Genomic DNA, 115,343 nt, shown 5'->3' on the forward strand with positions numbered 1-115,343 from the left:
GGCTGCGCAGTCGATCCCTCGTCCGGTACGCTCGCCGTTTCGAACCTCATCAGCACCAGCGACAACGCCGGCGGCATCAGCCTGTACAAAAACGCCTCGGGTAGCCCTCAGCAGTTAATCGATCCGAACATGTTCGAAGTAGTCTCCATCGCCTATTACGGCAAAACTGGAAAACTCTATTACAGCGGCTCCTCGAACAACTCGTTCCACGCAATTATCGACTCATACATAAATGGTAAGTTCAAAGTCTTCATAGGAAACACAACATCGATCGCCCACGGCAACGTCGCCTGGGCGAGCGCGACCAAGAGCCTGCTCATCGGCGGCCAGGACACGTCCTACCTGCAGGTTAGAGCTAACCGCAAAGTAATCGGCAAAACAAAGCTTTCGTGTAAGTCTGGCTACTGCGACGTCGTGCAATTGACGGTGCAGGGCAAGTATATCGTCGCTCCTGACGCTGAGTCGCTCGATGCAGCGGTGTACCCGTACCCGGCCGGCGGCGCCCCCCTCGTTACCGTCACCGGTTTTGGCCAGCCGATCGGCTCGGCCGTCAGCTCGGTCGAGAACTAACACATGGATTCACAATCGGCAAAGCACGTTCTGAGCATCGCGGCGGCGGCCGCACTTCTTGCAGGTTGCAGCAGCGGCGCAACTTCGCAACTCGCTCCGCGTGCTAATTCAGCGGTTGGCGCGACCGGGGTTATGCATAACGGCCACGTCCTTACGACCTCGATCCTCGACCCGAAGGTCGCGATCCGTAAGAGCGACCTCTCGAAGTCGCACCCTCTTCACGGAAAGATCGACGCCAGAACCAAGACGTTCTGGATCAGCGATGCCGGGGACAACGTAGTTCAGGTGTACTCCTATCCCTCCGGCACCTATCTCGGCTCAGCTCCGCAGCCGCCGGAAGGTTTCGCGGAACCGCAAGGCATGTGCTCGGAGAAAAACGGCAACGTGTTCGTTGCCAACACGGAAAACAGCACGATCGACGAGTACGCTGGAAACGGCACGTTCATGCAAGCACTGTCGGACCCGGGTGAGTACCCGGCCGGCTGCGCAGTCGATCCCTCGTCCGGTACGCTCGCCGTTTCGAACATCATCAGCACCAGCGACAACGCCGGCGGTATCAGCCTGTACAAAAACGCTTCGGGTAAACCGCAGCAGCTGACCGATCCGAACATGTTCGAAGTGTTCTTCATCGCCTATTACGGTAGCACGGGAAAGCTTTACTACAGCGGCTTCAATAACTCGTTTTTTCCGGAGATTAGCTCGTACGTGAAGGGTAACTTCAAGCCGTTCATACTGGAGGGCTACACGCTTGGCTTCGCGGGAGCGGTCGCGTGGGCATACAAGACGAAGAGCCTGTTGATCGGCGACCAGGACGCGCCGAACGGCCCGGCCTTCTTGCAGGTGAGGGCCAACGGCAAAGTGATCGGCATCACCCGACTGTCGTGCTCCTCGGGCTACTGCGACGTCGTACAACCGACGGTGAACGGTAAGTACCTCATCGCTCCGGATGCCGAATCGGTCGTCGCCAGTGTCTTTCCGTACCCCGCCGGGGGCGACGCTCTCGTTACCGTCACCGGCTTTGGCCAGCCGATTGGTTCGGCGGTAAGCTCCGTCTTAAGAGTAGAAAATTGACATATGCATCCAGCACAATCGGCAAAGAACGTACTGAGCATCGCGGCGGCGTCCGCGCTTCTCTCAGGTTGCAGTAGCGGCGCGGCCTCGCAACTCGCTCCCGGTGCGAATTCGGCAGTTGGTGCAACCGGAATAACGCATCACGGCCATGTATTTACAACGTCGGTCCTTAACCCGAAGTTCCCGCGCCGCGAGAGCAATACACAACTGCGCACGCATCCGCTTCACGGCAAGATCGCGGCAAACGTCAAGACGTTGTGGCTTAGCGACTCCGGCGTTAACGACATTCAGATCTACACCTTTCCGTCCGGCACCTACATCGGCACGGCTCCCCCGCCTCCCGAGGGTCTCTCGGAACCCCAGGGCATGTGCTCGGACAAAGCCGGCGACGTGTTCGTTACGAACACGAATAAAAGCACCATCGACGAGTACGCCGGCAACGGCACGTTCATGCAAGCGCTGTCGGATCCGGGTGAGTTCCCTGTCGGCTGCGGCGTCGATCCGGCTTCCGGTACGCTCGCCGTTTCGAACATCATTAGCACGAGCGACAACGCCGGCGGTATCAGCCTTTACAAAAATGCTTCGGGTAGCCCGCGGCAGTTTACGGATCCGAACATGTTCGAGGTTTTCTCGATCGCCTACTACGGCAGCACGGGAAAGCTCTATTACAGCGGTTTCGACAACTCGTTCGACGCGGCCATCAGCTCATACGCAAATGGTACGTTCAAAATCGTCACGCTGAATGGCGCAACGATCGGCTTCCCGGGCACCGTCGCCTGGGCGAACAAAACCAAGAGCCTGGCCATCGGCGACCAAGGCACGTTCACCGGCCCGACCTTCTACCACGTTAAGGCCAACGGAAACGTGACCGGTTCGACCGTACTCGCGTGCGCGTCGGGCTATTGCGACGTTCCTCAAGCAACGGTAAAAGGTAAATATATCGTTGCTGGGACCGGCGTGTTCGCGTACCCGGCCGGCGGGAACCCCTTGTTTATCATTAGCACCGGCCTCGACGAGGGAATCGGTTCGGCCGTGAGCGTCGTCAAGCAGTAACGCTTATCGCGTCAGGCTTTACGCCACACCAAACGGTTCGAACTGCCCCAAATCTCGGGCGGTAGCGTACGAATCGTCAGCGTGTTGCCGGTTAGCGTAAACTGGCGCTCGAGCGTCGTCCCCACCAAGTTTGTAAAGACGCTAACTTCGACGTGATGAAAGACGCGATCGCCACGTATTTCGAACCGGCCGGCGTACGACAGAAAGTTGGCGAGCGATTCGGTGATGTCCTGACGGCTCGACGACGATCCGTCCGGCGCCGGCAGCGCGGCCCGATGGACGCCCATGAGCGTGGCCGACATACGCCCGTCGGCCGTGTAGATCAGATAGCCAACCGGATTTGGACCGAATCGCGGTTTCTGCGTCCCGCCTGGTTCGTCGATCACGAACGTCTCGAGCGCCCACGCGCCGATCAATGCTGCCGGCGGCGCGGCCATTGCCGGCGCGACGGCTGCAGGAGCGGCGGTCGCTCGGACGATGCTCGCGGCGGCGGTCGCGACGCCAAATGACGCGGCTGTAGCGAATAGGCGCTTGCGTGATAGCTGCATGCGAGATCCTCGACGGTTAAATGGAGCCGTTGACGAGGATTGAACTCGTGACCTCCCCCTTACCAAGGGGGTGCTCTACCACTGAGCTACAACGGCGGTGTTGGAGCGGGCGGCGGGAATCGAACCCGCGACTCTTGCTTGGAAGGCAAGGGCATTACCACTATGCAACGCCCGCGGTATCATGGTGGGCAGGGCTGGATTCGAACCAGCGTAGCGCTTTCGCACACCAAGTTTACAGCCTGGCGCCATTAACCACTCGGCCACCTACCCACGAATCGCTCACCAGGCTACGCTATTGCGCGACCGGAGTCCTCGAAAGAACGAAAAAACCCGTGCTCTCACCAACATCTCACCCGTGTCGCGAGGCAGTCGGCACACGACGCGCAATACGGACGTACGTCGACGTACGCAAGGAGAAGTGCGGATACTAGCCCGGTGTCGGTTGATCGCACTGAGTGCGGTGCTCGCGTTTGGCGCGTGCACCGGGCACCATTTTCCTATGCAAGCCTTGCAAGCCGCTCCCGGCGACGAAACGGTCGGCGACGCAGCCGCAATCGTGGCGCACAGCACGACCGATTCCGACGTCACGGCCATCGCGCTCAATGCCGCGAATGCCTTCGGCGCTCCGTTACGCAGCCTCTCCGACGGCGACGGCTTCTGGCCGCTGCCCGCAACGGCTGCCGTTCCGAACGATGTCTGCCACGACGGCGTCGAGTCGTTCGTACCCGATCGCAGTGGAGATCCTGACTCGCAGGAAGTCGCGCAATATTACGACCGTCGTTGTACCAACCCGGCGCGCGTCAGCGTGTACGTGCGGCGTAACGCGTCCGGCGACAGCGAGACCATCGATCGATCGACCTGGATCTACGCTCGCGATACGATCGCTCCAGTCGCGCTGCGCGATAGCGTTACCGTGATCACCAACGCCATTTTCGCTCCGACCGGACAGCCGATCGCAAGCGACGGATTCATCTTGACGACGTCGACCCGCTTAACCGTGGGAAGCCGGCTACAGTCCGTGTCGGGATCCGAGGAAATCGCATTACGCGGCTCCCCGAGACGGTGCGATGCATCCGCCGGCTACGACGCTGCCGGAATTCCATCGCTCGATGCAACGTTCGGCTGGCAAAGCGCATCGATGGATCAAACCGCACAACGGGTCATCTCACCCTTGCGTGGCCGGACCGTCGTTTCGTCGAGTCAAATCGGCAGGCTGTACGTCGGGCCGATCGGATCGTTATCGATCGCTGGAGGAACGCTGCAACCCACCTGCCCGATCGCCCATCCGGCATACGCACTCACCGGCGGCACGTTGAGCGGCACGTTTAAAATGGCCGCGGAGGCCGTCTTCCGCAACGGCCGGCTGGCAGCGCTGCGTGTTCCGGCGGCGTCGATGAGCGGCGGTTACCGCTTCGATGTGTGGACGGATTCAGCAACGCCCGGAGCGCGAGGCGAGCGCCGCGTGCAAGCCGTTCTCACCGACGCTCGATCGCGTGTCGCTGCAATCGATGCCGACCGTTTCGGCGATGGTGTTATGACCGTAACGGCGACCGGCGAAGAGTATCGCTTGATCGATTGGACCGTCGTTCGGTAGGGGTCGCTCCCCACAAGTGTGAAGACGGCGGCCGTACGCCGACGTGGCTGAGCGGTTGAAGGCGCGTGATTTGTAATCACGTCCGAAAGGCATCGCCGGTTCGAATCCGGCCGTCGGCTAACGAAAAACGTCTCCAGCATATTGGAGACGTTTCGTTACAACGACCGTGACATACGAGCTATTTCATCGTTACTGAAATTCGAATTCGGCGAGATTTTTTTCGATCTTGCGCTTAACGCGCTGCAACGCATTATCGATCGACTTCACGTGGCGTCCCAGATCGCGCGCCATCTCCTGGTAGCTTTTGCCTTCCAGATACGATTCGAGCACTTGCGATTCGAGCTCCGATAGATTCTGCCGGATACGCTGGCGAATGTCGTCGGACACTTCTTGCGTGACGACCAACTCTTCGGGATCCGACGTCTTCTGCGACGCCATGACGTCGAGTAGCGTGCGTTCGCTGTCCTCATCGTAGATCGGCTTGTTCAGCGAGATGTACTGATTGAGCGGAATGTGTTTCTGACGGGTCGCGGTTTTGATCGCGGTAATAATTTGTCGCGTGATGCACAGTTCGGCGAACGCGCGGAAACTCGAAAGCTTGTCGGCTTTGAAATCGCGCACGGCCTTGTACAGGCCGATCATGCCTTCCTGAATGATGTCTTCGCGGTCTGCACCGATCAAAAAATAGCTCTTGGCCTTTATACGGACGAAATTTTTATACTTGTTCAGTAAATATTCCATCGCGAGGTTGTCGCCCGTTTTGGCGATCGCGACGAGGTCCTCGTCGACGCGCTCGTGATAGTCCAGTCCATCCGAAACGGGCTGGGTCATTGCCATGTTTATTTGTCTACCTTCCGGGGATCGTGTCAAAGGATAGTATAGGAGGCCCCCCCTCCATCGTCAACTATGTCGCTCGTACCGCCTGTCGCCGCTGGCGCAGGGTCTCGAACAGCAAGATACCGGTCGCAACCGACGCATTAAGCGACCCAAGCTTGCCTTTCATCGGGATCCGCAGCAAATAATCGCACTCCCGGCGGACCAACTGCGAGAGGCCGTCGCCCTCGGCGCCCACGACGATCGCCAAATCGCGATCCAGATCACCCTCGTTCATGGCGGTGGGCGCGCCGGCGTCGGCTCCCACCACCCAGATGCCGGCCTTCTTGAGGGTCCGAACGGCAACCGCTAGATTGCCGACTCGGGCGACGGGGACCCGGGCGGCTGCGCCGGCGGCGGCTTTGCGCACGGTCGCATTGATGCTGGCCGACCGCCGGTCGGGCAAAATCATCGCATTCGCCCCGGCACACTCCGCCGTTCGCAGAATCGCCCCGACGTTATGCGGGTCGGTCAGGTGATCCAGCACGACGAACAACGACGGCTCGTCTCGCTTACGCTGCGCCAGCACTTGGTCGAGCGTTGCGTAGGCGAACGGCTCCGCCAGCGCCACAACGCCTTGGTGGGCGCGAAACGGGATGCGCGTAAAGAACTCGCGCGGTTCGAACGCGACCTCGAGGTCCTCCTCGGCCGCTCGGGCTAAAAGATCGCGCACGGCCGGATCCCGTCGCCGGTCTTCGGCCACGTGCAGCTCGCGGAGGCGTTCGCCGGCGGCCAGCGCCTCGGCGACGGTATGAATCCCGTACAGCGCGTCGTCCAGGTCGAACGGCGGCCGGGGAAGGCGGCGCCGGTTTATCCCGCGGCGGTCCACGTCGTTCCGTCCTTCGAATCTTTGAGCACGACGCCGCACATCGCGAGCACGTCGCGCAGTCGATCCGACTCCGCCCAGTTCTTATCCGCCCGCGCTCGGCTTCGTAATACAACGATGCGCTCGACCGCAGCCTGGCGCGACGCCCCATCGACGAGCGCCAAGAGGTCGGATGGAAGTCGGTCGATCAAATCCGACGGCAGTTCGATCGGCGCTTCGTTGAGCCAGCGATCGTCGGGTGCGAGACCGATCAGCGTCAACAGATAGGCGAACTCATAGGCGGTCGACGCCGAACCGGCTCTGGCTGCGGTCGCTTCGGCATTGGAGGCAAAGTCCAAGATTACCGCCAGCGCCGCGGACGTGTTCATGTCTTCGTCGAGTTCGGCCTCGACGCGCTGCACGTAGCCGGTCGCATGCAGATCCGTCGGTTCCGGTTTGCCCGCGGCCATTAGCAAACGATAGGCCTTCTTCACTTGGCGCAACGTCACGGCCGCCGCACCGACGGACTCTTCGGTAAAGTTCTTGACCTTCGAGTAACTGGTTTGCAACAACGATAACCGGATGGCCAGCGGATCGTGCCGTTCGAGCAAGTCCGATAGCGGTTCGTAGTTGCCTAGCGACTTCGACATTTTCTTGTTTTCGAACAATAACAGCCCGCCGTGGAGCCACATATTGGCCATCGGCGGATGCGGCATTAACGGTTCGCTCTGCGCGATCTCGTTCTCGTGATGCGGAAAAATCAAATCGGCTCCGCCGCCGTGAATGTCGAATCCCAGCCCTTCCGGGTCCAGCAACGCCCGCGACATCGCCGAGCACTCGATGTGCCATCCGGGACGTCCGTCGCCGTACGGCGCGAACGGCCATTTGGGCTCGCGCGGCTTGGCAAATTTCCATAGCGCGAAATCGAGCGGATCGTCTTTTGCTTCGTCGACTTCGACGCGTGCGCCGGACTCGAGCTCGCCGATGTTGCGATTCGAAAGCGCCCCGTAGCGTGCGAACGACGACACCCGGTAATAGATTCCGTCGCGCGCAACGTAAGCGTGATTCGCCGCGATCAACCCTTCGATCGCCGCTTGGATCTCGGCGATGTAGTGCGTCGCATACGGCTCCTGATCGAACTCCATCACGCCCAGCTTGCGCATCGACGCTTTAAAATCGGCGTAGTTGCGATCGATGATTGCGTGATAATCTTCGCCGTTTGCGTTGCCTTCGGCGATGCTTCGATCGTCGATGTCGGTGACGTTTTGCACGTACGTCACCGCGTACCCGCGATGGGTTAGATACCGCCGCAACAGATCGAAAAAAAGAAACGAGCGCGCGTGTCCAAGGTGTGCCCGCGCCGACGGCGTGAGACCGCAAACGTAGATCCGGGCTTGGCCGTCGCGGAGCGGCGCGAACGTTTCGACCGTTCGCGTCCGTGAATTATAGAGTTTCAGATTACCCAGCTCCAAGCTTCATCCGAGCGTTCGTTTCCTTCGAGCTCGTCGATCCGCCGTTCGAGCGTTTCGACGGTGCGTTGCAGTCGCGAAATCGCGTCCATCGTCACGTCCGGCATTTCCACTCGCGGCCGGTCCGAAACAACTCGCACGGGCTTGCCATCTTGTGCGACGATGCGCGCCGGGACGCCCACGACGGTTGCATTCGCCGGCACGTCTTTGACGACGATCGATCCGCCGCCGACTTTTACGTTGTCACCTAGAACGATCGCGCCCAGCACTGCAGCGTTGACGCCGACCACGACATTGCGCCCTAAGGTCGGATGGCGCTTCCCGTGTGTGAGACTCGTACCGCCCAACGTGACGCCCTGATAGATCGTGCAGCCCTCGCCGATCTCGGCGGTCTCGCCGATCACGACGCCCATGCCGTGATCGATAAAAACGCCGTGTCCGATCTTCGCGCTCGGATGGATCTCGACGCCGGTCAGAAAGCGGACGATTTGCGAGAGGAAGCGCGGCAACACCGGAACGCTTCGTATCCTATAGATGAAACGATGAGCTACGACGGCATGGAACCCCGGATACGACAACAGAACGTCGAGCGGCCCGCGGGCCGCCGGATCGCGCATGAGTGGAGCTTCCAAGTCGCCTCGCAGCGTGTCCCAAATCTGCGACATACTCGATTTAGTCTAACCCGGCCCGTCAACGGCTGGATTCCGGTCTGCGTCCGAAGGCGCACCCCGCCCTCGGATCGGCGCGAACGGCGCGCCATCCGGCCCTCGCTCGATCGGCTTGAGGCCGCGCCCATGTAGCAGCTTGGAATTGACCGCGCCGACCCGCATCAGGATTCGGTCGTGCCCGAGCAACGGAAACAGCAGTTCCAGCGGCGGTCCGTCGGTCGTTCCCGTCAGCGCCATGCGTACGGTCGATCGCGCGTCCGCCAAGGACAAGCCGAACTCGTCGGCGATCGCCGCCAAGTCGTGCTCTAGGGGCAGATCGCGTAATTCCGGCTGATGATCGACGTACTGACCGACCGAATCCAGAAAAAATAGCACGTCGCGGGAGCGCAACCGCTCGAGTTCGAGCGCCGGAATCATACACGCTTCGGCACGCAGCGCTTCTACCGCAGGACGTGCTTGTTCTGCCGTCGTCAAACCGTCTCCGTATGCAACGAGGAACGAATCGATCCAGCGGCGCGCCGCATCGGGTACCGATTCTTCGAGAACGCCCCAACGCTGCATCGCTGCCGTCAGATCTTCGGCGGATAGATTCATATCGAACGATCCGGAGCCAAAACGGAAGCGACCGCGTAGGCACAAATGCCGCTGCCGTCCCCGGTGTAGCCCAGGCCTTCGCTGCTTTTTGCTTTTATGCTCACGTCGTCGATGGCCAAGCCGATGCGCGAAGCGACGTTGGCGCGCATCTGGGCGACGAACGGCGCGAGCTTCGGACGATCGACGACCACCGTCGCGTCCACGTTCACTGGGTCGAAGCCGGCCTTGCGCAACGTCTGCGCGCACGATTGCAGCATCAACATCGAGTCGGCATCTTTCCAACGCTCGTCACCGGCCGGAAACGTTCCGCCGAGGTCGCCGAGGCACGCCGCGCCGAGCAGCGCATCCGAGATCGCGTGCGCCAGCACGTCGGCGTCCGAATGTCCGAGCGCACCGCGTTCGAACGGAACGTGGACGCCGCCCAGCATCAACGCGCGTCCTTCGACCAGCGGGTGGGCATCGAAACCGTGTCCGGCGCGCGTTAATCGCACGAGCGGCGACGCTCCGACAGCACGGCTGCGGCGCGCGACGCGTCGGCCGGCACCGTGACCTTGAAGTTTTCGTCACTCGCCACAACGGCGAAGACGTCGAGCCCGATCGCTTCGAGCAGCATCGCGTCGTCGGTTGCCTGCAATTCGTTTTCGAGCGCGTGTTGGTGGGCGCGTCGCAAATCGTCGCTCCACGCAAACTGCGGCGTTTGGGCCGCCCGCAATTGTTCGCGATCCAGCGTTTGCACGATGCGGCCGTTTTCGTCGACCACCTTGACCGTGTCGACCACCGGAGCCGCCAACAGGGCTCCGCGGCCGGGTCGCACCATCTGCATGCCGGCGCGCACGTCTTCCGCACGAATCAGTGGGCGGGCTCCGTCGTGGACGAAGACGCCGTCGCAGTTCGCGGGTACGGCTGCCAGGGCGCGATACACGCTTTGCTGGCGAGTGGCTCCCCCCGCAACGATGCGCACGTCGCGGTCTGCGGCGATCCGATTGCAGAGTTCTCGCATTCGGTCGAGCCACACGGGTTCGGTGGCGACGACGAGGGCTCCGACCTCAGGCATGCCGGCAAACGTTTCGATCGACCAGCCCGCCATCGGCAAGCCGGCGAGATCCCAAAATTGCTTGGGCGTACCAAAACGCGTTCCGCTTCCGGCAGCAACGACGACCGCCGCCCAACGCGCTACGGACGCTTCGATTCGTAGCCCCCGTCTCGTTTGGCGCGCGCGAAGATCATTCGTCCGGCGACGGTTTGCAATACGCTCGTCACGATCACGTCGACCTCTTCGCCGATCAATCGGCGTCCGTGTTCGACTACGATCATCGTGCCGTCTTCGAGGTAGCCGACGCCTTGATGCGGCTCTTTCCCCTCGCGGATCACTGCGACGTGCATTTCTTCACCCGGAAGCACGACCGGCTTTACCGCTTCGGCCAGCTCGTTGACGTTGAGCGAACCGATGCCTTCAACGCGCGCCATCCGGTTGAGATTGTAATCGTTGGTAATCAGTTTCGCGTTGAGCTCTTGCGCCAGACGCACCAATCGCGCATCGACGTTGCCCGCGCCCATATCGTCGTAATCGCGTTCCGAAATTTCGACCGCTGCGATTTCTTGCAACCGGGTCAACACATCGAATCCGCGCCGGCCGCGCGCACGTTTGAGCGCGTCGACCGAATCTGAGATGGCTTGCAACTCGCGCACCACGAAGCGCGGCACGATCAATCGCCCATCTAAAAAACCGGCCTCGACGATCTCGACGATCCGTCCGTCGACGATCGACGACGTGTCCACCAGCTTGGGCGCGACGTCCGATGCCGTAGCCACCGGCACCGGAGGCACCGGGACGATGCGAATCTTCGCCCCGATCCGCGTGCCCAAATAGGCCGCGAAAATCGTTACGATGAGATACAGTACGATCGCGATGTAGGTGCCGGATTTTCCCATGCCCGAAACGATTTCGAAGACGATGCTCTTGATCAAAAACGCGACGATCAAGCCGACGATCAAGCCCCCCGCACCGCCGGCGATTTCGGCCGGTGAAAAACGGTCCATGGCGCGCTCGGCCGATTCCAGCTCGCCCTCGAACAGGCTGTGAGCGAACGGCGCCAGGAGAGCACCGAGCACCGCACCGACGACTGGCGAACCGATCAGTAGCGTCAGTTGCAGGCCCTCGTTGGCGAAGTGCGGCGCCAGTATATGCTCGTAGACCTCGCGACCCAGCAAAAAGCCGGTCACTCCAAAGGCTACGATGAACGCCGCTCGCAGCAGCGTCCCGGGTAGTGTCATCGTCAGTCGAATGTTACGAACGCTCCACAGACTTCGTTTGCCAAAAACCGTCCCCGCTCCGTTAACCGCATGCCGCCGGCGGCCCGCTCGAGCAGGCCGTCGCCCGCGTAGCGGGTCAGGATCGAGGCGTAGTGTCGCTCTACGTCTACCCCATAGCGTCGTCGGAAATCCTCGAACGCCACGCCATCGGAAGTCCGCAGGGCCAACATGATGGCCTCGCCGGCGCGGCGGAAACCGGTAAGGCACTCGCTGTCGGCCGGCACTTCTCCGTCTCGTTCCAACGCTTCGACGTATTCATCGAACGAGCGCGTCGCCGTCCGGCGCACGCCCCCGCGATAGGACGCCGCCCCGACTCCCAGTCCTAGATACCCGCCGTTGGCCCAATAGTTCTGATTGTGGGCGCAGCGGTGGCCGGGCCGGGCGAAGTTGCTGATCTCGTAGTGCTCGAATCCGGCGACCGCTAGCTCGTCGATCGCGATTTGATACAATTCCGCCTCCGCGGTGTCGTCGAAAAACGCTCTGGGTTCGCGTTCCAACCAACGTTCGAACGGCGTTCCCGCTTCGACCGTCAGCCCGTAACACGATACGTGGTCGACGCCGGTTGCGATCCCCGCTCGCAACGATCGTCGCCAACTTTCGGGCGACTGACCGGGCACGGCGAACATCAAGTCCAGGGAAACGCTTTCGATTCGGGCATCGCGCGCCTGCCGCACTGCCTGCACGACATCGTTAACATCGTGCTTGCGCCCGAGCGTCGCGATCTCGCCCGCCTCGAAGGACTGGACTCCGATCGACACGCGCGTGATACCGGCCGAATGATAGGCCTCGAAATCTCCCTCGACGACGAGTTCGGGATTGACTTCGATCGAGGCTTCGCCGAACGGACCGAAGCGCTGCGTCAGCCGGTGTAGGAGTTCGACGACATCATCGGCTGCATACGCGTTCGGCGTTCCGCCGCCCAGAAATAGCGTCGTCGCGCGTTCGGCCGGCGCGCGGTCGATCTCGCGATACAGCGCGTCGAGGTAGCGGCGAGCGCGCGTCGCCCGCCACGGCCACTTCGCAAAATCGCAATACGGGCAAAGATACGGACAGAACGGTAGGTGTACGTAGACGCCCGGCATGCCGGGCCTTACGGTTGCGCGACGCAGTAGCCCAGCGCGCCTAGGCCACCATGCGTCGCAATAACCGGACCGGCTTCCCAGACGTCGAGTTTGGCCGGCGTCACGCCATTCAACCGTTCGCGTAGCTGCGCCACGACCGATTCGGCCAGTTCCGGCGCGCCGACATGGACGATCGCGAAGCGCGCTTCGTTGGGATTTGAAACGGCGCCCATCATGAGGTCGAGTGCGGTCTCGCGAGCACGTGCGAACGTGCGCACCTGCGCTTCGGCGACGATCGAACCTTCTTTAAGCGCAAGCACCGGGACGACTTTCATGAGCGTACCCAACGCTGCGCGTGCGCGTCCGATGCGCCCGGTACGCTGCAGGTGCGAGAGGTCCGCAATCAAGGCGTACAATCGCTGCGACGCACGCCAGCGATCCAACGCGGCCACGATCTCGTCGATCGTCGCGCCGGCGCCGGCCAACTCTCGAGCGTACAGCACCATCATTCCTAAACCGCCCGCGACGCTTTGCGAATCGTACGCAACGATACGCGATTGCGGAAACGAACCCGCCGCCGCTTTTGCGGAGTTTAGCGTTCCGGAAAGCTGCGACGAGATCGTGATGCACAGGATGTCGTCGCCGGCTTCGGCTACCGGCGCGAAGACGGATTCGAACATCGCAGACGTCGGTTGAGAAGTCGTCGGTAGCACCGCTTGCGTTTGCAACATGCGATAAAATTCTTCGCGCGATAGGTCGACGTAATCGCGGTAGCTACGATCGCCGAAGACGACGAAGAGCGGAACGACGGCGATCCCGGCGGCAGACGCCGTTGCGGGATCGATATCGGAGGTTGAGTCGGTGACGATCGCGACCGCCACGCTAGGCTTCGAGCGCCCCGTGTCCGGCGACCATCATGTCGCTGATCTTGCCGATGACGTCGTGTTCGACTTCTTGCACCGCCGCCATCGTCGCGTGTTTGATCGCGCGCCGGCTGGCGCGCCCGTGTGCGACGATGCAGTTGCCGCGCAATCCGAGCAGCGGCGCGCCGCCGTAGGTATCGTAATCGAAACGTTGTCGCAGTCCGTGTAATGCCGGCGCGAGCATTGCCGTTCCGAGTTTGGTAATCAGGTTGCCGCCGAGGAGCGTTTCGCGCATGACGTCGGCCAGATCGCCGATCATGCCTTCGCCGACTTTCAACACGACGTTGCCGACGAAGCCGTCGGTGACGATCACATCGGCGATGTTGTGAAACAAGTGCCGGCCTTCGACGTTGCCGATGAAGTTGACCGGAGCCATCTCAAGCAGTTTGGCCGCTTCGAGCGCGAGTTGATTGCCTTTGCTGCGCTCCTCGCCGACCGACAATACCGCGACCCGCGGATTTGGGACGTTGAGGACGGCGCGCGCGTATGCCGAGCCCATGATCCCGAACTGTTCGAGCCATTCCGGCCGGCAATCGACGTTGGCTCCCGAGTCCAGCAGCACGGTCGGCCCGTTCAAAGCGGGCCACACGGTCGCGATGGCCGGTCGCGATATTCCGACGATCGTGCGCAATTTGATCAAAGCGATGGCCAGAAATGCGCCGCTGTTTCCGGCCGATACTACGGCGTCGGCCTCCCCGCGTTTGACCAGATCCACCGCGACACCCAGCGACGTGCGTTCTGCCGAACGCAGCGCAGCCGACGCGTGCTGATCCATAGGAACGGATTCCGGGGCGTGGACGACTTGAATGAGATCGGCGCCCGGACCCTGCAGAAGCGGCCGCACGCGTTCCTCGTCGCCGACGACCAGAATGTCGGCGCCCGCCTCGACGGCCGCCATGACGGCACCGGCAACGATCTCTTCGGGGGCATGGTCGCCCCCCATCGCGTCGACCGCGATGCGCGGACGCTTACTCATCCAGCGACAACCAATATTCGGCGTGCTTCATACCGCCGTAGTAGTATTCGACACTCGCGTCCGGAAATGTTGCCTGCACTTCGGCGGCCAATTTTCGCGCGTCTTTTTCGCGCTGCGCGTTGCCGTAGTAGAGGGTCACCAGCCCACCGCGAGCCGCTCCCATACGGGCCAACGTTTCCAACGCCACCTCAGCGACCGAGTCGGCCGCGATCAGACCGCCGTCGTACCATCCTGCCGGCTTACCGTTGCGAACGCTGACGCCCTCGATGGTTGAGTCTTTGCCGGCGAAAAACACCCGCGCTGACGAAACGCGCCGAGAGGCGGCGGTCAGCGTCTGCTCGTCCGGAATGCCGTGGGGAGAGGATTGCAGCGCGAACAAACCGGCGATGCCTTCGACGACGTCACCGGTTGGCACGATGCGAACGCGCTTGCCGGTGAGGCTCGGAACCTCGCGCGCCGGCAGCACCGCGTTGGCATCGTTCACGAACAGAATCACGTCATCGCTCAAGCACTTGTTAACCGCCAGGAGCAAGTCGCGAACGCTCGGCGTTTTCACACCTTGCACCACGACTTCGGCGCCCAGCTCTCGTACGATCCGCGCAAAGCCTTCGCCCGGGACGACGGCGACGACCGACCGCGCTGGAGGTGGTTCGTCGGTCACCAGCAGCGTATGCTGGCGTTCCATATCGTCGACTTTCACTCGCGTCAACGTGCCGTGTTTGCGCGCGATCTCTTGCACGCGCTCGGGATCGTCGGTGTGCACGTGGACCTTGATCGTGGGTATCGCGCCGACCACTAACAACGATTCGCCACGCGGTTCGAGCAAGCGCCGCAGTTCGAGCGGCGCGATAGTCGCGGATTCGAGGACGAACTCGGTGCAATACTTGTTCTCGCCCACGTGCTGCGACGGTGTAAACGCTCCGCGTCCGCTCGGGCGCCGCGGAAACGCGGTGGCGCGCACGCGCTCGTCGGGCAAGAAGCGGAGAATGCCCTCGAGGAAATAGACAAAACCCGCTCCGCCGGCATCGACCACTCCGGCTTCGGCCAACATCGGCAATTGCTCCGGCGTCCGGTCGAGCGCTTCGTTTGCGGTGCGCAGCACCGAGGTCAGCAGCCGGTAAAAGTCCGGTTCGTGCAGCGCGGCGTGATAGGCGGCTTCGGCCGCCGCGTCGGCCACCGAAATAATCGTTCCCTCGACCGGGCGCACCAGCGCGTTGCGCGCCGCCGCCACGCCCTCGCGCATGCCGGTAGCCATCATGAACGTGTCGATCTCGGTGCGATTGCGCACGTGGTGGGCAAAGCCGCGCAGCATCTGCGACGTAATGACGCCGGAGTTGCCGCGGGCACCCATCAGGCTGCCCTCGGCGGCACGCGCTGCCACCTTGCCGAGCGGCTCACCACGGCCGTTCCCGGCCGCCAGCGAGGCGGAGCGCAGCGTGAGATACATATTGGTCCCAGTGTCGCCGTCCGGAACGGGAAAGACGTTGAGGTCGTTCAGGACCGGCCGGTATTTCCTGAGGAAGTAGGCACCCGCGGCCAGGAACTTTGCGAACCCGCGGCCGTCTAAGGCGGTTACGTCCACGGCGGGCCGTCTTTCGGAGGCCGGAAAAGAATCCTTGCTCGGCGCGCCCGGGCGTGATACCATCCGGAGGTTGTGCTCGAGCGCCCGTCGCTCCGACTGTTACGACATTTATCTCATCGAACCGATAAAGGAATCTCTTCCATGGCAAAGCGTTGTGAAGTCTGCGGCAAAGGCCCCATGGCCGGTAATAACGTCAGTCACGCCATGAATAAGACGCGTCGCCGCTGGCTGCCGAATTTACAGTCGGTCAAAGTCGACGAGCAGGGCACGCATCGCACCGTCAAAGTGTGCACGTCGTGTCTGCGTTCGCGCCGCGTGACGCGCAAAGCCTAATCGGCTTCTTCCTCAGCCGGGAATCCCTCAAAGCCGCCCAACGCGTGGGTGATATCGCGCGGCTCGAGGGTTATCATGAATTCCAAGCGCGCGTGTGACGCCTCGATGCTCTTGATGAGCGCGGCGCACAAAACCGGTCCCCGCCGGGTCGGCGCGAACGAGAGCGTAAACAATCCACCCGCCAATGAAAACGACGCCTGCGGCCCGTTGCCGGAGTTAATCCGCGACAGATAAATTCGTAACGCGCGCAGATCGCGTTCGCGAATACGCAGGTCGAAGTCGCCACGCATCGGGCCCGCCCGGACGCGCGCCGCACACTCCAGTACATCCAGACCATGCGGTGCCGCAACCTGCGGTGTCGCATAGCCGCCGGCGACGATCGCCACGTGCGCGCCATCTTCGGGGCCGATTCGTATCTCGGTCACGCCGTCACGTTCGCGAAATGGTCCCAACCGTCAGCGGACAGCGGCGCGCCCTCGAACTCGACCGACGGATCGTCACGAAGCGTTCCAATGCGGTGCAGCGCCCGGCCGAACCGCCTTTCGAAACGCTCCGCCAGCCGGCGATACGCTCGTGCGCGAACCGCCAGCAACAGCTCGAACTCTTCCCCGCCCGCCAGCGCGTAGCGCCGCGGGTCGACTTGTAGGCTCTCGGCCGCTGTCCGAGCGGACGGATCGACGGGAACGTCCTCGATGTTCGCGCCGCAGCCGGATGCACGCGCCAAACGCGCGACGTCGGTCGAGAGCCCGTCCGACAGGTCCATCATGGCCGCCACGGCCCGATCGGCGCCAAAGAATCGGCCCTCGGCCACGCGTGCTTGCGGCCGCCGGAACGCATCGAGCGCGCGCTTGGCTTGCGCATCGGAAAGCGCGACCGCTCCGCGGGCTGCATCGAGTCCGGCGCGTGCGGCGCCCAGCGCGCCGGTAACGCACAACACGCATCCCGGTCCGCCGCCGCCGCGGGTTTTCAAATTCGATGGACGCACCTCGCCGGTCGCGGCGATCGCGACGGTCCACACCGGAGCGCGCGACAAGTCGCCGCCAACGATCGCGATCGTAGCGGCACGCGCCGCCTGAGACAATCCATCGTACAGCTCCAGCACGTCGTCCACTCCGGCCGTCTCGGGAACGCCCAGAGCGACCGTCGCCAGAACCGGACGCGCACCCATCGCAGCGACGTCGCTAACGTTGGCCGACATCGACCGCCAGCCGGCGTCGTTCAACGACATCAAATGTTGTGCGAAATGCACGCCTTCGACCAGCATGTCGGTCGTTATCACGCTGCGATGCGAACGCGACGGCTGCCAAACGGCCGCGTCGTCGCCGATGCCGATTCGAACGGCGCGGATGCGTCCGCCTCCGAGCAACGTTGCGATCGCGCCAACGATGTCGTCCTCACGCACCGCGCGCAATTGCGCCGGGCGTTCGAGCGCCGTCACGGCAACAGCGAGCGGAGGTAGCGCACTTCGGCGCCCGGATCGGGCGCATCGAACACGGCCGATCCCATGACGATCGCGTCCGCTCCCGCTTCGGCGACTTCGCGAACGTTCGAGCGTCCGACGCCGCCATCGACTTCGATCAACGCCGCCGACCCGCGGCGATCGATGAGTTCGCGCGCCTGGCGAATTTTTTCCAGCGATCGCGGAATGAACGACTGTCCCGAAAAGCCCGGATTAACGCTCATGATGAGCACCGTGTCGCAATCGTCGACGATGTCTTCGAGCATCGCGACCGGCGTTTGCGGACAGAGCGAAATGCCCGCCTTAGCACCCAACGACCGGATGTGCGTCAGCAGACGCTGTGCGTGCCAGGTCGCTTCCAAATGGAACGTGATGCGATCGCAACCGGCCGCGCGAAAATCGTCCACGTACCGCTCCGGTTCGACGATCATCAAATGGGCGTCGAACACCGCGGTGCTGAGTTTACGCAGGTCGCCGACGATCTTCGGCCCCCACGTGATGTTCGGAACGAACCGGCCATCCATCACGTCGAGATGCAGAAATTCTGCGCCGGCGTCGACCACCGACGTGATTTGCTCGGCAATGCGCGAGAAATCCGCCGACAAGAGCGAAGGCGCGATACGGACCCGGCTCACGGCGAACTCGACGGCACGGCGCGCGGCGATCCCGATGGCTTCGGCGTCACCGCTTTCTTGCCGTAGACCACTGCTGGCTCTCTTCCCAGCCGTTGCTCTGCCACGAGTTGATCGTTCACGTACATGTCCACCACCGACGTTCCAACCGCAGTAACGTTGAAGTCAAGTTTCTGGCCGGGCTGGGCGAACGCGCGAAACAAATCGTATTTACCGGTTGCGTCGGTCACGGTTAGCCGCAAGTCGACCGGCTGCGAAGCGGCGTCGTTTCCGGCCGGCGGCACCGACACCAGCAATCGGACTTGACGTAACACGTAGCCCGATTCGAACGGCCCTGCGCTCACCTGCAACGAGACCGGTTCGAACGACGCGATCTTGGAATTTGGAGCCGGAATTTGCCGCACGACCGCGCCGTGCGGCGGACCGGAAGGCCCCAACGGCGTCCAAACGATTTGTCCGAGTTTGATACCGGAACGCGTTGCGAGGTCGCGCGCATCGTCGATCGTCAAGCCTGTAAACGTTGGAACCTGCAGGGCAGAAAGGCCTCCGCGGCTGACGACGAGATCGACCGAATCGCCATCGTCGACGTCGGTCAGCGGCACCGGGTTCTGCGAAACCACGTGCGCTTCTGGGACGATGTCGCTTTTTGCGTACGTGATCTTGCCAATTTTCAAACGCGAGCGCGACAGGTCTAACTGCACTTCGCGCATCGATTGATAGCGCAGATCCGGCATCAATCGATTGACGATTCCGTCGCTAACCACGAACGAAATCTGGCGCCCTTCGCGGGCCTGATCGCCGGCCGACGGCCGTTGCATGATGACGACGCCCTTCGGGTAGCGATCGCTGGTGGTGTGATCGACCACCGACGACGAGAGTTTGAGCCGCCCAATCTCCGCGTTGGCATCGGTGAGCGTTTGCCCGACGAACGATGGGATCGTGACGGCCGTCGATGGCGGAATCAAGAAATCGTGAATCTGCCGGGCGAACCACACCACGACCGCAACGAAAATCGCCAGCACGACGCTGAAAATCCAGTCGCGGGATCCCAAGCGGCGCGTCGACTCGCGCTGCTCGCTCAGGCTAGAGCCTGACTCGCGCTGCTCGCTCAGGCCAACGCCTCCAACGTCACGTTTGCTTCATCCAAATTGCTGAAGAACCGCTGGATGTCTTCGTGATCGTCGAGAGCTTCGAGAAACGCTAATGCTTGCGCGAGCGCTTCTCCATCTAACGCTACTTTGGTTTTGGCTCGAACTCCTAAATAGAGGTCGACGATCCGCATACCGCCGTTCGTCAACGAATCGCGAACGCCGGCTAACATCGTTGGATCGGTATACACCGTCGACACGTCGGCATCGTACTCGAGATCCTCGACGCCATCGACCAAACATGCGTCGGTAAATGCATCTTCCGATTTGCCGCCCGACTGCACTTCGAGAACGCCGACGGCTTCGAACATCCAACCGACGCTGCCGGTTTCGCCCAGCATTCCGCCCTGTTTCTGAAAGAGAAAACGCAGCTCGCCGGCCGTACGATTGCGATTGTCGGTTGCCGCATCGACTACGACCGCCACGCCGTGTGGGCCGTAACCCTCATAGCGCAGCTCCTCGATTTCGCGTTCGCCGGACTGCCCCGAACCGCGTACGATCGCGCGTTTGATGTTGTCTTGGGGCATATTGAACTCGCGGGCCTTTTCGACGGCCATTTTCAGGCGGTAGTTGGCCTCGGGGTCGGGCGACCCGCTGCGGGCGGCGAGGATGATCTCTTTGCTGAGCTTACTGAAGAGGGCGCCGCGCTGCGCGTCGACCTTACCCTTCTTCAGGCGGATATTGTGCCACTTGGAATGTCCCGACATCGTCGCTCCTCGCCTTCGCTAGCCGGGCCCGATGATCCACTTGCCGATCCACATGCGCTGATTCCACTGGTTCCAAGCGATCCCGTGCGCCGAAAGAATCGGGTAAAAATAGATAAACGCCCCGACCACGATCGTCACGTAGGCCGCCACGGCAGCCCCGCCTAGCCATTTATCGTGTTCTTCGGGCCGTTTCAAACCCCATTGCCAGATGCGCTGGAGTACGATCGCGTTACATAGACAGATCAGCGGAATATCGACGTAAAAATGGTATGCGAAGGTGATACGCGGAGACTTGATCCAGGGCAGCCACTGCAGCAAGTAGGTCAGCACGATCAAGGCATAAGCCTTGTTGCGTTCTCGCCATGCCAGCACCGCGACGAACGGAACGCAGATCAACCCGAACCACAAAATCATCGGGTTGGGCATCGACGTTATTTCTTCGATGCAACAGCCTTTCGGATTTTGTTGGTCGTGGCGCTTGTCCTCATAGAAATATGCGACCGGGACGTAATCCAGCGGCCATTCAAACCATTTCGACGAGTACGGATGGGTCGCGACGAGTTTATCGTGATACTCGAACATCGAGTACTGCCGGTAGACGACGTCGTTGAGACTATGCACCTCGTTCGGATCGGGCGAGTGACGCGCTAGATCCGGAAGCCATACGAGTGCGTACACGGTTGCCGAGATCAACACGATCGTCACCAACGCCGCATCCAGACGGAAGCCGCGCGGATTGCCCCACAGCAGTGGCCGGCGTTGCCACACGAGGCCCTGCATCGCGACGGCGATCAATACCAGGAAACTTACGCCGAAGCCCATCACGCCGTACCACTTGCTGCTCACCAGGCAGCCTAGCGCCACGGTAAAGAGCACCAGCCATAGCGTCGACGCTCGTCCCGACTCGGTTCCGGTCTGGGCCGAGATCGCGTCGTTCGCGTAGGTCGCGGCACCCGCCGGCGTCGCGTAACGTACGCTCGGATCGCGGCGATATTCGATGTGTAATTCGTTGTCGTCGTAGGTCAGCACGCCGCCGCGATTGCTCGAGCGCGCGCCGCGAACGATCTTGCCGCGATCGTCGATCGTCCCGCCGTCGGGTGCGTACACGACCGTTTCGCCTTTGTCGGTCAACGCGTAGGATCCGTCAGCGAACGTCTGCTCCCGGCCAGCGCCGAATTTCCGCTCGAGAGCGAAGAAACGAATTGCGAGATAGGCCGCGCACGCGATGTAGAGCGTGACCAGCACGGTCGACGCCGTGTCGAACGCAAAGATGATGTGCCCGAGGAACGCAACGATGAGCCCCGCGACGAACGAGGCGCCGGCGGCGGCTGCGAACGCCCACTGCGGAACCGGCACGTGGCGGCGTTCGCTGACTTGCGAGGCCAGCCAAAAACGATAGAATGCGTAGGTTGCCAGCGTCGCGAAAAAGATGACGAAGCCTTCGGGTGTTGCGATGCGGGACTGCACGAAGTGCATGCCGTCGCAGGTCAGCAGCAGCGCCGCGATTCCGGCAAACACCGTCGAACCGGTAACGCGTTTGGCAAAAATGTAGAGCAGCATTACGACGAGCGCGCCGAACACCACGTCCAGAAAGCGCCAGCCATACGAATTGTCGCCGCTGCTCATATGGCCGAGCAGGCCGTTCAAGAACGTCCAACCGCCCACTCCGTGGCCGTGCGGCATGCCGCCGAACAGCATCATCGACAGCGTCACCAGTAGCTTGGTGAGCGGCGGATGCGTGTTTTCGTAGATGCGCAGGTTTTGCAGATACTCTTCGCCGGCGCGAGCGAAGTAAATCTCGTCGAACACTTTGTCGGCCGGATACCAATAGTTGACGAACGACAACACAAAGCTAACGAGACCGAGTGCGCCCATCACGATGTAATCGATCGGCGCGCGCATCCCGGTCAGTCCCTCGCCGGGATCGAACCACCGGCGTGCACGCGTTCGCCCGATCGGCTCCGAGCCGGCGTCGCGTTCGACCGGCGCCTTTCCGATATCGGGAGCGACAACGCTCGGGTTTTCGCCGCCCAGAAATTGGTAGCCGAGCCAAAAGAACGTGCCGACGGCCAACAGTGCAAAGACCGTCGTTCCGGGGCCCCACAAATTTTGTGCATCGGCGCCGGCGATGTGATTCTGCATCACGTTGAGATACTGGAGCGAGTATTGCAGGTTGGCGAACAGCACCACGGTGAGAGCCACCGCGCCCCACATATAGCGAGCGGCGAACGGTATGCAGGCGATCGTAAACAGCAAGCCGTCGAACGAATAGCGTTCGTGCATGCGCGTCGACAGCACGAAAAATGCCAGCGTCGCGATGGCACAGCTCTCGAGCAGCGCGCGCGACGTCTTCGCCTGGATGTAGCGCCACACCACCAAACCCAGCGCCGCAACCAGCAAAATCAAACCCCACAGGTATTGGGGGCCGAGCGAGAGGCCGCCGAACACGGTGATCGGCGTCGTGTCTTGCTGCCAGAAGGGTCCGCGAATCGCCCACAGATTGAACGCATTGACCGTATTGAACGGGTAAACGTTCGAGCCATACTGATAACGTCCGAACAGCCACGTCAACGCTTCGACCGGATTGCTGGGATGGAATGGTTCGGTAAGCGCGACCGCCAGCACCAAACCCGCAGCGATGCCGATCGCGCTTGCGATGACGCGCGAACGGCGCCGGGCCGGATCGACGAACGCGAACGCCAGCATGATCGGCAACACCACCGCGGCCTGCGGCTTGATCAGCAGCGAATAGGCGATGACCGGCCATGCCGCGACGGTCCACCAACTGATGCGATCGGGCGCATCGTCGTCGGAACGTAATAGGCAGTAGATGGCCAGCAATGCCAAACCGGCAGCGACCGAGTCGACTTGTCCCCACGCGGCGGAGTTGTAAATGACCGCCGGGTTGAGCAGATACAATGCCGCCGCACCCAACGCCCAGCCGGTGGATGCGAACCGCCGCGCGACCGCATAGAGCAACACTCCGACGCACGCATCCGCAACGATCGCCGGCAGCTTGACCAGCAGTTTGAGCACGGTATAATGCCCGGAATCGCCGGTCTTGAAGAACGTTTCCCACACGTGCCCGAGCAACGCGAGCACGTAGAAATAGCCAGGCGGATAATCGGCAAAGCCGGCGTTGGAATAAAAGTTCGCGAAGCCGTGTTCGGCCAGCGAGATCGCCCAGAACTCGAACGTGGAGATATCGGTTTGGAAGCCATCGTTCGGAACCAGTACGAGCCGCAACACGAGTCCGCCGGCGACCAAGGCCCCCAGAATCCAAGCGACGGAGTTCGAGCGCTCGGGGATCCGGGCGTTCGCGGTTGCCTTCAAGCGGTTACGATCTCCTATCGGGCGGCGGCGAGGTCGAGCGTTCGCAACAAAAAGTCGCGTAGTTGGGCGTTGCCGTGACGCTCGATGACGCCGATCTCCTCGGCCACCGCAGCATCGGCGGCCTCGCGCGCGCCGAGCTCGTCGAGCGCGCCGATGACGCGGCGCACTTCTTCGCGATCCAGTGGACGGCCGAGCGCGTACGCTCCGGCAACCGTTTCGCGCGCCACCGACGGCGGTTGCGAGATCGCCCAGACCACCGGGAACGTCCACTTGCGGCGAGCCACATCGCTGCCGGCGTTCTTTCCCGTCTCATCGAGCGATGACCAGATACCCGAGACATCGTCGCGAATCTGAAACGCCATGCCGTAGGCGCGGCCGACCGCTCCGAACTCCTCAGCAGCGCGATGGTCGCATCCAGCCGACAGGGCGCCCAACCGGCACGACGCGTCGAACAGCTGCGCGGTCTTGCACGCGATCATCCGGTGGTAGTCGGCGAGCTCGACCCGCGGCTCGCTTTCGAAACGAAGGTCGAGCGATTGGCCCTCGCACATGATCGCATGGGCTTCGTGCAACACGCCGATCATGTCGAGCACGTCGCGCGGCCCGACGTAGCGCCCGGCGTGTTCCAGGCTGAGGAAGCTGAGCGCGCACATGGCGTCACCGGCGTTGATCGCCTGCCCGATGCCGAACGACGTCCACAACGTCGGTCGACCGTGACGGAGTTCGTCGCGATCTTCTATGTCGTCGTGCACCAGCGAATAGTTGTGGAAAATCTCGACCGCCACCGCGGCGTCGACCGCGTGCTTGGGTGGCGCGCCCTCGGCCTGCGCGACGCGCATCACCATCTGCGGGCGAAGACGCTTGCCGCGACGCGCCGGTCCGTACCGGCCGTAACCGAAATGGCGTAAAAGCATATCGGAGATTTCACGCGATCCCCGATAGTTTACAATTCGTTCCTCGAGGGCGCTTTCGAAGTGCTCAAGCAGGTTGACGGCTGAGCTCCTCCATCCGCGACTCCACCTGATCGACGAGCCATCCGGGGGTCGACGCTCCCGACATCAACCCAGCGACGTGGACGCCTTCGAACCATTCCGGGCGCAGTTCGCTGGCATCTTCGATGTGGTACGAGCGCGCGCCATGCGATTCGGACAGGTCGGCCAAGTGTTTGGTGTTGGCCGACGTCTTGCCGCCGACCACGACCATCACTTCGACGTCGTGCGCTAATCGCGACGCTTCTTTTTGCCGGTTATGCGTGTCGGTGCAAATCGTGTTGACCGCGCGCACTTCGTAGTATTTGGCGGCGAGCGCTTTGACGATCTCGGTAAACTGATGCCCCGACCACGTCGACTGCACGACGACACCGACCCGGCTCGATCGCGGCAGAGCGTCGACGTCTTCGATTTTCTGAATGCACCACGCACCGGGAACGTGGCTCAACGTCCCTTTCACTTCCGGGTGCGCCGGATCGCCGATGACGATGATTTTGTAGCCGTCGGCTTTGAGCTTCTCGGCTTGTACGTGAATTTTGGTAACCATCGGACAGGTCGCGTCGATGATCTCGAGGCCCTTACGCTGCGCCTCTTCGAAGACGCCGACGGGCAGGCCATGCGCCCGCACGAACAGCGCGCCGGAATCGACCGAGTCGACCGAATCCGCGTTGCGTAGTCCGCGAGCGCTGAGCGACTCGACCATCTGCGGATTGTGAACGACGTGTCCGAGCGTCGTAACAGTGTCGCGGGCCGCGATCGCTTCCTCGGCTTTCTTCACCGTGATCGCGACCCCGAAGCAAAAGCCTTGGACCGACGCCTTACGAATTTCCACGAAAACTCTCCGCCAACGTACCGATTGCGTTCATAACTTCACCCGTAAACTTCGCCAAATCGTCACGAGTTGCTTTTCTACCGCTCGGCAACGCTATCGGCGCGCCGAATGCGATGTCGAAACGTCCCAACCGCTTGATCCGGTCCCCTCCTAAGATACACGTCGGAACGACGTTCGCCGCCGACCAAGCCGCGAGCAAGGCCATTCCCATCTGTGCGGCGGCGGCGCCGTCGGGATTACGCGTCCCCTCGGGAAAGATGCCGATCGCCCCGCCCTCGTTGAGGATGCTGAGCGAGCGCTTGATCGCCGCTTGCGGGCTCCCGTGCCGGTCTACCGGATAGGCCCCTAGGGTTCGAATTAGCGGTGCCAACAACGGAATTTCGAACAACTCTTGCTTGGCCATAAAGCGGATCCGGCGCGGGCAATAGCACAGCGCAGGTGGGTCAAAGTACGAAAGATGATTCGAAGCGACGATCAGCGGCCCGCTGCTGGGAACGTTCTCCACCCCGCGAACGCGCGCTCGAAAGACCGTCGAAAACATCGCCCGCAGGACCGCGGCCGACGCATCGTAGACCGCCTCGTTCATCGACCATAACCGGCCGCATCGGCCACCGAGCAAATTCGTTCGACGACCTCTTCAGCCGTGAGATCGCTCGAGTCGAGCACGTAGGCGTCGTCCGCCGGGACGAGCGGCGAAACCGGCCGCTCGCGATCCAGCCGGTCACGCTCTTCAATTTCTGCCGACAGGAGATGCACGTCGCCCAGCACGCCGGCGCGTTCGAGCTGCGCCCGCCGCCGTGCGACGCGCGCACCGACGGAGGCGGTTAGAAAAATCTTGACCGGCGCGGACGGCAGCACGACCGTGCCGATGTCGCGCCCGGCCATTACCACCTCGGCGTCGTCGGCGGCCTGACGTTGGGCGGCCACCATCAAGGCACGAACGGCCGCGTGGGCCGCGACGGTCGACACGACGGCCGTTACGTCATTGGATTGCAGCTCCTCGTCGGTCATGGTCCGGTCGTCGACACGAATCGCATACGCGGCACCGTCGGCGGATCGCACCACGCCCAGCGGGTGGGCACCGGCCAAACGAACCAAAGCGGCGGCGTTGTCGGCGTCCGTTCGCGTGCGAACGGCGAGGTAGGACAACGCGCGGTACATCGCACCGGTGTCCAGATACGGAACGTTCAAACGATGCGCGAGCAAGCGCGCGACGGTCGTCTTTCCAGACGCGGCCGGTCCGTCGATGGCGATCTGTAACGCAGGGAGCTCGGGCACCGGCCGGTTGTTCCGCGTCCGCCGAAGAACACCCGGGCCGTGGCAAAGTCCCGCTCGGTCTACGCTTGTTCCGCCTGCGGAACCGAATCGACGCGATGGCTCGGGCGCTGTCCGGGCTGCAACGCGTGGAACTCGTTCGACGAACGGCCGTTCGTCGTGCCGGCCGGCCGGACGCCGGTCGCGACGCGCGATGCCGGTTCGGCCGAACCGGTGATGCTGGGCGATGTCGATGCGTCGCAGGTCGAGCGCATGTGCGTCGGCCTGCCCGAGTTCGACGCGGCACTCGGGGGTGGAATCGTTCCGGCCAGCGTTACCCTCATCGGCGGGCCGCCGGGCGCCGGAAAATCCACGCTGTTGCTGCAAATCGCGGCCCGTATGTGCCGGCACGGCGCGGTCGCCTATCTCTGCGGTGAGGAGTCGGCCGCTCAAGTAAAATTGCGAGCGGCGAGGCTCGAGATCGACGCGCCCATTTCGCTGTTCGCCCAGACCAACTTGCGCGCGGTGCTCGACCGGCTCGAATCGCAGCCCCCGCGCACGCTGATCGTTGACTCGATCCAAACGACGTGGCTGCCGTCGTCGGAATCGTACGCCGGCAGTCTCGGACAGGTTCGCGACTGCACGCAAGCGCTGGTCGAATTCTCCAAACGGACCGGCTGCGCGACGTTCATCGTGGGACACGTTACCAAGGATGGTTCGATCGCCGGCCCGCGCATCGTCGAGCATTTGGTCGACGCCGTGCTGTACTTCGAAGGCGACTCGAGCGGCGACGTGCGTATTTTACGCGCCTATAAAAACCGCTTCGGCTCGATCGACGAAATCTGCGTCTTCTCGATGCGCCCGAACGGGTTGGAAGAGGTCACCAATCCGTCGGCGCTCTTTCTGAGTTCGCGCCGGGCGGATGCGGCCGGTTCGTGCGTCGTCGCGTCGATCGTCGGTTCGCGTCCGGTGTTGGTTGAGGTGCAGGCCCTCGTTGGCGAAGCCGCCTACGGGACGCCACGCCGGCTCGCGAATAATGTCGATCAGCAGCGACTGGCGATGATCATCGCCGTCTTGGAACGGCGCGCCGGATTGCATTTGGGATCACACGACGTGTACGCCTCGGTCGCCGGCGGCTTGCGGGTGAACGAACCGGCCGCCGACCTCGGAATCGCGCTCGCAATAGCATCCTCGTTTCGAAATCGCTCGCTCGGCCCGGACACGGCGGCGTTCGGCGAGCTGGGTCTTTCGGGTGAAATCCGCGGCGTCGGAGCAGCCGACCGGCGAACGACCGAGGCCCGCCGCCTGGGATACACCACCATCATTTCGCCCGATCGCGTTCGCGACATCGCCGACGCAATCGAGCGCGTCATAGGCTAGCGCTCCGCTTGGCGCTCTACGAGATCGTTCCGAATTTTTCGGAAGGCCGCGACCCCACGTTCTTGACGGCAGCGACGGAAATCGCCGCCGCAACCGGGGCGAGCGTGCTGCATGCGACGTCCGACGCCGTACATCACCGTAGCGTGCTCACCGTTGCCGGCGATGGCACGGCCATAGTCCGAGCAGCCGTCGCCTTGGCCGGACTCGCGGCCGAACGAATCGACTTACGTCTGCATCGCGGGGTACATCCGCGCATCGGGGCGCTCGATGTCTTGCCATTCGTTCCGCTGCGCGACGCTTCGCTCGACGATGCCACCCGGCTCGCGCACCGGGCCGGCGACGCGATTTGGGAGCGCTACGCAATTCCATCGTTTTACTACGGCGCCGCCGCGCGCAGCGAGAGCAGGCGGCGGCTTCCGACCGTTCGTCGTGGCCAGTTCGAAGGGCTCCACGCACGTTTTTTAGACCCGCAGTGGTATCCGGATGCCGGAAACGTCGCCAAACACGAGTCCGCAGGCGCGATCGCGATCGGTGCGCGCGACGTCCTTGTTGCGTTCAACGTTGAATTGGACAGTGACGATGAGCGCGCCGCACGTGCGATCGCCCGCACCCTGCGCGAAGGCGACGGCGGCTTGGGCGGGTTGCGCGCGTTGGCGTTTCGAATGGACGACGGCCGGATGCAGGTCTCGTTCAACGTCACGAACGTGCGCTCGCTCGCGCTCTATCGCATCGTCGAACTCGTGCGCCGGCTAGCGGCACGTCGCGGCATCGCGGTGACGCGAAGCGAACTCATCGGCTGTCTTCCTCGCGGCGCCGTCGAACGTTCCGCGGCGTACTATTTAGGAGTTACATCTCTGTGAAACGCGTCATCGCCACGTTGCTTGCAGTATTGGGTTGTTCGTTGCTCGGTACGGGAACCGCAACCGCGCAAGGCGGCCCGGGCGACGCCGGGATCTACGAACGCACGTTGCCGAACGGCCTCAAGGTGGTGGTGATCGAGGATCGCGCCGTGCCCGTCGTACAGACGGCGGTTTGGTACGGCTTCGGATCGCTGCAAGAAACGCCCGGCAAAACGGGACTAGCGCACGCGCTGGAACACATGATGTTCCGCGGTACGCCGGAGATCTCGGCCGGCGGTCTGGACGATATCGTCGCCCGAATGGGCGCTCAAATGAACGGCCAAACCGACTACGACTACACCCAGTTCTATTTCGTCATGCCGTCCGACAAGATCGACGTCACGCTGTTTACCGAAGCCGACCGCATGCAGCATGCGTCGCTGCGGGCCGCCGACTGGGCGGTCGAACGAAACGCGGTGCTCAACGAACTCGACGGCGATGCAAGCTCGCCGTTTTTCAATCTATTGTCGCGCGTGCGCGCGGCCGCGTTTCCCGGACAACCGGCTGGACGCACGCCGATCGGGCGTCGCGCAGACGTTGCCAATGCCACCGCCGCCGATATTCGCAAATACTATCGCGAATGGTACGCACCCAACAACGCGACGCTGGTGATCGCCGGCGACGTATCGCACGACGTGGCGTTCGCCAAAGCGCAGAAATATTTCGGCGCCATACCGTCGCGAACGCTGCCGGCGCGTAACGACCGAAGCCCGGTGCCCGCACACGGTCAACGCGTGGAGGCCGAGTTTCCGTTTCCCTTCGAAGTCGTCGATCTGGCCTATGCCATCCCCGGCGACAAAGAGCCCGGCGAGCCGGCCGTGAGTACGATCGCGACCCTGCTCGAAAATCAACGCTCGCCGTTTTACAAAGCACTGGTGCAGTCGAATATCGCGCTGGCGATCGAAACAAACGCCGATACGCAACTGCGCGGTGGGCTGCTCAACGTGTTTCTCGTACTCAATCCCGGACATCACGCCGACGAAGCGCAGGCCGTCTTTCAATCGACGCTCGACAACATGTTGGCCTACGGAATCGATCCCGATCTCGCCGCCGCAGCCAAGCGCATGACCATCGCGGAGCGCATCTACTCGGTCGACTCGATCGACGGCATCGGCGATTTAGCCGGTTACACCTACGGAATCGTCGGCGAAAAGCTGGGCAGCGAAGATGCGCGTTTGGAAGCGCTGACCGGCGCGGATTTGCTGCAAGCCATGAAGCGCTACATGAAGAGCCCGACCGTCGTCGGACATCTCAGCCCGAACGATCAACCGCCGAAAGGCACTTCCGAGAAGAGCGACTCAACCGCGGCCGACGATTTCTCCAAACGCGTTCCGAATGGTCCGATCGTCGAGCCCGCCTGGGTTGCGCGCGCTATCCGCCAGCCGACGACGGCGCGTAGCACGCTCGCACCCACGTCGTTCACCTTACCCAATGGCTTACGCGTGATCGTGCAGCAGAAATCCAACCATCCTACATTTGTTCTGAGCGGTCGCATCGCGTCGTCGCCGGCATTCGAGCCGAACGGTCAGGAAGGCATCGCCCGACTGGCGTCGGATGTCGCCGACTACGGCAGCCAGCGCTACCCGTTCGAACAGCGGCGTAAGGCCACCGACGAGATGGGCGCGTTCATCGACACCGGTGCGTCGTTCTCCGCACAAGCCGAGACGCGCGACTTCGAAAAGGTTCTCGACATCCTTGCAGACGGCGAGATGCATCCCACGTTTGCGGATCCGTGGCTCGGTGTCGAACGCTCGCAACTTGCGAACAGTCTCGGATCCGAACAGAACATCTCGGGCGTGATGATCGATCGCGCCTACGACTCGCTCTTGCTCTCGACCGCCGACCCGTCGTTGCGGCACCCCTCCGCACAAACGGTCAACGCGATCACGCAAGCCGACCTGCTATCGTACGCGCGGGAATACTGGCGCCCCGACCTCACGACCGTTTCGATCGTCGGCGATCTCTCACCGCAGCGCGTAAAGGATGCGATGACGGCGGCGTTCGGCGCGTGGGAAACGTCCGGAGCGAAACCCGACGCTCATCTCATGGCGATGCCGCCGGCCTCGAAAGGCCACGATTGGATCGGCACCGCGGCAAACCAGGTGTTCATTCGCATCGGGCAGCCTGCCGTCTCGCGTTCCAGCGCTGACTACGACACGTTTCGAGTGCTAAACCAAATCCTCGGCGGAAGCGGCGACTTCGAGTCGCGCCTGTGGCAAGAACTGCGGCAGAAACGCGGGCTCGTGTACGGCGTCGATAGTTCGCTCGACTCGAACGCCGACCGGGGCGATTTCAGAATCGAGTTGAACGCCTCGCCGCAGCGCGTGGTCGAGGCGGTGCAGTTCGTGCGCGACGAGTTGCGTCGCTTCCAGACCACGCCGGTCACCGAAACCGAATTGCAAGAAGCGAAAGTGCGCTTGGTGGGCGACGCGCTGCTCGACGAAGCATCGTCGACCGGCCAAGCCAAACAGTTGCTCGACATCCTGAACAACAACTTGCCGCTGGATTACTATCGCACGCTCAACGAACGTTTTCAGCGCATCACCGCAGCCGACGTGCAACGAGTGGCGAAAGCGTATCTGCGGCCCGACAGCCTGGTCGAGGTGTATGCCGGTCCGTCCGGCCCCTGGGCTCGCGGCATTTAGCACGTGAGCGGGACGTTCGTCACGGTCGATCCGTCCAACGGATCCGTGCTCGAACGCTTCGAACGCATGACCGCCGCGCAGGTCGACGCTCGTCTGCGGTCGGCAGCCGGTGCGTTTACATCCTGGCGGCGGTCGAGCGTGGACGAACGCGTCGCATTAGTTCGTTCGATCGGCGCGCAACTGCGCTCGCAGCGCGAACGGTTGGCCGCCACCGCGGTGCGCGAGATGGGCAAGCCGATCGGGCAGGCACTAGCCGAAGTCGATAAATGCGCCGCCTGCTGCGATTTCTTCGCCACCGAAGGCGCTCGCATGCTGCAACCGCAGCCGGTACCGCAAAGGCGCGGAAGTTCCGTCGCGTTTCGGCCCCTGGGCGTTCTGCTAGCGATCATGCCGTGGAATTTTCCGTACTGGCAAGTGTTTCGCGCCGTCATTCCGGCGTTGATCGCGGGAAACGCCGTGCTGCTCAAGCACGCGGACATTACAACTCGCTGCGGTTTGGAAATCGAATATCTGCTGCGCGACGCCGGAGCGCCCGACGGCTTGTTCTCGACGCTTCTCGTGACGGACAACGATACCGACGAGATGATCGCGGACCCAAGAATCGCTGCGGTAACGCTAACAGGTTCGGAACGCGCGGGCAGCGCCGTCGGACGCGCGGCCGGTGCGGCGCTCAAGAAATGCGTTCTTGAGTTAGGCGGTTCCGACGCGTTCATCGTACTCGCGGATGCCGATGTGGATGCGGCCGCGACGACGGCCGTGTTCGCTCGCTTTCAGAACAACGGGCAGAGTTGCATCGCGGCGAAACGCTTCGTCGTCGAATCCGCAGCGTACGATCCGTTCCTCGAACGCTTCGTACGATTGGCGAGTGCGCAGGTCGTCGGCGATCCCGCCAATCCGACAACCCAGCTCGGTCCCTGCGCGCGTGCCGACTTACGCGATGCTGTTGCGGCGCAGGTGCGCGAGTCGGTAGCCGCCGGCGGGCGCCTAGCGCTTGGCGGCGGAGCGATCGAGCGTCCCGGATTCTATTTCTCGCCAACCATCGTCTGCGATCCACCGCCTGGATCGCCGATGCGCGAGCGCGAGGTGTTCGGACCGGCGGCCGCCGTCATCCGCGCCCGGGACGAACGCGATGCGATTCGAATCGCAAATGAAACCGACTATGGTTTAGGCTGCAGTATTTGGACGAAAGACGTACGGCGCGCCGAAACGTTGGCGGCCGAAATCGATGCCGGCATGGTCTTCGTTAACGCCCTGGTCGCGAGCGATCCGGCGCTGCCGTTCGGCGGCGTCAAACGCAGTGGGTACGGACGCGAACTTTCGTACTTCGGGCTTCACGAATTCAGCAACGTGCAGAGCGTGGTCGTCGCCGGCGACTAGCCGGTTGCGTCGCGACGCAGCAGCGAGAGGTCGCGTTTCTACGTCAGCAATTTAAATGCGTGATGCCACGTTCCGTTGACTTGTCCGTAGAGCAGCCACGCCATGCACATGGCTTCCAAATATCGCGACGACGTTATGCCACCGATGTCGGCGACGTCCCAACCGAAGTCTTTCAAGATGGCACTCACGGTGGTTTTTGCTCCGGCATCGTCGCCGGCGATGAACATCGTCGGAGGTCCGCCCGAATACTTCGGACGAACCATATCCTCGGCTGCGACCGTGTTAAACGCTTTCACGACGCGCGCTTGCGGTAACGCACGCTGGACGCGCTCGCCCATCGAATCTTCCGCGCCGGTCTCCAAACGAAACACGCCGCCATTTTCCGCGACTAAATTGGTCGCGTCGATGACGACCTTCTTTGCGAAGCCTGCGGAACCGAGCGATTCCAATAGCGCGATAGTTGCCTCGCCGGACGTGGCCACGACGATCAATTCTCCGAACGCCGCGGCTTCGGCATTGGATGCCGCGCGCGAGCCCGCGTGGGCGGCAACGAAGTCCGCGAGTTTGGCCGGGTCGCGCGTTCCCAGCACGACCGTATCGCCGCGCTCGAGAAACCCTTTGGCGAGGGACTGCGCCACTTCGCCGCTGCCGATGATTCCAACGTTCATGCGACCGAAGACCCACCGCCGCTCGCGCTCGTTGCACGCGACCAGTCTGCAATTCGGCGAAAGCCCTCGGCAACGACATCGGCGGGAGCTACCCAACTACAGCGCAACCAACCCTCCATCGCCGCACCGAACGCACGTCCGGGAATAGCGACGACGTCGTGTCGATCGATCAGGGCCAACGACGCCGACAGCGAGTCCACGCCCGGCGGCAACCCGACGCAGGCATAAAAAGCACCGTCGGGTACGACGTATCGCAAGCCGCTCTCGCGCAGTGCGGCGACGACCGGTGCTTGCTGGCGCGCGTACCACTCCGCGTGCTCGCGCACGCCATCGCTGCCTGAAAAGATATGCATGGCAACGTACTGCGCGAACGTGTCGGCGCACGACGTCACCCAGGCGTGCGCTTTGACGGCTTGTTCGATGAAATCGCGCGGGCCGAGAATCCAACCGAGGCGCAATCCTGTCAACGCATTGCTTTTGCTCAGCGAGTTGGTAACGATCGTGTACGGATACATCCGCGCCAAGTCGGCAGCGTCGTCGACGAAGCACTGCTCGCGATAGATCTCGTCGTGAATCAGCCAGATCGGCGTGCCGTCGCGCCTGCGCAGCATTTCGACCAGCAGTTCGGCTTGATCGCGACGCAGTACCCGCGATGTCGGGTTACACGGCGAGCACAGGACGATCGCGCGAGTGGCCGGACCGATACCGGCCAGAATCCGTTCGGCATCGAACGCAAATCCGTCGTCTTCGAGCATCGATACGGTTCGGACCGCAACTCCGCCGAGCGTCGCCATCTTAACGTACGACGGAAAGGCCGGCTCGACGACGAGCAATTCGTCGAACGCCGGGTCCAGCAGCGTCATGAGCGTTACGTACATCGCCTCTTGCGAACCGGCCGTAATACACACGTTCTCCGCACCGGTCATCTGCGGATATGCGTAATAGCCGGCGATCGCGGCGCGTAATTCGGGATCGCCTGCATTGGCAGTGTATTTGACGCCGTCGCGCGCGGTGCGCTGCATCGCGTATTCGAAGTGTTCGATCGACGGCAATAAGGTCGGTTCGCCTAGGCCCAAATCGATCGACGTCGCCCGTTTCTTCGATGCGATCTGACGGATGATCGATCCCGGAATAGCGACGACGCTCGGGTTCATACCGCCACCTGGTAATCGCGCAAGGCTTCATTGAGCGAGGTCTTTCGATCGGTCGACTCGGTACGCGAGCCGATGATCAAGGCGCAAGGCGTACCGTATTCACCGGCAGCGAATCGTTTGGGCATCGTACCGCTGATAACGACGGCCCTCGAAGGCACGCGGCCGCGCTCGACGATCGGCTCCGCTCCGCGAACGTCCACGATCGGCGTGCTGGCCGTCAACACCACACCCGCACCCAGCACGGCTTCGGCTTCGACGCGGACGCCTTCGACCACGATGCACCGCGAGCCGACGAACGCGCCGTCTTCGACGACCACCGGACTGGCTTGCGGTGGCTCTAGCACGCCGCCGATTCCGACGCCGCCGGACAAATGCACGTTCTTCCCGATCTGCGCGCACGACCCGACGGTCGCCCAGGTGTCGATCATCGTCCCTTCGTCAACGTACGCGCCGATATTCACGTAGGCCGGCATCAAGATCACGCCGGGCGCTAAAAAGCTGCCGTAACGAGCTACTCCGGGTGGCACGCAACGCACGCCCTGTTTGTGATAATCGCGCTTTACCGGCAGTTTATCGTGATACACGAGCACGTCGTCGCGCGTACCCATGCGTTCGACCTCGCGCCGTTGAAAATACAGCAGGATAGCCCGTTTGATCCACGCGTTGGTGGTCCAGCCGCCGTTACCGTCCGGCTCGGCGACCCGAAGCGCTCCTCGGTCGAGCGCTGCTACGACCTCGTCGAGCACCCTGCCGGCGCGACCGCGCACGTTAGCGGCGCCCGCGAGCGCCTCGCACCGCTCGCGCATTTTTTCGATGTGCATCGGTACACCGATTACGGCGCGTGAAAGCGCCGGTCATGCCGGAACCGTGGGTCTGCAGGCGTGGGTAAGAGATAGCCGGACGAGGTCGAATCAACCTCACCCCTTTGAGGGAAAAGCGACCGGTCGCAAATCACGTCTTCATTTAAGGAGAGTCCGTGCCGAATAGCCCCGCTGATGAGCAACGTATCGATGCCATCCGCTTTCTCGCGGTCGATGCGGTGCAAAAAGCCAACTCGGGCCACCCGGGCATGCCGCTCGGAGCGGCAGCTATGGCCTACGCGCTATGGACCCGCAAGCTCCGCTTCAATCCCAAGGATCCGCACTGGCTCAACCGCGACCGCTTCGTGCTGTCGGCCGGACACGGGTCGATGCTGCTCTACGCCCTGCTCTACCTAACCGGCTACGACATGTCGCTGGACGACTTGAAGTCGTTCCGCCAGCTCGATAGCAAAACGCCCGGCCACCCGGAGACCGAACGCACGGCGGGCGTCGAAGCCACGACCGGGCCGCTGGGCCAGGGCATCGCCAATGCGGTCGGCATGGCGATCGCCGAGGCTCATTTAGGCGCGGTCAATAATCGCGACGACCAGCCGGTTGTCGATCATTATACCTATTGCATCTGTGGCGACGGCGATCTGATGGAAGGCATCAGTCAGGAATCCATCTCGTTGGCCGGGCATCTGAAGCTCGGAAAGCTCATCGCCTTTTACGACGACAATCTCGTGACGCTCGCCGGTCCGTCGGACCTTGCGCTCAGCGACGACCCGGTGCAGCGCTTCGAGGCCAGCGACTGGCACACGCAGTTCATCCCGGCCGACCAAGGGAACGACGTCGACGCCATCGAGCACGCGATCGACGTCGCGCAAAACGTCACCGACCGCCCGTCGCTGATCGTCGTGCGCACGCACATCGGATACGGGTCGCCTCGCCAGGATAGTTATCTCGCGCACGGCGAGCCGCTCGGACCCGACAACGTCAAGAAAACCAAAGAAGAACTCGGCTGGCCTGTGGAGCCGGCGTTCTACGTGCCGGACGATGTGCTCGCGTGGTTTCGCGATGTCGGCGCGAAGGGTGCCGGTCTCGAAGCGCGCTGGCAAACGATGTTCGACGCGTGGAAAACTGGCAACGCGGATTTGGGCGCGCAGCTCGAACGCGCGCTTCGCAAAGAAATTCCCGCCAATTTGCCCTGGCCCTCATTCGATGCCGGCAATGGCAACGTCGCGACGCGCGACGCCGGCGGAACGGTGATGAATGCAATCGCGGCAGCGTTGCCCGAACTCGTCGGCGGTTCGGGGGATCTCGACCCGTCGACCAAAACGTATTTGAAAAATTGCGGCGACTTTCAGCCCAACGAATACGCCGGCCGCAATATTCATTACGGAGTGCGCGAGCACGCGATGGTCGCGATCAACAACGGCATCGCGTTACACGGCGGATTGCTGCCGTTCGGCGCCACCTTCTTCAACTTCTCGGATTATTGCAAGCCGGCCATTCGTCTGGCGTGCCTATCGAAGTTGCACTGCATCCTCGTCTTCACGCACGACTCGTTCTTTTTGGGTGAAGACGGCCCGACCCATCAACCGGTCGAGCAACTGGCGATGCTTCGCGCGACGCCCAACTGTTATGTCGTCCGGCCGGCAGACGCACTCGAAGTGACCGAAGCCTGGAAGCTCGCGGTCGCACGCGACGGGTCGCCGTGGATCCTGGTATTGACCCGCCAAAAGGTTCCGTTCTTGGGCGCTCGCGACGCCGCGGTTTCAAAGGGCGCGTACGTGTTGACGGATGCCGACGGCGGCAAGCCCGACCTGATCTTGATCGCGACGGGTTCCGAAGTATCGCTCGCGGTCGACGTCAAGAAACTGCTCGACGCCAAAGGTCGCAAGACCCGGGTGGTATCGATGCCGTGCTGGGAACTGTTCGACCAGCAACCCCAGTCATATAAGGATGACGTACTCCCGCCCGGTGTCGGCGCCAGAATATCGATCGAAGCGGGCGCCACGATGGGTTGGTCCAAATACGTCGGCGACCGCGGACTATCGGTCGGCATCGACCATTTCGGCGCTTCGGCCCCAGCGGCCGATCTCGCCAAGGCATTCGGTTTCACCCCCGATCGCATCGCACAACTCGCTCTCGACGCGTACGCACCCACTCAATCGTAGGAGAGATTCGTGAAAAACCAACTCGAACAACTGCTCGACGACGGCCAAAGCGTTTGGCTCGATAACCTTCGCCGCAGCATGTTCGCATCGGGCGAACTGGCACGCCTGATCGACCGCGGACTGCGCGGCATGACCAGCAATCCGACGATTTTCGAGAAAGCCATCGGTGCCGGAAACGATTACGACCAGCAACTCGGCAAACTGATCGGCACCGAACTGAACGCGGAAGCGCTCTTTTGGGATCTCGCCGTCCAGGATATTCAGAGCGCCTGCGATGCGTTTGCGAACGTCTACAAAACGTCCGGCGGGAACGACGGCTTCGTCAGCCTCGAAGTATCGCCGTTATTAGCCCACGACACGCAAGGCACGATCGCGATGGCCAAGGATTTGTGGCATCGCGTCGACCGTCCGAACTTGATGGTGAAAATTCCCGGCACTAAAGAGGGCGTCCCGGCCATCGAAGAGTGCATTTACAGCGGACTGAACATCAACGTCACGTTGATCTTCTCGGTCGACATGTACGAAAAAACGGCACGCGCCTACGTGCGCGGCCTGCAACGGCGCGTCGCCGAAAACAAACCTGTAGACAAAATCCGCTCGGTGAACTCGGTCTTCGTCAGCCGCATCGATACGGCCGTCGATAAGATGCTCCAAGCGCGCATCGCCAAAGGCGAAAAGCTTGAAGGGCTCCTCGGTAAGACCGGCGTCGCCAACCTCAAGCTCACGTACCAGCGATTCAAAGACGTCTTCTTGGGCGAAGAGTTCGCGCCGATTCTGGCAGCCGGCGGCGCGGTGCAGCGACCGCTGTGGGCCTCGACATCGACCAAGGACCCGCACTTCCCGGATCTGATGTACGTCGAAACCGTCGTGGGTCCGCACACCGTGAACACGATGCCGCCGGCAACGCTCGACGCGCTCCTCGATCACGGCAAGATCGTCGCCGATACGGTGGAGAGCGACCTCGACGCAGCCCGTCAAGTCATGCAAGCACTCCAAGACGCGAAGATCTCATTGTTCGAAGTCACCGATCAACTGCAGACCGAAGGCGTAACGTCGTTTTCCGATTCGTTTGCGGCACTGCTGGGCGCGATCGTCTACAAGCAGAAGCTACTCGCATCGGGCGGAGCCGAACGCATCAAACTCTCCATGGGTAACGCGCAACCGCATTTCGATGCCGCCCTCGCGCAACTCGTGAAAAACGATTTCCTCAAACGTTTGTGGGGTCTCGATCCGACGTTGTGGTCGTCGTCGCCGCAAGCTGCCGATATTATCAAACGCTCGTTGGGCTGGCTCACCATTCCGCAGCACATGCTGGAATCGGTGCCGGAACTTCGTAAATTCGGTACGGACGTGAAGGAACACTTCGATTTCGCGGTCGTCTGCGGAATGGGCGGCAGCTCGTTGGCGCCGGATATTCTGGCCGACACGTTCGGTCGATACGGTGATTATCCCGAACTGCTGGTGCTCGATTCAACCTGCCCGGCGCAAATCAAAGAGCTTGAAGAACGGATTCGTATCGCCGATACGGTGTTCGTCATCTCGAGCAAGAGTGGCACGACCACCGAACCCAATGCCTTCTACGCGTACTTCCACGAGAAGGTCACCAAAGAACTCGGGGCATCCGTTGCGGGTCGCAACTTCATCGCGATCACCGACCCGGGATCGCCGCTCGAAGACGAAGCCAAAGCATGCGGCTTCCGCGCCACGTTCGATAACGATCCGACCATCGGCGGACGCTACTCAGCGCTGTCGTACGTCGGAATCGCGCCGTCGGCGATGGCCGGCTACGACATCAATTTGCTTTTGGATCGCGCGTTGGGTGCCATGCATGCCGACGATCGAACCGTCGACCCGAAGAGCGCGCCCGGCGTCCGGCTGGGGGCTGCGTTCGGCGGCGCAGCGGTCAATGGCCGCGACAAGCTAACCATCATAGCGCATCCCGACGTCGCCGCCTTCGGTGCGTGGGCCGAACAACTGGTCGCCGAGTCGACCGGAAAAGACGGAAAGGGCATCGTACCGGTTGCCGGTGAGAAGCTCGGCTCTCCGGGCGATTACTCCAGCGACCGGATCTTCGTGTACGTCGGTGCGAACTTGCCGGACCCGGCCGCCGGCGTCGACGACAAACTGAAAGCCCTCGAAGCAGCGGGGCACCCGGTGGTGCGCTTGGCGATGAACGACGAATACGATCTGGGCGAACAGTTCTATCTGTGGGAGGTCGCCGTCGCCGCCGCCGGTTCGATCATCGGCATCGACGCATTCGACCAACCCAACGTTCAGGAGTCGAAAGACAACACCGTCGAGCTGCTCGAGAAATACTCGAAAGAAGGTCGTTTCGATGAGCCTGCCGCGAATGCGAAGGGTAGCGATTTCGACGTAACGTTCCTATCCGGAAGCCGCGACATCCACGCCCAGACGCCGGTGACGGCACTCAGCGGTTTATTCGCCCAACTACGTGCGAGCGACTATGCTGCGATCACCGCATATGTCGCGCGCAACGAACGGCACGAAGCGCTGCTCGACGAGTTGCGACTGAAGATCCGCGATGCTCGCAAGGTGGCGACCACGGTCGGATTCGGACCGCGTTTTCTCCACTCGACCGGTCAGCTACAGAAGGGCGGACCCGACGAATGCGTCGCGCTGCAGATCGTCGCCGACGATCCCGACGATATCCCAATCCCGGGAATGCACGTCGGCTTCCGTACGCTGCTTGCAGCGCAAGCGTTGGGCGACTGGCAGTCGCTCGACAAGCGCAACCGCCGCGGCGTGCGCATCCATCTCAACGGCGGCGTCGAAAGCGGATTGCGTGCATTGATCGACGCGGTCGACGAGGCCTTATCGGTACGGGTATGATCGCGAACGCCCCAACCAATGGCGCCGCCGCCAATCCGCTACGAGAAGGATTGGCGACGGTCGATCGCATTGCGGATCCGTGCAGCATCGTGTTCTTCGGCGCGAGCGGAGATTTATTCAAACGTATGCTGCTGCCGGCGGTGTATTCGATGCACCTCAACGGAACGTTGCCCACCGGCTTTGCGGTGATCGGCTTTTCTCGCTCGCCGTATACCGACGAGAGTTTTCGCGACTACTGCCGCAAGCAGCTCGACGAAACGATGCCGCACGATCGAAAGCCCGAAGGGAACTTGTGGGACGATTTCGCGGCGCGCATTTCGTACATCAGTGCGGATTTCAAAGACGAAAACGATTTTAAGCTGCTCAAACAGCGGCTGGCCGACAATGACAAGCAATTCGGAACCGGCGGCAATCACCTCTTCTACCTTGCCACACCGCCGCCGGTGTTTCCGGAAGTGGTGCGGCAACTCAAGGCCTCCGGCCTCGATCCGAAAGACGACGACGCGGGCTGGACACGCATCGTCGTCGAGAAACCGTTTGGCACCGACTTAGCATCGGCGCGCGCCCTCCAGCACGAGATGGATCGCGTCTTCGTCGAGAGCGCCATCTACCGCATCGATCACTACCTCGGCAAAGAGCCGGTCCAAGACATCATCGCGTTGCGATTTGCCAATACGATTTTCGAGCCGATTTGGAATCGCAACTACATCGCCGACGTGCAGATTACCGCGGCCGAGTCGATCGGGGTCGAGCTACGCGGAGGGTATTACGACAACGCGGGCGCGCTGCGCGACATGATTCAGAACCACGTAATCAATCTGTTGGCGCTGGTCGCGATGGAACCGCCGATCAGTTCGCACGCCGACGACATCCGCAATGAAAAATATAAAGTGCTGTCGGCCATCACACCGCCGGCATACGAAGACGTCGCTTCGATGTCCGTGCGCGGCCAGTACGGTCCTGGAACGGTCGACGGTCAAAGCGTCGCCGGGTACCGGCAAGAGAAAGACGTAAAGTCCGATTCGAACACCGAGACCTATGCTGCGGTGCGCTTCTTCGTCGATAACTGGCGGTGGGCGGGCGTTCCGTTCTATTTACGTTCGGGCAAGCGCTTAGCGCGCAAAGTATCGGAGATCGTCGTGACGTTCCGGCCGATTCCGCACCGCTTCTACGGCGATTCGACCGACGACATCGAACCCAACTTGCTGGTCATCAAAATTCAGCCCGACGAGGGCATCGCAATGCGCTTCGAAGCCAAAGTACCCGGTCCCAAAGATCACGTCCGCAGTGTTTACATGGACTTCAACTACGGAAGCGGGTTTGGCGTCGTTTCGCCACCGGCATACGAACGGCTTATCGGCGACGCGATGCGCGGCGATCAAACGCTGTTTACGCGCTGGGATGCCGTCGAACGCGCCTGGCAACTCGTCACGCCGGTCCTCGACGTCTGGACCAATAGCAAGGATTTCTCATTCCCGAACTATGCGGCGGGCACGCAAGGACCCGAAGCCGCCTTGCGCCTCTTTCCGGACTGGCGCCGTCTGTGACCGTGCGCACGTGACGATCGACGTCGGCTCGGTACTCGACGAACTCTCGCAGCGCCGGCAGGAGCGCGACAACGCGCCCGACGTCGCGCTGATGACCGTCGTCGCGTTCTTCGAGGACGAATCGATCGGCCGTTGGCTGCGCCCGCGCATCGCCGCCGTCGCCGCCAAGGAACCGTGTCGTGTTATTCTTCTCGACGCCACGCGCCCGGCCAATGCGAACTCCGTTTCGTCGACCGCCTCCGGCACGCAAGGGCAAGCGGCCGGCGATTGGATCGAGTTGGGCGTCGCGGATTGCTCGCCCGAATCGCTGGCATCGGCGACGTCGTCGTTGGCGCACCGCACCGCGCCGATCGCGTTGATCTGGGCGTCGTTCGATATGGCCGGCGACGAGCGCTTCGCCGCACTCGCTCCGCAGGCGCGCACGATCGTCTACAACAGTTCGGCATTGGAACGCGACGAAAACGGTTTGCAAGCGCTGTGTTCGTTCGCGCAACGCGAGACCGGCGCTGCGATTATCGATCTCGCGTACCTGCGGCTTGCCCCCTGGCAGGATGCCGTGGCGTTATTCTTCGACGCGAAAAACGTGATCCACGAGTTGTTCGATCTGCGCCGCGTTCGAATCGTCAGCGGATCGCGCGCAGAAGCCTACTATCTACTCGGCTGGCTCGCCAGCCGGCTCGAATGGACCGGGTGCGGACCGCGGCAGTTTTGCAACCGCTTCGGCACCGAAGTCGACTTTGCGATCGAAACCGGCGGCGAACGGCGACGGCTGCAGCGCGTTCGGCTCGACTCGTCGCAAACGTCGTTCGACGCCGAACTGCAGCGCGGCACGCCCGAATCGATCGAGTTGTCGGTGGCGGGCGCGGTCGAGTATCCGCGGCGATTCCGGCCGGTCACCAACATCGGCACGCCGGCCTTGATCGAACGTGCGCTCGACGCGGCCGTGCAAGACCGGGTCTTCTTAGAAACGCTATTAGCCGCGGGCAACATCTTATTGCGCGAACGAGGTACCGAATGAACGTCCCCGGAGTGCAGGTCTTTGATGATGCGGCGGGTGTAGCGCGCGCGTTAGCCGACACCATCGTGACGGCCGGTCAAGACGCAATCGCACGCAACGGCGCGTTTCGAATCGCCCTTTCGGGCGGAACGACGCCGCGCGCTGCATATGAGTTGTTGGCGCTCGAGCCGGATCGAGACGCGCTGTCCTGGAGCGACGTCTTCGTCTACTTCGGGGACGAGCGTTGCGTGCCACCGGACGACGAGCAATCGAACTATCGCATGGCCCGCAATGCATTTCTCGATCGGATCTCGATTCCACCGTCAAACGTGCACCGCATGCGCGGCGAGATCGATCCGACCCAAGCCGCAATCGAATACGCACGCACGTTGCGCGACGACATGGGAACGCCGCCGCAGTTCGATCTCATTCTTCTGGGCCTCGGTCCCGATGGCCACACGGCATCGCTCTTTCCCGGCTCGCCTCCCGACGAGGACGCACAGGCGCTGGTTCGAGCCGTGTATTCGAAGTCTCAATCGCAGTGGCGTATTACGATTACACCCGAAGTCATCAACGCCGCCCGAAAGGTCGTCTTTGCCGCCGAAGGTACGGCCAAGGCCGCCGTGCTGAAGACGGTGCTGCAAGGCCCGCGCGATCCAGAAAAGTATCCCGCACAAATCGTCGCCCCCAATTCCGGCAAGCTGGAGTGGCTGGTCGATAAAGCCGCGCTCTCGTTCTGCGGCCCCGCGGTGAGTGAAGCGTAAGGGAATTCTCCGCTCCAGGAGCTTGATGGTCGCGGGCGCCACAGCGTGAGCGTGCTGGATCGGGCGATGCGATCCGTTATTTTGCGAGCCGCAAACGATACTAGCGTTCGCAGCTTGGTGCGCCGTTACGGCATGCGCGCCGGTGCGTCACGGTTCGTGGCTGGCGAAACGGCCGACGCGTTCCTCGACGCGGCACGAAAAGCTAACCGCGACGGCTTCGCGGTCGCGTGCGGCTACCTCGGCGAGGGTGTAACGTCACCGCAAGAAGCGATGGCCGCTCGCGACACCTACTGCGGGTTGCTTAGAACGTTTTCCGATCAGCAGATCGACGCGAACGTTGCATTCAAACTCACGCACGTCGGGCTCGACATCGATCCCGAACTGGCGTATCGTCTGGCCGGAGACGTCGCGCGGACGGCGAGAGATACCGGCAACACGATTCGACTCGACATGGAGCAGTCGAGTTACGTCGATGCTACGCTTGAGGGATATCGTCGATTGCGCGACGAGTTCGGCTGCGCCGGTTTCGTATTGCAATCGTACTTGTATCGAAGCGCGAGCGATCTGCGCGATCACCTTGCGCCCGGGCCGAACGTGCGCCTGGTCAAGGGAGCCTACCTAGAGCCGCCCGATCGCGCGTACCCGCAAAAGACCGATGTCGACGCCAACCTTATCGCGTTAGCCGAAATGGCGCTATCGCATCCGGGGTACACTGCGATCGCGACGCACGACCCCGCAATCGTCGAGCGCGTCGAACGCCTCGCGCGCGAGAGGAGCCTGCCGAAACGCGGACGGTTCGAGTTTCAAATGTTGTATGGAATCGGGACACCGCTCGCCGAGCGATTGCGCGACGCCGGATATCGGGTGCGGATCGCGATCCCGTTCGGCGAACATTGGTTTCCGTATTTGATGCGCCGTCTGGCCGAACGTCCGGCCAACTTAGCGTTCTTTCTGAAAGGATCGATGGCTCGTGGCTGAGCCCTGGGGCGTCTGGGCGGCGACGCTCACGCCGATCGACACGCGTCTACAGATCGACACGACGCGAGCGACCGAGTATTATGCCGAACTGCTGGAAGCCGGCTGCGACGGTGTGAATATTCTCGGTACGACCGGCGAAGCGATGTCGTTTGGAATCGACCAGCGCATCGCGTTGATGGAAGCCGTGGCGGCGGCGCTACCGTGCGACCGCGTTATGGCCGGCACCGGCGCTGCCTCGTTGGCAGATACCATTTGCCTGACGCGCTGCGCGATCGACGCCGGCCTCCGTGCTGCGCTGATTCTGCCGCCCTTCTTCTTCCGCGATGCATCGAACGATGGAATCGTGCGTTTTTACGACGAGCTGCTCGGTGCGGTACCGCAATCGCACGGCCGCTTGCTGCTCTATAACTTTCCGAAGATGAGCGGCATCACGTTCGAACCGGCGTCGGTGCGTCGATTGTTGACTGAATTGCCCGGCGCGTTTGCCGGTCTGAAAGACAGCTCGAACGACCGAGAGCTGCAAACCGCACTGATCGCCGAGTTTCCGGCACTGCGTGTGTTTCCCGGTTCCGAGGCGTACGTGCGCGACGCCGTCGCGGGCGGAGCAGCGGGCTGCATCTCCGGCACGGTGGCGCTATGGCCCGCCTGTGCGCGACGTGCGCTACTAAGCGATCGCGCAGCTGCTGATATGCTAGTCAAAGCGCGCGACTGCTTTACCAATCTGCCGCTCATTCCGGCGATGCGACATGCCGTTACGATCGCGCGTCACGACGATGCGTGGTCGAACGCGATGCCGCCACTCGCGCCCTTGTCGGTGGCGGATAAAAAAACGCTCGAGCGCCGGCTATCGGCGCTCGAGTCGTTGGAGGTGGAGTAGCGCGCGGACGAGCGCTACGGTTTCGGGGTCGGAAGCCCCGGAACGATTGGTGGCAATGGACCCGGGTTACCCGGCAGAGCATCCTGGCCGAGTTTCTGTACTTTCACGCCGTTATCGGTAAGGATGGTTCCCTCGACGCGCTGGATCTCGACGACCGCCTTGTTTAAATCGGTCTGCGCCTGCAGTTCGCGCCCGCGATTTTGCAGCAGCTCCACCTGACGTTGCAAGACTAAGAAGGTCGTTGAGGCACCGCTTTTATACTTGCGCCGCTCGCTAGCATAAACCAGTTCGGATGCTTCGCGTGCGACGCGTGCCGCGTGTAGGCGCGAGAGGGCCGACTGATAGGTCTGAAGAGCGTTACGCGCGTCGTAGCCAATCCGGGCGCTGACACCCGCTGCATAGATCGCTGCCTGACGCTGCTCCTCGACTGCGGTTCCTTTCAGCCCCTTCGCGTAATCGTTGTTGAGCGGAAAGCTGATAGTCACGCCGATATTAAACGTTGGGAACTCGACGCTCCACATATTGTGGTACGCTTGCGCCATCTTGCCCTGCGTATCCGGCGGCGGAGTCGGGCAGGCCGCAATGGCTCCCCCTACTACGGTCGTACAATTTCCCGCTATAAACCCCGGCGCAGGCTGCAGTATGCCGGCAAAGCCGTTACTCTCGAAGGTAACCGCAGCATCGGCCTGTGGAAGAGCCTGGTTTTTCGCAAACTTGAAGTCGATGTCGGCTTGCTTGTACCGATCGAGGGACTGTTGGATTTCAGGACGATTTCGCACAGCGGTCTGCACGACGGTTTGTAAAGTGGGCGCCGCAGGAAGCTGCTCCACTTGGGATGTGGGGAGCAGGTTAGCTTCCCAGATTTTATCGCCGGCATCAGTTACGACCAGGCTTTTCAGTTGATTCTGCAGTTCAGCAACGGTTTGCAGCGCGGAATAGACACTGTCCTGAAAGGTCGCTACCTGCGTTGCGGCCTCTGTTGCGTCGATGGGTGCGGTGGCCCCTCGTTTTGCTAACCGTACTATGCTATGCTGCTGTGTTACTGCGTCCCTTAGCGCTTCTTCCTGAATCGCGACGTTGCGCCATGCCGACACCAGATTCCAGTAAGCGTTAGAAACCTGAGCGATCGTATCAGACGCGCTTACTAGGGCCGCCTGCGAACTACTATCGCCGTTAATAAGCGCCAGTTGCAACTGCCGCTTGCCAGCATTCATTCCCGCGTTACGCAAAAGCGGCTGCGTCACGGAGAGGTTCAGTGAAGCGAGATAAAAGGGATTAAATTCATTGAACAGTGTGTTGTTGTAGGTTCTTGTCTGTTGAATGCCGGCAGTGTATTGCGTTCCGTTAACTGATTGACCACCCAGACCATAACTAAAGGAACTTTGATGTTGGATGACGTCTCCCGGGCCCGAAGTATATAAATATTGCGGGGGCGCTTCCTGATTAACGTACCTTCCTACATCGCCGGGACCCGCATCGAAGAGATTGAGCGGTGGCGAAACGCTGTAGCTCGACGTCGGCTGCACTTGAAGCTTTACATCGAATGCGCCGCGCGCTTCGACAACCTGGTACGCCGAGATCCGCGCGTTCGATGCGGAGATCGCAAGATTCGGATTCTTAGCTAACGCCATACCGATTGCATCTTGCAGCGTGATGCCGACGAACGGCTGCTGCGTGACCCCGATGATATTCGCCGTATCTTGATGCACCTCGGGAGCGAGATAGCCCGGCGCGATCGTCGGCGCGTTCGGTAACACCGGAGAAGGCACGGCGGTCGGCATCGGCGCGTGCGTCGGTAGCGTCTCGGTCACGGGATTCACCGGCACGATTTGTGCCGATGCCTGCGTGAACGGAACGCCGGCGGCGGTTAACGCCACCAACGCAACGAGTGCCCAAAGCCTCCGAGTCCGAACGGTCATACCTTTATTCTCCTACCGGGCCGCCTAAGCGCGGCTTGTTGAGCAACAATACGAGTGGTGCGAGTGATATCGTGAGAATCGCGACCCAACGCGACGTATCGGCGTACGACTGCACGGCAGCCTGTGACGATACAATTCCGCCCAGCGCTACCAGCGCCGGCTTCGAAACCTGCTGGCCGTGGCGCTGCAGGTACTGCGCGGTCGGTGCGTGCTGCAGCGTCTGCGTTCCTGCCAATTCGCTTTGATGCACGGTGAAACCGCGCACCAGAATAGTGACTAAAATCGCCGTTGCGACGCTACCACCGATCTGCCGCGATAGATTGAAAAATGCCGACGTCGCGGGCACTTCTTTATCCGGTACGCCGCCCAAGACCGCGATCGACAACGGCACGAAGATTTGCGACAAACCGATGCCACTGATGATCAAGGATGCGATAAACGTCGGGAACTGCGATTCGGGCGTTGTTACGCCGGCCAACATCCAGTTGGATACCGCCAGTAGCACGAACCCGATCGCGGTAGAAATGCGCACGTCGACGATACCGCGGCCGGCCAGCGCCGCCGTCAGCGGCGTGAACAGCATCACGGCTCCGGCTCGCACCAAAATCGTCAGGCCCGACAGCGTCGCGGTGAACCCTAACGAGTTCTGTAGATACTGAGGCAAGACGAGAATCGAACCATACAAACTGACGCCGAGAACCGCTCCCAAAATGCTGCCCGCGGCCACTTGTCGTAAGCGCAGAACTTGCAGATCGACGACCGGAATCTTCGAGCGCAGCGTCCACCACACGAACGCGGCCAAGCCGACGATCGACGTTACCGTGCCTAAGCGAATATTTCCATCGTCGAACCAGTCGTATTGCTGGCCTTGCTCGAGCACGTATTGCATCGATCCGAGGCCGATCGCCAGCAACAGCAAGCCGACCCAGTCGAGCTTTTTGTATGAGGGTTCGACCGGATTTCGCAAGTAATTCCAGATCAGCGTTGCGGCCACGATTCCGACCGGCAAGTTGATGAAAAAGATCCAATGCCAGCTAAAGTTGTCGGTGATCCAGCCACCCATCACCGGACCGAGTGCAGGCCCTACGATGACACCCATTGCGAAGATGCCCTGCGCCGTTCCCTGCTCGCGCAACGTATACGTGTCGCGCAGAATCGCCTGCGAAGTGGCGATCAAACCGCCGCCGCCCAAACCTTGGATGATGCGCCAGAACACCAACTGGCCGAAGCTGTGCGAGAAGCCGCACATCAGCGAAGCGAACGTGAACAGGATGATCGACCAGAAGAAATATTGCCGGCGTCCGAAGCGTAGCGCCAGCCACGGCGTGATCGGAATCACCACGACGTTGGCGATGATGTAGCCGGTGACGATCCACGCGCTTAGATCGATCGCGATGCCGAAATTTCCCTGAATATTCGGCAACGCGACGTTGACGATCGTAGTGTCGATGATCTCCAGCAAGGTTGCGGCGATCACCGCAACGCTCACGATGGCCCTGCGCAGGCCGTGCTCGACGACCACGCTTTGCATCATTGTCTGAAAACTCCGCTACTTTGTCTTAACGAAGGTCTCGACGCTCATGCCCGGTCGAAGCGGATGGTCCGTACTTTGATCGTCGATCGAGATACGAACGGGAATGCGTTGGGTGACCTTGACGAAGTTGCCGGTGGCGTTTTGCGCCGGAACCAGCGCGTAGGTATTTTGCGATGCCGGGTTGATCGAAATGACGTGACCATGAAATGTTTGACCGCCGTACGCGTCGACCTTGATATCGACCGGCTGTCCAACTCGCATGCTGCCCATCTGCGTTTCTTTGAAGTTGGCAGTGATGTAGATGCGGTGCGGAATCAGCGTCATCAACGTCGATCCGGCCGCGACCGTCTGACCGACTTCGGCGTTCTTCTCACCGACGTAGCCGTCGATCGCCGCGTACACACGCGTATACGTTAGATTCTGTTTGGCGAGATCGAGCTGCGCTTTGGCCGACTCCACTTGGCTCGGGTCGGCGGCTTGCGCCAGTTTGCCTTGCGCGGTCGTCACGCCGCCTTGCGCCGCCCCGATCGTCGCATTCGATGCGTTGACACGTTCTTGCGCCGCCGAAAGGTTCGCTTGCGCGACCGAGATTTGATCGCGTGCACCGCGGAACTGCGCCGACGCTTGGGCGTACGCCGCGCGAGCCGTATCCATGTTCTGGCTCGGCTCGTCGCCGGACGCCACCAGCGATTGCGTGCGTGCGAAATCCGCTTGCGCCTTATCGAACGCTGCTTGCGCGGCAGGCAATTGCGCATCGCTCACTTGCAACTGCGCCGATGCCTGCGAAACGCCGGCTTGGGCCACGGGCACTTGTGCCTGATTGGTAACGAGTTCGCCCTGCGCTTGCGCGACGCCGCCGCGCCCTTGCAGCGTCGTCGTGCGTTGATTGGCGATCGCCAAATCGTACTGCGCCTGCGCCTGTTTGAGGCGCGCGATTTCATCTTTGTTGTCGAGCACGATCAGCAACTGTCCGTGCTTAACCTCTTGATTGGTGTCGACTAGAATCTGATTGATCTTCTCGTTGATGCGGCTGGTGACGGCCACAGCATCGGCATCGACGCGCGCGTCGTCGGTTCCCTGATGGGCCAGCATATACGACAGCCACGGGATACCGAACCACAACGCAGCAACCAACACCACTACGCCGAGGACTCCGAAGATCACTCGCTTCGGCGGTCCGCCGAGTTTTTGCGTGTCGGTATCATCCGTTGTAGCCGGGGCTCTTCCGGCCGGCGTAGCCGGGCCGGCCGCGACCGGCTGTTTCGGTTCGGCGGTGCCGTTCGGCGCCTTTGGGGCGACGGTTCTTTGATCGGCTTCGCGCGTATCCATTATCTGCTTCGTACTCCATTGAGAAAGACGTTGACGTAAAATCCCACCGCGGCTTCGTCGCTGCCGCTGTATAGTTCGGACTTGGGAAACTTCTTGCGGGCCAGCCCATGCATGAACACTAACCCCATAAAAACGTGCGCCAGTTTCTTGGGATCGCCGGCAACCGCGCCGCTATCGATTCGCCGCTGCATAAACTCCTCGACGACCGCAAGGATCGCCAGTTGCGGGCGCCACGCGGTTTCTGCGAAGATCGAGGCTTCCTCGTAATCCATCTCGACCAGCGACCAGCGTATCATATCCATCTGCGACTCCATGCGTGCCAGCATGGCGCAACCAAGCGTCCGCAAATCCTCTTCGATGGCTCCATGTAGCTGCGCGACCATGCCGCGCAACACGTCTAGGCCGCAAAAATGTTGAGCGACCGCAACGATCAGCGCTTCCTTCGTGCGAAAATGGCGGAACAGCGTGGCTTCGTTCACACCGGCAACTTCGGCGATCTCGCGCGTCGTTGCGCCGCGTTTTCCCTTGCGACCGATAACTTCGCGAGCTGCCAGCAGCATGCGTTCGCGGGTATCTTCCGGCGATTTGGCTTCGCCCGCAGCGCGCCGAGTCTCGATCACGGGCTCGCTTCCGGCGCTACCGCGACGTTCGTTTGATACGCATCGTACGACGCGTCGGCAACGGCATGGACGTGCGGAATCTGAATATCCGCGTGTTGCTGCGAGGGAACCCAATAACCGGCTTGACGCGCATATTGCTGCGTCATCGTGATCTTACCCCCGCTGGTGTAATACCACTCCATCCGTATCAACGCGAAGCTAGCCGAATCGACATACGCCAGCGTATGGTCGAGGATGTCGCTGTGAATCCGCTTCGTTAACCGCAACACGTAGGTATTGCGTCCGCTAACAACCGTAACTCCATCCAGCGAAATTTTTTGGTCGCGCTCCCAGGCTGCGGCATCGCCGACATCGTCGAACAACTTCTGGAAGCCTTTGGCGTAACTCGGCACGCGATCGAAGACGACCTCGTAGGTGTCGGGACGCTTGTAGTACGACGTTCCATCGAGCTTTGGAGCGAAAAACGGAAAACTGAGCATACGCACGTCGACGTGCACCCGCGCTTTATACGATTGCAAGGACGGATTGCGGTCGATCATATGCTGCAGGACCGTACGAGCGTCGGGTGTGACGCTCGACGCAACGGTCACCGACTGTGCGTGCGCGGCCGTCGCCACGCAACTCGCGGCAAACAACGCCGCCATCGCTACCATCCGCCTGCGAAACTTCATGCCGCCTCCCGCGTAACGATCGGAAAGATTCTATCCAATGCCATGCCCTCAAGCGTCGCTCGCACCTCGGGTCGATCGATGGCCAGGGTCAGATCGACGCCCTTGGCTCGTGCCCGCCGCAGCAGCTCGATCAACGAGCGCACGCCCGCAATATCGAGTTCGGTTATGCCGTCTAAATCGAGTACCACGTGCCGAACGCCGTCGGCCGCCGCCGCTGCAATCGCGCGTTCGGTCTCCGGATATTGCCCCAAACGGTAGGGGATCACGGTTTCCTCCAAGGTGCTCCAGTTGCTCCGTTCATCGTGCAAGTACGTACTTGCACGCAGAGTGTACTCCATACCGAAGCCTAATGCAAGTACTTGCACGCACTTGAGGCGAAGGCTAGAACCATGACTTCCGGCAAGCGTTCGACCGGCTCGAACTGGCTGGCAGACTTGGCAAGCGACGCGGGGCTCGAACGGTCCTCGATCGTCGTTGGCCGGCTCGATGTGCCAGAAGCGTGGCACAACCTCAACCCGAACCGTTCTACCTATCCGGCCAGCATGATCAAGACGCCGCTGGTCGCTGCTTGCCTCCTCGAGATCGCTGCGGGGCGCTTCTCCTTAAACGATCGGGTCATGATCGTCGAGACGAACATGACCGCCAACGATAGCGATTCACCCCTCGTGCCTGGCTACGAAGCGACCGTCGACGAGCTGATGCGCCTAGCCATCGACCGCTCCGATAACGTTGCCACCAACCAGCTCTTTGATCTGGTCGGACGCGAACGCGCGACCGCTCTGGCTCGCGGGTTGGGGCTCGAGCACACCCGCTTCTCGCGAAAAGTCTCGGGAAGCGAACCGCTGATCCACGATCCCGAATGGGACGGTTCGGAACGCAACGCGCACCCAGCCGGCGACGCGGCGCTCCTGTTTGCAAAAATCGATGCCGATGGGTTCGCCGGCGCCGCCGTGTTACGCGGCTATCTTTGGGCCCAAGTTTGGAACGACAAGCTCAGCCTCGGACTGTCCGCGGGTGACGGGTTCGCACATAAGACGGGCGATACCGACGAAGTGACGCACGACGGCGGCATTCTTTCTACACCTGATGGCAAGCGTTACGTCCTCGTTGCCTACGCCGAGATGCCGTCGAACGAGGGCAACAACGCCGCGTTCGGCCGGTTCATGCGCGCGTTGCGCCCGCAGTTGTAAGGCGCAGGTATAAAAAGGAGAGGCGGCGCAAACGCGCCGCCTCTCCATAGAGGTCGTCGATCGACTTACTTAAGCTGAGGACCGAACGTTCCAAACAGCATCACACCGATACCGCTCATCTGGTCGTAGCCCGGCATCGCCGAGTACACACCAATCGTTCCCTGCGTGATGTCGCGGAAGTAGACCTTCTTGCCCGTTCCGTAACCGAGTTTACCCCATGCCTTGTACATCGTGGGGTTCAGATAACCGGCACGCGACTTGTTCATTTGGTTCACTGCCGTGATACCGGCGCCGAAAATCGGCGATGCCAGCGACGTTCCACCGATCGGACCTTGGAAGCGTCCGTTGTAGTACAGGGACGTTCCAGTGTTCGGGTCGGCGTCGAACGCAACGTCGGGCAGGTTGCGGCCGCCCTTGATGACGTTCGTTACGCCCTTCTGGTAGCTCGGAACTTTGAAGATGACCGAAACACCGCCGCCGGTTCCGCTCCAACCGACCTCGCTGGTCTCTTGACCGGTGGTGTGGTCGACGTCTTCGGTGGTGCCACCGATCGAAACGTTATGCGGGGTGTCCGTCGGCGTGCCGACCGACACTTCGTAACTGCAGCCGTACGTGTAAACGCCGTAATCACCCGACGACGCGTGGAACGTGATGCCCTCGGCAGCGCCCTGCTCGAAGATCTTGTCCGCGGCCTTCGGAAAGCTCAGAACGAACGCGGTTTCGCATTCACTATAGCTGGTGTTGAGCGTTCCGACCTTGTTGTCTTGGACTGCCTGATTGTACATATCGGTGAAGTAGCGCAGATCCGGTTCGCCGGGAACGGTGTACACATACAACGCCGTGTCCGGGTCGATACCCACGATCGTCTCAACGTCCAGTTCTGTCTCGACCGAGTCTTGCGTCAGTCCCGGCGGTGCGCCGCCGTCGACCGCGACGCGAGTCGTCGGCACCTTCTGCTTCTCATCGAAGTACGCCAGAAAGCCGGTCAAGTCGCTGTCGAGGAAGTCGGCATCGCCCACCACGCCGGTCGCCTGACCCTTACCCGTCATCTTAGCGGGAAAGTTATACGAAATCCGATAGACGCCAGGGCCGTAGCCACGGTCCGGTCCGAAGAGCGGCGGCGTCTTCTTGTTCGGCGACACTTGTGCTTTGGGTAGCGCACTCTGGAGGCGGTTCGTCGGGAATCTGTATTGCGGGTGCATCGTATGCGCGCTATCGAGGCCGACGACCTGATACACGGTCCGTGCGAGTTGCGCGGGAATCGTTTCAGCCTTCGTGTTGATATAGCGCGCGGCGCCGTCCGACAGACGCACGTCATGAATTTCGGTCGAGAAATATTTCTCTGCGGTCGGCGCGGGTGCACTGGCGTCGATCACGGTACGGTTAGCGAACTGATGCGTGACCGTAAAGCCCGCGTCTTGCAGTTGCTTAACCGTCGCCGCGTATTGATCGGGCGTCGGTCCGAATTGCTTGACGAACTGTTGTTGTGTCAAGAAGTGATGGTACATTCCGGAGGCGGGATCGCCTTGATCCTCGACCAGCTTATCCAGCTTGGCGTCGTTGTTATATTTGAGAACGACCGCCAGATGAACCGTGGTCTCCGACGTCGCTCGACCCGTGTCGACAAACGATTCGGTGTTGCTGGGCGAACGCAACCCGTTCGGGCTCGTACCGCCGGATGGCGAGAATCCTGAATTCGCGCCAGAGCATGCCGACAGCATTCCGCCTATTACGACGGCGCTGAGGGCCCGGGCTGAGAGATCGTGCAAACGCATTCGCGTGCTCCTCATGTCAAGTGCGACAGTGCGCCGGGTTAGCGGCGATAGGGAGGGCAGTCCATGTCGGCACGAGCCTTAGCCGGCACATACGTGTCGACCACATAGACGCTCGTGACCACCATGTCGTAACCGGTGCTATCGTCGTGAATCGTAGCGACCCCGAGTGGAAGGGTTCCGGTGAAGCTTTCACCGGTGTGGACTTGCGCGGTGGCACCGTACGGTTTGTTCGTACCGGCCCATCCTTTGAAAACGGCGACGACGTAGCGATTTGGGGTTGGTGCACTTGCGAACACGTAGGTCGTGCACCGAGTAGTCGCGGCGCCGGTAGGTTCATTGGGAATGTACCAGAGCGTCCATTTGTTTGGCCCAGCGCCGGCGCAACCGGCAAAACAAAAGGACAGGGCCAACGCAAGTAGTAGCCTTCCGGCGGGCCGGAAGTCATTCATCGATGCTTCTCCCTTTTTTGCTGCCGCCATCGAAGCTAGGCGGCCTAGAGCGGACGCTGGGCAGTTTCATTGATGTAGGTCATCACACCTCCCCTCGCAGCGGCGCCCGCACGCCCGAAACATGCTAAATAAATTATGAGCCTAAACAATTCGATTCCGCCCGGGGCGCCGCCGGCGCAAGCAATCTTCCAGCGCGCTGAGCGCGCATGGGAGAGCCGCGCCGTTCCGGCATTCGTGTCCTTCGAATTGCCGTGCGCGGACACGTTTTTAGCGGATCGATGTCCGACTGGATCGCACGCACAATTCGTGGTGCGCATGTCCGATGGGAAGACCTTCGCGCGCGCCGTCCCGAGCGGAGCGATCTTAATGCGCGGTGGCTACATACTCGGGCCGGCCGGAACACCGATCGGTTTTTTTCGCAGTATCGTAGGCACCGCTGGAACAGCGTTTGCCGCCGCCGCGGCACCGCCGAATTTGGCACCCGATCCGTTTGCTCCGCCCTCGATCGCAACGGTCGTCTCGACCGGGCGCGCGTACGATGCGACGCTTCAGGGCGTCGAAATGCTCGAGGGAGGGCCCGCATACCATTTGACGCTGCGTCCGCTCGGAGATCCGCAACGGCTGCCGCTGCGGGATGTGTGGGTCGACGTGCGGTCCTTCGAAGTCGACGCGCTAACGTACGCGCGCAAAGCGAACGAAGACGCGCCGCAAGGTACCGTTCATTACGAGTTCGCTCCGGTTGGACGGCAACCGTATTGGGCGGTCGCTCGTATTGCAGCCGAACTGCCTATCGGTCGTGATGCACCCATAGCGCGGCCCCAGGCAACGCTCGAAAACGTTACGCTTCCGGCTACGGAACCAGCGTGGATGTTCGATCCAGGGCTACAACCTTAAGACGTACCCTCGGTGCGCGCGTCGGGTAGCGAGTCCGACACCATCAACGTCCACGGATGTCCCTCGTGATGGTCGGCCGGAAATTGTTCGTTCGTGCTGAGCGTACGCCGATGACCACACAGCGTACAGCCATATTCCCCAGCCACCCGAACCGATTCACCAGCAGTACCGAAGACTTCAGCCATGCCTACCTCCTAAAGAAAACAACGTTGAAGCCTTACCCAACTATTGTGCGTGCGAACGGCGAGCGATCGAATTCGCGTAACAGCGCACGCGGATCGGCGTACACGGCACGCGCGCCGCTTAACTCCGAAGCCGCCCAGCCACCGCACTCGACAGCGACGGCAACGACTCCGCCTTTCTGTGCGGCTTCCACATCGTACGGTGTATCGCCCAAAAAGACCGCGCGACCGGCAGTCGTTTTTGCTATATGCAGTGCGGCAATTACTATGTCGGCGTCGGGCTTCGAGCGATCCGCATCGTCGGATGTGGTGGCAGCGTCGATCTCGTCCTCTAGACCGGTCGCGCACAGAATCGACTGCAGTTCGCTTCGTTTCGCCGACGTCGCGACGACGCGCCGGATACCGAGCGAACCGAATCGCTCGAGCAACTCCAACGCTCCCGCGGTCGGACGTAAGCGATCGACGCCGGCGAGGAAGATATGCGTCCGCCGCTCGCCAATTGCCTTGCCCGTTCCGGAGTCATCGCGAAGCGCATCGTCGACGCGTCGTAAAATCTTGTCACCGCCCATTCCAATCCACGAGCGCAGCCGTTCTAACGGAACGTCGTAACCAAACTCGGAAAGCGCTATGCGCCACGCCGTCGCGTGCGCTCCATTGCTTTCGACCAGCGTGCCGTCGACGTCTAACAGCACGACTTCGACCGAGCCGTTCGTGTCTACGCTCCGCGTCGTTGTTCGACGACGTTCGATGCAGCCGATTGCGGAAGCAGCGTCGCGGCGAACTGCAACGGATCGTACGCGGATACCGGATCGACATCGTCCACGACGCCGCTGCGCCGCGCCGCACGCAACGCCTCGATCGCTTCGGGCAGCGCGAACTGCTCGCCGACGACCGTTGCGACAAAACGTCCTCCGCGAATTTCGCCGCGCGCTTCCATCCGGCGCAGCGAGAGCAGCACGTCGCGCCAACGCGGCGAGATCGATTCGCGCGCGGTAACGTCGCGAAACACGATGCCCCAGCGGTCGAGCAGTCTGCGTGCGAACGCTTCCGGGTCGATCGTTTCGGACGAAGCCTGTAACCGTGTCCAACGGCCGCTCGACGAACGCGGCCGCGCGCGCAAACCTTTTTCACCCAAACGACGCTTGGCATCAATCAGCGAACGCAGCGCATCGAAGCCGTCGGCCGTTACCAAACCCGCAGCCACCAATTGCCACAACGCTTCCTCAACCTCGGCGGGCAGACGCCGGCACTCGCTCACGATTTCGGCAAAGAACGGCGCGCCGCGACGTTCGATGGCGACGAGCACTTGCCGCGAGCACTCGGATAAACCATCCAGCGAATACTCGCCGCGCACGATCAGCGACCCGGCCGAACTACGGACGAACAATGATACCGGCGCGAGCTTCGTCGGCCGCACGCGGCGGCGTCGATCTTCGTCCTCATCGGCTTGCAATGCGGGGTGCGGCGAAATGCGGCCCCACATCACGTCGCCCGAATAACAAAGACGATCTAAGAACTCCGGCTTGTAGCCGGCGATGCGACGCGGCAAAATCTGCGACTCCCACGCAGCCGCAGGTATTTCGTATCCTTCGAGCTGTTTGATAACCGCCAACGTGCCGTCGATACCGTGCAGACGCGTCCCGGCGGCCGCATGCTGCCAGCGATACAGAAAGCGCGCGAATTCGGACGCCGTCGCCGGTTCGATCTCGCGCCGTAGGCGACCGATGGTCAAACGATGGATGCGCGCGAGTACGCGCCGGTTACACCATTCTTGATCGCCGGTGCCGCGGAAGCTGCCTCGAAGCACTTGTCCTTGCGATTCGAGCCGCAGCATCGCTGACGAAACGGCGTCGACCGGCGACGCTAGCCGTTCGCCCATTTCCGCAACGGTCACCGGACCGCTGCACTCCAACCAACCGCGCACCACTTCGGTGAACGCGGCTGCTTCGTCGTCGGGAAGCGGCATGCCGTCGACGGCCGCCATCGGCGGAGCCGTCTCGGTAACGCCGAACGCGAGGCGTACGAGCGTCAACCGTTCGGCGCACGTCCAGAACGGTTTCCCGCCGATCGTCACGAGGGCCGCACGATGTTGTAACTGCAGTTCATCGTACCACGCTTGCCACTGCGCGACGGGCGGTAGCACGATCAATGTCGACAAAGCATCGTGCAGTTCTTCGGCGTCGCGCACAACCGGCCAGGACTCTTCGGCCACGGTAGCGATCGCTGCGCGATCCAGAATGCCGGCACCGTCGCCGTCGTCGCGCGAAAACCGTCGCAACGTCACGGCGCGCGTACGACGCTCCTCGAGGGGTGCGTCGTCGAGATATGCGAACGGGTTCGCGTTGAGAATCTCGTGGCAGAAGGCCGATGGTTCGGCCGTATCGATCGCGACCGTTTCGATGGTTCCGGCTTCGATATCGCGCAAGATCTCGACGAGCCCGTCGATATCCATCGCTTCGTGTAAACAGTTGCCGATGGTTTCGCGCACCAACACGTGATCGGGAATGCGGATCGGTCCGGTTAAATTTTCAGGACACGCGGCCTGGTCGGGAAAGACCGAGGCCAGCAGATCGGCCGCCCGCATACGCAGCAGTTGCGGCGGGACCTTCCGGCCGCCCCTCATGCGCGCGATCGTCAATGCGCGCACGGCGTTCCAGCGCCACCGCGCTTCGAACATCGGCGCGGGCAGCAACGCCTGCGTCAATACCGTTTCGACGCTGGACGATTTGAGGAACTCGAACACCGCATCGAGCGGAAAGGCATGCTGCTCGGCCAGCGAAATCACGATGCCGTTATCGGTCGCCGCCGCTTGTAATTCAAAATTAAACCCGACGCAGAAGCGCTTCCGTAACGCCAGGCCCCATGCGCGATTCACGCGCGCGCCGAATGGAGCGTGCAGAATCAACTGCATTCCGCCGGCCTCGTCGAAAAACCGCTCCGCGACCACACGGCGACAGGTCGGGATCGCGCCGAGACCGGCTTTACCCGCGCGAATATAGGCTACGATTTGTTCTGCGCCCGGCCGGTCCGCCGCGCATTGCGTCATCAGGAGCTCGATGGCTTCGGCATCGTTCCGCGCGTCGATATCGTCGCGCAACGCGCCGACTTCGCGCGAAAGTTCGATCGTTCGACCCAGTCCTTCGCCGTTCCAAAACGGAATCGTGGGCGGCGACCCGTGCGCGTCCTCTACTCGCACCACGCCATTCTCGACGCGCCGAATCTTCCAAGAATTCGTTCCGAGTAAGAAGATATCACCGGCCATGCTTTCTATTGCGAAATCTTCGTCGAGCGATCCAACGATTTGCCCTTCGGGCTCGGCGATCACCGTGTAGTTCGCATTATCGGGAATCGCGCCGCCGCAGGTGATCGCGAACAACCGGGCGCCGCGACGGGCTCGAAGCATACCGTTGACGCGGTCGTGGTGCAAGAACGTTCCGCTGCGACCGCGGGCGGTCGTAATGCCGTCGGCGACGAGCGAAACCACCGCGTCGAAATCGCCCCGCGTCAAGTCGTGGTACGAATACGTCGATCGAAAGCGGTCGTACAAATCCGTTGCGCTCCATTCGTGGGACGCGCACGCGGCCACAATTTGTTGCGCCAAGATGTCCATGGCCGGCGGCGGAATTTCGAGCGCATCCATTTCGCCCGAACGAAGCGCGCGCACCAACGCCATGCATTCCAATAACTCGTCGCGAGTGGTCGCATACAAGATGCCGCGGGGCGTCGCTCCAACCCAGTGGCCCGAACGTCCGATGCGTTGCAGCGCCGTGGCGATCGAGCGCGGCGTGCCCAGTTGCACGACGACGTCGACCGTGCCGATATCGATGCCGAGCTCCAGCGATGCGGTGGCGACGACGGCGCGAATCGAGCCTTCTTTCAGACGGTTCTCGGCCTCGAAGCGCGCCTCGCGCGAGAGGCTCCCGTGATGCGGGAGCACGATGCCTTCACCCAATCGTTCGGTGAGCGCGAACGCGACGCGCTCGCTCATGCGACGAGTTGGAACGAAGACGAGGGTGGTTCGGTACGTGCGAACCGTTTCGGCCACGCGATCGTAAATTTCGGCCCACATCTCGCCGCTGGCGACCGCACCCAGTTCGTCGCTAGGGACGGCGATCGACAGTTCCATGTCGCGGCGGTTACCGACGTTGACGATCTTCGTTCGATCTCCGAGAAACGCTCCGATCGTCTCGATCGGTGAAACGGTCGCGGAGAGTCCGATGCGCTGTGGTCGCGGGCCGCCGGTTTGCGCAACCAACTCGTCGAGACGCGCGAGCGTCAGCATCAAATGCGCGCCACGTTTGCTGTTCGCGACGGCATGAATTTCGTCGACGATGACCGCGGTGACGCCGGTGAGCAGAGCGCGCGAACGCTCGGCCGTAAGCAGAATAAAGAGCGACTCCGGCGTCGTTACCAGCACGTGCGGCGGCTTGGTCAACATCTGCCGGCGCTGCGCGGCGGTCGTGTCGCCGGTTCGTACGGCTGTACGGATCGGCTGGAGCGCGATCCCGGCGGCCTGTGCTGCGGCCGTCAGTTCGCTCAGTGGCAGTTCGAGATTTTTGCGGACGTCGTTCGTTAGCGCTTTGAGCGGCGACACGTACACGATCAGGGTACGGTCGGGTAGCGTTCTGGCTTCTGCCTTGCGAATTAAACCGTCGAGACTGGTCAGAAACGCTGCTAACGTTTTACCCGAGCCGGTGGGCGCGGCGAGCAGCAAATCGCCACCGGTGGCGATCGCGGGCCATGCTTGGATCTGCGGTTCGGTCGGTCGTTGGAAACGATCGCGAAACCAGCCGTCGACCAGCGGATGAAACGACTCCGTCATAGGCGTACTCGCTTCAACCCGTCGCCGGCCGAGGGTGTTGCGCTACGTTTTCGGTGACGGTGTCGGCGCGGGCGTAGGGGTGGGTGTCGGCGTGGGTGTTGGCGTTGGCGTCGGTGTCGGTGTCGGCATCGGCGTCGGCGACGGCGTCGGCGTCGGCACCAAGCTCACGACGGCACCGACGGGCTCATTCAAGCCGCTGCCCACGACCCTTTTGTGCGCTCCGCCGGCCGGATACGTGAAAAACGCGGCGTTGGCTTTGCACGAGTCCGCGCCGATCAGCGTCGTTCTCTTCTCGATGAAGAACTGCGCAATGTCGCAAGTACCCAGCAAATCCGTCGTGCCGATGACCGTTCCGCCCGATCCGCTGTTCTGAATCTGATAGACGGCGCCCTCAGTCGGCGCGTATTCTTGATCGCCGACGGCGATATTAGCCTCGGTCCAAATGACGCTGCCGGGCCAGTTGATTGTCGTGTTGATCGTAACCGGCGTGTACGTCCAGCTGCCTTTGTGAAGCTCGGCTAGCTCGAACGTGAAATAGCTGCCGTTGCCTAACCCATCGACGAAAATATTGCCCTTGTCGTCGTAACTCAAAAAAAACGACTGCCAGAAGAGCGGGTTCGGATAGGTCGTTGGTTTTCCAGCGGCCTTTTTATAGATCGAAACGCTGCCGCCGTAAAAGCTGGTATCGAACGCGTTCGAAACGGCGAGGTCGCCGGTCCGCGGATTAATCGCGCATGCAACTGGATATTCGCCCGCATCGTTGAGCGTCGCTACCGGCGTCGTCCCGCCGTGCGGGTATTCGATGACATTCGACGCCTGCGTGTTGGTGATGAAGACGTCGCCCGCACCGTCAAGGCACTCCCCCTGCGGTTGGTTGAACCCGGTCAACGTACCGGCTTGCACGCCCTGCGGAAACGTGTACACCTGCACGTCGTTCGTTCCAATATCCGAAATATACATGAGCCTTTGACGCACGACGTTGGGGCGCATCCAAGCGCTTCCCCGGTCCGGGTGAACGGTCGACTTGCGGGACGGTATAAGCAGGGCGCTTCGACCACGGATCGCGAGCGATTCGCCGTTGCCGCTCGCTACGGCCGCGTTCTGCTGCGGTGCGCCGCAGCCGGTGACAAATAATACAACGACGGCCAGGATACTGTATCGGCTCATGCGACGAACCTTCGCTCGGAAAACAGAGGTCGCCGAACCATTTGAGTAGCCGGCCACAACCTCCTAGGAAACGAAAAAGTGGGAGGACGGCGGACCGTCCTCCCACTGCTGACCTTCCCTACGATTCTACCCGCGGCAGAACGTGAGCGCGGTCGTGCTTATTGCTTGGAACGCGGAGCGTAGGCGGCGCCTTCGGGCTGTAAGCTCACCGAAAGACCGCTGGTGACGCTCGACGTGTAGGTCAGCGCCGTTCCGCTGTACTTGTAGAGGTCGACTGCGCCGGTGGAGATGTTGGCCGCAGCAAACGCCTTACCGGTTTTGTTCAGATGACCGAAGACCGCTGCGCCGTGCAGCGCGAGCGGGCCGGCGACCTTCGTGCACTTCGGATTGCAACCGCTGTACACGTACATTGCCGTCGCATTGAGGTCGAGCGAAACCAGGTTACCCTTGGAATCGATGTCCAGACCACCGAACGAGCCGTTCAAGAATCCAGTGGTGGCGGCGCCGGCACCTTTGCACTTGGCGAAGTACGTCAACGTCGCTGTGCCGCCTGAATTGATCGCCGAGGCCCAGCAGTTGCCCTTGTTATCCATGGCAACGCCCGCGACTTCGTACATGTTCGCGTTGGTCAGGTTGGTCGTGCAACCTTTCTTGATCGTGCAGAGCGTGATGCTGCCCGGGTCGCCGGATCCGCTCGGCCCAAAGATGTTGCCGACTGCGATCGTGCCGGTTGCGGCGTTTGCGCTTGAGGCGTCGGCCGGTTGCCCATCGTTATCCGCGATTGTTCCGATCACGCTGCCGCAGTTCGGGGCGAAGACGATAACCGAGCGGCTGCCGCCGTCGGGATCGATCACGTTGCCCTTGCCGTCCGCGGCGATGCCGTTAATGTAGCTAACGCCGTCGATCGTACAGGTCGGCGAACCTTTTCCGCTGGCCTTGTAGCCGAAGACCTCGCTACCGTAGAACTCGCTCGCGTACAGACCGGCTTTTGCGCCGCCCTTCCCGAGAGGAGCGATCTTGCCGAGAACGGACCCGGGGGTCTTGATCTGCATCGATGCAGGAATCAGGCTATACACGCCATGGGCTTGAGCCTGGCGCGCCATTGACGTCGCCGAGCCGCCGCCGGCGCTTGGTGCGACCTGGGATCCGCCGCTGCAGCCCGCCAGAATCGCTGCGGCCGCAGTGACGCCTAAGGCGTACTTGACCGTGTTGGAAATCCTCATTAGTGAAACTCCCCTTTTCGTTCATGAAAGGTTGGACTTCATGGTTTTTGGGATCGAGGTCGAGAGACTGTCGCCTCGCGTGGGCCACAAATGCTACCACGGTCATCGAATCCCTGCGCACCGTTGCGTAAATGTTTTGTAAGGACGTGTAAAGAGCCGGTATCGTGGCGGACGGTGAATAAGCGGGCGTTCTCTCGTCCTACAGGCCCGTACGGCCGGCTCGCACGGGTCGCTTCCGCAGCCGCTCCTGTCGCTGCGCGTTCGAACGTTTTCGTTACAAACCGTCGGCGTGTCAGCGCGGCTTTGACTGGTGTAGCCAGACCCGGTTGCCGTCCGGGTCCGCAAAGCCTGAAATGAAGCAAACCGGCGTTTCAAACGGCTCCGACGTTTCGACATCGTGCTTGGCCAGCGCGGCGCGAGCGGAAGTCATGTCGGCAACTTCCAACGCCAGCGAACCGGCCGTTCCCGGCGTTCCGGCTTGCTCGAAATTGCCAATGCCGAACGTCGCGCCCGCTACGTCGAACTCGACCCAAAACGGCGACTCTAGCCCGGACTTCTGCAATCCGACGACGTCGGCATAAAAGTGGACGGCGCGTTCCATATCGCCGACCGGATACATCACAAAAGCGATCGCTGTAGATTCCATTCTTGCCACCTTTCAAACCGGAGTAGTGGGCGAAACCCGAACCGCAGCCTCGAACTGCAGGCGAAAGGTTTGCGGATCCAACGTCGTTTGCGCCGCAATGCGCTCGACCTGCGGCGAATCGAGGTCTTCGGCTTCGAGCCGCACCATGTTGTCGCGCGCAACACGATAGGCTTCGGTCGTTACATCGACGAGGCGCGTCCGGATGCGGCCGGTCTGCGGATCGATCAGCTCTTCCAGCCGCATGGGTTCGACACGTCCACCGCGCAGAGCGATGAGCGCGCCGCTGCCGCCGTCGAGTAAATAGCGCACCGCGCCATATCCGAGCGTTCGCGTGTAGTCGAGATCGAATGGAACCGGTTTGGCACAGCGCAATTCGTAGCCGACGTCTTTTGCCGTGACCGTTGTGTCGACGCCGAGCTCGGTCAAGCGTTTTCGGACGCCGTCCCGCAAAACGGGACCGATCGGAATGTCGGCCAAACGCACGTGCCCGAATGCGTCCCGCTCGACGCCGTCGAGCGAGGAGAGGCTTTCCAGCGACAACCGTTCGGCGACGCCCTCGGCGACGATCGCCACGCCGTCGAGCCGTCCCAGCGCGCGTTGCTTGACGATCGAGCCGACGATCGTGTCGATTGCAAGCCCGACATCCGCGTTGGGTGGAAACTCCTCCGGAATGACGGCTAGGGTGGCTCCGGCGGCCTTGCACATGCCCAATGCCAACGCCCCGGATTTGCGCCCCATGCTCACGACGAGATACCAGCGGCTGGTGGTCATCGCGTCCTCGATGAGGCTCTCGACGATCTCGGTGCCGACCGAGCGTGCCGTTTCGAAACCGAACGTCGGCGCGTTGTCGGGTAGCGGTAAATCGTTGTCGATCGTTTTCGGCACCGTCGCAATTCCGAGCGTCGAGCCGGCAGCCTCAGCAATCTTGGTTGCGCCGTATGTCGTGTCGTCGCCGCCGATGCACACGAGATATCGCAGATCGAGCGCTCGTATACCGGCGATACAGCGTTCCAGCGATGCGGCGTCTTTCGCCGGATTGGTGCGTGACGTACGCAGTAACGATCCGCCGCTGTAGCGGATGCGCGCGATGTCGTCGTCGTCGATCTCACGGGTCAGCACGGGCGTACCGGCGGCGAGATCGCGATATCCATCGTAGATCCCGACGACTCGCAGTCCGCATTTTATCGCCTCGCGGGCTGCGGCTGCAATAACACCGTTGATGCCGGGTGCGGGACCGCCGCCGACCAAGATTCCAAGGTTCATCGCACGATCGTCCGCACGACGCTCGCCAGCTCGTGTAAATCCGGCAACACCGCAGTCGCGAGCGCGGGATCCTCATGCGAGCGATTCCGATCGATCCAGACGCGCGGTATGCCTGCGCGATGCGCCGGAACGATATCGTGAAACCAACTGCACGCTACATGCATCCACGGACTATCGCCGATCGTTTCGCGAAATCGGAAAAAGTGCCCCGGCGCGGGCTTGTAGCTTCGCACGTTTTGAGCGGTCACGACCCGGTCGATCGGAACCCCAAGTTCGCCTGCGGTCAATGCAAACAGGTCGTCGTCGCAATTCGTTAGGATCGCTAACGACCAACCGTCAGCTCGCAGTTGCTGCAGCGCTTCGACCGCATCGTCGAAGACCGGCAGTGACGCCCACGAATCGGTCAGCGCGGTCGCCGAATGGATCGTGTCGTCGGTTTCGGCGATCGCTCGCTCGAGCGCCATACGTGTCACCTCGCGATACGGACGGTAGGTCTCGGCTTCGAGGGCCGCCTCGTGCCGGTGAAATGCCTTCACGACCGCATCGGGCTTCGACGCGCCGCTCGCCGTGAGAGTCGCACGAAATCCGCGTTCCCAGTCGATCAGCGTACCGAAACAATCGAACGACGCCCAACGTTCTCGCACGAACACGGAGCGACGCTTCGGGGTCGCGGCAAGTGCTCCCGCGCAGGGGCTTCGACCGCAGCGCGCCAAGTTTAGGAGAGCCTAATATGTTGTGTTGGTTTCGCCTAATCACGCGCATCACGATACTGGCGCTCGCGGTCCTCGCCGCGGGCGTTTTTCTACCGCAGCGCGCGCTGGCAGATGCCGACGAGCAACCCGGAGCGACTACGTCGGCGCTCGGCATGCAGCCCATTCAAGGGCCGGTTCCGAGAGCGACGCCGGCACCCGGAGAATCTGCTACGTTCCGGCGATCCGATGGCGCCTATCAAGCGCGACCGGATGGATACGGGCGAACCAAAGTGTTTCACATCGTCGAACGCGCCGCGCCGTGGGAGATTTCGCCCGGTCTTACCGTTATGGCGAATACGTATAACGGCGTCGTTCCCGGTCCGGCGCTGGTGGTCGACCAAGGCGATACCGTCGTGATCGATTACCTCAACGATGACGCGACGCCGGATACCATCCATCTACACGGCATTCACGACATTCCGGTTTCGATGGACGGCGTCGGAGGTATCTCGCAACCGTTGGTACGTCCCGGACAACGATACGAATACCGATTCGTCGCCGATACACCCGGCACGTTCATCTATCATACGCACGACGACGAAGCGATGCTGAACTCCGGATTGTACGGGGCGATTATCGTACGCCCCGCGCATCCGCTGCCGGCCGAACGCAATCTCGGACACGATTTTCTCGAGATGATCTCGTCCTGGCAAATTCAGAGTTCGGCCGAAAACGTCTTCACGCTCAACGGCAAACAATTTCCGGCGACGCAAACCCTCGACGTGCATAAAGGCGAACGCTTTCGCATTCGCTGGATCAATATCTCGGGCGAAGAGTTCCATACCATGCATACGCACGGGCATTATCAACACCTCGTCGCGCGCGACGCGCAGCCGGTTCACGACGACGATATGGAAGATACGGTTCTGCTCGGACCGGGCCAGCGCATCGACGTCGTGGTCGACGCCAATGCCGATCCCGGAACGTGGCTGATCCATTGTCACGTTGCCGACCACATCGAAGGCGCCGACGGCATGCCGGCCGGATTGATTACCGCCATCCACTACATCGGAACGCCGAATACGCTGACGTCGATGTATCGCGCGATGAAACCGGTCACGAAAGCGAGCGCTCCGCGCGCGTTGAGTTTTTCGTTGACGCTGTTACTCGGCGCGATCGCCGGCTTCACGATTTTCCTCGGCTTACCGATCGCTCGTGCGCGCAAGGTGTCGCCGCAAACGGTGGCGGTACTGAACGCGCTGGCGATCGGCATTCTTCTCTATTTAGTCGTCGAGATCGCGACCAACGCCATCGCTCCGATCAGCAGCGGCATTTCGTCGTGGAAGGCCGGAACCACGCATTTTCCGCTCGCCGCCATATCGGTCTTCATTGCCGGCCTCCTGATTGGCTTGGTCGGCTTGGGAAGCGTTGCGACTACCTTCGCGCGGCGCGCTTCCGCGCACGCCGACAATCCGATGGTGTTGTCGGCCATCATCGCCATCGGTGTCGGCGCTCACAACTTTGGTGAAGGCCTTGCCATCGGCGCATCCGCAGCATCCGGCGCCACCGCAATCGCGGTTGCGTTGATCGTCGGGTTCGCACTGCACAACGCCACCGAAGGCTTCGGCGTTGCCGCACCCATGGTCGGCCGTTTCGTGCCGTCGTGGTCGCAAATCGCACTGGCCGGTCTGATTGCCGGCGGTCCCACGTTCTTAGGAACAGCTGTCGGATATGCATTTTACTCGCCGCTATTGAGCGTTCTCTTCTTAGCGATCGCCGTCGGAGCGCTCGTATTCGTTATCGGCGAATTATGGTCGGTGCTGCGCAAGACCGGTCTGACGCCGCTGGTGACGATCGCGGTGTCGGCCGGGTTCGTCGTCGCCATGGCAACCGAGCTATTCCTCGATTTCAATAACGGCTAAACTCGCGAGTCCGTATAACTCCATACGGCCTTCACAGTGTTTTCCCAGGTTACTTTAGCGGTCGCAATGAAATTGTAACTGCGGAGGTTTATTCTGGACGCTACAACCGTTGAAGGCGGCGCCGTTCGGGCGTTGCGCGCAGCATCGTTGCACGAACGCGTGCTGGTCGTCGAAGCGGGTCCCGGCTGGGGAAAGACGACCGCCGTTCGGGCTGCGTTTCCGGATGCCCCGTACGTTGAAGTTCCCGGCGGCGGCCGCCCCGGCGCCTTTGAACTCGCGCTGCTAACGTCGCTCGGGTTGAGCGTTTCGGATGCCGGAAGCATCGTCGCTCGTCTCGATTCCGACGCGACCTGTGTCTTACGCGCTATTATTGCTGCCCATACCGGGCAAGCCATTATCCTCGACGATATTCAACGACTCGATTCCGCCGGGGCGGGCTTGATCGAAGCGCTAGTCGAGAGTCAAACGGTGCGCCTGGTATTGGTCGGAAGATCGCTGTCCGTTCTCCCGATCGGTACGTGGCTCGCCCGCGGACACGTCGGCATGCCATTCGGGCCAGACGTGTTAGCGTTGCGCGCCGAGCATGTCGCACAACTGTTTTCGGATGTGGAGGCCGGCGACGAACTGCAACGTGCGATCGTATCGACGTACGCCGGCTGGCCGCTCGCAGCGTCGATCGCGGCGGCGCTTTTGCGCAGCGGTTCGACACAGCGCGAAGTGCCCGCGAGATTGGCCGACGGCGTGGCGGCAATCGCCGGTTCGATCGTTGCCGAACTCGACGACGACGGACGAGCGCTGCTCATCGAATCGGCACTGCGTTCGACATACGGACTTCGCGCGACCGCGGCCGGTTTGGCACAGATACGCCGCTTAGCCCTTCCGGAATCGGAATCGGGTCTACACGAATTGTTCGTCGTCGCCACGCTCAAGGAAGTACTCCGCGAAGAGCGCGCGGGCGTCGCCGAACACATCTCTACGCCGGACGACGACCCATCGGCATTGTATGCGCTGCTCGCCGCGGAAGCTCCGCATACGTTGAACGATCGCGTGTGGCAATTCTTGGCCGAACTGCACGATCGCTACGATCGCGCGACGCTGCAAATGATCGCATCACAACCCGACATCTCGCCGGCCGCGGCCCGCGCTGCGCGCAGTTTCATTCACATATTCGCTTCGCAATTCGACGAGGCGGCGGCCGTCGCCGAACCGGTACTCGGCGAGGTAGCACGCCATAGCCCGCATGCTGCGTTGCGGCTCGCTCGCGGACTCGTACACGCCGGACGCGGCGAGGCCTGCGTTTCGCTGTTGCAACAAATGCAAGACGGCGATCCCGCGATTGCGGTTCGCCGCGATTGCCTACTCGGATACATCACCGGCGATTCGGCGCGCATTGCGAACGCAAGCGAACGAGCGTCGGCTGCCGGCGACTTGAACCTTATCGGCTTCGCATCGATCCACGCCTCGGTTCTCGCGTTGCATGATGGCGAACTCGACGCAGCCGAAGGTTTAGCGGCGCGCGGCGAGGACGCGGCTCGCGCGGCGGGATCGGTGCTGCTCGAAGCGCGCGCGCTGAAAATCCGCTATGGCGTCGCGATGTTGCGAGCAAGGCTCGATGTTGCCGCCGTCCACGTCGGCCGCTTGGTCGCGTTGCAAGAACTCGTCGCCGATCCCAACGAACGCGCGTCCGATCTGGTCGCCGCCTTCGAAATTGAAGTGTTGGCCGGCCGCCCGGCGCGCGCCGCCGGTTACGATCAGACGATTCGAAAAATTGGACACGGCTGGCTCGACATGGAAACGTATGTGGTGTGCCAGGCGGTGGTCGATGCATGGCAAGGATTGCCGTTCACCGGAGCCGATCGTTTGGCGGCCTTCGCCTCAGTCGCCCAGCCAGCCAGCCGGCGGCTTCCGCTTTCGCTCGGCGCCTTTCTGTCGGCCACGGGCGATGCGGCCGAGCGGGCTGCCGATTTTCTGCGGCGCTTAGCGGCAACACCCGCGGCCGCCGAGCCGTTCGCGCAAGCCCATTACGAGATGGCGGCAGCGTTCGCTGCCGTCGCCGAATGTTTACTCGGCCGCCAAAACGCTGCCGCGGCGCGGCTCAAAGTCGAAGCACGCACCGAATTCGGCAGCGTCTTCCTGAACGCCGCGCGTCACTACGCGGCCGCATCGAACGCGGGTGCTTTTACGGACGCAATGCGCGCGGCCGGCTTTGCCGGCATCGCCATGCTCTTCGAAGGAAGCGGCCTGCGCAGCGAACGCACCCCGCTTTCGCGCACCGAACGATCGGTGCTGTCGTACCTGGCGTCCGGGATGGACGCGCCGCGGATCGCAGACCTGACCGGACGCTCGCTGCACACGATCAAGAATCAACGGCGCTCGATCATCAGCAAGCTTGGAGCCGGAAACACCGTTGAGGCGGTCGCCATCGCACGACGCCTCGGCCTGCTCTAACGGCACCCCCCGGGATAGCATCTTGGTGTCATGCGCCGGCTGGACCGCCCCGTATAGACTGACTGCAAAGGACCGTGCTACATAAGGAAGTTGCGACATGACCGCTATCTTGATCCTAACGCTGCTCAGCCAGATAATCGGCGAAATCGTCCCGCCGTATCTTCCGTACCCTAGCCCGTAAGCGAAGCTCGCATGCAAACGTATCCCGGCGAACGCCTCGCCCTCTCTGAGCTTGCCTCCATCGTACGCGACGAAGTGATCTACGCCGACCGCTGGGCCATTGTCGACTGGATTCGTCGCGAGATGCGCGCGGCCACGCCACATGAAGTGTTGACGTTGATCGACCGTGCCGGCGCACAATTGGCGCAGTCGGTTGACGACGGAGATCGCAGCGCAGTGCTGCAGCGCCTCGAGACGATGCGGTCACGTTCCCAGGAACTTGTTTGGGAGCAAACGGCAACCCGCGGAACCAGCGTCGACGACGCGATTGGAGCGCTCCACGCCGTTGTCCGCGCGACCGATCCCGAGCTGCACCAGCATCTCGAAGCCGTCGGCGCGCTAGCGGGCCGGCTCGGTCGCACGCTAGGACTCGATTCCGAGGATGTCGCAAACGTTGTCGCCGCCGGGCGCCTGTGCGACATCGGGGCCGTCGGATCGCAATCGGGCTCGCACGCCCAGCGCGGCGAGCAGATCGTACGTGAGATTCCGGCACTGTCGCCGTATCGTGGCTGGATCCGGTCCCACCACGAACACCTCGACGGTTCCGGAACCCCCGATGGATTGGCCGAAGCCGACATCCCGTTCGAAGTACGAATCATCACGCTGGCGGACGACTTTCACTCGATGATCGGATCGGGCGGCCGACTGGGAATGCGCCCGCTCCACGACGCGCTCGCGCATCTACGGCGGTACGCGGGGACCCGCTACGACGGCCGCCTGGTGGCGGCGCTCGAAGAGCTCGTCACCCCGCGGCGCCGCTTCGGGAATCCCACCGCGGCGTAACAGCCCGAACCTTTTGCCGGGGTGGGCATGATGAACGGACCCTCGTACAAAGTATGGGGGTCTTTCATTTCGAAAGAGGCGACCATGGACAACAGAACGATCGCTCATTCTATCGCCGACGGTCTTAACGGCATCGTCCGCGCGACCCGCGCCGTCACTCCGCCCGGCTCCGCCCCGCAACTCGACCGCTGGAAGAACGAGATGACCGAAGCGTCGCGCCATGTATTGATGGCGTTCGGCATCGATCCCAACCAGCTATCGAGTCCGTCGATCCCTTGCGGAGGAGGCTGGAGCGTCGACTGGGTCGGCGGCGATAACGGCCAGTGGGAGGCCCGTCAGCCTACGAGCTAACCTTCGCTATCGTGATCATCGTCTTACCGGAAGCCGTCGAGATCGAAACGCTCGTCACGTTCTTTCCGGAACCGATGGTGAACGCGGCACTCTCAATCGGCGTCGTGATATGCGCCTTTTCCGAGCCCGCCGGTAGGTTCTTCTGGTACCACTTGTAGACATCGTCGAACGAGTCGGTCGTCGACAACACTTTACCGGTGGCGGTTTGACCGCCGGCCGCCGATCCGGTCGTTCCAGACACTTGTACCGTCGCGCCGGGGTACGACGGCACATCGCCGTTCGCAGCGTCGGACGCCGCGGTTGCGGTCATCTCCGGCGCGGGGCTGGTGACCGCATCTCCGGCCGAAGCCGCCGCGGTCGCACTCGCATCGGTGCTTCCCGACGAGTTCTGGTCGTTAGAACTTTTGCCGGAGCAGCCGGTGGCCGCGACGATCGCCATGGCGGCGATCAAGGCGTAAGTAGGTAAGCGCATGCATCCTCCTTTAGGTAAGTAGCTTCGCTTCATCCAAGAACTTAAGGCAACTTTCCCGCCTAGAACCACAAATTTTGCCTCGAAATTGCCCCGATATGAGTGCGAGGGCAGGCGCGCTTCGCGAGTCCGCGCAAGTCAGCGCAAAAGTCGCTCCTTCCCGTTTCTCCGGAGGTTATTCGTGCATATTGTCCGCGCAGTCGTCGCGGCCGCATTCGTTGCGGCGCTCACGGCATGCAGTTCCGGTACCATCTCGACGCCAAACCCACCCGGGCCGGGACCAACTTCGGCTCCGTCCGGGTCGATCCAGCACGTCGTGATCCTGTTCCAAGAAAACCGCAGCTTCAATTCCATGTTCATGGGCTTCCCCGGTGCGGAAACGAGTAACGTCGGCGCCTGCAAGCGCTGGAAATCGCCGGACGGCAAAGTGTATTGTCCGGACAACGCGCCGGTCAAGCTCAAGCCGATCTACCTCGAGTCTTGTCCTGGCGGCTGCCCATCCGGCTCGGGAGCCGACATCGCTCATCAATACTCGACGTTTAACACCGAAGCCGACGCAGATCCAGCCACCGGGGTGCTGCGTATGGATGGCTTCGACGCGATCTACCGGGGAACGACCGGCGGCGGTCTGCCCGCCGGGCTGTATCCCTACGGCTTTGTCGTAAAGCGCGAAACCAAGCCCCTTTGGGATATGGCATCGCAATACACGCTAGCCGACCATATGTTCTCGACCGAGAAGAGCGACAGTTTCCCCGCACATCAACAACTAATTGCCGGGACGACGGCGCTGAGCGATCAAGAATCGTTAGTCGATTCGCCATCCTACAACCTTTGGGGTTGCGATGCACCCTCGGGCACGACGACGCCGGTACTGTTCAAGAATGGCCGTTATCAAGTCAAGGGTCCGTTCCCGTGCTTCAATCAGTACAAGACGATCGCCGACGTGCTCGATGCTTCAAATGTATCGTGGAAGTATTATGTCGAAGCGATGTCGGGTAAGTATGCAGATACTTCAGGCGATCTTTGGAACGCGTTCGACGCGATCAAGAGCGTTCGGTATGGCGCGGACTGGAAAAAGAACATCGTCAGTCCGAATAGCCAGGTCATGGACGACGCGGCTGCCGGAAAGCTTGCGTCCGTTTCGTACGTCATCCCGACACTATTTGATTCCGATCATCCCGCTTCGGGTTGTGCCAACGGTCCGAACTGGGTCTCACGCGTCGTCAACGCGATCGGAAAAAGCCCGGAGTGGAAGAACACCCTCATTCTCGTCACGTGGGACGAGTGGGGTGGCTGGTACGACGGCGTCCCGCCGCCACAACCCGACTACACGACGCTGGGCATGCGCATTCCGCTCATCATCATTTCGCCGTATGCGAAAAAGCACTACGTTTCGAAAACGCAATACGAGTTCGGCTCCCTCCTAAAGTTCATCGAACAAAACTTCGGAACGGGATCGCTGAATTCGACCGATGTGCGCGCCAACTCGATCGTCGATTCGTTGGACTTCACGCAGAAGCCGACGGCCTTCAAACCGATCGCAGTGCCTCCGGCTCAAAAGTGCGCCGGCCGCTCCACCGAACAACTAATCGAAGAAGAGGGCGGCGCTCCCGGATAGCCGACCGGAGCCATCTAGGGCGGCCGGCTTCTCGCAGGCCGCCACTCCTTCTGTGAGTTGTTCGAACCGCGTTACGGATCGTTCGCATGGCGCTCTCACGGTTATCTCGAAGGCGGGTATGTTGGATTCCAATACCCCGCGAGACAATCAACGTTGGGGATCGACGCCACGGGGCTTTCCCGTTTGCCCCCAGACAGAATTAGCCGCCAGCTTGACTTGGTAGATAGAGCATCCTAGTATTAGCTTCCAGGGGTCAGACCATGTGGCTCCCTCTGGAGCACCGTCTTACCGGTTCTTTCTCACAAGTTAAAGGGTGTTTAACGATGAATCTCAGGATTTTGGGCGTGGCATTGCCATTCGTAGTGCTCGCTGCCTGCTCTGCGAGCGGCTCTACTACGCGAACCTAGCATCCCCTCCGCCACAACCGGCTAAACAAGTTAAGCCTAATTCGTTCACGCAAGAACTCGTCGTCGGCGATCCCGGAAATTCGTCCGTGCTTGTCTTTGGCGTGTCCGTCAGTCCGTCGCCGGCGCCGGTCCGGACTCTACAGGTTCCTTAACGCAACTTGCAGGTGTTTTGCAAGTAAGCGTAGGATCATCGGGCGGCATCTTCGCCACGAACAAACGCACCTAGCGTCTCCTTCCCCCGTTTTGAAGTTCTCTTCTACTTCAAGCGGAAATTCCGCGCCTAGTAGCACGGTCTGCGCGACTAATTACGACTTGATGAGCGTGACGATAAATGGAGGCAACATCATCACGGCTGGATTTGAATTCTTCTATGGCGCTGCGATTTTCTATTTTCCTAACACCGCGAGCGGCTGCTCCACGCCGACCAAGACGATCGTGGGCAACAACGTCGCCCTTAACGATCCGGTGAGCGTCGCAGCCGACAACTCTGGAACTCTTTACGTGGCAAGTTCAACCGAAGGTTCCGGCCACGGCGCTGTCAACGAATATTCGTCCACAGCCTCGGGCAACGCATCCCCGACGACTGTTCTTCAAGGGAACAACACAAAACTGAACGAGCCGACCGAGGTTTACATCGATAACAGTACCACCGGTGCTGGGCGGTTGTTGGTTTCAGACTCGAGCGGTCACGTGTTGGTTTTTGCCCCCGGAGCTACTGGGAATGCCACACCGGTACAGGACATCACATCGGTGTCCGCACCGACCGGCGTGGCGACCGATAGTAACGGCAAGATCTACGTATCCGCTCCGGGCAACTCAGAAATCCGCGTATTCGCCGCGACAGCCACTGGTGCAGCAACTCCCGTCAACAAAGTAAGAGGAACCGCAAGTGGCTTAAGCGCGCCCGGGCAGCTCTTCATCGCCCCAATTTCTCCCAGCTAGAACTAAAGTCGGCGGCAGCGCCAGAGTCCCATTAGCCGACGCGGAAACTGGCAGATGGGCGTCGTAATGGGGTAGCCATGAACCGCTTGAAGGTTGTGGCTACCTCGGCCGTCGCTGCTGCCGGTATAATGGCCGCGCTGGGCGCGCTTCCTGTGCGTGCCGAAACGATCTATTTTCAGTTTCCCGCGTTACCGGGACCCGTCGCGAACTGCCAGTGGTTCGACGATAACATCAACGACCGTTCCGACGACGCGCTCGTGCGACAGACCGACCTGATCTACAATCGGCTGGCCTTGACGGCGAACACGAATGCGAGTGTGACCGGAAGCGCGCCCACGAAAGCCGGCGCTCAAGTGGTGCAGTTCGACGTCGGAAGCCGCTTGATGTGCGCCGAGTCACAGGTCATGCATCCCGAACAGGCCGAGCCTTCGCCTTCTCCGCTCGAGTAAGGGTCGCCGTTCGAACCCGGAATGCCAAGCTGATGCGGCCGCCGATTGAGGCGGCCGTTTTTGGTATGCCGTGATCGTAGTGCAGCTGCGTCTCGTAACTCATCACCAGCAAGCTGCCGGGTTCGAGGTCGATGTCGAAGCTACGCCGCGGGCGGGTCTTGCTGCGAATCGTCATCAGCCGCGTGGCGCCTAACGATAGCAGCGCGATCGGAAAACCGGGCACGATCTCATCAATGTGATCGTTGTGCGGTGCGACGCTGTCGCCGCCGCCGCGATACCAGTTCAACCCGACGCTATTGAACTCGACGCTGCATGCGGCCACGACCGCCGCCCTCGCTTCGGGTAGCGGATCTGGCGGCAGCCCGTCTTCAAGCCGGAACCACGACACGAGCCTCGGAACGTCGACGTCGCGATCGTACATCCGCCGGCGCTCGCTGCGCCATTCGATGCCCTCGCGCAACGTGGCGTACCACTGCGCCGCGGTGGCGGCGTCGACCGCTCCGGGCGCGTACGTTATGCGTCCGGATGAGTCGTCGACTAAGGTGCGGGGACCGCGTCCAAACAATTCGGTTTGCATTGATAACTTCGAACAAAAAAACGCGCGACCGGCGGCCGCGCGTTTCGTTGACGTTAGAAACGATTGGCGTTACGGGTGAGCGTAGATGCCCCGTTGGAGTGCCGGGAGATGCGGACTCTTCCACTTCGTGCCGTCGGCGAACGTGATCTTTAGCGGGATACATTTCGCTAAACCGGTCTGCAGCGGAAATACGTTGCGATTCAAGCCGAACTGATGCTTGATCTCGGCGCCGGGCGAGAACGTTCCGACGTCCTGCACTTCGGCGACCAAGCGGCCGTTCGCCACGAGTCCGAACTCGATATGCGACATCACGACGTTGGTGACGTTCTTGTAATCGATGCTCAGGGTGGGGTTTCCGTTGACCGGATATTGGTAGTAGTTGTATCCGTACACGCTCGGCCAGCCCCAATACGGGCCGCCCGGATAGTATGCCGGCGAGTAACCGCCCGACATATAGACGTTGCGTTGCGGGTTGCAGTTGTTGACTTGGATCGGATGCGGCGTCGTAACGTGCGACATCGCGCCGGCCACGCCGGGCGCTACGGCCAACGCCAGCACCGCGGCACCAAAGAATAAGCGAGCCGTTTTCTTCATAGGTTCCTTTACGGAGAAAAGAGCGAAGGGAGTTAGCCCTCCCTTTCTGCGCGCGCCGCATTGAACCTAGGCGAGCAGGTTGCGCGCGTTCTCGGCGACGACGGTCGCCCCCGGAGCCACCGTTTGCGTTCCCGACGGGCCGTCGATCGTAACCGATCCGCTGCTGACCCGCACGATGGTCTGGCCACCGTCGGCCACAGACACGCGGAACGTGCCGGGCTTGGCGGGTCGTACGGTCGCCGTCGGCGTGTCGATCTGGCCCTGGGATCCGGCGGGAGCGGTCACGTCGACGTTCCCCGCGGCAATCTGAATTTCGGCAGCACCGGCGTCAAGGTCGACCAATCGCACCTGGGTATGCGCCTCGAGCCGTAGGGTTTGGCCGCCGACCCGTAGCGAGGTGTGTGAGCCATCGCCGGTCGCCACAAAGTCGCCGGCGGAGAGCGTCGCGGACGGAACCGCCGCCTCTTGCAAACCCGTATCGGCACGGACGATCGAAACGTCGCCCGAAACGTCGGCAAGCTGCGCCGGCGCATCGGCCTTGGCAACAAGCGGCCCGGACAGTGCGGCAAAAAACGTGACCGAAAGCATCACACCCTTCACACCTCAATCATACTCCGTCATGACGAAGAGTTTACTTAGGAATGACTAAGAATTTCTTCGGCGCCTGCGACAGGTCAACGCAGCTTGCGTGCGTATGGAAAACTCCGGAGGTTCGAAATGAAAAAGATTTCAGACAATCAAACGCGACGGGATTTTGTACGCAGTGCTTCGTTGCCGCTCGTCGGAGCGATGCTATTCGCAGCAAATACTTCGATCGCATCGGCGAAGGGCTCGCAAGCGCAATTTAAATATCAGAGTAAGCCGAACGGTGGCAAGAAATGTTCGGGTTGTAAATTCTTCGTCAAGGGCAAAACGGCAACCGCAAACGGTACGTGCACCCTGGTCGATGGAGCGATCAGCCCCAACGGTTGGTGCATCGCGTACCAGGCGAAGACGAGCTAGCGCTCCAAGACTACACGATCTCGAATAGCGCCGCAGCGCCCATTCCGCCGGCAACGCACATCGTCACGACGGCGTAGCGGGCGTTGCGCCGTTTTCCCTCGATGAGCGCGTGCATCGTGCAGCGCGTTCCCGTCATGCCGTATGGATGACCGATCGCGATGGCACCACCGTCGACGTTATAGCGCTCGGGGTCGATCCCCAGCGCGTCGCGACAATAAATCGCTTGCACGGCGAACGCTTCGTTTAACTCCCACAGATCGATGTCATCGACGCGCAATCCGCATCGCGCGAGCAGTTTTGGAACGGCCAACGCCGGTCCGATGCCCATGTCGGCGGGTTCGCAGCCTGCGACCGCGTAGCCGCGCAGAATTCCGAGCGGCGTCAGACCACGTTCGCGCGCTAGTGTGGCGTCCATGACGACGGCAACTGCCGCACCGTCGGAGAGTTGCGAACTGTTGCCGGCGGTGATCGTCGTATCCGCGATGCCCGGAACCGCGCCCTGTAGCGCAGCCAGCGCCTGCAACGTCGTCTCGGGACGGTTGCCTTCATCGCGTTGCAGCGCGACGCGTTCTTCGCGGACGCCGTTGCCGTCGCGAACCAGTTTCCAAGACGTCAACGCAACGATCTCGGCGTCGAATCGTCCGCTGGCCTGCGCGCGCGCCGTTCGCGCCTGGCTCTCGACCGAGTATTCGTCTTGGCGTTCTCGCGAGATATCGTACCGTTTCGCCAGTGCGTCGGCCGTGAACAACATCGGCATATACACGTCGGGCGCATGACGCAGCAGCCATGCATCGGTATAGTTCGTCAGGTTGACGTTCGGCTGCACCAAGCTGATCGATTCCACGCCGGCCGCGACGACGATGCGTGCGGTTCCGGTCTGAACGCGCATTGCGGCGCCGACGATCGCGTCTAAACCCGACGCGCAGTACCGCGAGATCGTTTGTCCCGGAACCGTGACCGGACAGCCGGCGCGCAACGCCGCCGTTCGCCCGATGTTATTTCCCGTCGCGCCTTCGGGCAGGCCGCAACCCACGACGACGTCCTCGACTTCTGCGGGCGATACGCCGGCGCGGTTCAACGCGTGTGCGATCGCGTGGCCCGCAAGTTCCGCTCCCGACGTGCGATTGAACGCTCCGCGGAACGCACGTCCGATCGGCGTACGTGCGACCGAGACGATCGCCGCGTCAGACACCGGCATACCACATCGGGCCGCCGCGGTACGGCGGGAACCCATAGCCATACACGTATGCGATGTCGATGTCGCCGGCGCGTAATGCGACGCCGTCCTCGAGCAACGTCCGCCCGCGATCGATGAGTGCGCGCAGCAGCCGTTCGCGAATCTCCTCATCGGCGACCGAGCGACGAACGACGCCGGCTCGCTGCGCTTCTTCGGCGAACAACGCTTCGACCGCCGGATCGTCGATCGGCGTGCGACCGTGTCCGACGCTGGAATCGTACCGATAATAACCGGCCGACGTTTTTTGTCCTAAACGTCCGAGGTTGACGAGGTGCCCGACAATTCCCGAGCGATCGGCACCGAGGCGTCCCGTGTTGGCGATATGCCACGCGACGTCGATTCCCGACAGGTCCGACATCGCGAACGGTCCCATCGCGAAGCCGAATTCCGTCATCACGCGATCGATGTGCGCGACGCCCGCTCCTTCTTCCGCCAATGCAATCGCCTCACGCACGTAATCGAAGATCATACGATTTCCGATGAACCCGAACGCATTACCCGAGACGACTGCCTTCTTTCGCAGCCGTTTGGCGAGCGCGAACGCGGTTGCCAGGGTCGTGGCCGACGTTCGCTCGCCGCGCACGATTTCGAGCAACGGCATGATGTTGGCCGGCACGAAGAAGTGTAGCCCGACAAATCGTTCGGGGCCTCCGACGGCCGACGCGAGTTCGTCGATGTCGAGCGTCGACGTATTGGTTGCAAGGATTGCATCGGGAGCGACGACCGCATCGAGTTTCCGAAATGCCGCAAGTTTGGCGTCGAGCTTTTCAACGATCGCTTCGATGACGAGGTCCAACGTCCGGAGCGCCTCGACATCGTCTGCGAATGCGATCGAGCGCCCCATCTCCCACGCGTCTTTCTGCGCGAGATTCCCCTTGCGCACGCGGTAGGCCAGCGTCTCCATCACGGTCCGTCGCGCACGCTCCACGGCTCCGTCATCCGGGTCGACGACCGTTACGCTATAACCGGCTTGCGCTAATGCCAGCGCTATGCCGCTGCCCATCGTACCCGCGCCCAGAACGCCGGCGTGCTGCAGCGGACGCGCAGTTGCACCATCCAGGCCCGGAACGTCGGTCAGCCTACGCTCTGCGAAAAAGAGATGGCGCAATGCGGCCGATTCGCCCGATGCGGCGAGTTCTCCGAACAAGCGCGCTTCGTGCGCCAGCCCTTCGTCAAACGGCATCGTCACCGCGGCTGCAACGGCGTCGACGATGGCGTGCGCGGCGCGTCCGCCGCGATCTTCGGGCGGCAGCGCCTTGTGCGCCCTCGCGACAACGAACGGCAGCGCTTGGGCTGGGACGCTCGGGCCGAGCGATGCAGTGATTTCTGCCAACCGCCGTTTCTGCACTTCTCCGTTTGCGAGCGATTTGAGCGCAACCTCGACCGGATTTTCCTCGACAACGCGGTCGAGGATACCGAGTTCCAAACATCGCCGGGCATCCTGCGTGCGGCCCCGCAACGCAAACTCCAAGGCGGCCTGCGGGCCGATCGCGCGCGGCAGACGCTGCGTGCCGCCGGCCCCGGGCAACAACCCTAATCGCACTTCCGGCAACGCGAAAGTCGAGCGCTCGGTAGCGATGCGAACATCGCATGCCAGCGCGAGTTCCAACCCGCCCCCGAGACACGCTCCGTCGATCGCCGCAATCGTCACCTGCGTACTTCGACCGATTGCCGCAACCACGTCGCGCACCGAGACCGGACGATCGACCGGCGGCGCTGCGAAATCGCCGACATCGGCGCCCGCGCTAAATGTGCCGCCGGCTCCGCACACGATCAAGGCCGAACACGCCTCGTCTCGTTCGGCGGTGGCGAGCGCTTCGACGATCTCCGCCGAATACGCAAACGACATGGCGTTAACGGGCGGACGATCGAGCGTCAGCACCGCGACGCGCCGCGCACCTGCGTCGACGAAGCGAACGTCCAAGATTTACACGCCTGTTCGCTTGGAACGGTCGGCATCGAATTGCGCGTCGCTCAGCCGGCCGACCTCAGACGATCCGCTCATCACTTGCTGCGCGAACCAGGCGGCCTGTGAAAGCACGTGCCGGGCGTAGAACGCCGCCGTCGCCAGCTTCGCCTCGTAAAATTCGCGGTCCGCGCCGGACTCCGCTAATCTCGTCGCGGCAATCGATGCAGCGCGCGCCATCTGCCAACCGCCCGCAATGACTCCCCACATCTTGAGATACGGCACGCTGCAGGCGGACGCGAGATTGAAATCGGCTAGCGCCGTCATGCCCAGCCATTGCGACGTTTCATCGAGCAGCCGCAGCGCATTCGCTAGTGCGGTGCCGGCAACCCGAACGTCGGCGTTTGAAGAAGCCGTGCATTCCCGCGCCGTCTGCGCCATACGTCCGCCGAAGGTTGTCGCGGTCGCGCCCATATCGCGCAAGAGTTTTCGTCCGAGCAAATCGAGCGACTGGATGCCGGTCGTTCCTTCGTAAATCGTCGTGATACGAACGTCGCGATAATATTGCGCGATGCCCGTTTCTTCGACGTATCCCATGCCTCCGAAGATCTGCAATGCATTAGAGCACAAATCGATGGCGTTCTCGGTACACCAGCCCTTCACGATCGGCGTCATAAACTCGACGAGGGCGCGATGCTCTTTGCGCACGCGCTCGTCCGGGTGCCGTAGGGCGAAATCCATCGATGCCGACGTAACATACGACAGCGCGCGCATCGCTTCGATGGTCGCTTTCTGCCACATCAGCATTCGCTGCACGTCGGGATGGCGCGCGATCGGCAGCGCGTCTTTTGACGATCCGGGTTCGAGGCTGCGGCCCTGCACGCGCTCGCGCGCGAACTCCAGCGACGCTCGATACGCGCGGTCCGCCAAGCCGATGGCTTGAACGCCGACCGAAAACCGCGCCGCGTTCATCATGACGAACATGTACTCTAAACCGCGATGCGGTTCGCCGATCAAGTATCCGAGGGACCCACGTCCGCCTTCGCCGATGCTCATGGTACACGTAGGATTACCGTTGATGCCGAGCTTGTGTTCGATGCCGGTGCACACCATCTCGTTGGGTTCGCCCAACGAACCGTCGGCGTTCACCACGAATTTGGGGACGACGAACAGCGAGATGCCTTTGGTGCCGGCCGGCGCGTCGGGTAATCGCGCCAAGACCAGATGCACGATGTTCTCGGCCATGTCGTGCTCGCCGAACGTGATGAAGATCTTCTGTCCGGTCAAGCGATAGGCGTCGCCGTCGGGAACGGCTTTGGTGCGCACCTGCGCGAGATCCGAGCCTGCCTGCGGTTCGGTCAAGCACATCGTTCCGGTCCATCGTCCCGAGACGAGATGCGGAATATACGCCTGCTTCTGTTCTTCCGAACCGGCCAGCTCGATGGCTTCGATTGCGCCTTGATTCAATAACGGGCCGTTGGCGAATCCGATGTTGACCGCGTTCCACATCTCGAGCGTCGGACCGAGCAAAATCTGCGGCAATCCCTGGCCGCCGTATTCGGCCGGGACCGCCAAGCCGATCCAGCCCGCTTGCGCAAACTGCTTGTACGCCTGCGGAAATCCGGGCGGCGTGCGAACCGTGCCGTTGTCGAAGGTGCAGCCTACCGTATCGCCGGCACGGTTGAGCGGCTCCAGAACGCCGGTCGCGAAGGCGGCCGCTTCATCCAGCACCGCATCGAGCACGTCGGGCATCTCCTCGCAACCCGGCAACGCGGCGATGTCGTCGAACGGCACGAGTTCGCGTAGCACGAATTGCATGTCGCGGAGCGGGGCGCGGTATTGATTCATGGCTGAACGTGATTCGACACAATTGAAGCGGCCCCGCTCAAACGAGCGAGGCCGCGGACATGTCCGTTCGATCCGGTGGATCGTTACTTGCTAAGTTCCTGAACGGTGTTGCTGTTGGAGTCGGTGAAATACAGCACCGTGTTCGCGTCGGAAGTTCCGACCGCAGTGATGCTTCGAATCGCTCCGCCGGTGCCGGTGTCGACCACCTTGGTGGCCAAAACTTTACCCGTGGATTCCACTTCGATCAGCTCGTTGGTCTTGCCATTCGCGACGATCACGTTTCCGTTCGGAAGCGCGGTCAAGGAGATCGCACCGCTAAGGGGAGCGCCCGAAAGCACCACCTTGGCGTTCTTGGCTTGGGGCCCGGTGAACGTCTTGCCGTTAGAACCGATCTTCACGGAACCGGCTCCAAAGAAGTTGTTGTATACGTTTGCGAACGAATATAAGATGTTGCTCGATCCGTCGATAACAAACAACGTACCGTCCGAAAACGCGTTCTTCTGGTAGAAGCCCAACCCCGTCGGTCCAAGCACGCTTCCGGGCTTGCCCTTATTGACCTTAAACCCCGTGATAACGGCCGTCACCGGCGGGTTCTTTTGTTGCGTCCCCAAGTCGATGCGATTGACCGATCCGGTCGTGGCATCGCCAACCCAGAAGCCGGGGCCTGGGGGATACGAAACGCCGATGTCGACGAACGTGCCGCCATACGGCTGCGTCAGACCGCTTCCGCTGATCTTTTGAAAAATCTTCCCTTGTGGAGAAACCGACGCGACATCCTTAGCCGTAGAGCCCGGCCCATACAGATAACCGTACAGCGGCTCGGCTGCGAGCCCTGCGCATCCTTTGAGATCGGTCGACGCGATTAAGTGCACCGGCTTCGAGCCGGCCTTCGCTAGCAGCACTTCTTCGGTCGTGCCGTTACCCATCACGCCGTTCTTATCGGCATAGTTACAGACGACCAAGTCGCCCTTCTTAAATTTTCCGCCGCCGTACGGCGATTTCGAGATGTACGTAATGCCCGCCGGCGTTTGATCGCCATTCGTCGTATCGACAGTCGATCCGATTTGCGTTTGCTTTGTCAGCGTTTTCAACACCGACGTTGCATCGACATCCGGCTGCACGCCATTCGACACCATTCCGGGACTCGAGATTTGCCCCGCGCTGTTGACGTCGGCAATTCCTGAACCCGCATTCGCCGATCCCGCATTTATAGATCCCGCGTTTGCCGATGGGACAGTTGAATTCGTTCCTGCCGCTGAGCAAGCGCTGGCTAATAGAACCAACGCCGCCGCGCTAAGTGTTTTACTCCGCATGCAGGGCGACTTCGACCGCTCGTTCGACGCCCCTCCCGCATAATGAGGCTTTATTATCGCATTGTTAATCAAAATCATTATCGCAAGTCATCATTATCGATTTGCTAACCTCGCGGACACTCACGAGCAACCGTCTCAGCTCACGCTCAGCAAATGGTCGACAACGTGGTTGCGCTGGCGCGCGAGCTTTTCTCGCTTGAATTCGGGCGGTCTGCCGAAGCGCCGATCGTCGAGACGCTGATTCGATACGGTGCCGGCGCCCTCCGATTCGCGATCTCGTGCGATATCTCGGTGCTGCCGCTGCGTGACGGCGAACGATATCGGGATGCATCGAAAACGCTCGCTCGTCTTGGTATCGACGTCGATCGTTGGCCCGCACCACCGGCCGGCTTATTCGTGGTAGAAGAGCGCGCGCTCTTACTACGCTCGCGCAGCCCGATGACGGTCGCACACGAATTCGGACACGCGCTCGATTGCGCGTTGGGCGGCGGTGTGTATCGATCGGGAATCGATCCCCGCGTGCGAGCGCACTATTGCCGTGCGCGAGCGTTCGTTACGCCGTACGCCGCAACCGGCATCGACGAATATTTTGCGGAGTCGTTACGAGCGTACGTCGGTGTGAACGATCCGTCGTCGGCGTGGCCGCGCGCGACGCGCGAACGATTACGCCGGGTCGATCCTCACATGTGCGAATATGTGGCCGCGTTGTTCGGGCGCGAATTCTCCACGCGCGCAACGTCGGCCGCACTAACCGGCGGGGCGTGATTGTGCCACGTGCGGCGAACGAACGTTACGATCGCCGCGATCTGATCGTCGTTGAGATCTGCAGCCCAGCCCGGCATCACGCCGTCGTACGTCGTCCCGCCGGTCGACGTACGGCCGCGCGTGCCGAACGCAACCGCCGCAATCACTCGCCCCGGATCACCGATGACGACGCGATCGCCGGCAAGCGGCGGGAAAACGCCGGCCATGCCGCGACCGTCCGGCTGATGACAGCTCGCACAGTGCGTCAGATACAAGGCTCCGCCGTCGCTCGACGAACCGGGCGCTTCGCTCGGCGCGCTCGACCGGTCGCTATGCGCGCAACCCGTCACTAATACGACCGCCAGCACAGCCGCGTACGTCCGTGCGATCATCGCCGGCGCGCGCTCATCGACCACGCGAGCGAAACGAGCAAGACGTTCGCGACCAGCGAGCTTCCACCGTACGAGACGAACGGTAACGTAATGCCGGTCAGGGGGAAAATACCGATCACGCCGCCGACGATGACGAAGACCTGAAAGCCCAACGTCGCGGCGAGTCCGACGGCCAGCAACTTTGCGTACAGATCCGGCTGCTGCAGCCCGACGGCGAAGATGCGCCGGACCAATCCTAAAAAGAGCAGCAATACGACGAACGCGCCGATCCAGCCGAACTCTTCAGAAAACGCTGCATACACATAGTCGGTGGCGACGTCCGGAATAAACGTCGGATGGCCCAAACGGAAGCCCGTTCCGAACAATCCGCCCGAGGCCATCGCGTAGTACGCCTGCGAGGACTGGTATCCGGCGCCGAGCGGATCCGAAAACGGATTGCGCCATACCGCGATACGCTCGTGCACGTAGTTGAAGTGCCGCGCCGCCCAAAATGCGACCGCCGCAAATACCCCGGCGCCGGCCGCAACGATATCCCAGCGCCGGGTTCCGACATACAGCAACGTCGCGAACGTAGCCAACAACAGCGTCGCCATTCCGAGGTCGCGCTGCACCACGAGAATCGCCATCGATGCGCCCCAGCCGAGTACCAGCGGTCCGAGATACTTCGCGTTGGCTTGCAATGACCAGGGACGCGCGGCCGCGAGGACGTCGGACATCTCGGCCAAATACGCCGCCAGGAAAAACACGACGAACAGTTTGATGAACTCGATCGGTTCGAACTGCGCCGGGCCGACGCGAATCCACAATCGGGCGCCATTGACTTCCTGGCCGAACAGCAACAATAAGCCGAAGAGTGCGAGCGACGCGACGACCCATAAGTATTTGTATGCGGCGAACCGCCGGAAGTTCGAAAAAACAGGCCCGAATGCGATCGCGAGCACCATCGCGACGCCCAGCCACACTTCCTGACGCGCCGCCAAGTCGGGGGACAACCGCGCGATCAACAAGATGCCGACCGACGACAGCACGATCGCCAAGGCAGGCAGCACGTCGTCGCGCTCGCTATCCAACGGTGCGCATGCAACCCATAGGAGCGCCAGAACGCCTAATCCGATGCTCAGTAAGGGCGGCCCTAGCGAGCGTTCCGGCGCGAACGACAGCACCAGCGCGGACACGGCGAGCGCTCCGCACATCGGGAGCAACCGCCGGACGATGCGAATCGTCAGCGGGCTAGTACCATCGCAATCACGAGCAAAGCTGCAATTGCGATGCGCGCGATCGTCACGGCCCCGAGCGTCGCGCGATGCGGCTCGGACGCGACGTCGGACGCGTCGTCGCGATCGAAACGTGCCAATAGCGCCTGCTCCCACGGGCCGGCCGATTCCACGTGCTGCAACAGACGCGCTGCGTCCGGTTCGCGCTCCAGCCGTCGCCCGGTCAGCACGATCACGTCGCCCTCACCGACCCGCACGCTCGACACGGTCATCTCCAGCGTCGATGCCGTTCCGAGCGCTCGAAGCAGCAACGGCGCCGAGCCGTCGTGCAAGGCGTCGTCGTCGGTTAGCGCGGTAACACGTCCATCGCGAATCAAGTATGCGGCGGTCGTTCCGGAATGCAGCACGTAGGCCGATCCGCGCACCGCAAACACCGCGGTCAGCGATGCGGCAGCGGTAACGTAATCGTCGTGCGAAGCCGTGCGCGCGTGCACGTCGCCGTTCACCCGGGCGACGACGCCGAGCATCGCAGCCGCTGCGGCTTGCGGACGGTCGATCGATCGCCGGAAACGGCGGCCGCGCGACCGTCGTTCGCACTCCTGACGCAAGCGCGCGAGCAACGCGCGTTCGATCGGTATTCCGTCGATCGATCCGAAGCCGCGAGCCACCGCCAGGAGCCAGCTCTGCCGGCCCATTCGCATCGTCAAACACGAGGCGCGATCGCCACGAATCGCTACGTCCACGGTTGCACCGATCGTATCATCAAGCGCGTGGTTCCCACGTCGATCGCGTCGCCGGCTCGTACTTCGATCGGCTCGTCGACGCGCTGTCCGTTCAAAAACGTGCCGTTACGACTATGCAAGTCGATCACATAGGCAATTCCGTCGCGGCTCTCGATGCGCGCGTGATGGCGGCTGACTTCCGGGTCGCGCAACGCGACGCCGGAAGCGCCGCGTCCGATGTCCATCGGCGTCGCTCCGTCCAGCCGCCGCACGTTGCCGATCTCGACGATCTCGAGTTCGACTGCGAGCGGAACGTGCCGGCCGATCTCGGTTGCCGCGCGGACGTTGGGACGAATCGTCGTCGCCGCGACGACGAGCAGCGCCGCCGTAATTTCGAGCGTCCCGATATGCATGCGTACGTCGAAGTTCATCGCTCGGCGGCCGCCGCTTCGAATCGCATACGCGTGTTACCGAACGACAGTTCGTCGCCATCGTGCAACCGTTCGGCGCGAACGCGCCGCCCATTCACGGAGGTGCCGTTGGTAGAATCGAGATCGCGCACCAGCGGGCCGGCCGCGTCGGTTTCGATTTCTGCGTGCGCGCGCGAAACGCTCGGGTCTGCCAGCACCACGTCGTTATCGTCGCCGCGGCCGATTCGCGCCGACCGGTCGAATCCGTACACGCCTTGTGCCGGGACGCCCTTTACCATACGCAGACGGAACGAACCGCGTGTCACCTTTGCTACGCGGGGACGGTCGTCGACCCGAACGTCCATCGCACCCACCGGCAAGCCGTCACTGGCCGTCATGACCACTTTGGGGTCGCCATCGCGCAACGTGATGCCGACGCGCGCCGACAGCTCGCGCAGCAATTCGGCCCACTCTCGTTCCAGGTACTCGCAATGCGGCGCGAGCCGTTCGAAATCGTCGGGATTCACGATCACGGTATATCGGCTCGGCGCGACGCGTTCGCCGCGTTCGTCGACGGTGCGAGCCTCCACGGTCGCAACCAATTTACGCGCGATTTGCTCGGGTTCCAGATCGGTCGGGAACACGCTCGCGAAGCTGCGCTCGATCAGCGCCGCACACGCCTGTTCGAGTTTCGCGAGCAGGCTCACCGGCGTTGCAGCCGGGAAATGAAAAAACCGTCGCGGCCCTCGATGCCCGGAGCCACCATCACATCGCCATCAGGCGTGAGAAAAGACTCGTACGCCGCCGGCACGAGTCCGCGCTCGAAATTGTGACGCGAGAGAAACCAATTCACGACCTCCGTGGTCTCGCGCGGGTCTGTCGAGCATGCCGCGTAGACCAAAACCCCGCCCTCACGCAGCGAGGTCGAAACGCGCTCGAGAATGGCCCGCTGGGTCTCCGCAAGGCGTTCGCCGTCGTCCGCACTCTTCTTCCAGCGCGACTCGGGATGCCGGGCGGCCAAGCCGGTACCCGAACACGGCGCGTCGACCAGGATTCGGTCGAAACGAACGTTGGGATCGAAGGTGTGCTCGCGGGCGTCGGCCTCCACGATTGCGGCCACCACGCCGGCCAAATCCAGCCGCCGTCCCAAGGTCGCGATCTTGCGAGTGTCGCGCTCGAGACACACGATATTTCCATCGTTTTGGAGCCGGCCGGCGATCTGCAACGTCTTATTTCCGCGACCGCTGCACGCGTCGAGCACCTCCTCCCCCGGTTGCGGGTTGAGAATGTCTACTGCCATCGCCGAACTCTCGGACTGCAGCCACCACGCGGCCGCCTCTCCACCCCCCGATAGACGAGCGCCGCCGCCATCCACAACCGACGACTCCGCAACGTACGCCGAGGGATGTGCGCGCACGCCGTCGCGCTCCAATGTCTCGCGAACTTCTTCGATCGTCGACCGAAGCAAACTCGCAGTTACGGCGGCCGCCGGCGGAGCGTTGACCGCAGCGCAGATCTGCGGTGTCAGGTTTCCGAACGAACCGCGCCACTGACGCACGAGCCACGTCGGCAACGAATGCACCGTTGCCAAGAATTCGTCTTCGCTCGGGAAATCGTCGGGTTGCGGCTCGGGCGGCGGCTCGCGCAAATAGCGACGCAGCACCGCGTTGGTGAGATTTGCAACGCCGGTGTGGCCGTAGCGTCGCGCCAGGTTGACCCACTCGAACACGGTTGCGTGCACGTCGGCCTGCGTGTAGGTTAACTCATACACCGCGAGTCGCAAAATTTCGCGGATCGTGGGCGGAAGCGAGTCGACGCGTTCGCCGATAAACGGCTCGAGACGCCAGTCTAGCGCGCGGCGCATCTTGATCGCGCCGTACGCCAGCTCGGTAGCGAACGCGCGGTCGCGCGGGTCGACCGTTGCATGTCGAATACGGTAATCGAGCGCTTCGGCGGCCCCGCGAGCGGGTCCGGGCCCGACGGGAAAGACGTCGCGCACGACTCCCAGTGCGATGTCGCGAGCGCTTAACGTTCGTGCGATGTCCGGCCTCGCAAATAGGCGGCACCGCTCATACGGCCGCGATTCGGTGCGATGAGTTCGTCGATCTCCACCCGGCCGTCTTCGACGTGCGCGCGCAACACCTTGACAATTTCGCCCTCGAGTTGGGCGCGAGCGCCGGGCAACGGCGAGAACGCGCGTACCGCGTCGACGATGCGTCGCGGTTCCCACGACCAATCGATCGAAAGGTCGTCTTTACCGAGCGGATGCGTGTAGGTCGGCTCGCCGGTCTGCGGATGAGTGGGAAGCCGGCCGTTCGCCGCGAGTTCCAACGCGCGGCCCAGCAGGGCGGCACCGATCGTCGCGAGACGATCGTGCAAATGTCCGTAATCTTCATCGGGATCGATCGTAACCGGCTCTTGCAGCACGACGTCCCCGGTATCCATACCCGCATCCATCAACATGACCGTAACGCCGGTCGCGCGCTCTCCGTTGCGCAACGCCGTCTGAATTGGGGTCGCGCCTCGATAGGCCGGCAGCAGCGAGGGATGGACGTTCAAGGATCCAAGGCGCGGAAGTTCGAGCAGCCAGTCCGGTATCAGCCGTCCGTACGATGCGAGCGCGAACAGATCGAAGGCGTCGCCGGCCAGCTCGGGTTGTAACGCTCGCAACGTCGATGGCTGATAGACAGGCAGTCCGAGTTCGATCGCGGCGGCCTTCACCGGCGAGGGCGTTACACGCTGGCCGCGTCCGCTCGGGCGGTCGGGCTGCGTAACGACGCCAGCCACCGCGGTGCGTTCGGCGAGCACTCGCAGGCTCGGAACCGCGAAATCGCTGGTTCCGAAGAAAAGCGTACGAATCTGGGCTTATGCCTCGGCGGCCACGGCGTCGTCGTGCGCGGCGGGTTCGCCGGCGTCGTCCTCTTCGTGCGGTTTGGCAACACGCACGTCGCGAGCCGAATCGAGGTACAGCTCGCCGTTCAAATGGCCGATTTCGTGCTGCAGGCACTGCGCGAACAGGCCATCACCTTCCAGGCGGATCTTTTTCCCGTACCGGTCGAGACCGCTAACGACGACGCGGTTGAAGCGAACGATCTCGCCTACCATACCGGGAACGGAAAGGCAGCCTTCGGTCAGTTCGACTTCTTCTTCGCAGGACTCGATCTTAGGATTGATCACGACTTCGGGCGGGTGCTCGTCCTCGTGTACGTCGATCACGAACACGCGCTTCGAAACGTTCACTTGCGGCGCCGCGAGGCCGACGCCCGGCGCAGCGTACATGGTTTCGAACATGTCGTCGAGCAGTTGCTGAAATAGCGGCTCGGCGATCTCACGGGCATCCACTTTTCGCGCGACCTTGCGCAGCGTCGGATGCCCGTCTGTAATGATTTCCCGCACGTAGGCCATACGCGGCCCTTTATTCCAGCTGTAAAAGGCGCGTCGCCTGCTTGGCGCCTATCGGGTTCCGGTCGTGAACGAGCTCACGATAACGTTGGGCGTGCAGCCGGTCCCGCCGTTATTCCAGTAGAGGTTGACGCTCTGAAGCGGACCTACCGGCTGGGGTATGACGGTTTGATAAATCGTCGAACCCGGCGGCGGGCTCGTGTACGGCTTCGGGATTGGCCCCGTGTAGTGCGCGAACGTCGATGTGTATTGCTGCGCACCGCTGCTCTGCACCAGGAAGAAGTTGTATTGGTTCCCGACCGGCAACGTCGAATTGGTGGCGACGTACACGGCCTGGATGGCCGGATTGACGTGCGACGAGCCGTTAATCGGATGCAGAACCTGAAGGCCGTTGACCGGGCCTCCGCAGTTCTGTCCGAAGCCGTTGTTGTTCGTGCTGGAGTTGTTGTTGCATCCGGTCAGCAGCGTCATCGCTGCCGCCGCTGCTATGAATGCGTACGTGAATGGTTTCGTCATGGTCGTAACTCCTCGCGGGACCGCTCTACGCCCTTCCCCGCAGATGGGAAACCAGTTAGGAAGTGCCTACAAGATGTACCCGGACAGGTCCGTATTTCCCACCACGTCGGCGAGCCGCTCTTTCACGTACGCGGCGTCGATTACCCTGGTGCCGGCCTCCTCGGGAGCCGCAAAGCTGACCTCGTCGAGCAGTCTTTCGAGGACGGTGTGCAGCCGGCGGGCACCGATATTCTCACTGGTTTCGTTGACCCGCATCGCATAGGCGGCGATCTGCTCGATGCCGTCCGGGCGAAAGTCGAGCGTCGTGCCTTCGGTCGCGAGCAGTGCTTTGTATTGCTCGACCAATGCGTTCTTGGGCTGCGTCAGGATCGTTTTGAAATCTTCGGCAGTGAGCGAGTCGAGCTCGACGCGAATCGGAAACCGGCCTTGCAGTTCCGGAATCAAGTCGGACGGCTTGCTGATGTGAAACGCACCCGCAGCGATGAACAATACGTGATCCGTCTTGATCGTGCCGTGCTTGGTCGTCACCGTCGAACCTTCGACGATCGGAAGAATGTCGCGCTGCACGCCCTCGCGCGAAACGTCCGGACCGCCGCGGCCACCTTGCCCCGCAACCTTATCGATCTCGTCGATGAAAATGATGCCGTCTTCGGCCGCGCGCCGCAACGCCTCGCGCTTCACCGCATCCATGTCGATCAGCTTGGCCGACTCTTCTTGTGCGAAGATGCGACGCGCCTCGGCTACGGTAACGCGTTTTTTCGAACGGCGCTTTGGAAGTATTCCGCCAAGCATCTCGCCGAGGTCGGCCCCGCCACCGGATTGGTCGCCGCCGATCATGCCGATCGGCAGGTTCGGAGTTTCTTCGACATCGATTTCGACCAGACGCACGTCATAAAAGCCGCGCTCGATCTCGGAGCGCGTTTGCTCTCGCACGCGTTGCGCGTCGGACGAAACGGCGGGCGGCGGTTGGGCCGCCGGCGGCGGTTGAAAGTTGTTGCCGAAGATCGACCCGAGCGTCGCACCGAGCGAATTACCTTGTCCGGACGGCTGCGGCGGACGCGTCTCCGGATGCAGTACGTCGATAATGCGTTCCACCGCCTGATGTTCGGCCGCATCGACGACATCGTGGCGGCGTTCTTCGATGACCGTGCGAATCGAGGCCTCGACCAAATCTCGAACCATCGACTCGACGTCGCGGCCGACATACCCCACTTCGGTATATTTCGTCGCCTCGACTTTGACGAACGGCGCACCGACCAGCCCCGCCAAACGGCGCGCGATTTCGGTCTTGCCGACGCCCGTCGGTCCGATCATCAAAATGTTTTTCGGAGTAATCTCTTCGCGCAGCTCGCCGGATACGCGCGAACGGCGATAGCGATTACGCAACGCGACGGCCACGGCGCGTTTTGCCCCGGCCTGACCGACGATGTACTTGTCGAGTTCGGCGACGATCTGTCGCGGCGTCAGCGCTGCGGTGTCGGAACCGGAGATCGCGGCGTTCACTCGAGCACCTCCACGGTGATGTCGTCGTTGGTGTAGATACAAATCTCGCCGGCGATTTCGAGGGCTTTGCGAGCGATCTCTTCGGCGCCGAGCGACGTGTTGCGCACTAATGCAGCGGCGGCCGCCTGTGCGTACGGGCCGCCGCTGCCGATCGCCGCGACGCCTTCGTCGGGCTCGATCACGTCGCCGGTGCCGGACAGCAAAAACAAGTGATCGGCGTTTCCGACGAGCAGCAGCGCCTCCAGCCTCCGTAGCGCACGATCTTGCCGCCAATCTTTCGCCAACTCGACTGCCGCACGCGTTATGTCTTTATACTCGTTGAACGATTGTTCGAATTTTTCGAGCAGCGCGATGCCGTCTGCGGCCGAACCGGCAAAGCCGGCCACGACCTTGCCGCCGGAGATCTTGCGTACTTTGCGAGCCGTGTGTTTGACGATCGTCTTGTCGAGCGTTACTTGCCCGTCCCCGGCGATCGCCAGCCGGCCGTCCTTGCGAACGGCGATAATGGTAGTCGAGCGAATCCTCATCGTAGCGTCAGTACCCCGGGTACGGCCGCCCGGTTTCACACCTGCAGCGAACGAGCGAAGGCATCGAGCGCCGCCAGCGCCCGAATTGCCATCGCGCCACGCCGTTCGTTCTTCTCGCGGATCCGAACGTCGAGCGGCGGGAATTCTGCCCAGGTAACGTTGCTGGGTTGGAAATCGGGGCTGGCAGCGTTCTGCAAATGGGCCACTACCGCACCCAGTGCGGTTTCGCGAGGAACTTCGACCGGCCGCTTACCCAGCACGCCCCGCGCGGCATGGATGCCCGCCATCGCACCGCACGCAGCCGCCTCGACGTATCCCTCGGCGCCGGTCACTTGGCCGGCCAGATACAAGCCCTCGACGCCGCGCAGCATCAATCGAGCGTCCAGCACGCGGGGCGCGTCGACGAACGTGTTGCGATGCATCACGCCGAGCCGCAACCATTCGGCTTTGGCCAAACCGGGAAGCTTGCCGAACGTCGCGCGCTGCGCGGGCCACGTCATGCGCGTCTGAAATCCGACCAAGTTGAATGCCGTGCCTTGCGCGTTCTCTTTGCGAAGTTGCACCACCGCATAGGGCGTGATCCCCGTCTGAGGATGGCGCAAACCAACCGGTTTGAGCGGACCGTACCGCAACGTCTCTTCCCCGCGGTCGGCCATCTCTTCGATCGGCAGACAGCCCTCGAAGTAGCGCGTCGAATCGCCGGCTTCGAAGTCTTTAGCCTGATGCCGCGGCGACGTCCGCAAATCGTTGACGAGTTCTCGATAGGCGTCGCGGTCGAGCGGCAGGTTGAGATAGTCGTCGCCGTCGCCCTTCTCGTAGCGCGATTTGCGATAGCCGGCGCTTTCGTCGATCGAGTCGGCGGCAACGATCGGCGCGGCCGCATCGAAATAGTGTAAGCGGCGCCCTTCGCCGGACGGCAGCGAACGCAGCACGGCGTCGATCGACGATAACAGGTCGGCTCCCGGTAGCGGCCCGCACGCCACGATGGCCGGCCGCTGCGATGGAATTTCGTGCACTTCCTCGCGATGCAGATGGATGCGCGGATGATCGACCAGCGCGCGTTCGACCGCCTGCGAGAATCGATCTCGATCCACCGCCAACGCCCCGCCGGCCGGAACGGCGGTTTCACGCGCCGACCGAACGACGATCGAATCGAGCCGGAACAGCTCTTCTTTCAGCAAGCCGACGGCATTCTCGAGCGCGGCACCGCGCAATGAGTTGCTGCACACCAACTCGGCTAAACCGGCGGTGTGATGCGCCGGTCCGCTCGCATGTGGTCGCATCTCGTAGAGATCGACCTCGGCACCCTGTCGCGCCGCCTGCCACGCCGCTTCGCAGCCGGCTAAACCGCCTCCGACGACCGTGACGCGCAACGATTGCGTTAGGTCGACGCGAGTGCTGCTTCGTCGGACGACGCCGCGTCGTTCTGCACCTCGGCGACCTCATGCTCGCGCGAAGCCGCACATTCCAAGCGAACGTTGCCTCCACGCGACTTGGCGATGACGTACGAGCCGCACACCGGACAGCGCTGTGCAACGACCCGGTCCCACGAGACGAAATCGCAGTTTGGATAATTCGCGCAACCGTAGAACGTGCGACCCTTTTTCGAACGGCGTTCGAGAATTGCGCCGCCGTCTTTAGGACAAATGGCGCCCGTATCTTTGACGATCGGCTTGGTCGTCTTGCATTCTGGATAGCCAGAACACGAGATGAATTTGCCGAAGCGCCCGGTCTTGATGACCATCGGCTTGCCACAATTCGGACAGATCTCGTCGGTCGGCTCGTCACGCAGTTCCAAGCGGGGTAAGCGCTTCTCGGCGTTTTCCAGCTCCTCGGCGAACGGCGTGTAAAACCCGCGCAACACGTCGACCCAGTTTTCGTTGCCCACCGCGACCTTGTCGAGATTGCCTTCCATCGACGCCGTGAAGTCGAGGTTGACGATATTGGGAAAGTGCTCGACCAGCAAGTCATTTACGGCCATACCGATCTCGGTTGGAACGAATCGACGCTCTTGTTGCGCGACGTACCCGCGCGCCGAAATCGTATCGACAATGGTCGAGTAGGTCGAAGGCCGTCCGACGCCGTTGTCTTCGAGCGCTTTCACCAAGCTCGCCTCGGTGAAGCGCGGCGGCGGCTCGGTGAAGTGTTGCTTTGGCTCGACGCCGCGGCAATCGAGATCGTGCGCCTCGTGCAGGTCGGGAAGACGCGGACGCGCCTTCTCACCCTTGGAAGTCGCGTCGTCCATCGCGCGTTCGCCGCCCGCACTCGCATCCTCGTCGCGGCTCTCGCTGTAGACTCGCGTGAAGCCCGCGAACCGCATGATGGTGCCGGTCGCACGAAACGTGAAATGCGCGGCCGACACGTCGACAGCGGTCTGATCGAAAACAGCCGCCGACATTTGCGACGCGACGAATCGCTCCCAGATCATCGTATAGAGACGCAGCTCGTCGCGCTTGAGCGAGGCCGCGACGCGTTGCGGAGTGTGGAACACCGAGGTCGGGCGGATGGCTTCGTGAGCGTCCTGGGCGCCTTCGCGCACCTTGTGGCGCCGGCCGCCGTGGAACGCTTCGCCGTAGCTTTCGACGATGAACTCGCGGGCCGCATCGCGCGCTTGATCGCTGATGCGGGTCGAGTCGGTGCGCATGTAGGTGATCAGTCCGACCGTGCCCTCGGAGCCGCCTAGATCGACCCCTTCATACAGACCTTGGGCGATCTGCATCGTGCGCCGCACGCGCACCTTCAGTTTCCGCGAGGCCTCTTGCTGCAGGGTAGAGGTTGTGAACGGGGGCGGAGCGTTTCGTTTGACTTCGCGCTTTCGAATAGCCGCGACGCGATACGCCGCGCCATCCAGCGCACGCATCACGGTATCGGCCTGTTCGGCCGTCGTGATATCGACTTTCTCGCCGCGTTCGGCGACGAGTTCGGCCGTGAACGGCATCTCCGGCGCTTCTGCGGTGGCGAGTTGCGCGGTCACCGTCCAATACTCGCGCGGTCGAAACGCTAAGATTTCACGTTCGCGATCGACGATCAGCTTGACCGCGACCGATTGCACGCGGCCGGCCGACAGGCCGCCGCGAACCTTGGCCCACAGCAACGGCGATATCTTGTAGCCGACCAGCCGGTCGAGAATGCGCCGTGCCTGCTGTGCGTTGACGCGGTCCATATCGATGTGATGCGGGTTTTCGATCGCCGCGAGCGCGGCTTCTTTCGTGATCTCGTGCAGCTCGATGCGTTTCGGATCCTCGAGCTTCAATAGCTCGGCGAGATGCCACGCGATCGCTTCACCTTCGCGATCGGGGTCGGTCGCCAGATACACCGTTCCGGCCGATTTGGCAGCGCTCTTCAGCTCCTTGATGATGTCGCCCTTACCTTTAATCGTCAGGTAACGCGGCGCGAAGTCGCTGTCGACGTCCACGCCCAGCGTGCTCTTCGGCAGATCGCGGACGTGTCCGACGGACGCCTTGACCGTGAAGCGGTTCGGCAAGAATTTCTTGATCGTACGCGCTTTGGTCGGCGACTCGACGATAATCAGGGGCTTTTTCACGGGGCTTAGTATACCGCCGCGGTCAACATCCCGGCAAATGGAATCGCGCGCGGCGCGCGATTCGCATGCGTATCACACACGTGAACGCGCACGCGAATTTGCATGATTGCGTAAAATCCTCTATGATGCGCTCAAAGCGCCGAACTGAGCGCTGTCCAAAATAACGCTTGTCGTCCCTTGAGGGCGAGGAGGAATGAATGGACTCCGATACCATCTTGAATGGCGGAACGATCGCCGACGAACGGCCCCGCCGCAAGACGCGCCGCAAAGGCGCTGGCCGAAAAAAAGCGGCTGCGACGAACGGACGCAAGAAAACCGCCGGTCGTAAAAAAGCCGCGCCGGGACGCAAGAAAGCGACCGCCGGACGCAAGAAAGCCACCGGACGTAAGAAAACCGCCGGACGCAAAAAGGCCACCGGACGTAAAAAAACCGCCGGACGTAAGAAGGCCACCGGACGTAAGAAAACTGCCGGACGCAAAAAGACCGCCGGACGTAAAAAGACCGCTGGACGCAAGAAAGCCGGCGGACGTAAGAAGGCCACCGGACGCAAGAAAACGGCCGGACGTAAAAAGGCCACCGGACGTAAGAAAACCGCCGGACGCAAGAAAGCCACGACGGGACGTAAGAAAGCCACGGGACGTAAGAAGACCGTTGGCCGCAAAAAGGGCGGACGTAAGAAAGCCGCTTAACGGTTCGCCGATTTTGGCGTAAAACACGAGCGGCCGCTCTCGCGGCCGCTCATTTTAATTCTCGAGGCGGCGTTTACACCGAAACGACGACTGGGCCACCGGCGAGATCGGGCGCGCGTCCGTCGTGTTCGGCAACCCAATGACACGCCGCAAAATGACCGGCCGAATATTCCACCAACGGCGGCTCTTCGATCGTGCATCGCTCGAACGCGACCGGGCAACGCGTATGAAACCGGCAACCCGACGGCGGGCTCACGGGCGACGGAATATCACCCGTTAAGACGATGCGTTTGCGCCGCCGCTCTGCCACCGGATCGGGAATCGGAATCGCCGACAACAAGGCCTGCGTGTACGGGTGCAGCGGGTTGACGTAGAGCGCATCGCTCGCTGCCCGCTCGACGATCTTACCGACGTACATCACGGCGACCCGGTCCGAAATATGCCGCACCACCGAAAGGTCGTGCGCGATGAACAAATAGGTTAGGCTGAACTGCTCTTGCAGATCCTCCAGCAGGTTGATGACCTGCGCCTGGATCGAAACGTCGAGGGCCGAAACCGGCTCGTCGCACACGATGAACTTCGGATCGACCGCCAAGGCGCGCGCGATGCCGACGCGCTGGCGCTGTCCGCCCGAAAACTCGTGCGGGTACCGGTTGACGTGATAGGGGCGCAAGCCGACGCGTTTGACCAGGTCTTGCACGCGGTCTTGCACGTCTTTTCCGCGAGCGATCCCGTGGATCCGAATCGGTTCGGCGATGATCTCGCCGATCGTCATGCGCGGATTGAGGGAAGCGAACGGATCTTGAAAGATGATCTGGACGTCGCCCCGCAATTCCCGAAGCTGGGTCCGGTTCATTGCCACGACATCGCGGCCTTCGAACCGAATCTTGCCTTTCGTTTCGGCCAACAAGCGCAGCAACAACCGGCCGACGGTCGTCTTGCCCGAGCCGGACTCGCCGACTAAGCCGAGCGTCTCACCGCGCTCGATCGAGAAGCTGACGCCGTCGACGGCTTTGACGTCCGCGACGTGCCGCGACAGCAGGCCGGCGTGAATCGGAAAATATTTATACAGATCTTCGACTTCGACGAGCGCACTCACGGCGTCGGCACCACCGGAGCGGTTTCAACCTCGATCGGCCGCTGCGATTCCGCACGTTTGTCGTACAGAAAGCAACGGGCGATGTGGCCTTCACCGAAATCGTACAGCGGAACCGGTTCGTCGCACATCGGCATCCGGTACTCGCAGCGGGGTGCAAAGACGCAGCCCTTTGGAAGGTTGAGCAAGTTCGGCGGCTGGCCTTTGATCGGCTCTAAACGGCGCGGATTGCTTTCGTCCAGACGCGGCAACGAAGCCAGCAGCCCTTGGGTGTACGGCATGCGCGGACGGCCGAAGATTTGCTCGGCGGAGCCGTACTCGACCAAGTTTCCGCCGTACATCACGAGCACGTTACGGCAGACTTCGGCGACCACGCCGAGATCGTGCGTGATCATCAGAATCGCCGCGCCGGTCTCGCGCTGCAGCTCGTTCATCAGCTCGAGCACTTGGGCCTGAATGGTGACGTCGAGCGCGGTCGTCGGTTCGTCGGCGATCAGCAGCTTGGGGCTGCACGACAACGCCATCGCGATCATCACGCGTTGGCGCATGCCGCCGGAAAACTGGTGCGGATAGTCGTTGAGCCGTTTTTCGGGCGCCGGAATGCGAACTTTCTTGAGCATCTCGACGGTGCGATCGCGGGCGTCACGCTGATTCAATCCTAAATGCAGCCGGATCGCTTCTGCGATCTGCTCGCCGATCGTCAACACTGGATTGAGCGACGTCATCGGATCCTGGAAGATCATCGCGGCTTTATGTCCGCGGATCTTCCGCATCTCGGATTCGCTTAACGAGGGCAACGACTGACCGTCGAACACGATGCGGTCGGCGGTAACGGTCGAACTCTTGGGAAGCAGCCGCATGATGGAAAGTGCGGTAACGGATTTTCCAGATCCGGACTCGCCCACGATACCGAGCGTTTCGCCGGCTTGCAGCGTAAACGACAGTCCGTTAACGGCGGTTACGGGGCCGTCTTCGGTTCGAAAAACCGTACGTAGATTGGAGACTTCGAGCAGCGGCGCCGCGTCGGGCACGCGAGCAGTGCTTCCTTAGATTCCGGTCAGCGCGAGGACGAACGCGGTCACGACGAACGCGACCGCGACGCCTCCGGTCAGTCGTTTGAGCTGTTCCTCGGCGCCGAGCCGTCCGCGATAGGCCGACTCAACCCGGCCGCCAATCGTTCCGCTCAAGCCCTCTTGCTTCGTCGTTTGGACGGCGAGCAATGCGACCAGTCCAACCGCTGCGACCATGAAAATCCCGGCCACTGTGTGGGTTAACCACGGCGCGTGCAACGCGATGTACGTGTGCGGGATGATCGCGGGCGGAGCAGCTTGTTGCGCCAGCTGTTGCTGCAGGGACGCGGGCAGCGTGGCCGGCGTTTTGGGAATAGGGGCGGCACCCGCCGCCGCGAGGATCAGGGAAATCACCGGGTCGATTGTACGACCGACACCGCTTGGCGGCCTGCCGCGCAGGATTGGCGGGGCGCCGGACGTTAGTAGCAACGGTGCTAGAGCCAAGCGCGCCGGTCGTCGCGCTACGCGGACGCCGGGTCTGGCGCGACCTGGCGCGCATCCTATCGACGATCTTCAACCCATTCCTCACGGCGTTGGCTCTGTTCGTCATCCTCGCCGATACCAACGCGCCCGACACCTTCGAATTCTGGCGCTTGCTCTTCTTATCGACGTTCTTCACGTCGATCGGTCCGATGTTGTACGTCTTCTGGCTCTACTCGACCGGTCGCATTTCGGATTTGGATATGTCGGTGCGGACAGAACGCGAGGTCGTCTTCAGCATCTTCGTCGTCTTTTATTTGATGGGCAGCGCGGTGCTGTGGCTGCTGCACGCCCCGCGCGTTATGGTCGCGGCGATGGTCGGGTATTTCGTCTCGACCCTAATCGTGGGCTACATTACTCGGTTTTGGAAAATTAGCACGCACGCCTTGGGGATCACGGCGCCGATGGTCGCGCTCTTTTTGCTCTACGGCCGTGCGCCGTTACCGTTTTTCGTGCTGATACCGATGGTCTGCTGGGCGCGCGTCTACTTAAAAGCGCATACCGTGGCGCAAGTATTGGCCGGCGCCGGCCTCGCGACGGTTACGACGATCCTGTTTTTCTCAGCGTTCCACGTAGCGCGTTACTAGCTGGAATCTCGGCGCGCACGTTCGGAGCGCTTTCACCTAAAATGCGCGTGACGTTGGCTGCGAGCACGCGCGGGTCTCCGTTGGTCACGTAGCGCGTTGTGCCGCGCTCGGCCGACGGTTCGAGCTCTGCCACGATCGCTGCCGCGCGTTCGGCTTGCATTTCGGCGGGGTCGATTAAGGCGATGCCGCTCAACGCACGCCGGAAATGCTGCGACAACATCGGATAGTGCGTGCATCCGTACACCACCGCGTCGAGTTCGTTCGGAAGTTTGGCGCAAACGGCGTCGACCGCGGCCCGCGCCCGCGCCCCCGATTCACCCGCTTCGACGAGCGGCACTAAATCGGGTGCAGCGATTTCCCACACCTCGGCGCCCGGCACCGCCGACCGCAACGAGCGTCCGTACGAACCGCTGGCGACGGTCGCAGACGTCGCGACGACGCCGATACGGCGATGACCGGCCCGCTGCACGGCGGTGGCGGCAGAATCGATCAAATCGAGAACCGGAGCGCTGGTCGACGGCCAGCCATAGCGCTCGGCGATCGCGCACGACGTATTGCAGCCCATGACGATCGCACGTACGCCCTGGGCGTCGAGCCAGGCGACGTTCTCGCGCAGCAAGCCGTGCAGCTCGTCGGGGTCGCGACCGCCATATGGTACGTGCGCTTGATCGGCAAAAAACAAGAGATCCACCGCGGGCAAACGTTCGCGCACCCGGCGCACGACTGTGAGTCCGCCGAGGCCCGAATCGAAAATTCCAATCACTGCGAAGGCGTCATCGCCGCCCGTGCCGGTGCCGGATACTGCTGATTGTACTTCTCGATGCCGTCAGCAATCGATTGCGCGATCTTCTGCCGCCACGCCGGCGAGGAGAGTAACGCGAAGTCGCTCGGGTTCGAAAGAAATGCCGTCTCGACCAACACTGCCGGCATCACGGCGTGCAGCGTCACATATAAGTGCCCCTTGACGACCCCGTCGTCTTTTGTGCCGTCGCCGATGAGTTGGTGTTCGATCGCGTTGCCCAACGGAACGTCCATCGGCTTAGAAATGTAGACGGTGGTGCCGTACGGTCCGGAGTTAATGAAGCTGTTGGAGTGAATGCTCACGAACATGCGCGCGCCGGCTCGATTAGCGACGTCGTCGCGCGCCTGCAGTTCGTCGTGCGCGCTGTCGTTGGGCTGATACACGTCGACGTCGCGTTCGTGCGTCATGCGAACTTGCCAGCCGCGCGCGACCAAAATGTCGCGCAGCCGCCGCGAGACGTCAAGATTGACGACGGCTTCGTCAAGACCGTTGCGCGCGGCGCCGCGATCGCTGCCGCCGTGGCCCGGATCGATGACGATCAGCCGCGGATTGAGCGCGGCGTAACCGCTGTGCGTCGGGCCGAACTTCCAGCCAGAACTGTCGTCGGACGAGCCGGTTTGGTCGGCTGGCGCCGGCGTCACTTGCGCGACGGCTTCGGTCGAAGAAACGGTCGTACCGATGCTTCCGGCCCCCGCGCGCGGCGCGTCGGCCACGTCGTCGTTACCGACCGAAATCGTCACGCCGGTTTGCGTCGGCGACACCAGCAGCGATTTCGGCCCGGTGAGCGATAAGGCAACGCGCACGGTGCCGGGCGCAACCTGCCGCACGCGCAACGAACCGATCGGCGCCGGCTCGTTCTGTGTGATCGGAGTTCCTTGCAATTGCGCACCGACGATGTCGATCCAAAAGCGATTATCCGGCTCCCGTAAACGGTGCCATTCGTACGACGCGTTTCCCGATACCGCGACCGACACCGTGAATGACCCGCCGTCGCCGGCCACCGAAACCCCGGTAACGACCGTCGCGCCGTTTGCCGGAGGCGACTGGGTCTGCGGCGCCGTTTCGGCGGGCGGCGGCGCCTGCGCCGTCTGGTTGGACGACGCCGCTAGGCCGGGTCCGAACGCGATCGTCACGTCACGCGTGCCGGTGCTACGCGGCGAGTCGTGCCCGGTTCCGTCGACCATCGAAACGGTAACCAGCGTTTTCGGATCGCGGGCCGTTCCCGACTGCGCGATCTGTAAACTTTGCACGCCGCCGGCCTCGACATTTCGCGTGCCGATCAGGGTCGTGCCGACCCCGTCGAATTCGTACGTCACCGTACCGCGATTCGATTGCACGATTCGCGGACGCAGCATCGCGCCGCCGTGCGCGACGATCTCCACGCGATCGCCGGCCGGGCGCACATCGATGGCGTCCAGCTGCGGCTGAAGAATCGCTGTATTGCCATCGTTGCGCCAGGCCAGATCGAGCGAAGCGATCACCGCATCGAACGGCAAGTAGACCTCGCCATTCTGCAGGTAGGGAGCGAACGGAGCCTGCAACGCGATCGAGCCGAGGTCGTAGCGCGGATCGCCGAGCGCGAAGGTCGCGACCGCGGGAGCGGCCGTCGTCAACAACACGTAACGTTCGCCCTGCTTCCACGTCATGCTCGCACCATCGGTCCGCAGCAGCGCGCGAAACGCGGGATCGTCGATGCCGACGGCAAGCGAGCCGTTGGCATTCGACACGTGCGTAAACGTCAGGGTCTGATGTTGAAAGACCGCTCGCACGGGAGCGTCCGCTCGCGTCGCAGCAAACGCCGCGGCGAACAACAGGCATGCCGGAAGCGCAAATTTACCAATCGGAGCGGTGCAGCGGCTGATCCAGCTCAACGTGACCTCCTGGTAGTGTTGGAAGGGTCGCGCCGTCGATCGTTATCTTCACGGCGTCGATACCGGGTACGCCGGTCAACGTGTAGACGAGCGCTTTGAACTCTCCGTCTTCGCCGAAACTTCCGCCGGCCTGACGCGTGATCTCGCGCGACAAATCGACGGTAGCCGTGGAGCCTCGGACGGTTACGCCTTGCACTCGCGTTCCCGGCGGGAAACGGATCGCCTCAGTTCCACCCGGCGGGCCCGCCAGGGCCGACACCGCGGCGTACAGTGCAACGTCGTGCAGATGTTCGGTCGCGCTCTCGCCGGTTGCCGGCGGGCGTTGCGAAACGGTAAATGTGCCCATCGACGTTCCATCCATCTTCGTGTAGTACACGGAAACAGTGCCACCGGGCGGGTGAGAATGCGATAAAATTTCGTAACCGGCGATGACGGCCACCAAGGCCAAGACGACGAGCAAAGCAACGATACGTCCGGCGTTCCGGTTCGGCGCAGCCTGGGCGCTGCGACGTCTTACGGGCGGTTCCACCGCCGTATCATACCATATACGTTTTTGGCGGGTCGTCGAGCTGTAGTATCGGACGACGGATCGAGAAATCGTCGAGCCCGCCCGGCAACGCCGACTCGGTAGCACTGCGCGCCAACACGCGGCCGATGACCGATGCAAACTTGAATGCATGCCCGGCTCCGATTGCGACGCTGACCTGCGGATGGTTCGGCAAGCGATCGATGATAAAGTCGCGATCCGGCGTCAACGTATACAGACACGTCTTGATGATGCGCGTCGCGCCGGCAGCCGGCAGATGCCGATCGACGAACGCGCGGACGCGCGCCGTGATGGCCGGATCCTCGTCGAACGTCCGCGTGTCGGGATCGACGCAGCGCCCGCCTGCGTCCTGGGTGATCTTGATCGCTCCGGATTCGCCAAAGACCGGAAATCCATAGAACGACGGGGAGTCCATCCAAATCCAAATCGGAAAACGCCCGATCGCAAACGCATCCGGGCGTTCCAACGAAAAATACATCGCCTGTTCTTTGGTGACGTCGAGCGGAACGCGGCAACCCAGCTGCTGGAGCAGCGGCGCGCTCCATGGTCCGGCAGCGACGATCAGCCGCCCCGCGCGATACTCCATGCCGCCGGCGCGTACCACGACTTCGCCGCCGCCACAATCTACCGCGTCGACCGGCGTACGTTCGAGAAGCTGAGCGCCGTATTCCAGCGCCATGCGCTGGTGCGCCGCCGTCGCGCGCTCCGCCGCGACGATCCCACCGTCGGCTTGAAAGAGCGCCTCGATGTCGCCGTCGATTCGAAACTGCGGCCAGCGGCGCCGGATCTCCGCCGCGTCTATTCGCTCGTACGGTACGCCTTCGGATCGCATTGCCGCGGCATAGCCGTCGAGCGGAATCGCACCGTTTCGAGGTCCGATATCGAGCCCGCCGGTGCGATAGATGATTGCCTCACCGCTGTCCCGCTCGACTTCAGACCAGGCCGCATACGCCAATTTTGCCAAGCGCACGTATGCCGGCGTAACGTACGACAAGCGAATGATGCGCGAATGATCGTGCGATTCGCCCCGGGCATGCCCGAACTCGAACTGCTCGAATCCGGCGACCCGCGCGCCCGATTTGGCGAGCCAGTACGCGGCACCGCTACCGATGCCGCCGAGCCCGAGTACGATAGCATCGAACTCGTTGGTCACGCGCCGGTCTCCGCATCGACGTCGACCGCGTTGCTGCCGAGGCGACGCTCGATATAGCGCCGGATGTCTAAACTGTAATCTTCCATCGGCGCGTAGTATCCGTAGCGGAAGGCGTGCGACTGCATTCCGGCTTGCACCCCGGCGCATACCGCCCAATCTTGCCGGTTAACCAAGTCCCAAAAATCGGCCGCATCGCCCGGATCGAATCCCGCCCGGGCCATTTCGCTTGGATGAAACAAAACGTCGCACACGATGTCGGTGCGACCTGGCGACACCGGCCACAACGTAAAGGCCGCTGCGTGATCGGCCGACAGGCTCAACATAAAGTTCGGGTAGACGAGTTCGCCCTTATGGCGCTCTCGCTCGTCCTGGTCGAGCCCGTCGAACGGACGGCGGTCGCTGATCCCGGTTGCACTAAACGTCCACGCGCCCGGGCGGTGCTCGATGCCGCGCTCCCAATCGAGACCGCTGCCACCACGCCGTTTGAACGCCGGAACGATCCGGCACAGCTCCGGGTGCACTCCGGCGCAGTGGTAACACTCGTTGTAGTTTTCCAGCAATACTTTCCAGTTGGCGTCGACCGTGTAACGAAACGAACGCGCCACGCGTAATGCGTCCAATGGATAATTTGCGACACGCTGCGGCGCGCCGGAAAGTTGCTCGAGCAGCGTCTGGCGCGCGCTGTTCGCGCCGAGGTTGACGAATGCGAACCCCGCCCAACAATCGATGGCGACGGAGTGCAGGTGGCGAGCCTCATCCGGCAGCGCATCGTCCTCGAGGAACGGCGCCGACAGCAGCCGCCCGTCGGCATCGTAGGCCCAGCCGTGATACGGACAGCGAATGGCGCCGCGCAACGTTCCGCTGTCGCACAGCAGCCGGCTCCCGCGATGCCGGCACACATTGAGATGCGCGAAGAGACCGCGCTCGGAACGAATGACGATGACGCTTTCACCGGCGACGTCGATCGTTTCGTAGGCGCCGGGGCAGTCGAATCGTTCCGCGCGGCCGATGCAGAACCACTCGGTCCAAAAGATCGCGCGGCGCTCGCGCTCGAAGTACACGTCGTCGACGTAGGCACGTCGCGGAAGCGACGTTTGCAAGGCCGATTCGGCCGGCGGCGCTGTCCGCTCTCGTTCGGTCAAGTTCCGCGCCTCCCGAAGGTTTTAGCAGTTTTCGAACTGCATCGCTTAACAAATCGACGCTTCGGAGGGGCTTCCGTCAAACGAGCTGAAGTCCTCGACAAACGTCGCCGTTCGCCCTGCGAGGAGGCTGTCGTGGAAACGTTTGCAAAGCCGGCCAACGTTGCCGGAGCGATGACTTTGGACGCGTCTTGGTACGTTTCGCCGGAGGTCTACGAACGCGAAAAGCAGACCGTTTTCGGACGACAGTGGCTGTGCGTCGGCCGCGACGAACACATCGCCGCAACCGGCGATTTCGTGACGGTTCCGGTTGGCAACGACGAACTGATCGTCACCCGCGACCGAGACGGCCAACTGCATGCCCTCTACAACGTGTGCCGCCACCGCGGCACGCGCATGTGCGAGTCGGCGTCGGGCCGATTCTTAGGTTCGATTCAGTGCCCGTACCATGCGTGGACCTATGGACTCGACGGCTCGCTCCTGGCCGCTCGCAACATGGCCGACGTCGAAGGATTCGATCGCCGCGATTATCCGCTACGCAAAGCCGCGCTTGAGGTATGGCAAGGCTTCATCTTCATCAACCTCGCGCCCGATCCCGAGCCGTTCGATCGCGCGCTGGCCGGACTCGCTGGACGATTCGATCGTTGGCAAATTCAAGCGCTGCGTACGGCGCGCACGATCGAGTACGAAGTCAACTGCAATTGGAAGCTGATCTTTCAAAACTATTCCGAGTGTTACCACTGTCCGCTGGTGCATCCGGAGCTCGATAAGCTATCGCCGTCCGACAGCGGCCGCAACGATCTAACCCAAGGGCTTGTGCTCGGCGGGTATTCGGAGTTGCGCGCGCACGGCGCCAGCCTCACGACGACGGGACATACGAATCGAGCCCCGGTTGGAGCGGTCTCCGGCGACGATCTCGACCGCGTGTATTACTACACGATCTTTCCCTCGCTGCTGCTGAGCTTACATCCGGACTACGTGATGGTGCACTACGTGCGGCCTCTGGCAATCGACCGGACGCACATTTCGTGCGCGTGGATGTTCGATCCGCAGGCGATGGACACGTGCCATTTTGACGCGCGCGACGCGGTCGATTTTTGGGATTTGACCAACCGCCAGGATTGGCACGTCAGCGAGCTCACGCAAAAGGGTTTGCGCTCGAGTGCCTACCTGCCGGGTCCGTATTCGAACGCCGAGGGGTTACTGGCCGCCTTCGACCGCCAGTATCTGGCAATCGTTCAAGCGCCATGAAGCGCGCGCTCGTTACGCTACTGGCAATCGTATCGATCGCATGGCCATCCGTCTCGATCGCCGGCACCACCGGCGGCCTTAGCGGAATCGTCACCCAAGCCGGAACCACGTCGCCGATCGCCGGAGCTCGCGTGACGGTGACCAGTCCGTCGCAGATCGCGACGGCGACCACCGACGCGTCAGGGCGCTTTCAATTCGTTTCGCTAGCGCCCGACGAGTACGTCGCGACGATCGAGAAGACGGGTTTCGAACCGGCATCCTATCCAGGAATTGCGGTGTTCGCCGACGCCCAGCAAACGCTGGCGTTCTCCTTGCGAAAAACCTTACAAACGATCGCGCACGTCGCATCACGCAACGCATCCAACCTGGTGCGTCCGGGCACGACTGCCGATATCTATTCGGTCGGAGCGCAACAGCAAGAACGCTTGAGCGCGCTCGGCGGCGGCGGCAATCTCAACAGCGCATACTCGGCGATCGCCAGCGTTCCCGGCGCGTACGTTCCAGCCAATCAGAACGGATATAATCAAGCCGTTCACGTGCGCGGCGGCGACGCGTACGAGGTCGGTTACGAGTTCGACGGCATTCCCGTCAACCGCGCGTTCGACAACTATCCGTCATCGTCGCTCTCATCGCTCGGCCAGCTAGAACTGCAAGTATACACCGGCGCCACGCCCTCCAATGCCGAAGCGCAAGGCTTGGCCGGGTTCATCAATCAGGTAATCAAAACCGGAACGTTTCCGGGCTACGCCAGCATTAATCCGAGCATCGGTACGCCGGCCTTCTACCATAGTTTGAACGTCGAAGCGGGCGGCTCGACGCCCGACCGGCTTTTTTCGTATTACGTCGGCATCGGCGGTTACAACCAAGAACACCGTTACGTCGATCAGTTCGGAGGCGCCGCCTACACCGACGAGTTCGGCCAGCAGCTGGGCCGTTGCCCGCCGACACCGGACCCATCGTTGCCGTCGTGTTACACCAACGGCCAGCCGAACGTCGGCACGAACGGCCGTCCGGGCTGGATCCTCGGACCCATCGGCTTCGGAACCGCCGACGCTTCGAATATCGCTACACGAACGTCGATCGTCAACCTGCACGTCGGCATACCGCATCGCAACGACGGCTTACGCGACGACGTCCAGTTGCTGTACGACAACGACGAAATCTTCACCACGTTCTTCAGTTCGGTAAACGACGAAGGGTTGGCCAACTACCAGGCAACGGTTCCGCCGGCGCCCGGGCAGAGCAGCGGGTTTCCGCCGTACTATCTCGACAGCTTTCAGTATAACGGGCAACTCGGAGGGTTGCTCCCGACCAACTATCGCTCGCTGGTCGCACCATATTACTACCCGTCGTCCCCGGCGCATTCGCTGTTTGCGCCAATCCCGGGCGGCGAGAACCAGCGCGACCGCGGATACAACGGCCAAGCGATCGTGAAGCTCCAATACCAAAAGAACTTTAGTTCGAGTGCGTTCTTACGCCTGTACGGTTACACGTACTACTCCGATTGGATCGAAAACGGTCCGATGATGTCGTTGCAGCCGTACGCGTATTACGACAGCGGCGACTACGAGATCAACAACCATACCCGCGGCATCAGCGCCGCCTTCACCGACCAATTGAATTCACAAAATTTGTTCGAAGCCGAAGCGTCGTATACTACGGCCACCGGCGCGCGTATCTACAACGAGCAGATGTTCGGTTATGGAGACAGCTTCGCGGTGTTGGTAAATCCGCACTCACTATCCAGCGGCACCTGTTATATCGCCCCGGCATCCGGTCGCGGCGCCGCAACACCGACGACGTGCAGCGACGGCGGCGGCAGCAACATCTCGTACGGCTCGCTGCCGACGTTCGCGTCGCTCGAGGGCATCTATCTCGGCAACGGTTTGCCGCCAAACTCCGCCGACATGACCTGCGGCGGCGTACGTTGTGCGTACTACACGGTCGAGAACGGTGCGTACGGACTCAACAATACCGTCGTGCCGGCGTTCACCGGCTACTCCCTCACCGACGAATGGCGCCCCACCGACCGGCTCGCCGTCAACGCGGGCCTGCGCGTCGATAACTACAGTTTTACCGGAACCAATACCAACACCGGCGCCGCACGCGACTTTTGGTTCAACGCCTTCAATCAAGACACGTGTTTCGACAAGCAGACGCTGCAGCTCGTCGACCGCAGCGCTTTCGGCGGTTCGTGGTCGACCAACTCGCAGAAACCATGCTCGGCCTTCGGCAGCCAATACGTCAACGCCGGCATCCAAAACGCTCCGGCGCAATACTCGTATACGATCGTGCAGCCGCGTATCGGCGCGACCTATACGGTGAATCCCGACACGGTTCTTCGAGCCAGCTATGGAAAATACAACGAGCAGCCTAGTTCGGCGTACGAACAATACGATAGTCTCGAGCAGAATCTGCCCGACACGCTCACCGAGTTTTATCCGCTTGGCTTCAGGACGCCCGGCCACGCCGTGGCGCCGTCGATCTCGTTCAATAGCGACTTTTCGATCGAGCACCGCTTCCATGGAACCGATATCTCGATGAAGCTGACGCCGTTCTTACGCCAGACGCAGAACGAAGTCGAAAACTTCTATATCAACTACACCAGCGGCATAACGTCGGGCCTCAACGCCGGCAATCAAACCTCCAAGGGTTTCGAGTTCGAACTGAACAAGGGCGATTTCTCTCGCAATGGATTTTCCGGGCAGCTTTCATTCGCATATACCTACGCGACGGTCAAATACGGACTGCTGCCGAACGGAACGACAATTCTCGATCCGGTCAACGCCGGCATCGCGCAATACAATGCCTACACCAAAGCCTGCGCGACGGGCGGTTCGCAGTACGGTAAGCAACAATTCGGCCACTCGGTCTGCGGTTATACGACCGACGGGCAGCCCGCGGCTCGCTGTTATACGCCGGCCGGTGCGCCCGATCCATCCTGCAGCCGGCCGCACGACGTCGCGAACCCGTACTGGCTGTCTCCGGCGTTTACACTGTACGATCCAGCGGCATCGTATCTTCCATATTCCACTTTTCCCGGTCCGATCGGTTCCGGCGTCAACGCCTACAACTATCCCTACGTTGCGACGCTGGTGTTGAACTACAAGCACGATCGTTTTTCGATCACACCGTCGTTCCAATTCCAAGCCGGTAACCGCTACGGTGCGCCGTTGACGACGCCCGGCATCGATCCGGCTTCGGGATGTCCGGCGCTGCCCGGTTCGACTGCCGGCGATCCACGCTATCCCTACGGCGCCGCCGGCGGCAACCCATACGGCGTAGCAATGGGGCAATGTAAAGCGACGCTGTCGATTCCCGATCCGTACACCGGCCAATTCGATGCGATCGGCGCGTTCCGCGAGCCCGCGCAGTTGCTCGGACACTTGCGCATTTCGTACCAACTGACGCCGCGCGTTACGGTCGACGTCACGCTGACCAATTTGCTGCAAACGTGCTTTGGCGGACAGACGACCGGATTCACCTATTTCAAAGGCACGAACGTCTGCTCGTACGGCGATCTGGTCGGCGGTCCCAGTACGCCGCCGGTCGGTAACGCCTACGACCCCGGCGCCAACGTCCAAACGTTCTTGCGCTATCCCTACCAACCGTCGTTCGGGACGTACGACGACCTCACGAACTCGATCAACCAACCCTTCAACGCCTACGTCAGCCTGAAAGTGCGAATTTGAACCAACGTTACGACGCGATCATCGTCGGCGGCGGCCACAACGGCCTCGTCACGGCCTGTTATCTCGCGCGCGCCAAATGGAAAGTACTCGTGCTCGAGCGCCGCTACATCGTCGGCGGAGCCTGCGTTTCGGAAGAGGTCTGGCCCGGTTACAAAGTCTCGACGGCGGCGTACGTCAACAGTTTGTTCCGGCCCGAAATCATCGCCGATCTTCGCTTGCGCGACTACGGATTCGAGCCGATCGAACGCAACCCGGCGTCGTTTTCGCCATTCGACGATGGCCGCTATCTGATGCTCGGCACCGGCTCGCACCGCGACGTCGAAGAGATTTCGAAGTTTAGCAAGCGCGACGCCGAGCGCTATCCCCAATACGAAGCCATGCTGGAGCGCGTTGCGTCGGTCGTCGAACCAACGCTCACCCAGATTCCGCCCAACCTGCTGCGGCCGTCGATCCCGGCGCTATTCGAAATGGGCAAGATGGGGCGCGCGTTGCAAAAACTCGGTCCCGGCATGGGAGAAGCGATCGAGGTGCTTACGGGAGCCGCACGTCCGATTCTCGACCGCTGGTTCGAATCGGAAGAAGTCAAAGCCACCATCGCTACCGATGCGATCATCGGTGCGTTCATGGCGCCGTCGATGCCCGGCACCGCCTACGTGCTCTTCCATCACGTGATGGGCGAAACCAACGGTAAGCGTGGCGTTTGGAGCTACGTTAAGGGAGGGATGGGCGGCTTAACACAAGCGCTCGCAAAGGCCGCGAAGGAACTCGGGGTCGACGTTCGGACCGAAGCGGAAGTCGCGAAAATTCTGGTCAAAGACGGTGCCGTCACCGGGGTTGCGATGCGCAACGGCGATGAGTTTTCGGCCAAAAAAGTGGCCTCGGGCGTCGACTGTCACATCACGTTCAACAAGTTGGTCGACGCAGCGGAGCTGCCGCCCGAGTTCAACGACGCGGTCGGCCGCATTTCGTATAGCAGCGCGTCGTGTAAAATCAACGTCGCTCTCGAACGGCTCCCAAGTTTTACCGCGCTGCCCGGGCACGAAGCCGGCCCGCAACATCGCGGCACCGTGCATCTCTGTCCGGATCAGGACTTTATCGAACGCGCCTACGACGAAGCCAAGTTCGGAAAGATGTCGGCCGAGCCGGTGGTCGAGTGCACGATTCCGTCGTCGCTCGATCCGACGGTAGCGCCACCGGGTAAACATGTGATGTCGATGTTCACGCAGTACGCGCCATACGAATTGGCCGACGGCCCGTGGACCGACGCCAAACGCAACGAGTACGCCGACCGCTGTTTTGCCGTGGTCGAACGTTACGCGCCCGGGTTCACCGAGTCGGTCATCGCGCGACAGGTACTCACCCCCATCGATATCGAGGAAACGTTCGGACTGACGGGCGGCAGCATCTTCCAGGGCGCGATGCCGCTGCATCAGTTGTTCGCGTTCCGCCCGGTCCCGGGATTTGCCGGCTACAACACGCCGATCAAAGGGTTGTTCATGTGCGGTGCGGCGACGCACCCCGGAGGCGGCGTGATGGGCGCGTCCGGGTGGAACGCCGCGCGAGTTATGCTTCGGAGCTGACGCCTGGCGCACCGCGCCGCGCGGCCACGACCACCGCAACGATGGCGACGATCCCAACCGTGTTGGCGACGATGGTGAACGTGTTGCCGGCCGACATCGAGCCCATGGCCGGAGCACCGAACACGTTGCCGATCAACAGTTCCATCGTCGCGCCCGCGATCATGGCCGCAACGATAAACGAGCCGACGAACGTCCAAGCGATCTGTGGCGGGAACGATTTGCGATAGATCGCAATCAGCGGCGGAATCAACAAGTCGCCGTAGATGAACGTCGTATTGGCGCCCAACGGTATCCCAGCGCTCATCAGATAACGCGCGATCGGCACGTTGCCCATCGAACAGACGAACGTGACGACGGCGATGAGCAGCCCGGTTACGAGCAGCAACACGTACCCGAGATACGGCACGCCGCCCACGGCATGGAGCGCGGCAGCCAGCCAGCCGGCAGGAATCAACGCCGACGCAAAGCCGGCCACGAGATACCCGATGATCAGTTCGTTGCGCAACATATTCACGTCGCCCCAGGCCGTTTGCGCGATCGCACTCCACGTCGATGCACGCCGCAACGCGCCCCAACCGGTCGTTTCCTCGACCTCGTCGTGTCCGTGGCAATGATCGTGGCCGGATGGCTCTTCTGCCGGATTTTCCGCCAGATATTGCTCGTGCAGTTGCGCCAAACGCTGCGAGTTGAACGCTAGCGAAAACACCAGCGTTACGATCGTCACGATGATCAGGCCGCCAAAAAACTCGGCGAACGCGAACTTCCAGCCCAGCATCGCCCAAAAGAGGATGACGATCGCGACGTTCATGTTGGTCGAAGACACCAAGAATGCGAAGATCGCACGAACGTCGGCACCCTGACGATAGAATCCGCGCACCGCGGCCGTCGCGCCGTACGAACACGACGACGCGATGATGCCCAGGCCCAGGGCCGACAACATGCCGCGCGCGTTCCAACCCATCAGCCGTTCCATCGTGCCCGGCGCCAAAGCGGTTTGCGCGATCGCCGAAATCAAGAAACCGAAGATCAGCCCGAACAAGCTATCCCACAAAAATTCCCACGATTGCTGCAAGCCCGCCACCAGCGCGTGGCCGAGCCAGATCATCCGACAGCTACCGGCGCGTGCCCGAACAGCGGCGGAACGAACCGCCCAACCAGGTATGACAGCAAGAAGATCGCGCAACCGTATGCCACCAATTCGAGGCCTTTGCGGATCGGGTTGCGTGACGCGAGCGTAGCGGCATACGCTCCGACCGCGAACAACGCCAGGACGGCTAGTCCGAGTGCGAGTCCGATCGACCAGCGCGTCGACACCGGCAACAAAAATGCGACGATCGGGATCAGCGAGCCGATCGCGTAGGACGCGCCCATGAAAATCGATGCGCGCGAGCCCGGATCGTCGGCCACACGCGGATCGATCCCGAATTCGTCGCGCACCATTTCGTATAGATAAATTTCGGGGTGTTGCGTCAGGCGGCTGACGATCGTAACCGCTTCTTCCGGCGTGAATCCTTTGAGCTTATAGTACGCCACCTGCTCCGCAAACTCGGATTGCGGATCGGCCGCCATTTCTGCTTTTTCCATCTCGATCGTTGCAATCACGACTTCTCGTTCGGCCTTGCGGCCGAGGTATTCACCGACACCCATGGACAGCGCGCCGGCAAACAGCGCCAGCAACCCGCTCATGATGACGGTAAAACTCTGGCCGTCAGCAGCGCCGACGCCGGTGATGATGCCCAACGTCGTGAGGATTCCGTCTTGGGCGCCGAACACGATTTCGCGAATGCCACGCTGACGTTCCAAACGCCGCCGCTGGGGCGTGTCGGGAATTCTCGGCTGGACTTGATGCCAGCCGGGATTCGGCAACTGTGGTTCGGACATGCATACCTGCTTGAAGTTAGGTCCCGGCAGTTCCTACAGACCCGCTATCGAACAAGCGCCCGATGCCATTGGATCTTGATGTTGTGGGAATCGGAAATGCCATCGTCGACGTGATGGCGCCCGGCGATGACGCGTTTTTGGCGCATCACGGAATGAGCAAGGGAGCG

General features: G+C 61.9%; 106 protein-coding genes and 4 tRNA genes (2 of these 110 cut by a window edge). 34 read left to right on the forward strand and 76 right to left on the reverse strand.

What is annotated here, in order from left to right:
• The 3 genes in view from VGF98_05745 to VGF98_05755 are tightly spaced (at most 3 nt apart) and all read left to right on the forward strand, a layout consistent with a single transcriptional unit that may run on beyond the window.
• Window positions 1–570: the 3' portion of a hypothetical protein gene (locus VGF98_05745; protein ID HEY1681118.1), read on the forward strand. The gene continues 480 nt to the left of window position 1, outside the view; 570 of the gene's 1,050 nt are visible here — the last part of the coding sequence; its start codon lies off the left edge, out of view; its stop codon occupies window positions 568–570.
• A gap of 3 nt (window positions 571–573) precedes the next feature.
• Window positions 574–1,641, forward strand: coding sequence for a hypothetical protein (locus tag VGF98_05750; GenBank protein ID HEY1681119.1), 1,068 nt, complete (start codon window positions 574–576; stop codon window positions 1,639–1,641).
• A gap of 3 nt (window positions 1,642–1,644) precedes the next feature.
• Complete coding sequence (locus VGF98_05755) at window positions 1,645–2,694, forward strand: hypothetical protein (protein ID HEY1681120.1); 1,050 nt, start codon at window positions 1,645–1,647, stop codon at window positions 2,692–2,694.
• Window positions 2,695–2,705: 11 nt separating this feature from the next.
• Here the strand turns inward: VGF98_05755 and VGF98_05760 are convergent, their stop codons facing one another.
• The 4 genes from VGF98_05760 to VGF98_05775 form a co-directional block, all read right to left on the reverse strand.
• Entirely contained in the window at window positions 2,706–3,242 is a 537-nt protein-coding gene (locus tag VGF98_05760) for a lipocalin-like domain-containing protein (protein ID HEY1681121.1), read from the reverse strand.
• 21 nt (window positions 3,243–3,263) lie between these two features.
• Window positions 3,264–3,338 (reverse strand) — tRNA-Thr (locus VGF98_05765).
• 5 nt (window positions 3,339–3,343) lie between these two features.
• Window positions 3,344–3,417, reverse strand: a tRNA-Gly gene (locus tag VGF98_05770).
• A gap of 7 nt (window positions 3,418–3,424) precedes the next feature.
• Window positions 3,425–3,512 (reverse strand) — tRNA-Tyr (locus tag VGF98_05775).
• Between the two features lie 172 nt (window positions 3,513–3,684).
• Here VGF98_05775 and VGF98_05780 point away from each other — a divergent pair.
• Together VGF98_05780 and VGF98_05785 are read left to right on the forward strand one after the other, a co-directional pair.
• On the forward strand, window positions 3,685–4,836 hold the full coding sequence (locus VGF98_05780; GenBank protein ID HEY1681122.1) for a hypothetical protein: 1,152 nt from the start codon (window positions 3,685–3,687) through the stop codon (window positions 4,834–4,836).
• Between the two features lie 37 nt (window positions 4,837–4,873).
• Window positions 4,874–4,955 (forward strand) — tRNA-Thr (locus VGF98_05785).
• Window positions 4,956–5,025: 70 nt separating this feature from the next.
• On the opposite strand, the gene sigH is transcribed toward VGF98_05785, so the two are convergent.
• The 12 genes from sigH to VGF98_05845 form a co-directional block, all read right to left on the reverse strand.
• Window positions 5,026–5,667, reverse strand: a complete 642-nt coding sequence (sigH, locus tag VGF98_05790) for an RNA polymerase sporulation sigma factor SigH (protein HEY1681123.1) — start codon at window positions 5,665–5,667, stop codon at window positions 5,026–5,028.
• A 73-nt stretch (window positions 5,668–5,740) separates the two neighbouring features.
• Window positions 5,741–6,538 carry a 23S rRNA (guanosine(2251)-2'-O)-methyltransferase RlmB gene (rlmB, locus tag VGF98_05795; protein HEY1681124.1) on the reverse strand — a complete coding sequence of 266 codons (798 nt, stop codon included), beginning with the start codon at window positions 6,536–6,538 and terminating at the stop codon, window positions 5,741–5,743.
• Window positions 6,520–7,986 (reverse strand): cysteine--tRNA ligase, encoded by a 1,467-nt coding sequence (gene cysS / locus VGF98_05800; protein ID HEY1681125.1) that lies wholly within the window; start codon window positions 7,984–7,986, stop codon window positions 6,520–6,522. Before cysS ends, rlmB begins: the two co-directional genes overlap by 19 nt.
• The gene (cysE, locus tag VGF98_05805) at window positions 7,968–8,648 is read right to left on the reverse strand and encodes a serine O-acetyltransferase (GenBank protein HEY1681126.1); all 681 of its coding nucleotides are present in this window, start codon (window positions 8,646–8,648) and stop codon (window positions 7,968–7,970) included. Before cysE ends, cysS begins: the two co-directional genes overlap by 19 nt.
• A 12-nt stretch (window positions 8,649–8,660) precedes the next feature.
• Window positions 8,661–9,245, reverse strand: coding sequence for a hypothetical protein (locus tag VGF98_05810; GenBank protein HEY1681127.1), 585 nt, complete (start codon window positions 9,243–9,245; stop codon window positions 8,661–8,663).
• Window positions 9,242–9,736, reverse strand: a complete 495-nt coding sequence (gene ispF / locus VGF98_05815) for a 2-C-methyl-D-erythritol 2,4-cyclodiphosphate synthase (protein ID HEY1681128.1) — start codon at window positions 9,734–9,736, stop codon at window positions 9,242–9,244. Before ispF ends, VGF98_05810 begins: the two co-directional genes overlap by 4 nt.
• Window positions 9,727–10,533, reverse strand: coding sequence for a 2-C-methyl-D-erythritol 4-phosphate cytidylyltransferase (gene ispD, locus VGF98_05820; protein HEY1681129.1), 807 nt, complete (start codon window positions 10,531–10,533; stop codon window positions 9,727–9,729). The genes ispF and ispD overlap by 10 nt, the downstream gene beginning before the upstream one ends.
• The gene (locus VGF98_05825) at window positions 10,419–11,519 is read right to left on the reverse strand and encodes a TRAM domain-containing protein (GenBank protein ID HEY1681130.1); all 1,101 of its coding nucleotides are present in this window, start codon (window positions 11,517–11,519) and stop codon (window positions 10,419–10,421) included. The genes ispD and VGF98_05825 overlap by 115 nt, the downstream gene beginning before the upstream one ends.
• A gap of 2 nt (window positions 11,520–11,521) precedes the next feature.
• Window positions 11,522–12,640: a radical SAM family heme chaperone HemW gene (gene hemW, locus VGF98_05830; GenBank protein ID HEY1681131.1), complete on the reverse strand. Its 1,119-nt coding sequence runs from the start codon at window positions 12,638–12,640 to the stop codon at window positions 11,522–11,524.
• 8 nt (window positions 12,641–12,648) lie between these two features.
• On the reverse strand, window positions 12,649–13,500 hold the full coding sequence (locus VGF98_05835) for a DegV family protein (GenBank protein HEY1681132.1): 852 nt from the start codon (window positions 13,498–13,500) through the stop codon (window positions 12,649–12,651).
• Between the two features lies 1 nt (window position 13,501).
• Complete coding sequence (plsX, locus tag VGF98_05840; GenBank protein ID HEY1681133.1) at window positions 13,502–14,518, reverse strand: phosphate acyltransferase PlsX; 1,017 nt, start codon at window positions 14,516–14,518, stop codon at window positions 13,502–13,504.
• Window positions 14,511–16,100: a DAK2 domain-containing protein gene (locus VGF98_05845; protein HEY1681134.1), complete on the reverse strand. Its 1,590-nt coding sequence runs from the start codon at window positions 16,098–16,100 to the stop codon at window positions 14,511–14,513. The genes plsX and VGF98_05845 overlap by 8 nt, the downstream gene beginning before the upstream one ends.
• A gap of 141 nt (window positions 16,101–16,241) precedes the next feature.
• On the opposite strand from VGF98_05845, the gene rpmB reads away from it, so the two are divergent.
• On the forward strand, window positions 16,242–16,433 hold the full coding sequence (rpmB, locus tag VGF98_05850; GenBank protein ID HEY1681135.1) for a 50S ribosomal protein L28: 192 nt from the start codon (window positions 16,242–16,244) through the stop codon (window positions 16,431–16,433).
• On the opposite strand, the gene VGF98_05855 is transcribed toward rpmB, so the two are convergent.
• From VGF98_05855 to cmk, 10 genes are all read right to left on the reverse strand, one after another.
• Window positions 16,430–16,858, reverse strand: a complete 429-nt coding sequence (locus VGF98_05855) for a hypothetical protein (protein ID HEY1681136.1) — start codon at window positions 16,856–16,858, stop codon at window positions 16,430–16,432. The two genes, rpmB and VGF98_05855, sit on opposite strands and share 4 nt — an antisense overlap.
• Window positions 16,855–17,871 carry a thiamine-phosphate kinase gene (thiL, locus tag VGF98_05860; protein HEY1681137.1) on the reverse strand — a complete coding sequence of 339 codons (1,017 nt, stop codon included), beginning with the start codon at window positions 17,869–17,871 and terminating at the stop codon, window positions 16,855–16,857. The genes VGF98_05855 and thiL overlap by 4 nt, the downstream gene beginning before the upstream one ends.
• A complete protein-coding gene (rpe, locus tag VGF98_05865) occupies window positions 17,868–18,527 on the reverse strand; it encodes a ribulose-phosphate 3-epimerase (protein ID HEY1681138.1) in 660 nt (219 codons plus the stop codon). Before rpe ends, thiL begins: the two co-directional genes overlap by 4 nt.
• On the reverse strand, window positions 18,524–19,576 hold the full coding sequence (locus tag VGF98_05870; GenBank protein HEY1681139.1) for a PASTA domain-containing protein: 1,053 nt from the start codon (window positions 19,574–19,576) through the stop codon (window positions 18,524–18,526). Before VGF98_05870 ends, rpe begins: the two co-directional genes overlap by 4 nt.
• Window positions 19,577–19,632: 56 nt before the next feature.
• Window positions 19,633–20,379, reverse strand: a complete 747-nt coding sequence (locus VGF98_05875) for a YebC/PmpR family DNA-binding transcriptional regulator (GenBank protein HEY1681140.1) — start codon at window positions 20,377–20,379, stop codon at window positions 19,633–19,635.
• 18 nt (window positions 20,380–20,397) lie between these two features.
• Window positions 20,398–23,712: a phospholipid carrier-dependent glycosyltransferase gene (locus VGF98_05880; GenBank protein ID HEY1681141.1), complete on the reverse strand. Its 3,315-nt coding sequence runs from the start codon at window positions 23,710–23,712 to the stop codon at window positions 20,398–20,400.
• A gap of 14 nt (window positions 23,713–23,726) precedes the next feature.
• Entirely contained in the window at window positions 23,727–24,626 is a 900-nt protein-coding gene (locus tag VGF98_05885; protein ID HEY1681142.1) for a polyprenyl synthetase family protein, read from the reverse strand.
• A 64-nt stretch (window positions 24,627–24,690) separates the two neighbouring features.
• A complete protein-coding gene (gene ispH, locus VGF98_05890) occupies window positions 24,691–25,533 on the reverse strand; it encodes a 4-hydroxy-3-methylbut-2-enyl diphosphate reductase (protein ID HEY1681143.1) in 843 nt (280 codons plus the stop codon).
• Complete coding sequence (locus VGF98_05895; protein HEY1681144.1) at window positions 25,520–26,119, reverse strand: lysophospholipid acyltransferase family protein; 600 nt, start codon at window positions 26,117–26,119, stop codon at window positions 25,520–25,522. Before VGF98_05895 ends, ispH begins: the two co-directional genes overlap by 14 nt.
• Window positions 26,116–26,811 (reverse strand): (d)CMP kinase, encoded by a 696-nt coding sequence (gene cmk, locus VGF98_05900; GenBank protein HEY1681145.1) that lies wholly within the window; start codon window positions 26,809–26,811, stop codon window positions 26,116–26,118. Before cmk ends, VGF98_05895 begins: the two co-directional genes overlap by 4 nt.
• 39 nt (window positions 26,812–26,850) lie before the next feature.
• On the opposite strand from cmk, the gene radA reads away from it, so the two are divergent.
• The 4 genes from radA to VGF98_05920 are packed head-to-tail and all read left to right on the forward strand — an operon-like array spanning window position 26,851 to window position 33,088.
• Window positions 26,851–28,167 carry a DNA repair protein RadA gene (radA, locus tag VGF98_05905; GenBank protein HEY1681146.1) on the forward strand — a complete coding sequence of 439 codons (1,317 nt, stop codon included), beginning with the start codon at window positions 26,851–26,853 and terminating at the stop codon, window positions 28,165–28,167.
• An 8-nt stretch (window positions 28,168–28,175) separates the two neighbouring features.
• A complete protein-coding gene (gene ftcD, locus VGF98_05910) occupies window positions 28,176–29,027 on the forward strand; it encodes a glutamate formimidoyltransferase (protein ID HEY1681147.1) in 852 nt (283 codons plus the stop codon).
• A complete protein-coding gene (locus VGF98_05915) occupies window positions 29,024–31,711 on the forward strand; it encodes a pitrilysin family protein (GenBank protein ID HEY1681148.1) in 2,688 nt (895 codons plus the stop codon). Before ftcD ends, VGF98_05915 begins: the two co-directional genes overlap by 4 nt.
• A gap of 3 nt (window positions 31,712–31,714) precedes the next feature.
• Complete coding sequence (locus VGF98_05920; GenBank protein ID HEY1681149.1) at window positions 31,715–33,088, forward strand: NAD-dependent succinate-semialdehyde dehydrogenase; 1,374 nt, start codon at window positions 31,715–31,717, stop codon at window positions 33,086–33,088.
• A 38-nt stretch (window positions 33,089–33,126) separates the two neighbouring features.
• On the opposite strand, the gene VGF98_05925 is transcribed toward VGF98_05920, so the two are convergent.
• Genes VGF98_05925 through VGF98_05935 form a run of 3 tightly spaced genes read right to left on the reverse strand, consistent with a single transcriptional unit; the run spans window position 33,127 to window position 35,731 of the window.
• Window positions 33,127–33,756 (reverse strand): NAD(P)-binding domain-containing protein, encoded by a 630-nt coding sequence (locus tag VGF98_05925; GenBank protein ID HEY1681150.1) that lies wholly within the window; start codon window positions 33,754–33,756, stop codon window positions 33,127–33,129.
• Window positions 33,753–34,910, reverse strand: coding sequence for a pyridoxal phosphate-dependent aminotransferase (locus VGF98_05930; GenBank protein ID HEY1681151.1), 1,158 nt, complete (start codon window positions 34,908–34,910; stop codon window positions 33,753–33,755). The genes VGF98_05925 and VGF98_05930 overlap by 4 nt, the downstream gene beginning before the upstream one ends.
• Entirely contained in the window at window positions 34,907–35,731 is an 825-nt protein-coding gene (locus VGF98_05935; protein ID HEY1681152.1) for a 2,3,4,5-tetrahydropyridine-2,6-dicarboxylate N-succinyltransferase, read from the reverse strand. Before VGF98_05935 ends, VGF98_05930 begins: the two co-directional genes overlap by 4 nt.
• A 155-nt stretch (window positions 35,732–35,886) precedes the next feature.
• On the opposite strand from VGF98_05935, the gene tkt reads away from it, so the two are divergent.
• From tkt to VGF98_05970, 7 genes are read left to right on the forward strand one after another with little or no spacing between them, the layout of a single operon-like run.
• The gene (gene tkt / locus VGF98_05940; protein ID HEY1681153.1) at window positions 35,887–37,890 is read left to right on the forward strand and encodes a transketolase; all 2,004 of its coding nucleotides are present in this window, start codon (window positions 35,887–35,889) and stop codon (window positions 37,888–37,890) included.
• 9 nt (window positions 37,891–37,899) lie between these two features.
• On the forward strand, window positions 37,900–40,740 hold the full coding sequence (locus VGF98_05945) for a bifunctional transaldolase/phosoglucose isomerase (protein ID HEY1681154.1): 2,841 nt from the start codon (window positions 37,900–37,902) through the stop codon (window positions 40,738–40,740).
• Window positions 40,737–42,287, forward strand: coding sequence for a glucose-6-phosphate dehydrogenase (gene zwf / locus VGF98_05950; GenBank protein ID HEY1681155.1), 1,551 nt, complete (start codon window positions 40,737–40,739; stop codon window positions 42,285–42,287). Before VGF98_05945 ends, zwf begins: the two co-directional genes overlap by 4 nt.
• A 10-nt stretch (window positions 42,288–42,297) precedes the next feature.
• Complete coding sequence (locus VGF98_05955) at window positions 42,298–43,305, forward strand: glucose-6-phosphate dehydrogenase assembly protein OpcA (GenBank protein ID HEY1681156.1); 1,008 nt, start codon at window positions 42,298–42,300, stop codon at window positions 43,303–43,305.
• Window positions 43,302–44,048 (forward strand): 6-phosphogluconolactonase, encoded by a 747-nt coding sequence (gene pgl / locus VGF98_05960; GenBank protein ID HEY1681157.1) that lies wholly within the window; start codon window positions 43,302–43,304, stop codon window positions 44,046–44,048. The genes VGF98_05955 and pgl overlap by 4 nt, the downstream gene beginning before the upstream one ends.
• A 45-nt stretch (window positions 44,049–44,093) precedes the next feature.
• On the forward strand, window positions 44,094–45,026 hold the full coding sequence (locus tag VGF98_05965) for a proline dehydrogenase family protein (GenBank protein HEY1681158.1): 933 nt from the start codon (window positions 44,094–44,096) through the stop codon (window positions 45,024–45,026).
• Window positions 45,019–45,903, forward strand: a complete 885-nt coding sequence (locus VGF98_05970) for a dihydrodipicolinate synthase family protein (protein HEY1681159.1) — start codon at window positions 45,019–45,021, stop codon at window positions 45,901–45,903. Before VGF98_05965 ends, VGF98_05970 begins: the two co-directional genes overlap by 8 nt.
• Window positions 45,904–45,917: 14 nt before the next feature.
• Here VGF98_05970 and VGF98_05975 read toward each other — a convergent pair whose 3' ends face one another.
• The 6 genes from VGF98_05975 to VGF98_06000 form a co-directional block, all read right to left on the reverse strand.
• Window positions 45,918–47,672 (reverse strand): TolC family protein, encoded by a 1,755-nt coding sequence (locus VGF98_05975; GenBank protein ID HEY1681160.1) that lies wholly within the window; start codon window positions 47,670–47,672, stop codon window positions 45,918–45,920.
• 154 nt (window positions 47,673–47,826) lie between these two features.
• Window positions 47,827–49,356 carry a DHA2 family efflux MFS transporter permease subunit gene (locus VGF98_05980; GenBank protein HEY1681161.1) on the reverse strand — a complete coding sequence of 510 codons (1,530 nt, stop codon included), beginning with the start codon at window positions 49,354–49,356 and terminating at the stop codon, window positions 47,827–47,829.
• 15 nt (window positions 49,357–49,371) lie between these two features.
• The gene (locus VGF98_05985) at window positions 49,372–50,685 is read right to left on the reverse strand and encodes an HlyD family secretion protein (GenBank protein HEY1681162.1); all 1,314 of its coding nucleotides are present in this window, start codon (window positions 50,683–50,685) and stop codon (window positions 49,372–49,374) included.
• Complete coding sequence (locus tag VGF98_05990; GenBank protein ID HEY1681163.1) at window positions 50,685–51,305, reverse strand: TetR/AcrR family transcriptional regulator; 621 nt, start codon at window positions 51,303–51,305, stop codon at window positions 50,685–50,687. The genes VGF98_05985 and VGF98_05990 overlap by 1 nt, the downstream gene beginning before the upstream one ends.
• Complete coding sequence (locus VGF98_05995) at window positions 51,302–51,976, reverse strand: hypothetical protein (protein HEY1681164.1); 675 nt, start codon at window positions 51,974–51,976, stop codon at window positions 51,302–51,304. Before VGF98_05995 ends, VGF98_05990 begins: the two co-directional genes overlap by 4 nt.
• A complete protein-coding gene (locus tag VGF98_06000) occupies window positions 51,973–52,242 on the reverse strand; it encodes an STAS domain-containing protein (protein HEY1681165.1) in 270 nt (89 codons plus the stop codon). The genes VGF98_05995 and VGF98_06000 overlap by 4 nt, the downstream gene beginning before the upstream one ends.
• Before the next feature lie 123 nt (window positions 52,243–52,365).
• Between VGF98_06000 and VGF98_06005 the strand changes: the two genes are divergently transcribed.
• Window positions 52,366–53,166, forward strand: a complete 801-nt coding sequence (locus VGF98_06005) for a serine hydrolase (protein HEY1681166.1) — start codon at window positions 52,366–52,368, stop codon at window positions 53,164–53,166.
• 65 nt (window positions 53,167–53,231) lie between these two features.
• On the opposite strand, the gene VGF98_06010 is transcribed toward VGF98_06005, so the two are convergent.
• Together VGF98_06010 and VGF98_06015 are read right to left on the reverse strand one after the other, a co-directional pair.
• Window positions 53,232–54,956, reverse strand: coding sequence for a S53 family peptidase (locus VGF98_06010; GenBank protein ID HEY1681167.1), 1,725 nt, complete (start codon window positions 54,954–54,956; stop codon window positions 53,232–53,234).
• 23 nt (window positions 54,957–54,979) lie between these two features.
• Window positions 54,980–55,390 (reverse strand): hypothetical protein, encoded by a 411-nt coding sequence (locus VGF98_06015; protein ID HEY1681168.1) that lies wholly within the window; start codon window positions 55,388–55,390, stop codon window positions 54,980–54,982.
• Between the two features lie 135 nt (window positions 55,391–55,525).
• On the opposite strand from VGF98_06015, the gene VGF98_06020 reads away from it, so the two are divergent.
• A complete protein-coding gene (locus VGF98_06020; protein ID HEY1681169.1) occupies window positions 55,526–56,284 on the forward strand; it encodes a hypothetical protein in 759 nt (252 codons plus the stop codon).
• Here the strand turns inward: VGF98_06020 and VGF98_06025 are convergent.
• The 8 genes from VGF98_06025 to VGF98_06060 form a co-directional block, all read right to left on the reverse strand.
• The gene (locus VGF98_06025; GenBank protein ID HEY1681170.1) at window positions 56,281–56,469 is read right to left on the reverse strand and encodes a hypothetical protein; all 189 of its coding nucleotides are present in this window, start codon (window positions 56,467–56,469) and stop codon (window positions 56,281–56,283) included. The genes VGF98_06020 and VGF98_06025 overlap by 4 nt on opposite strands.
• Window positions 56,470–56,501: 32 nt before the next feature.
• Window positions 56,502–57,158: an HAD family hydrolase gene (locus tag VGF98_06030; protein HEY1681171.1), complete on the reverse strand. Its 657-nt coding sequence runs from the start codon at window positions 57,156–57,158 to the stop codon at window positions 56,502–56,504.
• Between the two features lie 23 nt (window positions 57,159–57,181).
• Complete coding sequence (locus VGF98_06035; protein ID HEY1681172.1) at window positions 57,182–61,288, reverse strand: DEAD/DEAH box helicase; 4,107 nt, start codon at window positions 61,286–61,288, stop codon at window positions 57,182–57,184.
• Between the two features lie 42 nt (window positions 61,289–61,330).
• The gene (locus tag VGF98_06040) at window positions 61,331–62,455 is read right to left on the reverse strand and encodes a hypothetical protein (GenBank protein ID HEY1681173.1); all 1,125 of its coding nucleotides are present in this window, start codon (window positions 62,453–62,455) and stop codon (window positions 61,331–61,333) included.
• A 158-nt stretch (window positions 62,456–62,613) separates the two neighbouring features.
• The gene (locus VGF98_06045; protein HEY1681174.1) at window positions 62,614–63,678 is read right to left on the reverse strand and encodes a hypothetical protein; all 1,065 of its coding nucleotides are present in this window, start codon (window positions 63,676–63,678) and stop codon (window positions 62,614–62,616) included.
• A 292-nt stretch (window positions 63,679–63,970) separates the two neighbouring features.
• The gene (locus VGF98_06050; GenBank protein ID HEY1681175.1) at window positions 63,971–64,324 is read right to left on the reverse strand and encodes a VOC family protein; all 354 of its coding nucleotides are present in this window, start codon (window positions 64,322–64,324) and stop codon (window positions 63,971–63,973) included.
• Between the two features lie 12 nt (window positions 64,325–64,336).
• Entirely contained in the window at window positions 64,337–65,587 is a 1,251-nt protein-coding gene (locus VGF98_06055) for a 6-phosphofructokinase (GenBank protein ID HEY1681176.1), read from the reverse strand.
• A complete protein-coding gene (locus tag VGF98_06060) occupies window positions 65,584–66,237 on the reverse strand; it encodes an HAD family hydrolase (protein HEY1681177.1) in 654 nt (217 codons plus the stop codon). The genes VGF98_06055 and VGF98_06060 overlap by 4 nt, the downstream gene beginning before the upstream one ends.
• 80 nt (window positions 66,238–66,317) lie before the next feature.
• On the opposite strand from VGF98_06060, the gene VGF98_06065 reads away from it, so the two are divergent.
• The 4 genes from VGF98_06065 (at window position 66,318) to VGF98_06080 (ending at window position 72,002) form a co-directional block, all read left to right on the forward strand.
• Window positions 66,318–68,201 carry a multicopper oxidase domain-containing protein gene (locus VGF98_06065; GenBank protein HEY1681178.1) on the forward strand — a complete coding sequence of 628 codons (1,884 nt, stop codon included), beginning with the start codon at window positions 66,318–66,320 and terminating at the stop codon, window positions 68,199–68,201.
• Window positions 68,202–68,333: 132 nt separating this feature from the next.
• Entirely contained in the window at window positions 68,334–70,649 is a 2,316-nt protein-coding gene (locus VGF98_06070; protein HEY1681179.1) for a LuxR C-terminal-related transcriptional regulator, read from the forward strand.
• Window positions 70,650–70,841: 192 nt separating this feature from the next.
• Window positions 70,842–71,651, forward strand: coding sequence for an HD domain-containing phosphohydrolase (locus VGF98_06075; GenBank protein ID HEY1681180.1), 810 nt, complete (start codon window positions 70,842–70,844; stop codon window positions 71,649–71,651).
• A gap of 84 nt (window positions 71,652–71,735) precedes the next feature.
• Window positions 71,736–72,002: a hypothetical protein gene (locus VGF98_06080; GenBank protein HEY1681181.1), complete on the forward strand. Its 267-nt coding sequence runs from the start codon at window positions 71,736–71,738 to the stop codon at window positions 72,000–72,002.
• Here VGF98_06080 and VGF98_06085 read toward each other — a convergent pair.
• Window positions 71,992–72,474 (reverse strand): hypothetical protein, encoded by a 483-nt coding sequence (locus tag VGF98_06085; protein ID HEY1681182.1) that lies wholly within the window; start codon window positions 72,472–72,474, stop codon window positions 71,992–71,994. The two genes, VGF98_06080 and VGF98_06085, sit on opposite strands and share 11 nt — an antisense overlap.
• A 178-nt stretch (window positions 72,475–72,652) precedes the next feature.
• Between VGF98_06085 and VGF98_06090 the strand changes: the two genes are divergently transcribed.
• From VGF98_06090 to VGF98_06100, 3 genes are all read left to right on the forward strand, one after another.
• On the forward strand, window positions 72,653–74,089 hold the full coding sequence (locus VGF98_06090) for an alkaline phosphatase family protein (GenBank protein ID HEY1681183.1): 1,437 nt from the start codon (window positions 72,653–72,655) through the stop codon (window positions 74,087–74,089).
• Window positions 74,090–74,811: 722 nt separating this feature from the next.
• Window positions 74,812–75,438 carry a hypothetical protein gene (locus VGF98_06095; protein HEY1681184.1) on the forward strand — a complete coding sequence of 209 codons (627 nt, stop codon included), beginning with the start codon at window positions 74,812–74,814 and terminating at the stop codon, window positions 75,436–75,438.
• A 77-nt stretch (window positions 75,439–75,515) separates the two neighbouring features.
• Window positions 75,516–75,887, forward strand: coding sequence for a hypothetical protein (locus tag VGF98_06100; GenBank protein HEY1681185.1), 372 nt, complete (start codon window positions 75,516–75,518; stop codon window positions 75,885–75,887).
• Here the strand turns inward: VGF98_06100 and VGF98_06105 are convergent.
• From VGF98_06105 to VGF98_06115, 3 genes are all read right to left on the reverse strand, one after another.
• Complete coding sequence (locus VGF98_06105; protein ID HEY1681186.1) at window positions 75,841–76,464, reverse strand: alpha-ketoglutarate-dependent dioxygenase AlkB; 624 nt, start codon at window positions 76,462–76,464, stop codon at window positions 75,841–75,843. The genes VGF98_06100 and VGF98_06105 overlap by 47 nt on opposite strands.
• 69 nt (window positions 76,465–76,533) lie before the next feature.
• The gene (locus VGF98_06110; GenBank protein HEY1681187.1) at window positions 76,534–77,058 is read right to left on the reverse strand and encodes a hypothetical protein; all 525 of its coding nucleotides are present in this window, start codon (window positions 77,056–77,058) and stop codon (window positions 76,534–76,536) included.
• Window positions 77,059–77,124: 66 nt separating this feature from the next.
• Window positions 77,125–77,646 (reverse strand): FecR domain-containing protein, encoded by a 522-nt coding sequence (locus VGF98_06115; protein ID HEY1681188.1) that lies wholly within the window; start codon window positions 77,644–77,646, stop codon window positions 77,125–77,127.
• Window positions 77,647–77,775: 129 nt separating this feature from the next.
• On the opposite strand from VGF98_06115, the gene VGF98_06120 reads away from it, so the two are divergent.
• A complete protein-coding gene (locus tag VGF98_06120; protein HEY1681189.1) occupies window positions 77,776–78,060 on the forward strand; it encodes a high-potential iron-sulfur protein in 285 nt (94 codons plus the stop codon).
• Between the two features lie 10 nt (window positions 78,061–78,070).
• Here the strand turns inward: VGF98_06120 and VGF98_06125 are convergent, their stop codons facing one another.
• From VGF98_06125 to VGF98_06140, 4 genes are all read right to left on the reverse strand, one after another.
• On the reverse strand, window positions 78,071–79,258 hold the full coding sequence (locus tag VGF98_06125; protein HEY1681190.1) for an acetyl-CoA C-acyltransferase: 1,188 nt from the start codon (window positions 79,256–79,258) through the stop codon (window positions 78,071–78,073).
• The gene (locus tag VGF98_06130) at window positions 79,245–81,221 is read right to left on the reverse strand and encodes a 3-hydroxyacyl-CoA dehydrogenase NAD-binding domain-containing protein (GenBank protein ID HEY1681191.1); all 1,977 of its coding nucleotides are present in this window, start codon (window positions 81,219–81,221) and stop codon (window positions 79,245–79,247) included. The genes VGF98_06125 and VGF98_06130 overlap by 14 nt, the downstream gene beginning before the upstream one ends.
• A 3-nt stretch (window positions 81,222–81,224) precedes the next feature.
• The gene (locus VGF98_06135) at window positions 81,225–83,051 is read right to left on the reverse strand and encodes an acyl-CoA dehydrogenase (GenBank protein HEY1681192.1); all 1,827 of its coding nucleotides are present in this window, start codon (window positions 83,049–83,051) and stop codon (window positions 81,225–81,227) included.
• An 83-nt stretch (window positions 83,052–83,134) separates the two neighbouring features.
• Window positions 83,135–84,172, reverse strand: a complete 1,038-nt coding sequence (locus tag VGF98_06140; GenBank protein HEY1681193.1) for a hypothetical protein — start codon at window positions 84,170–84,172, stop codon at window positions 83,135–83,137.
• Window positions 84,173–84,517: 345 nt separating this feature from the next.
• Between VGF98_06140 and VGF98_06145 the strand changes: the two genes are divergently transcribed.
• Window positions 84,518–85,129: a hypothetical protein gene (locus VGF98_06145; GenBank protein ID HEY1681194.1), complete on the forward strand. Its 612-nt coding sequence runs from the start codon at window positions 84,518–84,520 to the stop codon at window positions 85,127–85,129.
• Here the strand turns inward: VGF98_06145 and VGF98_06150 are convergent.
• The 13 genes from VGF98_06150 to topA all read right to left on the reverse strand — a co-directional run bounded on the left by VGF98_06150 (window position 85,045) and on the right by topA (window position 97,338).
• On the reverse strand, window positions 85,045–85,500 hold the full coding sequence (locus VGF98_06150) for a cytochrome c (protein ID HEY1681195.1): 456 nt from the start codon (window positions 85,498–85,500) through the stop codon (window positions 85,045–85,047). The genes VGF98_06145 and VGF98_06150 overlap by 85 nt on opposite strands.
• The gene (locus tag VGF98_06155) at window positions 85,497–86,675 is read right to left on the reverse strand and encodes an FtsW/RodA/SpoVE family cell cycle protein (protein HEY1681196.1); all 1,179 of its coding nucleotides are present in this window, start codon (window positions 86,673–86,675) and stop codon (window positions 85,497–85,499) included. Before VGF98_06155 ends, VGF98_06150 begins: the two co-directional genes overlap by 4 nt.
• Window positions 86,676–86,722: 47 nt before the next feature.
• The gene (locus VGF98_06160; GenBank protein ID HEY1681197.1) at window positions 86,723–87,457 is read right to left on the reverse strand and encodes a hypothetical protein; all 735 of its coding nucleotides are present in this window, start codon (window positions 87,455–87,457) and stop codon (window positions 86,723–86,725) included.
• Window positions 87,448–87,867: an FHA domain-containing protein gene (locus VGF98_06165; GenBank protein HEY1681198.1), complete on the reverse strand. Its 420-nt coding sequence runs from the start codon at window positions 87,865–87,867 to the stop codon at window positions 87,448–87,450. The genes VGF98_06160 and VGF98_06165 overlap by 10 nt, the downstream gene beginning before the upstream one ends.
• Window positions 87,864–88,553, reverse strand: coding sequence for an FhaA domain-containing protein (locus tag VGF98_06170; protein HEY1681199.1), 690 nt, complete (start codon window positions 88,551–88,553; stop codon window positions 87,864–87,866). The genes VGF98_06165 and VGF98_06170 overlap by 4 nt, the downstream gene beginning before the upstream one ends.
• Complete coding sequence (locus VGF98_06175) at window positions 88,550–89,845, reverse strand: transcription antitermination factor NusB (protein ID HEY1681200.1); 1,296 nt, start codon at window positions 89,843–89,845, stop codon at window positions 88,550–88,552. The genes VGF98_06170 and VGF98_06175 overlap by 4 nt, the downstream gene beginning before the upstream one ends.
• 26 nt (window positions 89,846–89,871) lie before the next feature.
• Window positions 89,872–90,705, reverse strand: coding sequence for a methionyl-tRNA formyltransferase (gene fmt / locus VGF98_06180; protein ID HEY1681201.1), 834 nt, complete (start codon window positions 90,703–90,705; stop codon window positions 89,872–89,874).
• A 6-nt stretch (window positions 90,706–90,711) separates the two neighbouring features.
• Window positions 90,712–91,251 (reverse strand): peptide deformylase, encoded by a 540-nt coding sequence (def, locus tag VGF98_06185; protein HEY1681202.1) that lies wholly within the window; start codon window positions 91,249–91,251, stop codon window positions 90,712–90,714.
• A gap of 48 nt (window positions 91,252–91,299) precedes the next feature.
• On the reverse strand, window positions 91,300–91,764 hold the full coding sequence (locus VGF98_06190) for a hypothetical protein (protein ID HEY1681203.1): 465 nt from the start codon (window positions 91,762–91,764) through the stop codon (window positions 91,300–91,302).
• A 66-nt stretch (window positions 91,765–91,830) separates the two neighbouring features.
• Window positions 91,831–93,267 (reverse strand): ATP-dependent protease ATPase subunit HslU, encoded by a 1,437-nt coding sequence (hslU, locus tag VGF98_06195; GenBank protein HEY1681204.1) that lies wholly within the window; start codon window positions 93,265–93,267, stop codon window positions 91,831–91,833.
• Entirely contained in the window at window positions 93,264–93,794 is a 531-nt protein-coding gene (hslV, locus tag VGF98_06200; protein ID HEY1681205.1) for an ATP-dependent protease subunit HslV, read from the reverse strand. Before hslV ends, hslU begins: the two co-directional genes overlap by 4 nt.
• Window positions 93,795–93,829: 35 nt before the next feature.
• A complete protein-coding gene (trmFO, locus tag VGF98_06205; GenBank protein ID HEY1681206.1) occupies window positions 93,830–95,167 on the reverse strand; it encodes a methylenetetrahydrofolate--tRNA-(uracil(54)-C(5))-methyltransferase (FADH(2)-oxidizing) TrmFO in 1,338 nt (445 codons plus the stop codon).
• An 8-nt stretch (window positions 95,168–95,175) separates the two neighbouring features.
• Window positions 95,176–97,338: a type I DNA topoisomerase gene (topA, locus tag VGF98_06210; protein HEY1681207.1), complete on the reverse strand. Its 2,163-nt coding sequence runs from the start codon at window positions 97,336–97,338 to the stop codon at window positions 95,176–95,178.
• Window positions 97,339–97,535: 197 nt separating this feature from the next.
• Here topA and VGF98_06215 point away from each other — a divergent pair, with 197 nt between their 5' ends.
• Window positions 97,536–98,027: a hypothetical protein gene (locus tag VGF98_06215; protein HEY1681208.1), complete on the forward strand. Its 492-nt coding sequence runs from the start codon at window positions 97,536–97,538 to the stop codon at window positions 98,025–98,027.
• 73 nt (window positions 98,028–98,100) lie between these two features.
• Here VGF98_06215 and VGF98_06220 read toward each other — a convergent pair whose 3' ends face one another.
• From VGF98_06220 to secG, 3 genes are read right to left on the reverse strand one after another with little or no spacing between them, the layout of a single operon-like run.
• Window positions 98,101–99,126, reverse strand: coding sequence for a dipeptide ABC transporter ATP-binding protein (locus VGF98_06220; GenBank protein HEY1681209.1), 1,026 nt, complete (start codon window positions 99,124–99,126; stop codon window positions 98,101–98,103).
• On the reverse strand, window positions 99,123–100,154 hold the full coding sequence (locus tag VGF98_06225; GenBank protein ID HEY1681210.1) for an ABC transporter ATP-binding protein: 1,032 nt from the start codon (window positions 100,152–100,154) through the stop codon (window positions 99,123–99,125). The genes VGF98_06220 and VGF98_06225 overlap by 4 nt, the downstream gene beginning before the upstream one ends.
• A gap of 15 nt (window positions 100,155–100,169) precedes the next feature.
• The gene (secG, locus tag VGF98_06230; protein HEY1681211.1) at window positions 100,170–100,547 is read right to left on the reverse strand and encodes a preprotein translocase subunit SecG; all 378 of its coding nucleotides are present in this window, start codon (window positions 100,545–100,547) and stop codon (window positions 100,170–100,172) included.
• Window positions 100,548–100,624: 77 nt separating this feature from the next.
• On the opposite strand from secG, the gene VGF98_06235 reads away from it, so the two are divergent.
• Window positions 100,625–101,260, forward strand: coding sequence for a phosphatase PAP2 family protein (locus VGF98_06235; GenBank protein ID HEY1681212.1), 636 nt, complete (start codon window positions 100,625–100,627; stop codon window positions 101,258–101,260).
• Here VGF98_06235 and murI read toward each other — a convergent pair.
• The 5 genes from murI to VGF98_06260 all read right to left on the reverse strand — a co-directional run bounded on the left by murI (window position 101,214) and on the right by VGF98_06260 (window position 106,775).
• Window positions 101,214–102,023 (reverse strand): glutamate racemase, encoded by an 810-nt coding sequence (gene murI, locus VGF98_06240; protein ID HEY1681213.1) that lies wholly within the window; start codon window positions 102,021–102,023, stop codon window positions 101,214–101,216. The genes VGF98_06235 and murI overlap by 47 nt on opposite strands.
• Complete coding sequence (locus VGF98_06245; protein HEY1681214.1) at window positions 102,020–103,933, reverse strand: N-acetylmuramoyl-L-alanine amidase; 1,914 nt, start codon at window positions 103,931–103,933, stop codon at window positions 102,020–102,022. The genes murI and VGF98_06245 overlap by 4 nt, the downstream gene beginning before the upstream one ends.
• On the reverse strand, window positions 103,896–104,393 hold the full coding sequence (locus VGF98_06250) for a GerMN domain-containing protein (protein HEY1681215.1): 498 nt from the start codon (window positions 104,391–104,393) through the stop codon (window positions 103,896–103,898). The genes VGF98_06245 and VGF98_06250 overlap by 38 nt, the downstream gene beginning before the upstream one ends.
• Window positions 104,394–104,469: 76 nt before the next feature.
• Complete coding sequence (gene solA / locus VGF98_06255) at window positions 104,470–105,633, reverse strand: N-methyl-L-tryptophan oxidase (GenBank protein ID HEY1681216.1); 1,164 nt, start codon at window positions 105,631–105,633, stop codon at window positions 104,470–104,472.
• Window positions 105,630–106,775 carry an aromatic ring-hydroxylating dioxygenase subunit alpha gene (locus tag VGF98_06260; protein ID HEY1681217.1) on the reverse strand — a complete coding sequence of 382 codons (1,146 nt, stop codon included), beginning with the start codon at window positions 106,773–106,775 and terminating at the stop codon, window positions 105,630–105,632. Before VGF98_06260 ends, solA begins: the two co-directional genes overlap by 4 nt.
• Window positions 106,776–106,907: 132 nt before the next feature.
• Here VGF98_06260 and VGF98_06265 point away from each other — a divergent pair, with 132 nt between their 5' ends.
• From VGF98_06265 to VGF98_06275, 3 genes are read left to right on the forward strand one after another with little or no spacing between them, the layout of a single operon-like run.
• On the forward strand, window positions 106,908–108,023 hold the full coding sequence (locus VGF98_06265) for an aromatic ring-hydroxylating dioxygenase subunit alpha (protein HEY1681218.1): 1,116 nt from the start codon (window positions 106,908–106,910) through the stop codon (window positions 108,021–108,023).
• Window positions 108,020–111,715 (forward strand): TonB-dependent receptor, encoded by a 3,696-nt coding sequence (locus tag VGF98_06270; GenBank protein ID HEY1681219.1) that lies wholly within the window; start codon window positions 108,020–108,022, stop codon window positions 111,713–111,715. The genes VGF98_06265 and VGF98_06270 overlap by 4 nt, the downstream gene beginning before the upstream one ends.
• Window positions 111,712–113,295, forward strand: a complete 1,584-nt coding sequence (locus VGF98_06275) for an NAD(P)/FAD-dependent oxidoreductase (GenBank protein ID HEY1681220.1) — start codon at window positions 111,712–111,714, stop codon at window positions 113,293–113,295. The genes VGF98_06270 and VGF98_06275 overlap by 4 nt, the downstream gene beginning before the upstream one ends.
• Here VGF98_06275 and VGF98_06280 read toward each other — a convergent pair.
• Complete coding sequence (locus VGF98_06280) at window positions 113,279–114,400, reverse strand: permease (GenBank protein ID HEY1681221.1); 1,122 nt, start codon at window positions 114,398–114,400, stop codon at window positions 113,279–113,281. The two genes, VGF98_06275 and VGF98_06280, sit on opposite strands and share 17 nt — an antisense overlap.
• Window positions 114,397–115,176, reverse strand: a complete 780-nt coding sequence (locus VGF98_06285; GenBank protein HEY1681222.1) for a VIT1/CCC1 transporter family protein — start codon at window positions 115,174–115,176, stop codon at window positions 114,397–114,399. Before VGF98_06285 ends, VGF98_06280 begins: the two co-directional genes overlap by 4 nt.
• A 62-nt stretch (window positions 115,177–115,238) precedes the next feature.
• Here VGF98_06285 and VGF98_06290 point away from each other — a divergent pair, with 62 nt between their 5' ends.
• A protein-coding gene (locus VGF98_06290; GenBank protein ID HEY1681223.1) for an adenosine kinase crosses the window boundary here: on the forward strand, window positions 115,239–115,343 show its start. Its footprint extends 903 nt past the window's final position; 105 of the gene's 1,008 nt are visible here — the first part of the coding sequence; it begins with the start codon at window positions 115,239–115,241; its stop codon lies off the right edge, out of view.

The organism is Candidatus Tumulicola sp. (assembly GCA_036490475.1).
In the GTDB taxonomy this organism is placed as follows: Bacteria; Vulcanimicrobiota; Vulcanimicrobiia; order Vulcanimicrobiales; family Vulcanimicrobiaceae; genus Tumulicola.

Bases quoted from the DNA above. Each gene is read 5' to 3' on its own strand.
- VGF98_05750 (HEY1681119.1), top strand. From the start codon at position 574: ATGGATTCACAATCGGCAAAGCACGTTCTGAGCATCGCGGCGGCGGCC.
- VGF98_05755 (HEY1681120.1), top strand. From the start codon at position 1,645: ATGCATCCAGCACAATCGGCAAAGAACGTACTGAGCATCGCGGCGGCG.
- VGF98_05760 (HEY1681121.1), bottom strand. From the start codon at position 3,242: ATGCAGCTATCACGCAAGCGCCTATTCGCTACAGCCGCGTCATTTGGC.
- sigH (HEY1681123.1), bottom strand. From the start codon at position 5,667: ATGACCCAGCCCGTTTCGGATGGACTGGACTATCACGAGCGCGTCGAC.
- cysE (HEY1681126.1), bottom strand. From the start codon at position 8,648: ATGTCGCAGATTTGGGACACGCTGCGAGGCGACTTGGAAGCTCCACTC.
- VGF98_05810 (HEY1681127.1), bottom strand. From the start codon at position 9,245: ATGAATCTATCCGCCGAAGATCTGACGGCAGCGATGCAGCGTTGGGGC.
- VGF98_05825 (HEY1681130.1), bottom strand. From the start codon at position 11,519: ATGACACTACCCGGGACGCTGCTGCGAGCGGCGTTCATCGTAGCCTTT.
- hemW (HEY1681131.1), bottom strand. From the start codon at position 12,640: ATGCCGGGCGTCTACGTACACCTACCGTTCTGTCCGTATCTTTGCCCG.
- plsX (HEY1681133.1), bottom strand. From the start codon at position 14,518: ATGAGTAAGCGTCCGCGCATCGCGGTCGACGCGATGGGGGGCGACCAT.
- rpmB (HEY1681135.1), top strand. From the start codon at position 16,242: ATGGCAAAGCGTTGTGAAGTCTGCGGCAAAGGCCCCATGGCCGGTAAT.
- VGF98_05875 (HEY1681140.1), bottom strand. From the start codon at position 20,379: ATGTCGGGACATTCCAAGTGGCACAATATCCGCCTGAAGAAGGGTAAG.
- VGF98_05885 (HEY1681142.1), bottom strand. From the start codon at position 24,626: ATGCTTTTACGCCATTTCGGTTACGGCCGGTACGGACCGGCGCGTCGC.
- VGF98_05895 (HEY1681144.1), bottom strand. From the start codon at position 26,119: ATGAACGAGGCGGTCTACGATGCGTCGGCCGCGGTCCTGCGGGCGATG.
- VGF98_05925 (HEY1681150.1), bottom strand. From the start codon at position 33,756: ATGAACGTTGGAATCATCGGCAGCGGCGAAGTGGCGCAGTCCCTCGCC.
- VGF98_05930 (HEY1681151.1), bottom strand. From the start codon at position 34,910: ATGAACCCGAGCGTCGTCGCTATTCCGGGATCGATCATCCGTCAGATC.
- VGF98_05935 (HEY1681152.1), bottom strand. From the start codon at position 35,731: ATGCACATCGAAAAAATGCGCGAGCGGTGCGAGGCGCTCGCGGGCGCC.
- zwf (HEY1681155.1), top strand. From the start codon at position 40,737: ATGATCGCGAACGCCCCAACCAATGGCGCCGCCGCCAATCCGCTACGA.
- pgl (HEY1681157.1), top strand. From the start codon at position 43,302: ATGAACGTCCCCGGAGTGCAGGTCTTTGATGATGCGGCGGGTGTAGCG.
- VGF98_05980 (HEY1681161.1), bottom strand. From the start codon at position 49,356: ATGATGCAAAGCGTGGTCGTCGAGCACGGCCTGCGCAGGGCCATCGTG.
- VGF98_05985 (HEY1681162.1), bottom strand. From the start codon at position 50,685: ATGGATACGCGCGAAGCCGATCAAAGAACCGTCGCCCCAAAGGCGCCG.
- VGF98_05995 (HEY1681164.1), bottom strand. From the start codon at position 51,976: ATGAAGTTTCGCAGGCGGATGGTAGCGATGGCGGCGTTGTTTGCCGCG.
- VGF98_06005 (HEY1681166.1), top strand. From the start codon at position 52,366: ATGACTTCCGGCAAGCGTTCGACCGGCTCGAACTGGCTGGCAGACTTG.
- VGF98_06010 (HEY1681167.1), bottom strand. From the start codon at position 54,956: ATGAGGAGCACGCGAATGCGTTTGCACGATCTCTCAGCCCGGGCCCTC.
- VGF98_06015 (HEY1681168.1), bottom strand. From the start codon at position 55,390: ATGAATGACTTCCGGCCCGCCGGAAGGCTACTACTTGCGTTGGCCCTG.
- VGF98_06020 (HEY1681169.1), top strand. From the start codon at position 55,526: ATGAGCCTAAACAATTCGATTCCGCCCGGGGCGCCGCCGGCGCAAGCA.
- VGF98_06025 (HEY1681170.1), bottom strand. From the start codon at position 56,469: ATGGCTGAAGTCTTCGGTACTGCTGGTGAATCGGTTCGGGTGGCTGGG.
- VGF98_06035 (HEY1681172.1), bottom strand. From the start codon at position 61,288: ATGACGGAGTCGTTTCATCCGCTGGTCGACGGCTGGTTTCGCGATCGT.
- VGF98_06040 (HEY1681173.1), bottom strand. From the start codon at position 62,455: ATGAGCCGATACAGTATCCTGGCCGTCGTTGTATTATTTGTCACCGGC.
- VGF98_06045 (HEY1681174.1), bottom strand. From the start codon at position 63,678: ATGAGGATTTCCAACACGGTCAAGTACGCCTTAGGCGTCACTGCGGCC.
- VGF98_06050 (HEY1681175.1), bottom strand. From the start codon at position 64,324: ATGGAATCTACAGCGATCGCTTTTGTGATGTATCCGGTCGGCGATATG.
- VGF98_06055 (HEY1681176.1), bottom strand. From the start codon at position 65,587: ATGAACCTTGGAATCTTGGTCGGCGGCGGTCCCGCACCCGGCATCAAC.
- VGF98_06065 (HEY1681178.1), top strand. From the start codon at position 66,318: ATGTTGTGTTGGTTTCGCCTAATCACGCGCATCACGATACTGGCGCTC.
- VGF98_06075 (HEY1681180.1), top strand. From the start codon at position 70,842: ATGCAAACGTATCCCGGCGAACGCCTCGCCCTCTCTGAGCTTGCCTCC.
- VGF98_06080 (HEY1681181.1), top strand. From the start codon at position 71,736: ATGGACAACAGAACGATCGCTCATTCTATCGCCGACGGTCTTAACGGC.
- VGF98_06085 (HEY1681182.1), bottom strand. From the start codon at position 72,474: ATGCGCTTACCTACTTACGCCTTGATCGCCGCCATGGCGATCGTCGCG.
- VGF98_06095 (HEY1681184.1), top strand. From the start codon at position 74,812: ATGAGCGTGACGATAAATGGAGGCAACATCATCACGGCTGGATTTGAA.
- VGF98_06100 (HEY1681185.1), top strand. From the start codon at position 75,516: ATGAACCGCTTGAAGGTTGTGGCTACCTCGGCCGTCGCTGCTGCCGGT.
- VGF98_06105 (HEY1681186.1), bottom strand. From the start codon at position 76,464: ATGCAAACCGAATTGTTTGGACGCGGTCCCCGCACCTTAGTCGACGAC.
- VGF98_06110 (HEY1681187.1), bottom strand. From the start codon at position 77,058: ATGAAGAAAACGGCTCGCTTATTCTTTGGTGCCGCGGTGCTGGCGTTG.
- VGF98_06115 (HEY1681188.1), bottom strand. From the start codon at position 77,646: ATGCTTTCGGTCACGTTTTTTGCCGCACTGTCCGGGCCGCTTGTTGCC.
- VGF98_06120 (HEY1681189.1), top strand. From the start codon at position 77,776: ATGAAAAAGATTTCAGACAATCAAACGCGACGGGATTTTGTACGCAGT.
- VGF98_06125 (HEY1681190.1), bottom strand. From the start codon at position 79,258: ATGCCGGTGTCTGACGCGGCGATCGTCTCGGTCGCACGTACGCCGATC.
- VGF98_06135 (HEY1681192.1), bottom strand. From the start codon at position 83,051: ATGAATCAATACCGCGCCCCGCTCCGCGACATGCAATTCGTGCTACGC.
- VGF98_06145 (HEY1681194.1), top strand. From the start codon at position 84,518: ATGGTCGACAACGTGGTTGCGCTGGCGCGCGAGCTTTTCTCGCTTGAA.
- VGF98_06150 (HEY1681195.1), bottom strand. From the start codon at position 85,500: ATGATCGCACGGACGTACGCGGCTGTGCTGGCGGTCGTATTAGTGACG.
- VGF98_06165 (HEY1681198.1), bottom strand. From the start codon at position 87,867: ATGAACTTCGACGTACGCATGCATATCGGGACGCTCGAAATTACGGCG.
- def (HEY1681202.1), bottom strand. From the start codon at position 91,251: ATGGCCTACGTGCGGGAAATCATTACAGACGGGCATCCGACGCTGCGC.
- VGF98_06190 (HEY1681203.1), bottom strand. From the start codon at position 91,764: ATGACGAAACCATTCACGTACGCATTCATAGCAGCGGCGGCAGCGATG.
- hslV (HEY1681205.1), bottom strand. From the start codon at position 93,794: ATGAGGATTCGCTCGACTACCATTATCGCCGTTCGCAAGGACGGCCGG.
- VGF98_06215 (HEY1681208.1), top strand. From the start codon at position 97,536: ATGGACTCCGATACCATCTTGAATGGCGGAACGATCGCCGACGAACGG.
- VGF98_06270 (HEY1681219.1), top strand. From the start codon at position 108,020: ATGAAGCGCGCGCTCGTTACGCTACTGGCAATCGTATCGATCGCATGG.
- VGF98_06280 (HEY1681221.1), bottom strand. From the start codon at position 114,400: ATGATCTGGCTCGGCCACGCGCTGGTGGCGGGCTTGCAGCAATCGTGG.
- VGF98_06285 (HEY1681222.1), bottom strand. From the start codon at position 115,176: ATGTCCGAACCACAGTTGCCGAATCCCGGCTGGCATCAAGTCCAGCCG.